Consider the following 115,343-nt stretch of genomic DNA (forward strand, 5'->3'; position numbering starts at 1 on the left):
TCTGCGTCAACTGACAAGTCGAAAATGGAGTACGGATATGAAATACCGAATTGAGAAAATCAATACATTTCTTACAGGATGGTATAACTACTTTCAGTTGGCAGAAACGCCATCCATTTTCAAAAGACTGATGGAATGGTTGAGAAGAAGACTCCGAATGATTCGATGGAAGGAATGGAAGCTGCCCAAAACAAAGGTGAAGAATCTGATGGCACTGGGAGTGACAAAGGCGAAAGCCTTGGAATGGGGAAACACAAGAAAAGGCTACTGGCGTATAGCCAGCAGCCCTATTCTCCATCGCACACTCAATGACCATTATTGGCAGCGTATGGGTTTGAAATCATTGAATTAACGTTAGAATTTTATGAAACCGCCGTATACGGAACCGTACGTACGGTGGTGTGAGAGGACGGAGGTTAGTCACCTCCTCCTACTCGATTTTAAATCTTTTACCTAATTACTCTTCAGATAATTACTCTAACAAATGGTCGTAAACCCTTTTCCTCCCCAATAATGGACGCTACAAGAATAGGTGTTCCAGCGTTATACGCTAAAAACAGATCCTTTTTTCGGGTTTTACCTTTTTCCTATGTTATCAGTGAAATATTATGGGTTGATTGGTCCTTGCTCTTATAACTGTAAGGGATCATGATATCTGTCGAATGCCTCTTCCGCGTCGTCAATTAACTATTTAAGCGAAGAATAATGCTTTTGCTTCTTGTCATAAAATAAAAAAGTACTTAACTTCAAGCTTAACTAAGAGGGGTTTCTCATACTATTCTATATAGGTGGCAAGAGTGCTTATAGTTAGAACGTAGTGTAAGAACAACCGTAGAGGGTTCCCTAGGACCAAGATGGTTCCAAAGAAAAGGTGAGCACCTACGTGATCCTTTTGTATACTTAAAAAGGAAGGTTGGAAACGAAGTGAAAAATATACATTTGGAAGGAAAATCCAAGAAGGCTGTTTGCGGGCTATTGGAAGTTTATATCAACATTCTATGGAAAAATAATCAGCTTAGTGAAATAGGGTTGAATGGAGATGCGTTTTTAGATGAAATTGTAACGATAGGGGACGTCGATATTGCAGAACTTGTTTCAAACATTTTAGAGCTTCCTTCAGAAAAAGGAGAATGGATCTACGAAGCGGTTTTTTTCCTTTTAAGGAAAGGAAAGAAACCCACTGCAAAAGAAGTATTAAAGAAAATAGATGAAAATCTAACCACTCTTTCTACAGGTAAAAACACTTAATACCATGTGGGGAAAGAAGAATGAGAGGTCATCATTCGTATCCTATAAAAGAAAAAATAAATGAGGTACAGAGTACCTTTTATTAAGAAAGTATAGAGAGGAATAAAAAGCATAGGATAGTATGGGTCCCTGCATTCCTTGGTTCGTTTGGCTTGACCCCTCAGTGGGGACCTCTACCAGCAATTACTGAGTAGTCTACGGAGATATGTGAGAGGATCAAAACCACACTCCTTAGCCTATTTTTACCCTTTAAAATGGGTGAAAAAGTAAGGCTAGCATCTAATCCATAAGCGTAAATTGAAAATATAATAACGTGTATCCTAGAACCTCACCTCTTTTACCTGCATAAGTAAACGGATGAGAGCCCCCTTCCAAAGAAGGGGGCTCTTACTATTTTTTTTTAAGATGCACTTTTAAAGTATATTAAAGGTGAAGTAGAGGAAAAAAAGTATCTCGTGAACAAGGAAAAGAAATAATTCTTAAGCTGATTAAGCCTATGATTTCATATTATTAAAAAATTTCCCATAAGCAGGGCGCTTTGTCTCCTGATTTTACTTTTAAAGTAGAGATAAACAAAAAGAATGTTAGAAGAGGGGAGGACAGCGAAAATAAAAATGAGGTTCCTAGCATAAGGAGACAGTATTTTATTTGTAGTCATCCACTGTAAGGTAAAAATGTTTACAATATATTTATGACTAGTTACATTTTGGTGAGGGGTTTAAGATTGGTTAGGGGGAACGAGAACTTATCCTTGTGCCGAATGATCATTTCCCTCTTTAAGCTTTTCTCGTTTCTTTGCACGATGTAACAGATCCAAAAATTCCTTATGTTCTTCTTCCACGGCTGTGTGCTTCTTTTCAAGTTCTTTTAGTTTCCCTTTTAGTACTGAGTTTTCTGCTTTTAACGTTTGGAGCTCTAGAAGGCGTTCATTGTTTTGGGATTCAAATTGCAACAAAAGAGAAATAGCCTTTTCAAGAGGAGAAGCAACTACCTGATGGTTGCCAGTTGCTTTTTGTTGAAGTGGTGTTTCATCACCTTTATCATTCCGGATTTTTATAGCCATTGTTATATCTTCTTTGTACTTTTCACGTAGAACACCATTCCACCGGAAACTGCATGCAGACGGAGAACGTCCTAATCTTTTACTTGCTTCATCAAAGGCAGATAACTGAGTTTTCTTTTGCCTAATGTGTGAAAGGACCGTTTGAGATAGTAACCTATCTTCTTCTATTGTCCAGGAACCTTTCCTCATTCCCATATTTATACCTCCGATGCTTTTTATTTATTATAATCATAAAGCGAAGAAAGTATGTATAGAATCATAGTTTTCTATTTTCTTAGCCGTAAACTGTTTAAGCTAGCTAAAAAAATAAAAAATCCACCAACGTAAATAGTTGGTGGAAAAAACGAGATGGAGACTTTGTGCCAAATAGTTGGCACGCTGTCCCAGTTTTCCTGTGCATAATTATCTAAAACCCTTCTTTAAAAATATTCTTCGGAAAAAGAATATGGAGTAAAGATTCTCCTAAAAACATTGGAAAGACTGCTTTTTAAGAATGAGCTTTAGCTTTTTGAGGTTCTTCTCTCGGTCCTCATAGTTTGACATGTTAAGGAATCTCCTTTTGCTTTAAAGAAAGAAGGTTTCTTTTATTACTTGTTGGAGAGAACTTTTAATCAAGACTTCGTTTCCAAACCCTACCCCCAAGTGAACGATCGAAGATGCAATTGAGGGGGTAATGCCTACTATGATCGATTGACATCCCATAAGGCTTAACCCCTTAACAATCTCAAAGATATGGGCTATCACTGCGGTATCGATGACTCCGATACCATTAAAATCAAAAATTACATGGTCAAGTTGGTTAGTGGAAACATAATGAAGAATTCTTTCCTGGATCCTTTCTGCTCGTTCGCCATCTATCGCTCCCATTAAGGGTAAGATAGCCATGCGACTTGTCAACGGAATAATTGGAAGGATAAGTTCATTGATGGTTTGTTGTTTCACGGCAATCACCTTGTTTTTGGTGTCCGTATAACTTTTCACGTATTCATTGATAAATTGGTGAAAAGCGTAGTTTATCGTGTGTTCCAATTCAAAGGTTAACCCGTTTTCTTCATGACTCTCATGAAAGCTTTTTCGAAAAATCCAGTAAGTGTTTCGAAAGGCTGTGAAAAACTCCAATTTTGCGTGAATCTCCAAATTACTGTGTGCCCAATCGACTCCTCTTTTTTGTGCTTCTGTTTTTAAGATTTCTTCTTGTTCCCTTACCCCAAGGTTTAACACTAGAATTCTTGATGTCTCCATAAGGTGCTTTTTTCCTAATAGGCTTCGTGTGTCTACGAGTTCGAGAATTTCCTCACTAATAGAAGCAAACAATTCTTTTATAAATTGTTCCTGGTGCGCTAGGAAGTAGTCGCTGAAATTTTTCATGTTAGATCCGCATCCTTTATATTAGGGTAATATTTAAAGGTGCTTTTATAGCAAGAAGAGCTCTTAATTAATCAAATTTTAAACAAGTATTATGTATATCCCCATGGTGTGTCTTTGTGTAAACTCTTTTATGGAACAAGTTTTCTCACTGTATTGCTTATGACACTATTAAGGAGGAGGTACTTATTATTATTTCTCTGCAAATTAAAAATAAGGCTGTTTAAAGGTCTAAGGAAAGTATAAATGTGACAGTAATCATAAGATGAAGAGCAATACACTCACAAAAAAAATAGCTTAAACGAATAAATAACCTTGTTGCTTGGATAGATCTATACGAATGAACTGTCTTCTATAAAAACCTTGGGAAATTAGCCTTTTTTAAAATGAAATAGGTACAAGCATAGAGCATGTCTATCCTTGTTACATACGATAATTAGTGAAAGAGGGCCCCCTTTCTATCTAATAAGAAAGGAGGAGGTACTATGGTGAACGTAGTAACCATTGTCCTTGTATTGCTTCTGTTGTTGGCCCTTCTCGTAGCTGTCCTTTTAGGAACAGAGGAGCAACAACAAATTATCATTGATGCGATGGTTGCCTTGCTAGGAGCAAACAACGGATAGGTGTAAACCATGTCCTCTTTTCCCTCCCCCTAGAACGACTGCTTGACAGTCTTCTCTATGGGGGCATAAAGACAGGAGCTTTTGCTCCTGTTTATTTATTCACCTGATATAAATCCTCATCATAATCCTGAGCATTCTCCTACCGATTTTTCAAGGAGTATATAAGAGGTTTTCATGACTCTCACTATTTGGTAATGAGGATAATAAATAGGGAGCATTACAGGGGGAGAGGTTGTGTTTGTGGAAGAATTATCAGATAAAACTCTGCTTGATGTTTATCGCTTAGTAGAAAAAGAGCTCGAAGAAAAGTTTGTATTTATTTTGCAGAAAGAAATAAAAAAAGAGGTCTAAACCGTTCCATCGTGATTTGCTTTAAAGAAGAAGAACAACAGGATCCAAGGTAAAGAGCTTTGTACTTTGACAGAAGAAAGGATCTATTGAAATAATATGATAGCTTTCTTTAGCCTATTATCACGAATTGTTTATTTATAAAGTTTCTCTTAATCTCTTTCACTCAGTGACTGCCACGTGCCTTGAAAGGGGAGAAAACTAAAACTACTTTAAGGTTAGATTGGTTAAAACCGCTCCTACTCTTTCAGTTGAGCCTTTACAACCATTCCGCCCTTTTTATTAAGATAGCTTAATTTACTGGCAATTTTATTGACTTCATGTTGGAGATATTGAACCTCTGTTTTGCATGACTCTGGAAATAAGTCCGGATCTAGATCCAAATCGATGGAAACAAGAATTTCACCTTTTTTCTTTTCCAAGTCTATCACCCCTACAACATTGAGTTACTTTCTCCACTTTTCTTCAGCTATACCATATTCATTTGTACGCTTATAATACCATTCTCTTTTTATATAGATGATCGTTTTAGATAATTATTTATGAAAACACAAATCTTTTGGTGAAAACACATGGTTTTAGTAATTTTTGTAATGTTTTTGAAATTAATTAGTTTATTTTAACCATAACATCCATCGGATGAGTGATTATCAGAGTTACCATTATCATTAACGAAGTCGTAATAGAAAGTATGGTTTACCCACACAGCTGATGATTAGCACTTACAAGGGATGTAATTATCTCGTGCTTTTAAAAAAGGAAGTACCAAAGAACCACGCACACAGTTCATCTTGTATAAATATTTGTTACGAAGCATAAATGGTCAGAAGGTATCTTGAAGAAAATGAGTTCAGTGTCAGTTACAAGTAGTATCATCTTATTCTCATTCTAAAATTTAATTCTCTAAGAAGCTTTTTTGTTTGGTAGGTTTAGTTGCTGGCCGATGGTTTTAACTCTCTCTTTTTCCATGTATCCCTTTATCACCAGAAGACCTGTTTGTCTACACACTAAAAAAGTTAACTAGGTAGAAACTAGTAAGAAAAAAAATCAGGTAATAAGAATTTACTATTTTTACTTGTAGTAGTTGACGAAAGATGTAGTATTCTTTACAGTGGTTATGAAATTGATAATCATTATCATTTGTGTTTGTAATCTTCCCTACTAAGGGTTTTTATTTTTTATTTTTTATTTTTTATTTTTTATTTTTTATTTTACCGATAATGATTATCAATATCACTAAAATAATGTGTGGAAAGGGAGTCGGTGATGTGGAAGCTGTAACAGAAAAAAAAGAAGGCTTATTGAATGACTACTCTTCATTTTTTATGAGTTCTGCAAAAGAGAGCACAAGATCTTACCAAGACATATTGAACATGACCACAAGGTTCCTTACTCAAGGTTTATCACAGAAAATATATCCTTATATGGGTGGAGGCCCTTTCGTTGTCAAACAGCTAGTTCAGGAAGCAGCGCTTGATTCTGACTACGGACTACCATTCGATCAGGTTCTTGAAGAAGTCAACCAGTGTGTGATTGATCCTTCTGTTTTTGTACATCACCCCTTGTGCATGGCTCATCTTCAATGTCCTCCGATTCTTTCATCGATTGCAGCAGAATTAATTCTTAGTACGCTAAACCAATCGATGGATTCTTGGGATCAAAGTCCATCAGCTACTTTTTTGGAAAGCAGGATGATCGAATGGACTGCGAGAAAATTTGGTTTGTCAAAAGGAGCTGATGGTGTCTTTACCAGTGGCGGCACACAGTCTAACTATATGGGATTGTTATTGGCCAGAGACCAATATTGCAAGGAATATTTAAATTGGAATGTCAAAGAAAAAGGCTTGCCCGCTGAAGCAAAAAAGTTTCGTATCTTCTGCTCGGAACAAGCACATTTTACAATACAAAAATCTGCAGCTTTGTTAGGTTTAGGGGAAAATGCAGTAGTCCCTATAGAGACCAATAAAGAACATAAAATGATTCCAGAAATTCTACAAAAAAGAATGACTGAGGCAAGAGAGCATCGCTTGATTCCCATTGCCATTGTGGGAACCGCTGGAACTACTGACTATGGGAGCATAGATCCTATAAAAATCATCTCAGGTATCGCAAAGAAAGAAGATGTATGGCTTCATGTGGATGCCGCCTATGGCGGAGCGCTCATCTTAAGTGACAAGAATCAGTCCAATCTAAAGGGGATCGAAGAGGCAAATTCCATAACGGTTGATTTTCACAAACTCTTTTATCAGCCAGTCAGTTGCGGAGCATTTTTAGTAAAAGATCATAAAACATTGCTCGGGAATCGACAACAAGCTGATTACTTAAGTCCTAAGGAAGATAAAGAGGCAGGCTATTTGCATTTAGTCGATAAATCGGTACAAACCTCAAGAAGATTTGATGCTTTGAAGATTTGGATGACGTTGCGGCATACAGGTGTGAAAAATTTGGGCGCGATGATTGAGAAAACCATGGGAACCGTTCAAAACTTAAGTGAAGCGTTGAAAAGAAATGAACGGTTTGAAGTCAAACATGAACCCGAGTTAAACTCTCTGGTATTTCGGTACCTGCCAAGAAACAAGGTTAGTTTTGAACAGGAAAATGTAATCAATAGAAAGATTAAAGAATTATTATTTGAGCGGGGAGTAGCTGTTTTAGCAAAGACAAGAGTGGAGAGCACACAGTGTTTAAAAATTACATTACTAAATCCGCTTGTCACTCCTGCAGTCATTCAACATGTTATCGAGGAGATATTGAAGGTAGGAAAAGAACTAGAAAATAAAATAGAGGAGGGCATGACAGAATGAATAAGGTGGAGTCGCCCGAGCATGCTTCATTACAATGCTTTCTTAATTGCTACATTAGGGAGACCGGGAATGGGACATTCTTAACAAATTCTCAACACGGACAGGGACTTGATTTGTTTCTTGAAAACCAAGGTATTCAGTTCTTTTTTCCCGTGCGATACATATCGCCAACAGAACGTCATCTTTTTGACTTCCCAGGCTATTATCGAACCACTTTTGAGAAAAAGTGGAATGAGACAGATGTAACAACGGTAGTCAGCTTGTTGTTAAAAGAACTATCTATCCAATATGAAAGTTCAGCTCATCTTTCAGAAACCGTCCAACGTGTCCTGATGAGTTTGGATAATATGACTACCTTTTTTACCCATAGAGAACAGGAGGGTGCGAACCCATATACATCTGACCGTACGTTTATCGAATCCGAGCAGTCCTTGCTGATAGGGCACCTTTTGCACCCCACACCCAAAAGTAGACAAGGGATGGATGAGCAAGAGCTGTTAACCTACTCACCGGAGACGAGGGGCACCTTTCATCTTCATTATCTTCTCGTTCATAAATCAATTGTAGAAACAGGTTCTAGCGGGGAACAGTCACCAACACATTTAATGAAGGAAATATTGTTAGAGGAAGAACAAAAAGAGATGGTGAGCGACGAGAATTTTGTATGGTTTCCTCTTCATCCCCTTCAAGCGAAACATCTTTTACAAACAGAGAAAGTGAAGGACTTGCTTGCTCTAGGATTACTCATAAATGCTGGCCCAATGGGAAAAAAAGTGACAGCCACTTCTTCGATACGTACGGTATACCTTGAGGAAGCAGATGTTATGCTAAAGCTTTCGATTCCAGTAAAGGTTACAAATTCTCTTCGAGTGAACAAAAAACATGAGCTTGAAAGAGGGCTTGAAGTGTGTCAGCTTCTTGAAAGTAATTTAGGAACACAGCTTAGGGATTACTTTCCGAATTTTCATATCATAAATGATCCTTCCTATATAACTGTTATAGATCAAGAAGAAACAGGCTTTGAAGTTATCTTTCGGGAAAATCCCTTTAAAGGGGAGAAAGCAAAACATACCTCTTTACTTGCAGGTCTTACACAGGATCCTGTGAGGCAAGAGAAAAGTTATCTAGCACAGGTCATCCATAAAATAGCTTCAGAAGAACAGAGAGAAATAAAAGAGGTCAGCAAAGATTGGTTTACACAGTATTTAACAATTAGTCTTCATCCCGTTTTGTGGCTTTACTTTACCCATGGTATTGCTTTGGAAGCTCATCAACAAAATTCAATTGTCCGTTTAGAAAATGGATATCCGGTGTCGTTTTACTACAGAGATAATCAGGGATATTATTTTTGTCAATCAAAAGAAAGTCATCTGCAGACCTTTTTACCCCAATTAAATGAAAAGAGTGATACAGTTTGCAGGGATGAGATTGCTGACGAGCGGTTACGCTATTATTTTTTCTTTAACCATTTATTTGGCTTGATTAATAGTTTTGGAACGAGCGGGTTAAGTGAAGAAGAGGTGCTGCTAGAAATTCTTCGGAGAGAGTTACAAGATTTACAGGTAATGGCCTATGGCTCTTCCTCTTCACTGATTGATTCTCTTCTGCATGAAGAGAGCCTTCCTTGCAAAGCCAACTTACTGACACGCTTTTACGATATGGACGAATTAGAGGGGGATCTAGCCTCTCAGTCCGTGTATACATTAGTAAAGAATCCACTTGTTCAAAAAGTGAGGGATGCATATGGAATCCTCATCTCTTAACAGGTTTGAAAAAAGAATAGGCAGTGGACAGGTTATTACATTTCGTCCCTTTGAAATTAAAGAAGATCTCGTGCGGTTGCATGAATGGATGCACAAAGACCATGTGATCCCGTTTTGGCAATTAAATGTGCCGTTCTCACGATTAAAAAGGCACATGGAAAAAGCGGTAGCCAATGAGCACCAACTGTTGTGGATCGGTTGCCTTGATGACGTACCACTTAGTTATTGGGAAACATACGAGGTGAAAGAGGACGTGATAGGGAAGTATTATCGTTATCATTCACAGGACAGAGGGATACACCTTTTGATTGGGCCGGAGTTTTATATTGGGAGAGGTTTGGCTGAGCCTTTTGTGAAAGCTATGGTAGATTTTGAGTTTACCAAACGGAAAGCAACGAAAATTGTGGCGGAACCAGATATCACAAACAAAAAGATGATTCACGTTTTTCAAAAATGCGGCTTTCAACCAATAAAGCCAATTACTCTGCCTGAAAAAAGAGCTCTCCTTATGATTTATCACCGCCACCATTGGAAGGGGAGGGGGTTATAGAATGAAAACGAAGCAGTCTCCGGTAGACCTTATTGGAATAGGTATTGGTCCATTTAACTTAGGACTCGCCGCTTTAGTAGATGGCCTTGAGGAGCAAACGTCCTTATTCTTCGATGATAAGCCCGAGTTTAATTGGCATCCCGGGATGATGATTAACGGAACTACTCTTCAAGTCCCATTCCTTGCTGACTTAGTAACGATGGTAGATCCTAGAAGCCCTTATAGTTTTTTAGAGTACCTGAGAGAGCACGGACGTCTATTCTCCTTTTATTTTTATGAGCGATTTCAGATTCCACGGCGTGAATACAATCACTATTGTCAGTGGGTGGCAGAGCAACTACCCCAATGCCAGTTTGGAAAGCGCGTTATACAGATAGAAGAAGAGGAAGATTTATGGAAGGTGGTCGTAGAGGACAATGAGAGTGGAGTCTTTGAGACATACCAAGCAAAAAATATTGTGCTAGGAGTCGGAACCACTCCTGTTATCCCGAAAATTGACGGCCTATCCTCAGAAGAGGAGTACATTTTTCATTCTGCTGAATTTCGCAAAAAGGAGGAAATATGGAAAGGAAGTAAAAGAGTAACGGTTGTTGGATCCGGACAAAGTGCGGGTGAAGTTTTTTATGAGGTGTTACATAATAAATCGGAGGAGCAGCAACTGAACTGGCTGACACGTTCACGAGGATTCTTTCCCATGGAATACTCAAAGCTTGGCTTGGAACACTTTTCTCCTGACTATACGGCCTATTTCTATGATTTGCCGCAGGAAACAAAAGATGCTCTTCTTCCAAAACAAGATTTATTATACAAAGGCATTAGCGCTGATACTATTGCTTCTATTTATGACTTACTTTATGAACGTACCATTGGCGGGAAAACGGAAAGAGTTCATTTACAGCCATTGACTGAACTAGTGGGTGGAGAAAAAGGAGGCAGGGATGGCCGGTACACGTTGTATTTTAATCAATGGGAAAAAGAGAACTATTTCTCTCTAGAAACCGACGTCCTAATCATGGCGACCGGTTACCAACAAACCATCCCATCTTTTTTACAAGGTGTTGAACATTTAATCAAGTGGGATCAACAAGGAAGGTATGATGTAGGGCATCACTATGAAATCAAGATGAAAGAAAAACGTCAACATCGCATGTTTGTCCAAAATGGAGAACTTCATACTCATGGACCGGGGGCCCCTGATTTAGGATTGGGAGCTCACCGAAATGCCCACATTATTAATGAAATAACCGGACGGGAAATATACAGGTTACAGGATAAGAATGTTTTCCAATGTTTTGGATAGGAAGCACGCTGTTATTTATGTTTGTATCTTTTTCTTGATTTTTTCAGAAGTGCTACTATCTCCGTATTTTCCCCAGTTCTTTTCTAAAGCCTTTTCTGAAGACCGAACGGCTTTTACAGGGTGGTATATTTTTTGTTGCCGCCTTGCCTCAATTGCCGCCCTGCCTTTTTGGGGATGGCTCTCACGATTCATCCCTTTGCAGCGCATTGTTTCTTTTTGCCTGGGAATCACTCCTCTGATATGTATTACCCTGGCGCTAGTAACGACGTCTGAATTGTTTCTTGCGATGTCAATGTGTCTGGTGTTTTTTAAGACAAGTATTTTTTTGTTATACCCAAACCTCATACAGTCAAATCCGGATAACAAGGAAAGAATCGCTCTCCATTACCAGCTTTTATTCCATGGAGCTGTCTTACTTTCTACGTTGGCCGGAGCAAGTGTTATCACATGGGAGAATCCCCAGCTTGTTTTTTGGGTGATCGGCAGCGTAGACATTGTCTTACTTATTTTATTGCGTGTGATAAAAAATGAGTGGATGGTGCCGGAAAGCATAGATAACATGGAACCGGTCAAGAAAGGGGATCGAGCGCTCCCGATTGGTTTCATGCTAGGCTTTGGGCTCATTATTCTTATGTTTCATATGGGCCACCAGTTGATTCGTCCGTATTTCACAATTTATGTTGAACAAACCTTTCACCCCTCTACTTGGGTCAGTGGTTTTCTCTTTCTGCTGCCCAGTCTGGCTGCTATGTGCTTGATCCCCTGGCTGCACCGATGGGTATGCAAGGATAGGTTGTTTATCGTAACTTTTGTTTCGCTAACAATCCTAGCTGCAACGCTAATGGGACAAGGGCTTGTTACGTACTTGTTGGTCTTCCTTGTACTCAGGATCGTTTATGGAGTGTTTTTAATGATAGGGCAAGCAGCATTAGATGCTTCTTTCTTTCAAAAGAAAGAAGGGAGAGATATGGAATTTTCGTATAGCATCCTGGCCATGTTTCAAAATACTGCTTTGCTCCTTGCTCCGATGGTCGCGGCTCCTCTAGGGGAACAGTATCATTTTGCAGCGACGTTTTGGGTTGCAGGTGTCTGTCTGGTTTGTTCTGGATTGTTGTTTATCGGAGTGATGAAGTGGAGCTCCCTAAAAATTCATTTACTCCAAACACTCTCGCGAAATGTAAATGAGGGAAAATAGAAACCTTAGAATCGAAAGGAGAAAAGAACATGAACTACACAGAGGAACTGTCCCGGTACTTTATCAAGACATACTGGGAAAAAGCAAATCGACGTTTAGTTGCAAAAATGCTTCAAGAATTTATGTATGAAGATATGATCGATCCGGTAGAACAGGCAAGCACTCAAGGAAGAAACGTTTATACCTTTAGCCCTTACTCGGGTACGCTCTACACGTTTGAAGCTGTTGAACGCCTTTTTGACAGTTATTCAGTGGATTCAAAGACAATTTCTAAGTATCAAGAAGATGAAGAGGCACCTTTGAATGCAATAGAATTTCTACTTGAACTTCAAGATTATATTGGAATGAACAGCATGACCACAGGACATTTAATAAAAGAATACCAGCAAACACTGATTGCTGATTGTTACTTATTAGAAAAAAATACACCATCAGAAGAATTGCTTAAAATGGACTATGCGGAAGCAGAGGGAGAGCTTTCAGGACATCCGTGGATTACTTATAACAAAGGCCGTGTTGGTTTTCACTATGGGGATTATTTGAACTACGCCCCAGAACAGCAAAAAGAAGTAACATTATACTGGGTCGCTGTCCATAAAGAAGAAGCAGTGGTGTCAAGCATAAAGGAGATCGATTTTGAAAGCTTTATAAAAAGAGAGCTTGGTCCTTTCGGATGGAAAGAAATGAATGAGAAGCTAAAAGAGGAAGCAGGGGAGGAACAAGCAGGCGAGTATGTTTTTATGCCAGTGCACGAGTGGCAATGGGAAAATGTTTTAATTCAACAATTTGCAGAGGCTCTTGTTTATAAAAAGATAATTCCATTAGGTAGGGGGAAAGATTTTTATCTCCCACAGCAATCGATTCGAACCTTTGTAAATGTGAGTGAAAAAGAAAAACACCATGTTAAGCTGCCCATAAGCATTTTAAACACCTTGGTATACAGAGGGCTTCCTGGGGAACGAACAATGATTGCTCCCAAAGTAACCACCTTTATCAAGGACATTAAACAAAACGATTCCTTTTTATCAAAGGAGTGCAAGCTCGGGCTTTTGGGAGAAGAGGTGAGCATTCATGTGCCTCATTCTGCTTTTGAGAAGGTTAATGGGGTTCCCTATCAATACAAGGAACAATTCGGGGTAATATGGCGGGAAAGCATTTATGGAGCTATATCAGAGAGTGAAAAACCTATGAGCCTGGCCTCTTTGTTATATGAGCCAGACCATGGACAAGCCCTGGTTTCAAAGCTTATAGAGCAGTCAGGAATCACGGCCGAAGAATGGGTGAAGCAGTTATGTCAAGCTATATTGCCTCCGCTTCTTCACTATTTATATCAATACGGCGTCGTCTTCTCCCCTCATGGACAGAATGCAATCATTGTCTTAGAAAATGATAAGCCTAAACGTCTGGTTATGAAAGACTTCGTGGATGACGTGAATATCAGTGACCAACCTTTTGAGGAATTAAAGAGCCTAAGTCCAGAGCTTAAAAAGGTCCTTCGCAGCGAGTCTCCTGAAGGATTAACACAATTTATCTTTACTGGCTTGTTCATTTGTCATTTCCGGTATTTGGCTGACTTATTAGACCGAAAAAATGAACTCGATGAATCTTTATTTTGGAAAATTGTCAGGGGAGAAATAAAACGGTATCAAGCTCGTTTTCCCGAATTAAAGAAACGTTTTGACACCTTTGACTTTTTTAAAGAGAAGATGACAAAGCTTTGTTTAAACCGAAACCGCATGATTGATTACGGATATGAAGAGAGTGAAGACCGGCCGCATGCTTCAGAGTTTGGAAAGGTGAATAATGGCCTAGTTCGTCAAGAAGGATATCAGCAGAAATAGAGAAAAAGACATAGTGACGGTCGGATTGCTTGAGCATCCCATAAAGATCCTATCTCCCTGTTGCTCCATTCACACAGACTATTGCAATGTCCAAGAAAACTCGATATCATTAGTGTTGATAATGATTATCATTTCTAGTCGAATGAAATGTTAGAGGAGATGCTAGGGAAAGGGGTAGCCCGATTGGAAAAACTATCTGCACAGCATGTTGAGGTGTCATATAGCGATCAAAAAATCATTGATGATATGAATATTGAAATCCCGTCAGGGATCGTCACCTCTATCATTGGGCCCAATGGATGCGGGAAGTCTACCATCTTAAAAGCCATGTCACGAATCCTAACGCCTAAAAAAGGGACAGTATATCTCAACGGAAAAAGTATCCACCAAATGAAAACAAAAGAGGTGGCCAAGGAAATGGCTATTCTGGCCCAGACTCCTGACATACCTCAAAATTTAACAGTTACACAATTAGTCTCTTTCGGTCGTCACCCCCATCGTAAAGGTACAGGCCGATTGTCCAAAATTGATAAAGAAGCCGTAACTAAAGCATTAGAAGATACTGGGATGATAGAGTTCCGCGACCGGTCTCTTGATGCCCTTTCAGGGGGGCAGAGACAGAGGGCCTGGATTGCCATGGCACTGGCCCAGGAAACAGAGGTCCTTTTGTTAGATGAACCTACTACCTATTTGGATATGGCTCATCAGCTTGAGGTATTAGAGTTAATGCAAAAACTTAATGAAAAGAAAAAATGTACAATAGTCATGGTTCTTCACGATCTCAATCTTGCTGCTCGTTTTTCTGATCACTTAATCGCTATGAAAGCAGGAGCCGTTCAGCATGTCGGTCCCCCATCTGAAGTGATGAGTAAAAATGTACTTAGACGTGTCTTTGGGGTTGAAGCACTCATTGTGCAGGATCCACAAACCGGAAAACCGATTTGTATGACATATAATTTGGTAAACTCCAAGGCTTCTACTGTGGAAAGGATGGAGAAGCCAGTAAGGTGGGGATAGGAAGATGACTACTCGTTTATCGGAAGATTTGGAACAACGTATTTATGAGACGTTCTCGCTTACACCAAAAACCGTTTCTGATTACAACTACGCTAGTACGGCAGATTCTTGGCTCCATTTTACAGAAAGAAAACGTTTTTTAGAGTATTATGGAAATCTTATTAACGCTCCGTCTCTGGATATGGCCGCTACGTTTTGGGCTAACCGTTACAGTCGTTTTCTCGCTTACGTTCACTGGGCGTTTGCCAAGGGAGTGGAAGTCGATCCTGCTCTTGAAGCACTTCAGGTTTTCCTAACTATCGAATCAGGGACTTCCAAACCAGCTTTTGTGTTTGGGGTGCCATCGATAAAGCTTGGAGGATATGAAGGGAAAGAGCGTCAACTCAGGTTGCAAGAGTTTTATTATTCTCATGTCTCCCTTTTAGTCCAAGGCTTCGCTGCAGACGCGGGAGTGAGGACAAAAGAAGTATGGGGCCAGGTATATCATGCGCTTCCATATTTCCTTGACGTAGCCGGGGCAGCAGAACCAGCTCACATTCAGGAGCGATTAAGGAAAGATTGGGACTACCTTTCCCAACACTCTGAGGCAAACACCTTCCGAGAAAAAAGACATCCGTTTCACTTTAAGATGGTCTCAATTCCCAATCCTGCTGGTGAAAAGCCAATTTACACGAAACCGACTTGCTGCCTTGCCTATAAAGGGTCAGGGAGTTATTGTTACAGATGCCCTCGCCTAAAACCGGAAACGAGGACGGAGTACTATGAGAAGCTAAAGAAAAAGAACTGCTAGGAGGTATTCTCCCTATCCTAGCAGTTCTTTTTTACGTAATAAACGTTTGGCTTATTTTTTTGAGGTTCGGCTCATCAGCCAAAGGAAAAAAGGAGCCCCGATAATAGCAGCAACGATACCAGAAGGGATTTCTTTCGGAGCTAAAATCATTCTTCCGATCATGTCTGCATTGACAAGCAGAGTAGCTCCGAGTACGAGAGACACGGGTAAAACCTTCCGGTGTTCTCCGCCCACGAGAAGTCTAGCTAAATGGGGAGCAACTAATCCGACAAAACCAATGGTCCCCACAGCTGCAACAGCCATGGCTGCAGAAAATGTGGCGAGTATGATAGCTATCCATCTTATGGTAGATACACGAATACCCAGTCCTATAGCTGTGTTATCTCCTAGTGAGAGGATATCTAATTGATGCATTAAAAACACGGCTGTCGGAATCAGAATAAATACAGGCCATATAAGAAATTGCAGGAGTTCTGAAAAGCCAGTGGCGTAGGTACTGCCCGACAGCCAAGTTAGAGCAGAAGCGGCATTCATGTTAGATCGCGTAATAAGGATTTGTGTGACCGCACCTCCTGCTGCAGAAATAGCAATTCCGATCAATGCTAAAACAGAAGGCTGAAATTGAGTTTTCCAAGAGAAAAACAAAACAATTCCTGTAGCGATAAAAGCTCCAACAATGGCTCCAACGGGCAGCCAGCTGATAGACAGGCCACTGAACAAAAAGAGGATTGATAAAGCTCCTACCCCTGCCCCCGCTGTTACGCCAATTACGGAAGGATCAGCAAGGGGATTTCGTAAGATGCCTTGGAAAAGCAATCCGCTTAAAGCAAGAAGGATGCCGGCAAAGAGGGCGGATAATACTCGCCCAAGTCGCAACTCAATAATTATAAAACGTTGCCCAGCATGTTCACTAGTTAATAAAGCGTTCCAGGTTGTTCCCCATTCAAATCCGTTACTTCCACCTGCCAAGGCAGCAAAAACACTTCCAAAAAGGAGAAGAATCGAAGCAGCTAAAATTACGGGATAGGGAAGAGAAAAAGATAGTTTAGCTGGTAATACAGACTCTTTCGTTCCACTTCCAAAAAAGTTTTTACGGTGACGAAGAATTAGCCATATCAGAAAGGGGCCTCCAATTAAGGCTGTGACTGAACCTACGGGCAGCTCGCGCAACGAAGGATCGAGAAAGCGACCAAAGATATCAGCGGCAAGCAGCAGGTTTGCGCCGTATAACATAGAGCCCGGTATTAGCAATCCATGAAGTTGAATTCCCACGAGACGGATTAAGTGGGGAGCAATGATTCCGATAAATGCAATTGGACCAGCAACACTTACAACCAGTGCAGTTAAACCCACTGCTGAAAAAAACATTATTGTTTGGGTGAAGCGAACGTTTTCGCCTAAGGATTTTGCCTGGTCTTGGCCGAGCAACAACAGATCCATTTTTTTTGTTAGCAAAAGAATCACAATCGAAACCATAGCAAGCCAGGGGAGGATAAATTGTATGCCATACCAGTCTTGTTGTACTAATGTCCCATTTCCCCACAAAAACAAGCCGGCGGTCTCATACTCAAAAAAGATTTGAAGGGTTGCCGTAAAGGACGAAAACATTAAGGTTAGAACCATACCAGCCAGAGCCATCCGGACCGGGGTAGCTAAATGACCGCCAGCCATAAAAAAGACGAGCAATGCTGCAATAGATCCACCTAGAAAAGCTAAGAAAAAACCAGAGCCGGGAAGCCAGGCAGGAGCAAATACAGCCCCAGCTACAACAAAAAAATAAGCGCCTGCATGAACACCGAGCGTACTTGGAGCTGCCAAGGGGTTTTTGGTTAGGGTTTGAAAGATAACCCCCGCTCCAGCAAGCGCAGCCCCCGCTAATAAGCCAAGGACAATTCTAGGAAGGTAGATCGATCGGACAATATTATGCTGCAAGGAATGACCATTTTGAAAGAGTGCTTCCCAAACCGTTTGCCAGGTCATAGCGGCAGCACTCTGAGAAAGATGAATAAAGGCAAGGAAAAACAAGAGGGCTGTTCCTCCACCAAAGAGAAGAACAGCCTTTTTTCTATAGGATAGAGGTTTCATGGTTTACTCTCCTGTTAGAGCCTCTACGACTTGTTCAGCAAACACCTCAGCAGCAAGAGGTCCTCCGAATGTCCATGTGTCCCCAGGTAGGGCATGTGTACGGTCTTCTTGTACAAAATTCAATTCTTCCCAAACCGGATTGCCGGCTAGTTGATTTTCGAATACGTTGTCATCCTCTTGAACGATGTAAAGGAATTCAGCATCCTCATAGGGTTCAAGGTTTTCTACTCCAGTTTCACTAAACCCATAAACCTCAAAGGTCTCTTCATCAAAGGCATTTTCGAGTCCGATATGTTCCATGATTTGGACGGCCATGGAATTATCCGTGAACAAACGAACGGTTGCATTTTCATTGGCGCTAAAAGCCTGAGACAGTAATACTTCAGTGCCTGTAAGATTGTCATCAGCAAGCAGACCCTCTAATTCATCGTAGGATGCATGTAAATCAGAAAGGACTTCTTCTGCTTGATCTTCTCTGTCTACAGCAGTGGCAATCTCTTTAAATGTGGTTTCCATTTCTTCATATTGATCACCCTCTCCTTCTTCAGGATAAGGTTCAAATAGTAAGGTAGGGGCAATGTTATTTAACTCATCACTAATTCCTTCATGACGTGAGGCAGCAGTAATAATTAAATCAGGCTCAAGCTGAGCAATCTCTTCTAAGCTGGGCTCTTGCCTTGTGCCCACATCAACCGTATCTTCGGAAAGCTCGGGCTCTATGTTTACCCAGTCGTTATATCCTTCAATATCAGCAACCCCAGCAGGCTGAACGTCAAGGGCAAGTAGGTCTTCAGCATAGACCCATTCAAGAACGACAATCGTTTCAGGAACTTCCTCTAACTCTTTTTCACCTGTAGCGTCCTCCACCTTGATACCTTCATTGGCTGTATTTTCTTCGTTCGTATCAAGATTCTCCGTCTCTTCTTGATTCTGTTCTTCGGGTTCTTGATCAATACCTTGTTCTTCCCCGCAAGCAGAGAGCAACAATGATGCAAGAACCCCGACAGTTACACTAGTATGTATACGCATAGGTAATCTCCTCTCTTTTTTGATAAAGATTTTCATTATCAATTAGATGGTACTATGACAAAAGTAGACAAGTCAATGATGTTTCTATCTGTAAAATATATACATAAATAGAATGTAAAAAAATTTATGATTTATTAGGGTGACTACCTTTCTCCTAGTTATTTATAATTTAATTTCTATTGAAAATCATTATCAATTAAGTAATTGAAAAGAATGCTTATGTTAATGGGGCTTTGCTTTTGGCCAAGGTTGCTTGTAGTCAAGATGAGCAAGCGGTAGCTGCAGAGGAAGAAATAGAAATTAATGAGAACGAGGTAGAAGAAACAGAGGAAGATGCAAATGACTTAGATGGAGAACTAGTGGTATGTTCAGCTCGGGCCGAGCAATTTGTACAAGAACTTCTTAACAAATTTTCAGAAGAGACAGGGACTGAGGTTCAAGCTCTCCATAAAGCAAAACCAGGTAAAAGAAGAACCATACCGGCTTTTCAAGTAGGCTTTTTTGAATTCTGTTATTTTCATAAGTGCGCCAAAACTATCTGGCTTGATTTTGTTTTCCTGAAAAAAACTAAGAAACTAAGGTGAAAATACAAAAGACGCACCTTTCTTATCTGTGCGTCCTTTGTATAGAAAGGTCCTTTTTTGCCTTTCTATACAAATTACAGAAAATACATACACGCCTTCCTTACCTGCACATTCAAATCCACATGTGGCTGAGTACTCTAAAAGTATATCTTGCGAAGGCAGGAAGGGGGGATTTATATGTCCTTTGGATACGATAGTGGTTTTGCTTTAATCGTGGTGCTCTTCATCCTTTTAGTCATTATTGGAGCCGCGGCTGTCAGACGCTATTAAAAAAGACTAGTTATGTAATATTCGTCCGTGGACAGTTTATCCAGACATTGCCTCCTTTAACATTAAGGCTTAGGTCTATACCTTTGCCTTTTTATTGTTACTAAACACGGAATTTGAGAAATCAAGATAGCCGAATAACCAATTTCGCCTTCTCCTAGGGAAGAGAGGGGGGACACTTTTACCAAGTTGTCTCACAATTTATGTACTAGGAAGGAACTTACCGCAATTAAGTTCAAGTAAACTGTTTTTGCTTTCCTTTACAAAACATAATGTATTTCAGTATGTACATACTAATTGAAGATTTGTTGTCTGAATAGTGGGAAAATTGTCACCGATAGAAGAATATAACTCCAAGCGGGAATGTTAATGCTTTTTAGGGGGAAATAAGGAAAAAATTAGAGGTGATGGGATGGGCGATAACGTGTTGTTTGGTTTTCTCCTTCCTTGGGTATTTGGAGCATTCCTCATTCCTTTATACAAAAGATAAACAACTAGTGATTAAAACGATTCCTATCGGTATCATTATATCCTTCTTCATGAAAAAATATCGTTCGATTTACCCTTTAAACCTTGGTTACTTTCCGGTTGTAGCTAGCTTGATGATTTACTGGAATCAACAAAGTTTTTTGTCCCGTAGCACAGATATTATATTGTTTACTGTCCTTTCATCCGATCGTTGAGCTTCTTGCTGTTGCAGTAGGGAAACTGGAATATAAAGACGGATGGAATATTTATAAGACCCTTTTGTCTTATTTCATTCCTTGTTCTCTCATAGAGCTTTACTACGGGCGAGTGAAAGCTTGAGTATTAGACATTAATAAAGGACTTAATACAAAGTAAGCTTCTCCATTAAAGGGGACAATAATACGTCTGTCATGGATAAGAAATATCCTTAGCTATAGGATATTTTTTAAACAACTACAAACTCTATTTTTTAGGAGGTGAAGAAACATGGTAAATCATAACCATTCCAATAACAACCAAAGTAAACAGGATCAGCAAAATCAACAAGGTCTTCAAAATCAACAAGGTCTTCAAAATCAACAGTACCAACAGCAAAACCAACAGAACCAACAAAATCAACAAAATCAACAGTACCAACAGCAAAATGGAGGACAAGGTTTTGCAAACACCGTAAAAAACGGAACTGACGTCGTGTTTGATGCAGCACAAAACACTCTCCAAGCAACTGAAAATATTGCAATGAATGTGGTCGATCAGACGGCTCAAGCAGTTACCAAAACAGCAAATTCTGTTAGAAATGGTGAGGCTGGCCAACAAAATCGTCAACAACAAAACCAACAAAATAATAATCAATAACCAAAAACAATAAACCAAGAAGCCACTGTTTGGCTTCTTTTTATTGCTTATTTTAGGGAGTGAAGCTTTAGTATTTTTTCTAACGGTTATCAGCGAAAGGGTCTACAAATTAAAGAGGTACATTACATAAATCTTTCCCAAAATCTTTATAACGAGTATCTGTGGATGTCACAGATATAGTTCTCTTCATTACTTAATATATAAATTTTGTTAGTTTCAAATGTAGTATTGTCACTACGATGAGGATCAATATAGAGTATTTAAGGTAGAACATGCCCGACGTTCCAAGGATATGACGCTAAGTGGGTATTGGGAGTTTCCCGACGGAAAAGTTGAAGAAAACGAATCGCTGGAAGAGGCATTGATACGTGAAATCAAAGAAGAACTTCACTGTGACATTGAGGTGGGAAAAAAGATCCATAGTTCCACTCATCAAGGTGGAGAGTTTCGCTTTCTCTTTCACAGCTTTTCTTGTTGAATTCGTGAGGGAGAGCCAACAGCTCAGGAGCATGAGGAAATACGTTGGATGCCCCTCTCACGCCTTGCCACCTTAACCTGGGCACCCGCTGATCTACCGACCATTGATGTGTTATTGGCTGAATTGTAATTCTTTTTCTTTGATATGGTTTTCGAGGTTGTGGTTAAACTCTTCTGCATCCTGACTGTAATGTGCTCGTCGGTGGCAATTGGGGCAAATAGCGGCCACAAATTCAGGATGATCGGGTCCTCCATCGGATAATCTATTGATGTGATGCACCTCAAGGAAAGGGGTTCCTTCTTTATTCACAAAGGGAGCTTCTTTACCACATGCCTCGCAAAAGCCCGCTGCCCGCTGCAAGGCATACAGTTTAATCGCTGCCGCTCTTTTGCGTACCACAACTTTTCTTTCCCTTTTATCACTCTCTACGCTGGCATGATGTTTTGCTATGTCTCGAAGCGTCTCTAAAGAAGCAGCGTTGGTTGGAAACTCCTCGACTCTTTCTTCATTCTCTGTGATGCTGTGAACCCTTTCTAAATGAAAGACGATCGCTTGCCTGTCTTTTTGATCGAAATCCTTCCCAGTGACAATTTCATGGCCTATACATATCATTTCATCTACAAATTCTACGATTCCTTGCTTTACATACTTGAATAAGTAGAGGGTTTTGTTACGGAGAACGTGGTCACGGATCGCTTTATTTCCTTTGGTGAAAGCCATATCTCCTCTTTGTCCCTCACCTGTGTAGTAATAAACCATTTGATCCTCGTCCCACCCATCCTTGTATCCATAATCTTTTCCGCTGTGCCCCGTAAAAATAAAAATAAACGGATACTGGCTGGGAGTAGATATCCCTCCTTGTTCTTGCCCTTTATACAGTTGATGAATATCTCTTCTTCTATATCGTTTTCCCTTTATAAATACTTCGCTTTTCCTTATCATTATTCTCCTCCTCATTTAGGTATTTGGGTAGACAAACCCTGAAAGAAACCGATCTAGTATTCTCCTATATTATACGGAAACATAGTTATTTTGTACCAAAGAAAGGTTTGTTTGCTATATAATGAAACGATGAATGTTTTGGTCGTTTTTAGGTGAGAAAACCAGAAAAAATAAGCAAGAGGAGGAAGAAATATGGCTTCCCTGTTGTCAGAACGGGTCAATGTCATCAGTTCCCTAGGCCTTACCTACAAAGAGGATATTGTGTCAAATTTACTGGTGGCTTTACTCAATCACTCTGTTTCTTTCAGACGTTCTTTTCTTTCCACCGTAACCGAGATCAACGACATCGATACATATAACGTAGAAGCCGTCCCGCGGGTGACTACTTCCAAAGGAGTCCCTGACATTGTGGTCGTTTTACACCATTCTCAGAAGACTCACCTTGTTTTGATTGAAAACAAACTGAGAGCTGAAGAAGGAACGGAACAAACCCTTCGATATGCGAGTCGACAATGTGTGGATGAAGTAAAGAGGAATCCAAGAATAGGAATCCTCCAAAAAGAGGTCAAAGAGCATTTTGTTTTTCTCACCCTCGTGCCAGAATCCAGTATATCGAGTGACCAGTTCCGCCAAGTTACATACCAAGAAATACTTCAAGATGTGGACATCGAAGACATAGGATTAAGAATTCTATACGAGGATTTTGTTGAGAGTTTACGTCAGTTTTATTTTCAATCGAAGATTCAAGACAATGACCTCCTCTTCAATGTCTTTTCAGAGGAAACGGAAGGTAAGATCCTGAAAACACGCTTCCGGCAACTAATGAATAGGATTGATACCTTTCCCCCAGGTCTTTTTTGCCGTAGTATTTCTAAAATTCGTGGTAGAGGGCATGCCGGGTATATTATGCAGTTTTCTAAAAAGCATTGGGTAGGAGGCATGGCACCAAAGGAAAACGGAACCTTTCAATTACGTGAGGATACGTTTGATATTCACCTTGAAGGTTCTTTGGATATTCAAAAGGGAGCTTTACTGCTTCCACTCCACTATGAAACGCGTCCGTATCTTCCCAAAAGGAAGATGGAAAAACAAGCGGAAGGACAGAAACACTATCTTGCCAAAAGAGAAAGGTTTAAAAAAGAAATCCATCAAAGAATTTGCTCTTTAGGAAGGGAAGACATGACTCCTTACCATGGCAGCAATCAAATTGTTCGTGTGAAAGTACCGATTCACAATCATATGACAGTAAAAGAATGGAAGGAAGAGCTTGTAGATTACTTATCGATCCTTTCAAACCAAGTAGATGAAGCCCTTGTCGCCATGAAAACAAAAGAGAGATAAAAATGTAAAGAAGATAGGAGAAATAAGGCCATGAATAAGAAGCATCTACTTCCGGTAGTGAGTGCATTTTCACTACTTTGTGCAACAGGCTGTGGAGAGGAAATGACCAACCAAACAGCTGAAGAAACGTCGAGTGAGGAAGCAGCCGAACAGGTAACAGAAGAGGAGAATGAAGGAAACGAATCCGGTGCCACTGAAGCAGAAGTGGAAGCAGAAGCAGAGGAAGAGGCAACGGAACAAACAGAGTCTGACGAGGGTGTAAACGAAGAACAGGAAGAGGTAGAACAAGATGAAGAAGGGGAGGAAACGACCGAAGATTCTTCTTTTGAGTTAGAAGATCTGGAAGAACTGATAGTCCATTTTATGGATGTAGGACAAGCTGATGCCACACTGTTTGAATATAGCTATGACGGAGATGACTACACGATCTTGTTTGATGCCGGAAATTGGAATCAAAATAACGTCGTGGACTACCTGCATTCTCAAGACATTGAATCCGTAGATGTTATGATACTTAGCCATCCTCATGCGGATCACATTGGCCAAGCTGATACGATCTTAGAACAATTTACGGTAGAGGAAGTATGGATGTCGGGCGATACCCATACGTCTCAAACTTTTGAACGAGTCATGGATGCGATTGATGAAAGCGATGTAGCGTATGAAGAACCGCGAGCGGGAGAGGTGTATGATGTCGGACCGCTGACGATTGAGATGGTGAACCCTGACAGTATTAATGGAGACCTCCATCAAGGATCATTGTCCGCCCGTTTTCTATATGGAGATTCCTTTTCGTTACTCTTGACAGGAGATGCGGAACAGGAAACAGAACAGGCTATGATTAATCGCGGACATGAGGTAGAAGCTGATATTCTTCAGCTAGGCCATCATGGGTCCGATACGTCTACCACTTCTGCCTTTCTAGATGAAGTGCGTCCTGAGATTGCTATTTATTCAGCAGGTGAAGGGAACCAATACGGGCATCCTCACGATTCCGTCATCAACCGTTTAGAAGAACGAGAAATCGAAATATATGGGACAGACGTACATGGGACGATCATTGTCACTACGGACGGAGAGTCCTATCAGGTAACCACCAGTCAGGAGGGCACTGTATCTCTTTCCTCCAACGAGGCGGAGGAAACAAGTAGTGGAGATTCTTCGGCCTCCTCTTCGGAAAATTCTTCAGAAGAGCATGCCAATGACCCGGCTCCTCCGGCCCCTGAAGAGGAAGCTGCAGAAGAAGTGGAAGAAGAGACTGTCCAAGAAGAGCCTGTCAAAGAAGAGGCAGCTCCTACGGGGTGTATTGATATCAACTCAGCCTCATTTGAAGAGCTGCAGGAGATTCATCAAATCGGACCGGAGCGAGCCGAGCAAATAGAGGAATTACGTCCCTTCAGCTCTGTCGACGATATGACACGAATCAGCGGGGTCGGCCCGGCAAGAATTGATGAAATTAAAGCGGAAGGATTGGCTTGTGTAGGAGGGTAAAGATGGAGACAAAAGGGGTTTTAGATCGGATTGTTGATGATCATTTTGCAGTCATTTTAGCTGAAGAGATAAGAAAAGAATTTGTGCTAAGGAGAGAGGAGCTTCCCCAGGGCAGTTCCCCAGGTGACTGGTTTGTTTTGACGATAAAAGGGGAGAAGATAACGAACCTTTCTTTTGATAACGTTCAAACACAAAAGATGGAAGAGCGAATTCAAAGGAAGGTGGAAAAAGTGCGGGAAAAAAAGAGAGGGAGTAAGTTTAAGAGGAAGTAAGAAGCCAATGTTAAGAGGAAGAATGAAGGTAGTGAAGCACCAGCAAAGACTTGCCAGGACGGCAAGTCTTTTTGTAGGTGAACAGAAAAGAACAGTTGAAGGGTGGAGGTTTTTTTATGTTCAAGCATATAGTATCTATTTAGAATATTTAAACTAAAGTTTCGTGGTAGAGAAGTTTTTCTCTCCTCCCTAGTTGTAATGGAAGCCTACTTACCAAAATAGCCTAAAATTTTCTTTCATTTTGGTAAGCTGGATTTCTAGCTTTTCTTAAGTAGGCATACAAGATTCAAGCATAAACAGCAAGGTTAATGTGTTTATGGGCAAGGCATATGTAGAAGAAATAAACTTTTATTTATATAAAGGTAGAAACGTTTCTTTAGTGGTTGATTTATTTATATCTAGCCAAGCATTCCTTGGATAGTGTGGATTATGAAGAAGAGTAATACTTAAAAAAGATGACCGCTGACGAAGGTTCTGCCGTCATCTTTTTTGCTTAACATAACATAAACATAGTATTTAACTTAACAGGTGGGCTCCACCATCCATGCGGATATTCTGCCCAGTAGCCATTGAGAAAGCAGGATGACTATAGTGGTAAATGACGTCAGCCACTTCATCAAATGAAATGATACGCTTTGCAGGAGTCCTTTTAGCTGCTTGTTCTAATCTTAAATCTGCTTTATCTTGAAATACAGCACGGAATGCCTCTGTATCCATGGCGCCTGGTGAAACTACGTTTGCGGTAATACCGTAAGGTCCCCATTCAGCTGCCATGTACCGAATCACTGCTTCTTCCGCTGCCTTTGCTACTCCTACATTCATATAACCAGGAATGGCTCGGGTAGATCCAATACTTGAAATAGCAAAGATGCGCCCGAATTGCTTTTCTTTCATGGAATAGAACAAGTGTCTACTAATTTTTACGAGCGGTGTGACATTGACTGCCATTGACTTTTCCCAATCATTGTCTTCGATAGATTCAACTTTTGCTGTTTTAGCGTAGACGGCATTATGAATAAAGATATCAATGGCTGGAAGGCGACCGAGCATTTCCTTTAACTGTTTGGTATTCCCAATATCGGCTTTAAGGAGTGTGATGTTTCCTCCCTCTTCTTCAATCATTTCCTTTGTTTCTCTCGCTTTCTCATCATCACTGTTATAGTTAATAAAAACATGTGATCCTTCCCTCGCAAACTTCAAGGCAATATGGCGTCCCAAACCTTTGTTTCCTCCAGTAATAAAAACATGATTTTGATCGTTCATTGTTCCCCTCCTAAAACCTAGCGTTGTAATATCGTTATCGCGCAAGCTGCATTTTCATTGCCGAGAATTCCTCCTGCATTCTGTGCTAAAGCAACTTGTGGCTGGTTAGGTATTTGGCGTTTCCCGGCGTCTCCACGCAGCTGCCAAACTAGTTCTGCAATTTGACCTACACCAGTAGCTCCAATAGGGTGGCCCTTCGTTATTAATCCGCCACTTGGGTTAACAGGCGAAGGTCCATTTATTGCAGTATATTCTTTATCGATCCATGAACCCGCTTCTCCCGCAGGACAAATTTTTAAATATTCATAGGCCATCAGTTCAGCAGCAATAGTGGTATCATGTATCTCAAAAATGTCAATGTCTTCCGGTCCTATTCCCGCCATTTCATACCCGGCTTCTCCGGCAGCTGTAATAACTCCCGGAAAGTCGTCATTATTTCGTAGATCAGTAGATGTAGTAACCGTTGCTTTTACAGTAACAGGTATTTGATGATTGTTATGTTTTTTTAGAATTTCTTCCGAGCATAGGATACACGAAGCAGCCCCATCACTGATAGGAGCACACATCATTCTAGTCAATGGGTCAACAACCATTCGATCACTAAGAATTTCTTCTGTACTTCTTGCTTTCTGGTATTGAGCATTTGGATTTAAACTGCCGTTATAATGATTTTTGGCAGCAGCTTTAGCTAAATGGTGCCTGGTTACGTTTCTGTTTTTCATAAAATCACGAGCAAATCCTGCATAGATGTCCATGAAAACACTTTTAGAGGTATCCTCATTTCGTAGTTGTTCCTCCATAGCTTCTACATCGACCCCTCCATGGAATGCTTTAAAGGTGCGATTCCTGTCTTCATGCGTCATTTTTTCGGTGCCTAAGACAAGCACACAATCATACATACCTGATGCAACGCCAAGCCAGCCTAAATGGAAAGCGGTGGCCCCGCTGGCGCAGGCATTCTCAATATTAAATACAGGAATGCTTCCTAATCCATAATTACATAAAATGACTTGTCCCCTAATGGTATCTTGACCAGTAATCACACCGGCTACAGAATTTCCTACATAACCGGCTTCAATCAATGATGGAGGGATATCTGCGTCTCTTAAGGCTTTATCTATAGCATTATTGCTTAACGTTTTTAAGGTTTCATCGAAATGCTTTCCAAAAGGGACCATCCCAACACCAGCGACCATAACCTTTCTCAAAGCAACCCCTCCATTTTTATTAAATGAATAGTCATTAATTAAACTTATGTTCAATTAATTATATTTTGAATAAGACAAATAATCAATAACAGTAAGGTTATTTTACAGAAAATTGTAAAATGAAAGGCTAAAACCTGCGAAATACATTGATTATTTTGAAAATTTGAAATATAATTATAAAACCAAGGGTTAAACTTTGAACGTATGTTTAGGAGGGGAAGCATGGAAGCAATAAGTGAAGCAACATATCAAAAATTTTGGGACGGCAGTCGAGAGACTATGGGAAAGAGTGAAAGAGAGGACCTAATACTAGAAAGAATTAAGAAGCAGCTTGACTACGTTTATCATGAATTACCTTTTTATAAGAGATTATACGACAAACATAACTTTAAACCTGCTGATGTAAAGACATTGGATGATTTCACAAAAAAAGTCCCTATTATTACAAAAAAAATGCTAGTCGTTGATCAGAAAGAAAATCCTCCATTTGGAAGCTATGCCGGAAACTTTTCAGAGGTGGACATTGCTAGAATACAAGGTTCGAGCGGAACATCCGGCACACCGACCTTTTACAGGGTCAGCCGCGAGGATTGGAACCGATCGGCTGATGTACATGCAATGGCGCAATGGGCTGCCGGCATAAGACCGAATGATATTGTACAAATCGCTTTTCCTTTTGCTCTGTTTTTTGGTGGATGGGGAGTGCTGCAAGGTTCAGAACGAATAGGCGCCACTTGTTTCCCAACTGGTCCAATGGAATCAGAAAAACAGCTGGATTTGCTTTTCAAAATTAACCCTACTGTATTCTCTGCGACCCCGTCTTACTGCTTGCACCTGGTAACGAAGGCGAAAGAATTGGGCTATGACCTGGCGAAAAGTTCTGTAAAGCGTCTCTTAGTAGGCGGGGAAGCAGGAGGCTCTCTACCAAATACAAAAAAAGCTCTGGAGCTTGGCTGGGGAGCCAGTGTTCACGACTGCGCCTCTACTTCAGAGATGTATCCCTTCCAAACGAACGTTGAATGTAGTGCTCATAAAGGAGTCCATGTTTACACAGATGAGGTCTATGCGGAAATTGTAGGTAGAGAAAATCCAAACCAAATGATGCCGGTGGGTGAAAAAGGTGGGATTGTTTACACGCATTTATGGAGAAAGTCTCAGCCGATGATCCGTTTTTGGAGCGGAGATGAAAGCTATATGACTGAAGAGCCATGCCCATGCGGCAGGACATACCCCCGCTTGCCTCAAGGAGTGCTCGGGAGACTGGATGATATGTTGATTATTAGAGGAGCTAATATCTATCCGAGCGCAGTTGAAAATATTATTCGTTCATTTACTTGGAGCGGACCAGAATTTCAAATCTTTGTGGAAAAGAAAGGTTCCCTGGATGAAATCACAGTAAGAATTGAATGCGGTAAAGATGTCTATCGTAAAGATAAGCTGGATACCTGGAAAACAGAAGCTGAAAACAAATTAAAAACAAAATTAGGAGTTCGAGTGAATGTAGAACTGCTAGAAACCGGAATTCTTGAAGAGACCATATTTAAAGCACGCAGAGTTGTAGATACCCGCTAAAGTGTAAGCGTTGTCATTTTATATAAGGGAGGAACCTTGGGTATGAATTTTGCCGCCATCTTTTCGTTTCTTCATCCGATGTTAAGTGTTGTTTTGGCAGCTGTCTATGTCTTCTACATTCTTCAAAAAGATTATTCTGTAACGATTAAAAAGCTCGAAAGCGAAACAGAGATGAAAGACCAGTCAAGGTCGCTGAATGCAGAATCCGAGAAGGTTTTATAAAAGGAAGGGGGCAGGGGAGGGATGGAAACCGTCCAAATCGTATTTTGGTGTTTTATGGCATTGTATATTATTGCAGGTATTTATGTCACTAAATTTATCAAGAACTCAAACGACTTTTATGTAATGGGCAATAGAGGGAGCACTCTTCTTATTACAGGGACACTTCTTGCGAGTTTATTAAGTGCTACGACTTTTCTAGGCATAGCCGGAATCACATATGAAAATGGCCCGCCGATCTTCCTTATTGTTTTCACCTCTTGGTTTGGTACAGTGCTGGCCGCCCTTTACACGGGGAGAAAACTCCGTGCCCTCGGATCTAAAACGATGCCGGATTTTCTAGAATATAGATTTGGAAGCAGCGTGAGAGTAGCTGGAACAATCATTATGATAGTCGGGCTGATTGGTTATGGATTGATCCAGTTAATGGGGGCAGGACTTGTCCTTTCGGGTGTCACCGGCCTGTCCTACGAATTAATGATCATTCTTTTTGTAGGTGTCTTGCTGATATTCGGTATTTTAGGCGGCATGTGGGCGGTTATCGTTACGGATACTATTATGTGTATAACATTTATTGTGGCAACTCTCATTATCGCACCTGTTGCAATTAATCAGGCAGGGGGATTAGAAACCTTAACAGGGTCCCTTGCTGCAGAAAATCCATTGTATTGGTCAGCAGGCGGGGCTGCTATGGAGATGCCCGTGGGCTGGTCCATTGGCCAAATGGTATTGTGGCTGTTATTTATGACAGCGGCACCATGGCTTGCCACCCGTACATTTTCTGCAAAAAATGACTTTGTGGTTATGAAGTCTGCCCTTTGGATGATATTGTTATCTACGATTATGGTTACTATTTTTTATCTTGGCGTTTTCGCTGTCCGTGCCATTAACCCCGGAATTCAACCAGCTGATATTGTGCTTGTATGGATGTCAGAGAATTTAGTTCATCCATTGATTGGCGGCTTTGGGATTGCAGGGATTATGGCTGCAATATTGTCAACCTCCTCAACTATCTTTATTTTTGCCGGTTTTGCTTTGTCCAGGGATTTATATGAAAGAATCTCTAAAAAACAGTTGTCTGAAAGAGAAAAAGTGGCAAAAGCGAGGATTGGGCAAATGGTAGTGGGGGTCGTTATGCTAGTCATAGGACTATCTCAGCCAGTTTCCATATATTGGATAGGGGCCTGGTCCGGTGCATTGTTTGCCGTTTCCTGGCTTCCAGTCCTCATTGCAGGTTTCCACTGGAAGTTTGTAACAAAAGCCGCTGTTTTATCATCTATGATCGGGGGGGCCTTGAGTTATATTATCCTTTATCAAATGGTTGATGGATGGGGTTTATTTACTCTACCATTCCATGTTGATCCAGTAATACCAAGTGTCCTATTCTCATTTGCTCTGCTTTATTTTGTTTCCAAAGTTTCTAAATTGGACCAGCAATATATTGATAATTTCCGCAAATATAAATCAATAGCTCTAAACGATGAAACAATCAAGCAATTTAAAGATAATCCAGAGGCATTAATTAAAGAATATCGTTCGACAAGAAGACTAGCGTTTGGTGTTTCGATTGTTGCAATTGTGTTTTTCGGATATTTAATTATTGAAGTGGCTTTAAAAGTATAAAAGATAAGCACAAAAACAAGAGCGATTGCAGTTTAAGCAATCAGCTCTTGTTTTTCTTGAGTTATTTTCTCTATACAAGCGTCTTGAGTAATTTTTTAACAAAATAATCTGCAATTTCTTGAGGTGAGTAATCACCATCAGGCTTATACCATTGCTGGATCCAATTTAACGTACCTAAGATAATTAACCGGGACATCTTTATATCTATATCTTCAAACTCACCCTTATTTACTCCTTCTTCAAGAATCCTATCAATACATTTTGCATAATAGGAGCGGCGGCTTACAATCTTTTCTAAATTATCATTTGAAAAAGTATCCTCCGGATTATCAATCAGGCTGAACATCTCATTTTCCTCAATCGATAAATGAATATGAGAGCGAATCACGTCTTCAATTTTCTTTTTGCTGGATTCCTCACTTTCAAGTATTTCTTCAATTTTATTAATGCTAATATCGAGGATGATTTTATGACATTGATAGAGCAAGTCTTCTTTATTTTTAAAATAATAATATAATGAACCTTTTGTCATTAATAATTGCGCAGCTATTTCTTCCATTGTTGTACCATGAAAACCTTTTTCATAGACTACATTTGCAGCAGAGCGAATAATTTCTTTTTTTTTCTTTTCAAGCTTTTGTTTCCGCAAGGACACTTAGGTCACCTCATTTCTTACAACTATCAATTATTTCGTTTAATTCTAGCTTCTTTACAGACATACTAACACAGGGAGAAGAAAAATAGTAAAAAAATTGAATCTCTGTTTAAATTTTAACCACAGTATATTGAATTATTTGAAAATAAAGAATATAATAAATTTAAACAAAGGTTTAAATTATAAACGCACATTAAAAAGGGGAGATGGCAGTGAAAACATTACCCGAAAACTTGTTAGAGCCCCATGTAGTCCACGATCCATACAGCTATTATGACAAATTACGAAAAGATGAACCTGTTTATTGGAATAGCCAATGGGATGGTTGGATATTAACAAGCTACGAAGATGTAAGAAGTGCTTTTCAAGATTTGAGGTTGTCAGCTGAGCGGGTAAGGCCTTCAAAAGGAATGGACACAAAAAAGCAAAATGAGATGACTTCTGTCTATGAGATCTTGTCAAATTGGATGGTTTTCAACGACCCACCAAAACATACGAGACTAAGGATGTTAATGAATAAAGCATTTACACCGAAAGCTGTCAAAAAGTTAGTCCCACAGATTGAAGATACCACGGATTTTTTATTAAAGGACATGAGAAAACATTATACTTGCAATGTATTAAGAGATTTTGCGAGCATTCTTCCGATTATCGTAATTTCGGAATTACTGGGAGTTCCTAAAGAAGACAGGGATAAAATTAAAAAATGGTCAGACGATCTTATGCTTTTAGTTTTTGGAGCAGTAGAAGTCAAGGAACGGCATGCTGTGGCAAAGCAAAGTTTATTTGAAATGGTGGATTATTTAAAAGATATTGTTGAAAAAAGGAGGCAGGATCCTAAGGATGATTTGATTACAGCTCTTGTGCAAGCTTCGGAAGATGGAAACAAATTGTCTGATGAAGAGGTAATTTCCACTTGTACTCTGCTAGTCTTTGGAGGACATGAAACGACTACCAACTTAATCGCCAACGGATTACTGGCTCTTTACAACCATCCCGATGAGCTAGAGGCATTAAAGGAAAAGCCGGAACTTATTACGACAGCCGTTGATGAAATTTTACGCTATGATGGGCCAAGTAAAGCCATGGTGAGAGTGGCAAAAGAAGACCTTCTTCTAAGAGATAAAGAAATAAAGGCAGGCCATAAAATTTTATTAGTGCAAGCTGCCGCGAATAGAGATCCGGATGTTTTTGACGAACCCCACAGATTAAAAATTGATCGCACGCCTAATCTACACCTTGGATTTGGCAGGGGTATTCATTACTGCTTGGGTGCTCCGCTGGCCCTGCAAGAGGGGAGAATTGCAATTTCGAAGTTCATTGAAAGCTTTCCTAACTACTCCATAGATTTGAGTGAACTCCAATGGCAGCCAACGATTATCAATAGAGGACTAAAAGAGCTAAACATTACGTTGTAGAAGGAGGGGGTTTAATGAATAAGAAGGTAGAGGTCGAGGTAGACAGTTCAAAATGTGTGGGTACCATGATGTGTATGTATGAAGCAAAAGGAGTTTTCGCGTTAAGCGGCGGGAAAGCCAAAGTGAAGAGACAAGAAGCTGGTAGTATGGAGAGTAAAATGGAAGCTGCTGAAAATTGTCCTGTAAGTGCAATTAAGATAATTGATAAGGATACAAGAGAACAGATCTTTCCCACGTGAAGGGTGAGTTAAAAAGAGAGGGTAAAGTATCTCACCGAAAAAGGCTGATCTGCTAGGATTTAGCGCACAGCCTTTACTAGTAGTTCATATCCACGAAAGACTTGCCCTTACGGCAAGTCTTTTTGTTAGTGAAAAGTAAAGACCATTGGAGGAGGGAGGGTTTTTATGTTCAGACGCATTACCTCAGAATATTCAGTATATTTAGAAAGACTTTCATCCCCCCTTCGGCTTCTTAATAATAAAAGACCCGATAGGCTGAACAGTGAGAAGAAAACCTGAGAAAAACCATAGTATAGCTTGGGGAGGTCTCTGGTAATTCTCCTCCTTCTGTTCTTTCTTCTTCAACTGTAAGTTGTGGGACCTCTCTGTACTCGGTTGAATTTTCATAACAATAGCCCATACCAATGAGGTTCTGTCGCACCAAAGTACAACAAAGAAAGAGTGAATACAAAATAAACTTTTATTCCTAAGAAGATAGAAACGTTTCTTTAAACGTTGATTTATGTTGATTGTTTTCTCTCTGCAGTAGGAAGCTTAATTATGATTTTGAAAGGGATGCTGATATTTTTTAGGGTTTGAAGCCAAACTGTAATAGCTAGCTTAAGACAAGGATGCATGTGATGAGCTAGAAATCTGAAGGAAGTTGACGCAAACCGAGAAGAGATGACAAATAAAAAGACAGTAAGTCAACGGAACATGAGAGGGAAGTCATTGCCCGTTTGACTTTTGGCTCCCTAAATGGGGCGGAGACAAATGGCCATATTAGAAAACGGAGAGGATAGGCAGCTCCCCCTTTCTCAATCTTGTAAAATGAGTGGTTCACTCCGTCTTTCTTCTCTTAAAATCTTTACTTTCGAAAATATAAGAAATAAGTGTTCCAAAAACAAGGCCCCAAAACGGAGCACCAATGTTTAGAAGGCTAAATCCGGAAAGTGTGATAATGAAGGAAAATAAAGCCCCCATTTGAAAATTTGAAGAGAAACTGCTCACGATGCAGTTTTTTAAGACAAACAACAAAGCTAATCCAGCTAGTAATTCTATGAACGAGATAGGGATGAACTGGACAATTTGCGTAACATACCCTGCGCTTAATCCAAATAATACCCAGAGCATCCCCATTACTATGGCCCCTTTATAACGTTCAGATATCTTTCCTGAAGATTTATCTGCAATGATTCCAGTCATTGGACCTGCTATGCAGGCAGAGTGAGCACCAAAGAAACTATTTACAAAAGACGCTGCTCCAGACCAAACAGTTAACGCTTCTGTGGGTGGAGAATAACCGGTATTTCTCAGTATCATGATCCCTTGGGCATTTTGTATCACAATGACAGTGACAAGCAATGGGATAACCAACTCTCCTATGGTATGAAGATTAAAAGTAGGAATGATAAGTTGGGGAGCAGATATATGAAATGAAAGAGTATTGATTCTCATAGGCTGGTGAAAGGAAAGAAGCACAAAACCAACAACCAATGCCCCCAAAATAGGAGGGACGATTCTCGACACCCGGGTTAACAGCGTTAAAAGTAAAAAAGTAAAGAAAACTCCGCCGTTTATAAGAGGTAAATCTAACAGGGACAAAAAAATATTCATTCCAAAAGGTAATAATACACCGGAGACCATGCCCATCATTATGGGTGCAGGTATCATCCTGAAAAACTTTTCAGTAGATTTTGTAGCAGCAATTACGAACAAGATCAGGCTAGTGATGAGGTAGGCCCCAACAACGTCCGAGAAAGAATGGTTTAGTAAGGTTGAGCCAACTAAAACTGCTCCCGGAATAGAAAAAGCCATGGCAATAGGCTGTTTATAGCGCACTGAAAGAAAGATGGTTGTAAGACCGCCTATTACATATATGGAAAAGACCCAGGAAGTAATGACAGGTGAACTTAATTCTCCCACTTCAGCTGCATTTAATACAATGAGTAAAGGACCAGTGACTCCAAATAGCCAAGCCACAAACCCATTCACGCTTCCCTGGAGGGGCCAAGTAGATAAGTTGCTTTTTATTGATAGATTGCTATTCATGTCAAATTCCCTTTCCTTGCAAGTCATCCATAGCTTTATTCTTTCTTACCTTCAGTTTCTATGTGTCATTGGAAGTAGGCAACTCTTCCGGCATTGCTTGGCATGTCCTCTCCCGAAAGAATTGACATCCCCCTCCCCGGTTTAACCCAAGAGCATCAGTGTGGGACTGCCAATTCATAGGAAGAAGATTGCACACAGATAGGCCTATCTTATAGCAAAAGCAAAAACATCATCATTTTTAACACCGATTAAAGTGCCAGACTCCATCTACCAATTTCTTTTTTATATTTCCTTGGTGCTCTAAATAATCCAACTGACCGATAATCTCCGACATGACTAGGGAAAATTGAGTTTCGTATGTCTTTTTATAATAAGCTTGCGCAATCTCTCTCCCTGTAGCAGCCCCGCTTTCTATAACCTCGAGAATTCTCTTTCCTTTTTGCTCGATCCTTTGTAGCCGTTTTTGAATTAAAGGTTGAGGGTTTGATATTACTGATCCATGTCCGGAGAAAACAGTCTTAATTGGCAGGCTGGAAAGTGAACGAAGAGTATCAATATTTTCAAGAAGAGAAAGTTGGCGCTTTCCCATCTCATCAGGCTCTACAAATGCATTGCTAGAAATATGCTCAATTAACACATCTCCTCCTAACAACGTGCCGCTTTCCTGCTCCCACAACCCAATTTGGTCTGACGAATGACCTGGAAGGTGAATGATTTCAAAAGGATCTGTCTGCAAAAGGTTCAGAGGTTTGATGTCTGTTTGGATGGCTAAGTCTTTGTTGTTTTCAATTGATTCAGTTAAGTGCTTAATTTGTTTCTCTCCTTCTTTTTGGCAATCAAACCGATCATATAATTCTTTGAAGAAAGCTACACGTTTCCAGAGAACCTGCTCATTTCTTTTTAAGCGAGGAATGGCTGTTGGATGGGCGTATACAGGGATGCTGTAGGTTGTTACAAGTCTATTAACCAGACCACAATGATCAATATGATGGTGGCTAAGAATTATAGTAGTAATATCTGCAGGAGAGTACCCAAGGTTATTAAGTGTTTGTAGAAGAGCTTCCCAATACTTATCACCCGGAAGACCGGCATCAAAGAGAATAATCTCTTTTTCTTTTTTTAGTAAGTAAAAATTAATAGTTCTTAACTCACTGGTTGTTGGCACACATACGGGGTGTACGACAAAACTTGAGGTATTTGTAGCACTCATATAAATGTTCCTCCTTGTTAATCACTTGCGTAAAAATTCAGATTTTTTTACAGTATATCGTAAAACTAGAGCGAATTCTATATTTTATATAATGTTTTTAGAACGAAAGTCAAAAAAGTGTTGTTTTATTGAAAGGAGGAAGTTATGATACAACTATAATTTAAAGAAGCGAAACCGCTTTCCTTCAAAAGTGGTAGCTTGGAAAATCATATGAAAGAGAGGGAGGAAGGGAAAGACGCTTGCAGTATTCAAATTATTCTATCACTTGGTGGGTTTGTTATAGAAAAGGCAGGTGAGGACGAAAAGTAGAGGGGAACATATCATTGTCCTGAGTAATCATATTCTGGATTTTCATAGTAATATCACACTTGAAAACGCTTTCATTAAAGGGGGAAAAACCTTGAGTACAATTAACATTAACAAGACTGTAGAAGAATCAAAATTTAACCGTTTTCATGGGTTAGTTGTGTTTTGGTGTGCTCTTATTATTATCTTTGATGGGTATGACCTAGCCATTTATGGGGCGGTCGTGCCTGTATTAATGGAAGAGTGGTCGCTCAGCTCTGTACAAGCTGGAGTTTTAGGTAGTTACGCATTAATTGGAATGATGGCAGGAGCTTTGGTCTTTTCACCACTGGCAGATAAGTTTGGTCGAAAGAATATTATTATCCTATGTCTGTTACTATTTAGTGTTTTCACAGGACTAATAGTGTTTGCAAGCAGCCCTTTGGAGTTTGGTGTATACCGGTTTATAGCTGGATTGGGGCTAGGGGGAGCTTTCCCTATTACAGTCGCTTTAATGTCAGAATATTCACCCAAAAACCTTAAAAACAGACTGATTACACTCATGTTGTGTGGGTATTCCATTGGAGGAATCATGGCCGCCATTCTTGGAATCTTCCTTATCCCTAGGTTTGGGTGGCAGTCAATGTTTTTAGTCGGCGCTTTACCGTTACTAGCGATCCCCTTGATTTATAAGTATCTTCCAGATTCTCTGGGCTTTTTGCTGGCTAAAGACAAAAAGAAAGAAATTGGTACCATACTTTCAAAGGTTGATCCTTCCTATAAGGTAAAGAAAACTGATAAATACGACATTGTCGTCCCAGAAAGGTCTGGAACCATATCACAATTATTTAAAAAAGGAAAAGTTTTGGGCACCTTCATGTTTTGGGTTTGTTTTTTTGTTTGTCTCCTGCTGACCTATGGGTTGAGCACCTGGCTACCCGATATGATGACAAATGCAGGATATGCCCTTCAATCCAGCTTGCTGTTTCTCCTAGTTCTTAATGTTGGAGCGATGGCCGGAGCTTTCTTTGGAGGTTGGATGTCAGATATTTGGAGTACAAAAAAAGTAGTGCTTACTTATTTTCTCGTTTGTGCTGTCACTCTAACTGTGATGGGAATGCAGCCTCATGCCTTTTTCATGTATATTCTAGTCGCTGTAGCTGGAGCTACTACCATTGGTACGCAGATTCTCTTGTATTCTTTCGTTTCTGAGTATTATCCTATTCATTTCCGTTCCACAGGTGTTGGCTGGGCCTCTGGCATAGGAAGGCTTGGAGGGATTCTTGGACCAACATTAGGAGGAATTCTATTTTCTGTAAGCTTAACGTTTCAGCAGAATTTTATAGCCATTGCTATTCCAGCGGTAATAGGAGCCGTAGCTGTGCTCTTTATTCAAGTAAAGAAGAAATCTATTGCTGATACTTCATCGGTATCCAAAAAAAGATCGGTAGGATAAGAGTAGCTCATGTGCAAAAAAGAAGTTGGTGAGAAGGGAAGACTGTTTCCCTTCTCATTTAAGCATGGTTAAATGACGTCAGTAAAAAAAAGATATTGAAAATAAAGCACATATGGAGAAAATATAGTCTTTTAGTGGTAAATGAAGAAAATAGTATAATGTTTTTTTAACGAAAGATAAAAAAGTGTTGTTTTTTGTTTACGAGGAAGCTATTATACTAGTAAGACCCATTGGAAAGGAGGAAAGACTCATGTAAGCGTTTTCGGTAAAGCGAAGAGGGAAGAAAAACAAAGGGGGAAAAATTGAATGAAGAAGATAGCATGGTTACTATTTACCATTAGTTTTCTGATTATTTTGTCTTCTTGTGGGAACAGTGCAATGCAAAGTAGCGGCTCATCGGACGCAGAGGAATCAAACACTGATAATGAGGGAGAAGATTCGATAAGAATAGGAAGCATTCTGCCTTTTTCTGGCGTGTACTCGGCCCTTGGAAAAGACCTATCAGATGGGATGAAATTGTATTTTGAAAGTGTAGGCTGGGAAGTGGCCGGCAGAGAAATTGAATTAATTGAAGAGGATACAGAAGCAGACCCTCAAGTGGCTCTTAGAAGAACAAGAAAATTAATGGAGCAAGACAATGTAGACATGCTTACGGGGGCAGTAAGTACCGCTGTGGCTTATGCCATTAGAAACGATGTAGACGCAAACCAATTACCTTATTTGGCTTCCCATGCAGGTGGAGACGACTTAACAAGGAGTGAACGTAGTGATTATATTTGGAGGTCTTCCTTCTCTTCTTGGCAAATTGGTAACTCCATGGGTGAGTGGGCTTATGAAAATATTGGTGATCGTATCTACGTAGCCGCAGCTGATTACGCATTCGGCCGTGAAGTATCGGCTGCTTTTGTGGAAGCTTATACGGAGGCTGGTGGTGAGGTTGTAGGAGAAGTATATCCACCTCTTGGTAATAACGACTATGCTTCCTATTTATCAACGATTGGGAGTGCTGATGCTGACGGAGTGTACGCATTTTTTGCTGGAAGTGACGCCGTTCGATTTGTTCAGCAATTTGAGCAGTATGGATTAAAAGATGAATTTGAACTGCTTGGCTCAGGATGGCTTGTCGCTGAAGATTTAAGGGAATCGATTGGAACAGCAGCTGAGGGAATTTATGCATCGACCTTCTGGGATTATAACCTCGAAAGCGAAGAAAACAGTAGTTTTGTAAAAGCTTATGAAGAAGCATATGACCGTAGGCCGACCATTGAAGCTTTAGAAGGGTATGATGCCGGCCGTATCATTGTAGAAACAATAGAAGCGTTGGATGGAAATGTTTCGGACCCGGATGAGGTAGTAGACGCCATGTCACAAGTAACCTTTGAAAGTCCAAGAGGGCCATTTTCATTTGACCAGGATACCCATCATGTGATCCAAAATATGTACATTACAGAGACAGTCTTGGAAGAGGATCGTACAGAAAATGAAGTGATTCATCAGATTGATGAGGTTGTGGATCCAGGAGAATAAAATTTACGGAGGTGATGGATATGGAAGTCGTTGGTTCCCAACTGATTAATGGTATTTCTTACGGGATGCTGCTATTTATTCTAACCTGTGGCCTTTCCCTTGTATTCGGTATTTTGGGAGTGCTCAATTTATCCCATGGCTCTTTTTATATGATTGGCGCTTATGTTGCTTACTCGGTAACCGTTACGTTTACACAAAGCTTCTGGACAGCCCTAGTAGTGGCTCCTCTCATCGTAGCAGTCATTGCGCTTGTTGTAGAAAGGACACTGCTGAGACCTACGTACAAACTTGGGCACTTGTCCCAAGTTCTCTTAACTTTTGGTCTTGCCTATGTGTTTCACGATCTCGCTCACTTTTTTTGGGGAGCAAATGTCCTTTCCATCAGTGTTCCAGCTTTGCTGGGAGGATCGGTCTCAATTATTGGACAAACGTTTCCCCTGTACCGTCTCGTTATTATCGGCGTAGGTATCGCTATCGCTTTCATGCTGTGGTGGGTGCAAAATAAAACCAAATGGGGAGCGATTATACGAGCAGGACTAAGCGATAGAGAAATGATCGGAGCGCTTGGTATTAATATAAATTTAGTATTCACTATTGTGTTTGTGAGTGGTGGGATTCTTGCTGGTTTTGGAGGCGTTGTTGCTTCTCCGATTTTAGGGATATATCCTGGCATGGAATTCCAAACATTAATATTAGCCTTGGTGGTCCTGGTTATAGGTGGCCTAGGATCAATTGCTGGAACATTTTCTGCCGCCCTTTTAGTCGGAATATTAGAAACATTCGGTCGATTTTTGTTCCCTGAACTAAGCATGTTCTTAGTCTTCGCCTTGATGGCTATTGTTCTTGTGTGGAAACCAAACGGCTTATTAGGAAAGCAGGTGGCAGCAGGATGAACAATATTTACTTTAAGTTTGGAGCAGTTCTATTATTTTTTGCGGCTGCCCCATTCTTTCTTCAATTGTTTTACATCAATCTGCTCAGTGAAATTCTTATCTTGGGAATCTTTGCGTTAAGCTTGAACCTTTTAGTAGGATATACTGGCCTCGTCTCCCTTGGGCATGCTGCTTTTTTTGGAATGGGAGCTTACGGAGCCGGTCTGTTTGCTCAGCATTTGTCTGCTAACGTTTTATTTACACTATTGACAGCAGTCTTATGCTCGATTGTGCTCGCAGGTATCATAGGGTTATTCTGTGTCAAAGTGAATGGGTTTTACTTCCTGATGCTTACACTTGCTTTTTCCCAAATGATTTATTCCTTTGTCTATCAGACCACTGGACTTACTGGGGGTTCTAACGGCTTGTCAGGTATTCCGGCCCCGAACTTGTTTGGGATAGAACTATCAAATGCCGTTTGGTTATTTTACTTTGTGTCCCTGATGTTTATTTTGATTTACGCAGGACTTCGAGTGCTAGTTAAATCCCCATTTGGCCAAGTGCTTATTGGAATCAGGGAAAATGAAACCCGTTTGAAATCCATGGGATATAACACAAGTATTTATAAGTACACGGCATTTGTGATTTCCGGAGCTGTTGGAGGATTATCAGGCTCATTATATGTCTACTTTAACGGGTTCATTGCTCCAAGTGATGTGTACTGGACCATGTCTGGTGCAGTATTGATCATGGTATTGGTAGGAGGAGCAGGAACTATGATCGGACCGGTACTAGGGGCGGCTTTAATTGTTCTTTTAGAAACTATAGTCGCATCGTACACCGATATGTGGATGCTGATTATTGGCTCGGTTTTTATTTTCTTTGTCATCTTTTTCCCATCTGGAATTTATGGAATTTGGCAAAGCATCAGCAGTCGTTTTTCCAAACCTCATCTACAGCCTGAGATGAAAAAAGTGAATCGTAGAAGTGCACAGTAAGGAGGGGATGAAGTGAAGAAACAACCAATACTTCAGGTTGACAACATTAAAAAAAGTTTTGGGGGATTAAATATCCTCAAAGATATATCCTTTGATGTGAACAAAGGAGAAAGAATTGGAATCATCGGTCCAAATGGGGCAGGAAAAACAACATTTTTTAATTTGCTGACAGGGGACTTAACTCCCACTGAGGGGGGGATTTTTTATCAAGGAAAAGATATTACTCGGGAGCCGAATTTCAAGCGAGCCCGCAGAGGTATTGTTCGTACCTTTCAGAAAAATAACCTTCTCAATGACCTTTCCATACTAGAAAACTTGCTGCTTGTCTTGCAAAGAAAACACGGTATGGAAAAGATATGGTATAAAATTAGGAAAAATAGTTCTTACAAGGCATTATATCAAGAAGCAGAAGATCTGTTGAAAACGTGGGGGTTGTACCCTCAAAGGAATATCGTGGTAAAGAACCTTTCGTATGGGGAACAGCGTCAAATAGAAATTTTACTTGGTGTAGCTACAGATCCTTCGATGTTGTTATTAGATGAGCCAACTGCCGGCATGTCACAATCAGAAACGGATTATATCGTGAGTTTATTAAAAGAATTACCGCAAGATATCACCCTTATGATTATTGAACATGATTTAGAGGTGGTGTTTGGAATGTCGGATCGGATGCTTGTGTTGTTTGATGGTCATATTCTTATCGACGATACCCCAGAAGTTGTAAGAGAGGATCCACAAGTAAACGAAATTTACATTGGTAGTGAAGAAGGAGTGGTTTAATGCTTAAGGTAGAAGGTCTTCACGCTTTTTATGGGGAAAGTCATATTTTACATGACCTGACGATGGAAGTAAGTGAAGGAAAAGTATGTGCTATTTTAGGAAGAAACGGCATGGGGAAAACCACCACGATTCATTCAATTATGGGACTGGTCCCTGTCAGAAAAGGTGTGATCACACTCAACGGCAAAGATATTTCTTCGGCTCAAAGTTTTCAAATATCCAAAGCTGGGGTAGGGTTGGTCCCTCAGGGACGGAGGATTTTTCCAAATCTAACGGTAAAAGAAAACCTTATGACGACCCAAAGAAACTCAGATAAAGGATGGACGTTAGAAAAGATATATGATTTATTTCCAAGGCTTGCAGAAAGACAGTATTCTATGGGTGGGAACTTAAGCGGTGGGGAACAACAAATGCTTTCTATTGGAAGAGCTCTGATGACAAATCCTGATCTGCTGCTCCTTGATGAACCTTCTGAAGGGTTATCACCGTTAATGGTCCGTGAAGTAAGTTCCATTATTAAACGTTTGAAAAAAGAAGGGCTCACCATGCTTTTAGTAGAACAAAACCTGGCAATGGCCAAGGAGATAGCAGATTACGTGTATATTCTTAATAAAGGGACAGTAGTGTTTGAGGGACCGTCAGAAACGTTTGATGATAAAGTAAAGCAAAAGCATTTAGCCTTAAGTTCTTAATATATCCCATGAGATCTTTTGAAGCAGAACCATAGGTCTGTGCCGACTACAAACACGGCATAGACCTTTTTCCGTTGCTTACTCTTTGGTGGAGCATCACCAGAGACAAAATAAATGGCCCCCCACGTGTAACCGAAGGTTAACACGTGGGGGGCAGGGCAAGATACAACTTTGTTTTGTATTTTTATTTTGCATGAGCAGCAGACGCAAAAGGAGTATCCGCTACTTTTATTGATTCTGTAGGACAGCCTTCTTCGGCATCTAATAGGTCGTCTTCTAACTCGTCACTTACTTCAGTGATTCCTTTGTTGGCATCTAAGATTGCTTCAGCCAGTCCTTCATCATCATAATCAAATAAGTCGGGAGCACTTGCTCCACATGCCCCACATGCAATACATGTATCCTTGTCAACTATAGTATATTTACTCATACGATTACCTCCTCATTTTTAATAGGTTTTTACCTTTATGAAAATATACTTGTACTATGAAGCGGTTGAACTTTGGCTTCAGGATCAATAAATGATTTTGCGTTATTGACGGCTGTAGGAGCTTCACCAAAACCAGTTGCTATTAATTTGACTTTTCCGTCGTAGGTGCAAATGTCCCCTGCTGCATACACTCCTGGAATGTTTGTTTCCATTTTTGAGTTTACAACAATAGAGTTCTTTTCAATTTCTAACCCCCATTCTTTCATGGGTCCGAGGGAAGACAAAAAGCCAAAATTAACAATGACATCATCAACCTCCACATACTCTTTGTTATCTTCCATCTTGCTATGGCGCAATACAGTTTCTTTAATGCAGTCGTTATCGCCATGAAAACAGTCAGGAACATATGGCGTCTTTATATCAACATTGCTGTTAAATAATTGTTCTACACTAAATTCGTGTGCTCGGAATTTATCACGCCGATGAACGAGTGTTACTTTTTTTGCTAGTGGTTCCAGCATTAGTGCCCAGTCCACCGCCGAGTCACCTCCACCAAAAACTAACACATTTTTTCCTTTAAATTTGCTTAGATCATCAATGAAGTAGTGCAAATTCTTTCCCTCATATTGTACCGCGTTTTCCAAATCGATTTTTCTCGGACTGAACGCTCCGTTGCCAGCAGTTAAAATCACCGATTTTGTATAGTGTTCTCCCTGGTTGGTTACAAGCTTAATCGTTTTGTCTTCTTGAACGGTTAGTTCTTCTACCATTTCCCCTAAACAAACGGTTGGATCAAAATAGTTAGCTTGTTCAGTCAGCTGATCAATAAGATCTTGAGCTTTTACTTTTGGGAAACCAGCTATATCATAGATATATTTTTCCGGATATAGCGCAGAAAGCTGTCCTCCGAGGTGAGGTAAACTTTCAAGAATTTTGACTGACATTTGGCGCATTCCGGCGTAGAAAGCTGTAAATAACCCGACAGGACCTCCACCTATAATGGTAATATCGTGAATCTCTTCTTTGGCCATAACATGGTCCCCCTTCAATTTTATTACGTTTATTTAACTATCGTATTATATAAATAATATAATTTCTTCCTAAAAGGATGTCAAGGTAATTATCTGAATATTATCAGGGGATTTTTCCTTATTCCCTTGCATAAAGACGTTTATAAGTAAGTTTTTTTATTGGTCGTCAGAAAAGTGAAAAAATTAAATAAAAAGAGAAAACAAGAGAAAAAACCATGAAAACGGAAAATAATCTCTTGTAAACGCTTAATTTGTGTGGTTGTAAAATTGGTATCGTCTCTGTTACATTATGTTTAAGCAACGAAGAAAATAAAATAATAATAAAAACGGAAAGGATGAATCAAGAATGAGTACTACACAAACAGAAAAACAAAATCTAACGGTTGTAAAAAAAGATAACGGAATTGCTGAGGTTCATATTCATGTCAACAAATCCAACTCGTATGACCTGGAGTATTATAAAGAGCTAAATGCTGCAATTGACGAGATTCGCTTTGACAGTGACATTAAAGTGGCTATTTTAATGAGTGACATGCCGAAGTTCTTCTCCGCTGGTGCGGATGTTAGCTTCTTAAAGTCCGCAGAACCGCGTTTTAAAACCCAATTCTGCTTGTTCTGTAATGAAACACTTGATAAGATTGCCCGTTCTCCTCAAATCTGGATTGCCTGCTTGGAAGGGCATACCGTAGGAGGAGGCCTGGAAATGGCTCTCGCTTGCGACCTTCGCTTTATGGGAGATCAATCAGGAAAGATCGGCCTTCCGGAAATCAGTCTTGGCGTTCTGGCAGGAACAGGCGGAACCCAGCGTCTTCTTCGCCAGGTAGGTCATTCCAAAGCGTTGGATTTAAATATCACAGGAGACACATTAACTCCGCAGGAAGCCCTGGATATCAACCTGGTGGACAAAGTGTTCCCTCAAGATGAAACACGGGCAAAAACGTTGGAGTATGCTGAAAAAGTGGCGGGCAACGCTACTTATGCAGCGTCCAACATCAAGCTTTCCATCATGAATGGAAAAGAAATGCCTCTTAACGTAGCGATTCGCTATGAAGGAGAGCTTCAGAATCTATTGTTCCGTTCAGAAGACGCTCAAGAAGGTCTCAGCTCTTTCTTAGAAAAAAGAGAAGCTAACTGGAGCGGGAAATAAAGAAATATAAGATACACATTTGGCGGTATCGGTCTTCCGATATCGCCATTTCAAAATGGCAAAGGAAATGATCTAAATAAGAAAAGGGGGCCAAGAACATTGAAGGAAAAAGTTCAAACATTAAATGAAGCCATCAATCTTCATATAAGTGATGGAGACTCCGTAGTAATGGGGGCATGTTTAGAACCCATGATTCCCTTTGCTGCAGCCCATGAGATAGTTCGCCAGGACAAAAGAGAATTAACGCTCATCGCACCGATTTCAGATATTCTGTTTGATATGTTAATCGGAGCAGGGAAAGTAAATAAAATTACTGGCGCCTGGGCAGGGAATGTGAGTGCCGGTCTGGGACATAATTATCGCCGCGCGATTGAAGAGGATACTCCTGTTTCTATTAAGGTCGACGATCATAGTAACTTTTCCCTTGGTCTTTCACTTCTTGCAGGTTCAATGGGAGTTCCTTTTCTTCCTACTCGTTCATTGTTAGGGACGGGGCTCTTAGAGAGTAACGATGCTTTAAAAGTGGAGGAATATGAGGGAGAAAAACTAGTATTTGTTCCTTCTTTAACACCGGATGTAGCTGTTTTAGGAGTACAGCGGGCCGACAAACATGGAAATGCCCATTTATGGGGCAACACAGGTGTTGCCCAGGAAGCTGCGATGGCAAGCAAAAAAGTAATTTTACTAGCGGAAGAAATTGTGGATTCAGCTGAGATAGAAAGTGATCCCAACCGTGTACTCGTTCCGGGATTTAAAGTAACTTCTGTTGTTGAATGCAAAGCTTTTTCCCATCCTTCCCCCATGCAGGGATATTATCAGCGTGATCACGAATTTTTTCATGACTACCACAAACAGACAAAAACTCGTGAAGGCTTCTTACAATGGCTAGAACAATATGTAACAGGTGTAAATTCACACCAAGAATACTTACAAAAAGTCGGTTATGAGAACATTGAACAATTAAAAATAAAAAGCAAGAGGTTGGCCGCACCGGTAAACTATGCTTCGGAGTAGGGGGGATGGAAATGAATTATTCGACAGGTGAACTAATGGTGGTTGCAGCAGCACGTGAAATTCAGGATGAAGAGGTTGTTTTTGTTGGTATGAGATTACCTATGCTTGCTTTTGCTGTAGCAAAACGCACCCATGCTCCTAACGCTGTTGGATTTTATGAGTGTGGGATTGTGAGGGATTTTCCTTCTGAAACCCTACTGTACACGATGGGTGATACTCCAAATATAGAAGGGGCCCAGTGGTGCACGTCTACTAATCATCTCATGTATCTGATGCAGCAAGGAAATGTAGACTGTGGATTTATCGGAGGAGCAGAGGTCGATCGGTTTGGCAACATTAACACGTCTTATATTGGAGACTACCAGAGTCCGAAAGTGAAGCTTCCAGGAAGTGGCGGAGCTGCTGACATCGCTGCTTTGTCTCATCGGCTTTCTATAATCATGAATCATGAAAAACGTAGATTCAAAGAAAAGGTTGATTATATCACCTCTCCTGGAGCAGGTGATGGAGGAGAATGGAGGGAATCCCAAGGCCTTCCCCGTGGTGGAGTTGGGGCACTCATTTCAACCTTAGGAGTATTGAGACCAGGGGAGAACAACGAGCTGGAACTATCGACTGTGCATCCAGGTGTTACCGTAGAGAAGGTAATAGAAAACACAGGATGGGATGTAAAGGTCTCTTCTAAGTTAGAAGAAACCCCTCCCCCTTTAAAAGAAGAGCTTGAGGTGATTCGTTCGATAGACCCGAAAGGATTTTGGACGGGACAGTGAGGAGGCATACACATTGAGAAGCAATAAAGTAGACTTTCTCATAAACTGGGGAGATACGGATATGGCGGGGATTGTTTATTATCCAAATTACTTTAAATGGTTTGACATTTCCGGTCACCAATTTTTCAGAAGTTGCAGCCTGTCTCCTAGCATACTAGAGGAAGAAAGAGACATTATTCTACCTATGATTGATGCACGATGTACCTTTGAAAAGCCTTTATATTACGATGATATCATTACAATCATTACCACAGCAGAAGAAATCAATAATAAAACAATTAAATTGTCTCACGAAGTGTTTCGAAAGGAAGAGCGTACGGGCTATGGGTATGAACTAAGAGGATGGGTAAAGAAGCAAACGGAAGATGGAATTAAGGCAGTACCGATTCCCAAAGATGTCCGCAAGATATTAGAAGAAGAGGTTTCCACCACTTCTCAAACTTTAAAACCCCATTTTAATGCATAATATAAAATCTCCCTCTATAATTGGAATATATAAAATATGATATGAAATGGTGGTAACGATGAAACCAAGAGCATTAATGTTTACCTTGTATGGAGAGTATGTTCAATATTATGGAGGAGAGATTTGGGTAGGAAGCCTTATACAAATGATGAAACGGTTTGGTGTATCCGAATCTTCTGTTCGTGGAGCAATCCTTCGAATGGTGCAAAAGAATTTAATGGAGGTCCGGAAAATTGGTAACAAAAGTTACTATTCTTTTACTCCTCAAGGAAAGCGCCAAATCGATGAAGGGGTCAAAAGAGTGTACGGCATTCGCCGCTCAACCTGGGATGGACAATGGCGAATTTTAACGTATTCTTTTCCAGAAGCAAAGCGGGAAATCAGAAATGAAATACGTAAGGAGCTCACATGGACGGGGTTTGGTCCTATTTCCAACAGCACTTGGATTAGTCCTAATCCAATTGAGGATCAGGTTATTGAATTAATGGAAAGGTTTCAAATAGAGGAGCATATGACTCTGTTCAGTTCTTCTAGTGTGGTCTCTCATGATGATCAAAATATCATAGACAGAGCCTGGGATTGGGAGCAACTTTCGAAAGCCTATGAAGGGTTTATTGAGCAGTATTCCAAGAAATTTGAGGTTCTGCGTGAAAAAGCCTTAACAAACACTTTAACGGATGAAGAAAGTTTTAAAGAACGAACAACGATTGTCCATGAATATCGAAAGTTTTTATTCCAGGACCCTAGTTTTCCGACAGATCTTCTACCTAGCACATGGAAAGGGACAGAGGCGAGAGAATTATTTTGGAATATACATCAGCTCATTTCGATTCCTGCGATTCGATATTTTGAATCACTTTTTGAACATGCTCCCGATAGTACAGCAGAACCACAAAGGGATAAAGCCATTAACCCGTTTGACAAGGTCTATGTATAAAAGACCCTAGTCTAATTACAAACCAGGGGGATTTATATGGGTAAAGTAGCGTATCAAAAGGAAGGTCATTTAGGTGTGGTCACATTAAATCGGCCAGAACAGTTAAATTGTTTTGACTATGAAACATTAAAAGAGTGTGAAGAAATCGTAGAAGCGATTAGCATGGATAGAGATGTAAGAGCCGTTATTTTTACTGGGGCAGGAGAGAAAGCCTTCAGTGCTGGAGCTGATTTAAAGGAAAGACGAACATTAACCGAAAAAGAAGTACGCAGAAATGTGAGAAAAATAAGAGAGGTTTTTACGGCGATTGAAGAATTACCCCAGCCAACGATTGCAGCTATCAATGGTTATGCTTTGGGTGGAGGATTAGAGCTGGCTTTGGCCTGTGATTTTCGGTATGCCTCCCAAACCGCAAAGCTTGGTTTAACGGAAGTCAGCTGGGCGATCATACCAGGTGCTGGAGGAACACAGCGGCTGACTCGTCTGGTTGGTATCTCGAAGGCAAAGGAATTGATTTTAACCGCAAGACGAATTGAGGCTGCACAAGCGGAGAAAATAGGGCTTGTAAATAAAGTGACAGAGCCAGATAAGCTTCTGGAGGAAGCCATAGAGTTGGCAGATGAAATGATGAAAAATGGTCCCTTGGCTGTGATTCAAGCAAAGCATGCCATTAATCACGGAAGTAATACGGACATTCATACCGGGCTTGCTATTGAGGCAAAAGCCTATGAAGTTATCATTCCAACCGAAGACCGTCTGGAAGCCTTAGACGCCTTTAAGGAAAAAAGGACGGCCAACTTTAATGGAAGGTAAAAGGGAGGGCGTATGTTCACAAACAACAAAGTCACGCAACTCTTAGGAATTCAATACCCCATTATTGAGGGTGGGATGGCACACATTGGCGACGGACAGCTGGCGGCAGCTGTGACGAATGCAGGTGGATTAGGGCAAGTTGCTGTATCTGGATTTTCCCCGAAAAAATTTCAAGAAGAAATAAACATAGCAACGAGTCTGACTAAAGGCTCGCTAGGGGTAAATATTCCTATAAGTAATTTTTTTAACACAAAGGATTACTTTTCAGTGATAGAACAGGAGAAAGATAAGATCAAAGCTGTCAGCTTATCTTCAGGAGATCCACGTCCTCACATTCCGGTATTAAAGGAAATGGGGTTTCGTGTATTAGTAGTAGTAGGTTCCGTTCAGCATGCACTAAAGGCAGAGGAAGCAGGAGCGGATATCGTTATTTGTGAAGGATTTGAAGCAGGAGGAAGAAACAGCCCTCTTGAATTAACACTTTTTTCTTTAATACCAGCCATTGAAGACAAACTTTCGATTCCTGTAGTAGCTGCCGGCGGGATCTCTTCTGGTAAAGGGATACTAGGGGCCCTTGCCCTAGGTGCCGAAGGGGTTCAAATCGGCACGCGGTTTATTGCTACTATCGAGTCACGCGCCCACGACTCCTACAAACAGGAGCTAGTTCTATCAAATGAGGAATCAACAACGGTAGTAGAAAGAAGTATTGGTGGAATTAATAGAGTTATTAAGAGTGAGTTTGTGGAGAAAATCAAGCAGGTAGAAGAAGATCAAAGCTCATTCCAGGAGCTTTATCCGTATATCAACGGGCAGCGCAACCGAATGGCAGCAATCGATGGAATATTGTCAGAGGGGTGGGTGCATGCTGGCCAGGGCACAGCATTAATTTCTAACGTAGATACTACCAAAAATGTGATAGATGAAATGGTTCAAAAAACAGTAGAAGCTTTTGAGCAAATGGAAGAAAAAATGAAAGCGATAACAAACAAATAAGGGGGAAATCTAGGTGGCTTTTCAAACGATTAAAGTAAGCATAGAAGACCACATTGCTTCAATTACATTGGCACGTGAGCCTGTAAATATTTTGAATATTCAAATGATGAAAGAGATATCAGAGGCTCTTGAAATCGTAATAAGCCGTAACGACCTGAACGCTTTAGTCATCCGAGCAGAGGGAAAAGCTTTTTCTGCAGGAGTAGCCATAGAGGATCACGTAGGGGAATTGGCAGAGCCGATGATCCACGCATTTCATAAATTGTTTCATCAGCTGTCTAAGGTACCGATTCCAACCATAGGTGTGGTCGAGGGAGCAGCGATAGGAGGAGGCTGTGAAGTGGCTTCTTTTTGTGATATTACTGTAGCTTCAAGGTCATCAAAATTTGGTCAGCCTGAGATTAACTTGGGATTATTCCCACCGGTTTCTGCCGCATACTTTCCGTGGCTTATGGGCTACAATTTGACCATGGAGCTCTTGCTTACCGGGCGTACATTAAAAGCGGAAGAAGCCAAAGAGTACGGGTTAATCAACACTGTAGTCAGTGAGGAAGAAGTAGAATCATATGTCCATGAACTCTTAGAATCGATGAAAGCCAAAAGTCGGGAAGCGCTAAAATTAACGAAAAAAGCAGTCCGCACCTCTATGGCTGTTTCTATTACAGGTGCCATCAGTGAGGTAGAGCAAATTTACTTGCAAGAACTTATGAAGACAAACGATGCGAAAGAGGGACTTTCTTCTTTTATGGAAAAAAGGGAGCCTGTCTGGTCGCACGCATAGGAGGGTGAAGGATGGAAGTTCACAAAATCGAAGGAGAAGGGTATCGGATCGGAATTCCCGTGCCCTTCCCTATGAAATATGTATATTGTTATCTGTTTCCTAAGGCAGATCATTACATTTTAATAGATGCGGGCTTTAACTATCCAAAGGCAAGAGACACATGGGAAGAAGTATTTCAATATCTTTCCATCGACCCTAAGCTGATACAAGAGATTTATATTACTCATTTCCATCCTGATCATTCAGGGCTTGCAGGGTGGATGCAAGAAAAGACGGGAGCAAGGGTCTACATGCATGACTTAGACTGCCAAATGTTTCAAAGAGTTTGGGGGAAAGGGAGTCAACAGGCTACCACTGTACAATCCATGATCGAAAGTCATGGTGTCCCACTTATGCTTTCTAAAGAAATTGAGGAGCATATGGAAAAGATGAAAACCAATGTTCTTCCTTTACCTGAGATTGAACCGCTCCCTCAGAAGCCTTATTTTGCTGGTCGAGAGTGGGACATCATTCATACGCCAGGCCACAGTGATGGTTTAGTTTGTTTTTATGATTCGGCCGAAGAAATCCTGATCTCATCAGATTTTATTCTTGACCCCATTACACCAAATATTAGTGTCTGGCCTGGGGCCAGACAGCATCCACTGCACGATTACATTGCATCCTTAAAGAAAATAATGGAGGTAACTGTCAAAGTAGCCTACACCGCGCATGGAGAAGTCCTTTATCATGTTAAGGAGCGGGCGGAGGCACTCATCTACCATCATGAAAAACGCCTGGAAAAAATAAAGGAGCTCGCTGCGAATAAAACGGCGTATGAAATTGCTTCAGATCTCTTTCAGCATAGAGAACTAAACCCCCATCAGTGGCGATTTGCTATGGCAGAAACGATCGCTCACTTAAATTACCTAGAAAAAGAACGGAAGTTAGAAAAACATAATATAGGTAAGCTGATATTCTACAATCAAATACAGCCTTCTTCCAGTATGATATAAAATCACAGAGCATAGTCTCTGTGATTTTTTTGTAATAAATGAGAATTTCCACCAAAAGTGCTTGCTACCCAAAGGGGAAAGGCTTTGCAGGATACAATCACCACTCTAACCAAGACTGTGGGAAACATGAAAATACTTTTTAATCTATCGTTAAAAAAACGTAATGAATATATTGACTTTCCCTCTTGGGTAGTTTATATTATTAATTAAATACGATAATTTAAAAAACATAATAAGATGCGAAGGGGGCTTCTTCATGAGTCAGGCCGAAATGCTAATGGAAAAAGTACAGGATGGTTTTATGGTAGAACGTAGTGAAGATATGAATGAGGAGTATTTGAAAGCGCTTAAACAAACATTGACCATTGTAGGAGATACAGAATTACTGAGTGTGCCTCCGTTATTAACTGTCTATAATGAAGCACCTAATCTTAACTACAAAATTACAGCTTTGGCTGTTATGCAGGATGAAATCGGTCATGCTCATATTGCGTACCGATTGCTTGAAGCTTTAGGAGAAGACACGGAAAGCTTGTTGTATGAGCGACCAGCTAACCGCTGGAAAAATCCATATGCCTTTGACTTTAAGCTGAATAATTGGATTGAACTAGGAGTATTTAATGGTCTGTTTGATCGGGCAGGATATACCCTCCTTGGAGATGCCTACCAAAGTACGTCCTATGGACCTTGGAAAAGAGCATTAGTGAAAGTAGATAAAGAGGAATTGTTTCACCTTCGCAATGGCGAAATTATCATGAAAGCCGGTATGAAAAAGCCAGAAACCGCGAAGCAGGTGCAAGAAGCAGTCGATTGGATGTTTCTCATGGCCTTAGAGTTTTTTGGAGTAGCAGACAACTTAAAGAGTCGATCCGCTCAGCTGGATTATAAATTGAAGGGAAGCACAAACGACGAGCTTCGCCAACGGTGGTTATCCACCGCCGTGCCGTTTTGTGAATCGATCGGCGTAAAGGTTCCAGCTCATTATGATGAAGAACAAGAGAAATACGTTCTTGATGTTCCGTTCCCCTGTAAGTTTGATGTAGAGAACAGGAAATGGCTTTATGATCAGCCGGATACATGGGATGGAGTTATCCAGCGTTTCAAAAAGAGAGGACCCCAAAATGAAGAGTTTGTGAATCGCATTCAAAAAGGCGCCAAAGAATTAGAACAAATGCGCCAGGAGGAGGCTATATAGCCATGAGTACAGCGATCAATAACCAATCCACTGAGCAATATTGGCAGGCCCTTCGAGAAGTCATGGATCCAGAGTTCCCTATTAGTGTGGTTGACATGGGACTGATCCGAAAAATTGAAACAAAGGGCAGTACAGTAGTGGTAACCATGACGTATACTTCTACCGGATGTGCATGCATGACTTGGATTGAAAGTGATATCACAGAGAGACTTTTACAAGAAAAAAATATTGATGAAGTAAGCATCCACGTGGTTTGGGATCCACCTTGGACCGTCCACGACATGACGGAAGAGGGAAGAAATAAAATGAAACATTGGGGGGTAAGTTCATGAGCTCCACATTACCACAGAATGAAGACTATCTATTATTCACCAGAATTAAGCGAGGTGACGACTTGGTGGAAGTAGGGTCCTTGCGGGCAACCAGTGATGAATTAGCAAAGCTTTATGCAAAGCAAATATATGATGAAGAAGATTGGGTGGAAATGCAAGTAGTAAAAAAATCTAACCTTCTCCCTGTCATTCTTCCGGAGCCATTATTTGAAAAGGAAGGTGTGAAATAAATGACAGAAAACGAAATCAGAAAAATTGCAGAGCTGGCCGAGACCATTGCTGATAATAAATTTATTATGGGCGACAAGCTTGTAGAAATTGGCGTCAGTGGTCCAAATTTAGAAGCTTCTCTTTCCTCTATTTCGATGGCTCAAGGAGAGTTAGGCCATGCTCGTCTGATCTACCGCTGGGCACATGAGGTGCAAGGACAGCGTGGAGGGAAGGACGTGAAAAGTCAAACCGGCAAAGCATTTGAGCAGATTGTCCAGGCATCAAATTGGGTTGAGTTAATTGCCGGCTTCTATGTAAATAATGTAGCCATTGATCTTGTCATGAAAGAGCTTATGAAAGGAAACGGAAACGAACTCAAGGCTCCGTTCAGTAAGATGCTAAACGAACAATATGACCATCTGGTTTACTCAAAAGATTGGTCTCATCAGCTCTTGCAAGATACAGGCTCCATTCCAGGTAGGTTCAAACAAGAGGTAGACAAAGCAATGAAAGAGGCAGTTGCTTGGCTCTCAACTATCGAGAAGGACAGTGATCTCATAAGCAGTGGAGCGATTTCTCCTCAAAGCAATTTATCAAGTGAATGTAAGGAAATTGTTGAAGAGTTGCCCTTAGACAGGAATGTTTCTTATGCTGGCTGATCCAAAGAATAGCGAAGCTGGCGTTACGTGTTCTTTCTGTTCATCAGGAAAGGTGGAAAAGATTGCACCATTTGGTACAGCCCAGCTCGTTCGACAATACTACTGTCATCATTGTCAATCGGTTTTTGAATACATTCGCTGGCAAAAGAAATCTAACAATGGATAAAGGGTGTCCTATACTATGGAAAAGATTAACAATGTAGCCGTCATAGGGTCAGGCACCATGGGGGCAGGTATTGCGCAAGTAGCGGTACAGCATGGTTTTACCACTGTTTTATATGATATTGAAGAGGATCAGGTGAAACAGGCTAAACATTCGATCTTCAAACGGTTAGACCGTTTAGTGGAAAAAGGAAAAATCTCAGAAGATCAAAGGGATTCTGCCAAAAACCTATTGTTTCTTACTACAAACATAGAAGAAGTGGGGCAGGTAGATCTAGTGATTGAAGCAGCACCAGAAAAAATAGAAATTAAACATTCAATTTTTGAGAAATTAGAAGCCGTTTGTTCCTCGACTGCTGTGTTGGCGTCTAATACGTCTTCCTTATCCATTACGGAAATTTCAGGAAGAAGAGATCATCCAAACAGGGTAGCAGGCCTTCATTTTTTTAACCCTGCCCCGTTAATGCCTCTCGTTGAAGTGATCAAAGGGATGCATACTTCTGAAGAGGTGATAGAAACCTTACGTGCTTTTGCTGTTCAGTTAAATAAGACACCGGTGTTTTGTAAGGATACACCAGGATTTATTGTTAACAGAGTAGCACGGCCTTTTTATAATGAAGCTTTGCGTATGGCCCAGGACCAGGTGGCATCTGTAGAACAAATTGACAAAATAATGCGAAATATCGGTGGGTTTAAGATGGGGCCATTTGAATTACAAGATTTAATAGGCATTGATATTAACTATGCTACCACTACAACGGTTTATGATAGTTTTTCTGGGGAAAGCCGGTTTCGTCCAAGTTCTCTTCAAAAGCGGATGGTGCAAGGAGGACGGCTTGGAAGAAAGACAGAAGGGGGCTTTTATGAGTATAAACCAATGTAACATCAGTATTATTGGGGAAAACAATATCGCTCGTTCCTTCTTTACTATCATGAACCGTAAAGAAGGGATAGAGGTAGCTAGAAACGATAAAGACAAGTTAGCTTCCGCTCATCTAGTGATTGAAACTCACAACATGGAGCAAGGAGAAAAGAAAAAAGCCATTCGTTATATTGATGAACATGCGCCTGCAGGTGCCACTGTACTTACGACATCTATGCAATGGACGGCAACGGAGATTGCTTCCTGGAGTTCCTACCCTGAAAGGGTCATTGGGTTTGGAGCGTTTGCAGATGCTGAGGAGGCACCGGCCATTGAAGCTGCACCAGCATTACAAACAGACCCGGCTCATATGACCGGTGTCCAGACCCTTTTTCAATCAGTAGGAAAAGAAGTTGAATGGGTGGATGATGAAGTTGGGCTGGTGTACCCCAGAATCCTAGCCATGATCATTAATGAAGCAGCATTTGCCTTGATGGAAAATACTGCTTCCGCAGAAGATATTGATCTGGCAATGAAAAAGGGAACCAACTACCCTGCGGGACCCCTGGAATGGGCTGAAAAGGTAGGAATTGATAATGTGTTTGCCGTGTTAAATGGATTGCACCGTCAACTGGGAGAGGAAAGGTATCGGCCAGCTTCCTTGATAAAAAAACTGGTTTACGCAGGGTGGGTAGGAGAAGAAACGGAAAAGGGATTTTATCACTATGAGAACCGTTTATCGAAGGAGTTAATACGATGAGAGACCCAGTCATAATTGATGCAGTAAGAACTCCAATCGGGAGAGTGAACGGCGCCTTGTCCACTGTTCGTCCAGATGACCTCGCCGGGCACGTGATCAGGGAGCTTATGAAAAGGGTCGATATAGATCCAAATGACATCGATGATGTATTGATGGGTTGTGCCAACCAAGGTGGCGAAGACAACCGGAATGTTGCTCGGATGGGGTTGTTACTTGCCGGGCTTCCAACCACTGTGCCGGGTGTTACAGTTAATCGACTCTGCGGCTCAGGGTTAGAAGCGATAAACCAATCGAGTTCTAGCGTAAAAGCTGACCAAGGGGATGTTTTTATTGCTGGAGGTACCGAAAGCATGTCCCGGGCTCCATATGTCATGATGAAGCCCCACGTAACAGGAGCCAGAGGTAATCAGACGTTGTATGACACCACCATTGGATGGCGGTTGGTTAACCCTGAACTGGCAAAGGAGTATCCACCTATCAGCTTAGGGGAAACCGCTGAAAATGTGGGTGTGAAATACAATATTTCGCGTGAAGAACAGGATGAAATGGCTCTCCACAGTCAGAAAAAGGCAGTACGGGCGATGGAAAGCAATCGGTTTGAGGAAGAAATCGTTCCCTATCAAGTCCCTCAACGTAAAGGAGCTCCGGTTTTATTTGAAAAAGATGAACACCCTCGCCCTGAAGCATCTTTGGAAGGCTTAAAGTCGCTTAAGGGAGCATTTAAGAAAGGCGGCACCGTAACAGCTGGCAACTCCTCAGGCATCAATGATGGGGCGAGCGCTCTCCTGATCATGGAAAAAGAAAGGGCCGAGCAACTTGGCTTACAACCCATGGCCCGGATTGTAACCTCAGCGGTTGCAGGAGTAGACCCCTCTTATATGGGAATTGGACCGATTCCAGCTACCCAAAAGGCATTAAAACGAGCTGGTTTGACCACTAAAGACATCGACCTTGCCGAATTGAATGAAGCCTTTGCCGCGCAAGCGTTGGCATGCATCAAAGAATTAGAGCTGGATCCCGACATTGTAAACGTGAATGGAGGAGCCATTGCACTTGGACACCCACTGGGATGCAGCGGAGCACGAATCATGACGACCCTTGTTCATGAAATGCAGAAGAGAGACTGCAGATATGGTCTGGCAAGTATGTGCATTGGTGTAGGACAAGGCATATCAACCATTGTAGAAAAAATATAAGGAGGAATTTATATGACAGATACGACAACAAAGCCTAAAGTGATCAAAGAAAAATACCAGTTATTGATTAATGGAGAGTACACAGATGGCAGTCAAGGAGAGTTTTTTGACACTTATAACCCGGCGACAGAAGAAACATTATCCAAGGTGGCGAAGGCTTCGAAAGAAGATGTAGATAAGGCCGTTGAGGCTGCAAGAAAAGCGTTTGAATCAGGTAAATGGCCTAGACAGACAACAGCGAAGAGAGCAAGGCTGTTGAACAAGATCGCATCAATTATGCGTAGTCGATTTAACGAATTAGTGGAAGCGGAAGTGTTAAACAGCGGGAAAACAGTGGCTGCCGCACAAGGGCAAATTACCCAGGCTATTGAAGACTTTGAATTCTATGCAGGCACCCTATCAACATTTGGAGGCCGAACCAACCCTATGCCAAACGGCTTTTTCAACTATACACAAAAAGAACCGGTAGGGGTATGTGCACAAATTCTCCCATGGAACTACCCGCTTATGATGGCGGCATGGAAAATAGCTCCGGCCCTAGCCGCAGGATGCACCATCGTGTTAAAGCCAGCGAGCTATACTCCAATTACTGCATACATGCTTGCTGATATTTGTTATGAAGCTGGGCTCCCTGAGGGTGTGTTAAACGTTGTGACGGGAAGCGGCTCTGAAATTGGCCCCTATTTAACAGAGCATCCTGACGTAGACAAAGTAGCCTTTACGGGTGAAACAGATACGGGGAAAGATATCATGTCAAGAGCGTCGGAAACACTCAAGCGTGTGACGTTGGAGTTAGGCGGAAAATCACCAAGCATTGTATGTGATGATTGTGACCTAGAAGGAGCGGTAGATGGTTCCCTGTTCGGGATCTTCTATAATACGGGTCAATCCTGTGAAGCTCGTTCCCGAGTTTTTATTCATGAAGATATTTATGACCAATTTGTAGAGAGATTTATCGAAAAAGCAAAGAAACTTAAAGTAGGTGACCCATTTAATAAAGAAACCCATATGGGAGCCTTAATTTCTAAGGGGCATGAAGAAACCGTTGATAACTATGTGAAGATTGCCAAAGAAGAAGGTGGAGAAGTGCTCTATGGGGGACAGCGTCCCGAAGGAGAGGAATTTGAAAAAGGTCACTGGTATATGCCGACAGTCATTGGCAATGTAACAAATGATATGCGGATTGCCCAAGAAGAAGTGTTTGGTCCTGTGGTTGTGTTTATGAAATTCAAAGATGAAAAAGAAGTGCTGAAACGTGCAAATGATTCTATCTTTGGCCTGGGGTCGGCCGTTTGGACAAAAGACAATGGCAAAGCTCACCGAATTGCCTCTGGTTTACGAGCAGGAATTGTAATGGTGAATAACCCGATCTCTGCTTTCCCAGGAGCACCGTTTGGCGGCTATAAACAATCGGGATTTGGAAGAGAACTCAGTCTCGAGGCATTAGATCTATACTCAGAAACAAAGAGTGTGGTCTCCTACGTAGGGGAAAAACCGTTAAATATTTTCGGAATTTGACGAATAATCGGTATATTATTTTACGACAAAATATTTTATTATATTAAAGGAGGAGTACAAATGAGTACTACACAAACAGAAAAACAAAATCTTACAGTGGTAAAAAAGGATAATGGGATTGCTGAGGTTCACATTCATGTCAATAAATCAAATTCATACAACCTGGATTATTATGAAGAGCTAAATGCTGCAATTGACGAGATTCGCTTTGACAGTGACATAAAAGTGGTCATTTTAATGAGTGATATGCCGAAGTTCTTCTCCGCTGGTGCGGATGTTAGCTTCTTAAAATCCGCAGATCCGCGCTTTAAAACCCAGTTCTGCTTGTTCTGTAATGAAACGCTTGATAAGATTGCCCGTTCTCCTCAAATCTGGATTGCCTGCTTGGAAGGGCATACCGTAGGAGGAGGCTTGGAAATGGCTCTCGCTTGCGACCTTCGCTTTATGGGAGATCAAGCAGGAAAGATCGGTCTTCCAGAAATCAGCCTTGGCGTTCTGGCAGGAACAGGCGGAACCCAGCGCCTACTTCGCCAGGTAGGACATTCCAAAGCGTTGGACTTAAATATCACCGGAGACACTTTAACTCCGCAGGAAGCCCTGGATATCAACCTGGTGGACAAAGTGTTCCCTCAAGAGGAAACACGGGCAAAAACGGTAGAGTATGCAGAGAAAGTAGCAGGAAGTGCTACTTATGCAGCGTCCAACATCAAGCTTTCCATTATGAATGGAAAAGAAATGCCTCTTAACGTAGCGGTTCGTTATGAAGGGGAGCTTCAAAACCTATTGTTCCGTTCAGAAGACGCTCAGGAAGGTCTCAGCTCTTTCTTAGAAAAACGAGAAGCCAACTGGAGTGGGAAATAAACGGTTCACCAAGGACTTGGAAAGTTTTGGGGGTTAGGTATTAGTTGCTTAACCCCCTTTTTTCTAAGAAAAAGTGTATCCGTTTACATAATAAAGAAGGAGGGAGAAAATGATTGAATCTGTGGAGCACGTAAGAGGAATTAAGGCACCGTACAATGCTTCCGTTAGATTTGTCGATGAGAATGTAGCCAAAGGGAATGGTAGCAAAGAAGCTATTATTTGTGGGGAAGAGATCCTGACTTATCAAGAAGTTTCTGATTTGATGAACAAGTTTGGAAACGCGTTAAAAAATATTAACGTGGAAGAAGAAAACAGGATTCTAGTGGCTACCTATGATTCACCTGAGTTTGTCACTGCTTTTTTTGGTTCTCTCAAAATCGGCGCGGTTCCCATTCCAGTAAATACAATGATGCAGCCTCACGATTATGAGTACTTTCTTAATCATAGTCGTGCGAAAGTTTTTGTCGTGCATGAGGAAATATGGGAAAAGGTAAAAGAGTACAAGCATCGCTTCCTTTTTTTAAAGCATGTGATTGTCATTGGAGAAAACGAATCGAACAAAACGGACGTGATAGATTATCATAGTTTTATTGAAAATGCTTCCAAGACCTTGAAAGAAGCTCATACGATTGCTGAAGACACAGCTTTTTGGCTTTACAGTTCTGGAAGTACAGGGAATCCAAAAGGTGTGATTCATCGCCAACAGAGTATGGAGGCAGCCTTTGAAAACTATGCTAAAAATATTCTAAATATTCACGAAAATGACCGTACTTTTTCTGCTTCCAAGCTATTCTTCGCTTATGGGCTTGGGAATGGAATGTATTTTCCTTTTGCTGCAGGAGGTACCACCATTTTGCTGAAGGAAAGACCTACACCAGCTAAAGTATTTGAAGTCATTGAAGAAAAGAAACCGACGATTTTCTTTGGCGTCCCTACGTTATACGGAGCGATGATGCGGTACGCTGAAGAGATTGGAAGACCTCTTGATTTATCTTCTATTCGAGTTTGTGTGTCGGCAGGTGAAGCTTTGCCGGCGTCGTATGCAAAAAAATGGAAAGAAATGTTTGGATTGGAGATTCTAGATGGTATAGGCTCAACCGAAGCCTTGCACATTTTTCTGTCAAACCGAATGAACGAGGTGCAACCTGGCAGCACGGGCAAAGTTGTACCAGGGTATGAAGCCAAAGTCATAAATGAGGAAGGAAAACAGCTTCCTCCGAATGAAATTGGTGATCTTGTCATAAAAGGAGAAAGCATTACCTCAGGATATTGGTGTAATTTATCTGAAAATCATCAAAAATTCCAAGGGGAATGGATGAAGACCGGGGATAAATATTATCAGGATGAAAAGGGGTATTTCTGGTACTGTGGCCGCTCCGATGACATGTTAAAGGTTGGAGGCATATGGGTCTCTCCTATAGAAATTGAAACAAGCTTACTACAGAGGGAAGATATCGAAGAAGTAGCGGTCATTGGAGAAAAGAACAAGGAAAACCTTGTATACCCTAAAGCCTATATTGTTTTGAGGGAAAAAGAAAAAGCAAGCGAGGAGTTAAAAGAGACATTGAAACTTTATGTAAAACAAAACTTGGCTCCTTATAAATATCCAAGAGAAATTGAATTTATAGACGATTTGCCTAAAACAGCAACCGGGAAGATTCAGAGATTTAAATTAAAAACGAATTAGATGACAGTCTGCTACAAAGAGAGTACATGAGACTCCTGTTAGCGTAAGCCCGAAAGGATGAATAACGTTGTGAAGCGCGCAGTCATTAAAGGTGTAGGGGCCTACGTCCCAGAGAAAGTTTTAACAAATAAAGACTTAGAAGAACTGATGGATACCTCCGATGAGTGGATTACGACAAGGACAGGGATCCATGAGAGAAGAATCATCGGAGAAGAGGAAGATACTTCTTTCTTAGGGTATCAAGCGAGTCTACAAGCTTTAAAAGATGCACATTTGAAGGCCGAGGATATTGACATGCTGATCGTCGCTACAGAAACCCCCGACCATATGTTTCCTCCTGTGGCTGTGCGACTTCAACATTTACTGAAGTGCAGACAAATCGGTGCCTTTGATATTCATAGCACCTGTGTAGGCTTTTTAACGGCTTTGCAGACAGCAGAACAGTATATAAAGATGGGGAAAGTAAAACATGTGCTAGTGGTTGGAGCAGATGCGCTTTCAAAAATTGTTGATTACTCCGATCGTTCTACAGCTATTTTGTTTGCCGATGGTGCCGGGGCATTCATTGTCTCAGCTGAGGAATCAGATGAAAGTCGTGGAATCATTGATTCTACTATTCATTCCGACGGACAACATTATTATGATCTCTATGTCGAGAGCGGTGGTTCTAAAGAATCTCCTCAAATTGTTATGAACGGGAACAAAATTTTTAAGTTGGCTGTATCGGCCATGTCCCAAAATGTCAAAATGATAACCGAGCAAAACAACTTGCTCCTTAATGAAGTAGACTGGCTGATCCCTCATCAAGCAAATCAGAGGATCATCGATGCAGTGGGGCGAAATCTAGAATTTCCAGAGAAAAAAGTAATCAGTACCATTAAGTACTTTGGCAACAATTCGGCGGCAACCATCCCCTTGGCTTTTACTACAGCACTCCAAGATGGAAGAATTAACAAAGGAGACACTATAGTTATGACAGCCTTTGGCGGTGGGTTAATTTGGGGAACTGTGTTATTGCAGTATTAAACAATTTTATTCTAAATAGATAGTAACCCCTGTTAAAAAGCAGACAGGGGTTACTTTTTCATATATCTTAGGGAGTTCTTCATTTTTGACTCGGAAAACAAGGAGGATATTTCATGACGTTTAATGAGAGAGAAGCCATTCACATACGGGTGAAGCAAATTTACGAAGAAAGGCAGAAACTACAAGAGGAGTATAAGGAATTATTTAATCGTTTGAGAGAACTTGATAAAAATCTACCAGAGGGAAAACCAGAAGTGTCAGTGGCTAATACAGAAAAAGAATTAGATAAGGGAACTTTCCTTACTGCCACAGATAATATGGCCAAGGAAGTCAATGAAGACCCAACGACTTCTGAACAGTATGACAAGAGGTTAAGCGAATTGGAGGCATTTCTGGAACAAGAAAAAGGATAAGCGGTCACCCATTTATTCTTTTTTTCGACGGTAAGTTCTGGTGCCTCTTTGTTTAAGGAGGAAACGGTAGAATTGGCTCAAGACCTGGTCAAGGAGTATACTCCAGCAGAGGTAGCTAACGATACAGGTGGTTATGTTTCTCTCATTCAGCATTTGCCGAATAAAAAAGAGTTCTTACATCAATTAATGAATTCAACTCTTCAACAAGAAATCAAGGAAAAATTTCCTTGCGATATTCAAAGCGATCAGAAAGAATACCCACTTATAAAGAAGATCAGCTCAATGGAGCATGTAACCTCCTTCCCTGGGATTACGAAAGAAAAACTCTATATTGACCATTTACACCAAACAGTGTACACCGAGAATGTTCACCTATCCTTAGAAGCGTTTTATCCGTTTATTCGTCAATGCGTAACTCAAAGTGGAGAAATCATTGCCAAACGGAAGAATCCTAAGCAGCCCATTCAATCCGTTAAGCCATATAAACCAAAGGGAAATAACCTAAAAACGAAAAGATAAAAACTATATATTGTTTTTACTAAATAGTGCTATAGTGTACCTTTTGTTAAAAGTAATGAACGAATGTTCTAAACTAGGTGTTTGGGACCGAGATCTTTTTTTGGGAACATCACAGCATGGTACTACTTTGATTCTAAGTCTTCAAAAATACTATAGAGGTACCCAATTTCTCCTGAGAGAGTGTGCAAGGTTTATCAATGCAAGAATATGAAAAAATGCCCTGGATGAACGACATCCAGGGTTTACTTATGAATATTGCAACAATATATCTTGTGGGGTGAAAGCGTGATTGCAAAGTGTGCTTCAATGTTTTCTTTTAGTTTGGATTATCTTGGCTGGATTTATCTGTTTTATAATTTGTTCTGTTTTCTTTGTTTTTAGATCTTTAAGTCTCTTCACTCATTGATCCTCCTCCATGTAGCTAGTTACAAATTTCACCTATGTCTACTACGCTTTGCTTAAAGAAAGCTGCTGCCAAAAAAATGAGTGACACTGTTGCCGTCCGTAGCAACAACAGTGTCGGAGAAGATTGAACAGTTTAAGAATGATATTTCCTCAAGTGAATAAATTTTCCCTAAGGAAACAATTTTAGTGTATAACAAATATCATTATTAATCAATAAAAAACACTCCCTAAAATTCTATATGAAATATATTGTTATATTGTTTTAGTGTTATTTTTTTGATCTCTGCCATCAACTGGGTCCAAAAGCAAAACAATATTTAGTGTTTAGATCTTATAGTGGTGATCAGATGCCTAGGGGCTATGTGAGACTATCATTAATGTTCTAAACTGGTGTTTTGGATCTAAACGTTTATAGATAATAAAGCTATGGATGATTAAATGGGGAATGTAAGGTGGTGTAAACAACCGATTAAGATAGAGGAAAAATAAAGTGTGAAAAAAAAATTCCTTAGTAAATAAAAAAAGCCCCTTCTTATGTACAAAGAAAGGACATTGGGAGGGAAAAGACGGTTATTTTAATATATTCCCCGTATCGAATTTATGTTAAACCTGTTTTTAGATTTTTTTATAAGAATATAACACTCCATATGCTTTACTCCACAGTAGGCGAGATTCTATGTTATCGTAAGGAAGGAAAAAGCAAGGGGGAAAGGAGGTAGTCAATTATGGGATGCTTGCAACCGTTTGATCAAGAAAGAAGTGAAGACGCCGTTAAAAAGGTACCCAATCAAAATAAAAAGACGGAATATTCGGACGTATGTCACATAGAAAAGAGCAATCTGGAATTTCTTGAACTTGCAAATGAAATTAGAAAAAAGGCCGTGGAGAGTCATGATGTTGAGTTGGTGAAGCAAATAGATAAAGACATAAAATTTCTCCTCACTCTAAGGAAAGAAGAAAATGAAAAATAAAAAACAAGGAAGTGATCATTCCTTGCTCTTTGTTAGTAATTTCATAACAATATATCATGTTTGCATTGTTTAATAGAACACCTTCAACGCAATTTCACCACGTTCATTTCTTTGATATGCATGGGGTTAAGGATATAATCATTTTCCGTAACAATGAAATAACCCCCATTGATTCGTTGGGTTGTTGCCTTTTTAATATCGGTATCCGTCTCAAATTGAAGGTCCTGGTTATTTGTGAATTTTACATAGACCGAATATTTTTTCATGTGTTCTCCCCCCTCTCTTGCTATATGACATTCTTATTCAACGTAAGGGGAAATTTTCCTCATTTTCCCTCTTTTCGATGTCCGATCCCATTCGTTATCTCTGTTTTAAAGCTTTGTATGCAAAAGTATGTTTTTGAAACCTCTTCTATAAGGTAATAGATACAACAAATAGGAGTATTACTGGGGGGAGAGGTAGTGGCATTAGAAGAATTATCAGACAAAAAGCTGCTTGAAGCTTATCACTTAGCTCAAGAAGAAAATCTTGAAGAACAATTTGTAGAACTACTAATGATAGAAATAAGAAAACGAGGTCTCCCAGTTTCAAACTCTCTATCAAGTCCATAGCTAGGAAGAGAGAGTGAAATTGTGTGCTCTCTCTTCCTAACCATTCACAAAGAAAGTCTCCGAAAAAATAAATTGGCCTATCAATATATAGTGTTTCTATCTTTTAGTCTTATAGTGTTAACACTAAGGGTATTTCCATCTTCTCCTAAGGCCCCCATTCTTTCTGATAACCTGTTTGTAAAGCAAGTTTCACACTTGCTTTGGGTTCTTTAAAAGAACAATATATAGTGTTCCGGCAATACCCAGGGAACTATAGATGCCTTTTTTAAATAACGGCCTTTTCCTACTAATTAATATAATTAAATCAGGTGCTAAGGGTGCAAAATACATCTTATGTTAATCTAGGCATTACCCCTCTAAGCTAGTGATCATGGTCTTGAAAAATAAACCACACTTTTATAGTCACTTACAGAAGTGAAGCCTTTACTTTTTGATTACCGTGTAACCTTTTTTACGTTTAATACCTCTCGCAATCCCTCTCCAATTAAATTAAAACTTAGAACGGTTAATAAAATCATTACCCCAGGGATTATCATAAGGAAGGGGTGTGTTTGAAAAAATGCTCTAGAATCATTTAACATAGCTCCCCATTCAGGTATAGGAGGTTGGGCGCCTAAACCTAAGTAAGAGAGGGAAGCAATAATTAAAATAATTTTGCCCATGTCCAAAGAAGCGATAGTTAATGTGTGGGGCAACACCGTAGGAAACAAATGTTTCCATATGATTCTTCTGTTTGTGCAGCCTATAGACACGGCTGACAGAATGTACTCTTTTTCTTTTTCTGCTATAGTAATGCTTCTGGTTACTCTGGCATAATTAATCCACTTAACAGCAACGATAGCAATTAGGACATTCTGAAGGCTAGGTCCCAACAATCCCGCAATAACTATGGCTAAAATAAAATCAGGGAAGGCGGCAAATCCATCAACGATTCTCATAATAATAGTATCGATTTTTCCTCCAAAATACCCACTAAGGACTCCTAAAGGAACGCCTATCAAAAGAGTTACAAGTAAACTAAAGCTGCTTACTTGAAGGGTAAGGAGCCCGCCTTCCGCGATGCGAGAAAAGATACACCTGCCCAAGTGATCGGTTCCTAAAGGATATTGAAGACTTGGTGGTAAAAGACGCTCAGCCATATTAGGGTGAATAGACTCGTTCTGTAATCCGTAGCTACCAATTAGACTGATTACCCCAAAGCCAAGCAATAAAACTATACCGAAGCAGAATAATTTTTCTTTGCTGACTTTATGAATCATTATTTTAAATTTTCTCCCCCATTCTTATCCGCGGATCTAGGATCCCTATAGCTACATCGACCAAAAAGTTAATTACGAGCACAAAAAGGCCTGTAACTAGAATGTATCCTTGGATTACTGGATAATCCCTTTTTAGGATTGCTTCGATGACCATGCTACCTATGCCGGGCCATGCAAACACACTTTCTATAACTACCGTACCCCCAAGTAAGCTACCCATACTTAACCCAAACATTGAGAGGATGGGAATTAGAGCTGACTTCATGGAATGTTTAGTTAGCATGGTCCATTTGGTTAGACCTTTTGCTTTAGCATTTTGCACGTAAGGTTGCTGGTATTCTTCCAATAAACTTGCTTGAAGAAGTCTTGCATATACCGCTGACATACCAATACCTAAAGTTATAGAAGGTAATATAAGATGCTTTATACTATGACTCCCCGAAGAAGGAAACCATCCCAGTTGTAAAGAAAACCATTGAATACAAAGAAGCCCAAGCCAAAAAGAAGGCATAGAAGCTCCGATCAATATTAAAGTCCGGCAAACATGGTCTAAAGCACTATTGTAAAAGTAAGCAGACGCCACCCCTAAAATTCCTGCAATAAGCACCATCACCAGTAACCCTCCTATTGTTAATAGAAGGGTATTAGGAAGTCGTCCTAACAAAAGGTCTAAAACCGGAGCATTCATAGAATATGACTCCCCAAGATCTAATTGAAATATTCCTTTTAACCACTGGAGATATTGAAGAACAGGTTGGTCTAGAAGTAATTCACTACGCAAAGCTTGCTCTTGTTCTTTAGTAATGACGACTTCATCCGCTTTTAAAAGGGTTCGCACTGGGTCACCCGGAGCAAGCTTCATTAAAAAAAAAGTGACAATAGATAAAAACAGCAGTACAAAAATCATTTGGGTAAAGCGATAAAAAATAAAATGTATCATTTATTCTACATCTAGCTCATTGGTGAGAATATAAAATTCTTCAGAACCAGGTTCCCAATTTTTCACTCTATTATTGACTCCGACAACGATATAAGGATAAATAATATAGGACTGAAGGTTATTTTCTTGGATAACGGAGGTAGCTTCTTTCACTAGTTCAGTTCTCTTTTCCATATTAGGCTCTTGGTTTAATGTTTCGATGACCTCATTAAGCTCCTTATGATCGGTATTTCCTGGATTAAGAGCACCGTTTGGCATCTTGGATACATTTAAAAAATACCCTCCATCTCCTCTAGGAGCTGAAAAAACACTATACGTCGCCAAGTCCCAATCTTCATTTTCATGTAAATAAGCATCTATATTTTCTACCATTCTTATATCCATATTTATACCAATTTTACTAGCTTCCCCCTGGAGAACTTGAGCAATTAAAGGAAGTTCGGGGCGTGCCTGATAGGTCACTAATGTAAAATCAAGTACTTCCCCATCTTTCATCAAGAGACCTTCCTCATTTTTTTCCCAACCATCTTCTTTTAATAAGGTTTCAGCTTCCTCTAGTGAATGCTTCGCCTCGCTCTCTGAACCAAATGAAAAGGAAGGGTGAAAAGGTCCGCTAGCAGGATCGGCATGACCTCCCATAATATCATTCACTATACTTTCTCTATCAAAAAGCAAATCAATAGCTTTTCTTACATTTTGGTCTTGCAAGAGAGGGTTATCAAATTGGTAAACGAGATAATGGGTACGTACACTTGGAACTGAATGAATAGAAAGATCTTCATCATTTTCGATAGGATCTAAACTCTCAGGTGGTATGTGATAGGAGATATCTGCTTCTTTTGATTGAAGGGCCATTCCACGGACATTTGCATCGTTATTAAAGGTGAATGTCGCTTCTTCCACATTGGCTGCACCGTCCCAATAGTCATCAAAACGTGTTAAGTGAACGGCACTGTTTGGTTCAAAGTCACTCACTTGAAACGGTCCAGTCCCGTATGGCCTCTCTGTAATATCTTCATTTTCTGTTAACGTGATTCCACTGTCAGCATTTACGAGTTCAGAAGTAAGCATTGGATGAGGCTCGGTTGTATGTATAACAAGTGTTTGCCCTTCAGCTTGGATTTCTTCAATCTTTAAAGCAACTTCTAGAGAGGGATTTACTTCTATGGACCTTTCTAAGGATTCGGCAGCTACCTGAGCAGTCAACAACTCGCCATTATGAAACGGTATATTTTCTTTGATTTCAAACTCCCACGTTTGGTCGTCTACTTGCTCCCAGGACTCCGCAAGCCAAGGCTCCAATTCAAGGTCTTCATTCACCTTCACTAAGGTTTCAGTCACACCTGCTCTTACTGGCACCCAACTTAAATGAGGATCCAGGGTGTCCGATCCAAAACTAAATAATAATGTTAGGGATTTATCCGTGTTTTCCTCTCTTTCTTCGTTTGGAACCTCTGACTCTGAGCTTTGATTTTCTGCACACGCCGTTAAAAAAAGCAAAGCAGGAAAGAGGATACTAGCTGTTTTTTTCATTTCATTTCCTCCTGATTTGATGTTTAGGTGTTCTTTTGGCAGCAAGGTACATTATGATCTCCTCCCTTTGTCAAAACCAACAATTCACTAATCGTAATGATTACGATCTGTATTATAGCATACCAAATTACACAATGATAACTCTATTTTTGGAGTCATGATACAGATATTAAAAGATAAGGAAATTTTAGGCATAAGTTTACTTATGGGAATAAAGACTAAAAAGTCAGGTAAAGGATGAATCCTGGGCAAAAGGAAGGACATTATAAAAGTGAGGTGAGGCGGATGAAATTACAGGTAGTTGGAAAAATATTTTTAGCACTTGTCGTGATCGGTTTTGGTTGTTTTGCGGCTTATGAAAACCTTACAGGGAAAGATGAAGAGCAAATTGAAGAGGAAGAGCAAGAAGGACAGGAATTTGAAGAACAAGGTTATAGATAGGGCTTACATAAAGAAAATTTATCCTTCCATGACCTTGCTCTAATGACCTTCTAAAAGGAGAACATCAATCGTGGTAATAAGGAATAAGAACCAATTGTTCGTTTTTCTTGCTTGCCTCCAATGTGGTCGAGAATGAGGGATAAAGCACACACTGTATGTTCGCGACGATTTTTAACGAGGGACGAGTTATGTACAACCCTACATAGAAGAAACTCTCACCGGAAAGCTGGCAATGGCCAGCTTCTTTTTTTTGCTTTTTTCTTTTGGCTCCGGCAGTCTAGCGTTCCCTGTTTCAGATAAGCCCCTAAACGTGGCAAAGTTTGCGCTTCGCTGTTTCCCACGTTTTTTGGCAACTGAAACAACCAAAACGTAAGGGAGCTTCAAAACTTTTTCCAAAACGCTGCGCAAACAAAAAACTTTTGAAGCATGACGAATTGGTTGGTTCCCTTGTCGTTTTGGTTAAAGGCCACGCTAACTGCTACGCAACAAAAGAAAAAAAGCTCCCTTTTGGGAAGTAGACTTCCTGCCGAGCCAAACAAAGAAAAAAGAAAGGATGAAACACAAATGAAAAAGACAAAAGAGGAAGTGATGAAAGGCATTGAAAAGAAGCTAGAAAAAGGCATTCAGGAGATCTTTGCATCTGAACAAATGAAAGAGTATCTAGCGTTTCTCTCAAACTTTAGACAGTATTCGTTTAACAATACCGTGCTCATTTTTAGTCAAATACCCCCAGCAACGCTTGTGAAAGGGTATCATGAGTGGAAGAAACTCGGACGATACCCGAAAAAGGGTTCCAAGGCCATTAAAATCTTAGCTCCCTTAATCACCAAGAAAAAAGACAAAGAAACAGATGAAGAAAAATCAGTCATATACGGTTTTCGGTACGTTAATGTTTTTGATGTCCAGCAAACAGAAGGAGAGCCGTTGCCAGAGCCTCTGGTCAAAACACTGGAAGGAGAAAAGGATGTGACAAAAGAATTATACCATAATCTGGAAACCCTCAACGACATTCCTATTTACCATGAGGATACAAAACCCGCCAATGGGTACTATCACATCATAGACAAGTATATTGCCTTGGATCACGATTTAAGCCCCAATCAGGAAGTGAAAACCTTGGTCCATGAATATGCTCACCATCTTTTGCATGGACAAGGGGCCACATTTGAACAAGAAGAACACCGGATTAAAGAAGCCCAAGCTGAAGCCGTGGCCTATGTAGTCCTACACCATTACGGCATAGATACGGGGGAATATAGTTTTGGCTATATTGCCAGTTGGAGCAAAGACCCTGATATTATAAAGCAAATTGGAACAGACATTATCAACACAAGCCAAACCATCCTAAACCAGTTGGAAGAAATGAAGGACAAGCGAAGGGAATCGGTGGGGGCTTAAAAGCCCCATCCTTTTCCTTGCAAGGAGGTTGATTAGCCTGGTAACGTATGAGACAGCTACATGGAAGTTGCGTTGCTGTGAAAGGTGGGAGCTAGAACCGAGTTATTTTTCAGAGCCTTTTTATGTTCGTTCTCAAACCGAAGTGCACGCCATGATTAAATATATCATCAATCCGAAGGTGTACGAAAATAGAAAAGGTTGTAATGAATAGTCATCTTCTTTTCCTGCCTCCCACCCATTCAATCTGGCAAGCTGAAAAACTAAGAATTTTTTCACTTGCCCCTTTTTTGCCAAACAGAAAGGAGATCATGATCATGACAATCCTTCATTTTATAGATGGTCATCCGGTTTGCCCGGAGTGTTTCGCTCGAGTACACGATGAGGATAAACAGAGAATACGGATCAATGAAGTAACATCTCCGCCAAAAATTTATTGTACGTCTTGTGCGTTACGATTGCATCCACCGCACACCGTGCGGAAGAGAAAAGCAATATAAAAGGAGTTCTGAACATGAAAGATACGTGTCCGTATTGTGGCAGCTGTTTAGATCAAAACTTTTATTGTGATTTTTGTGTCATGACGATACTAAAGGAAAAAGTGCAAACGGATCATCATCGAGAGAACGTTTTGGTTCGCGATTTTGTCTTTAGGGAAAATGCAGAAAAAACCACACCTGAATTACAAAGTATGACTTCGTTTGAGCTTATGATGCTGTTAAAACTGATCCGTAAAGAAAGGGCTACTGCTTACAAATTAATGACTCATTTTTACCGGGCGAGAAAAACGGGAAACCCTGAGTACCAGGATCAAGAAGAAGACCAAGGAACGGATTATCAATACTGGACCAAGAAAATGTTCGTTGTCGAAAACCTTCTCAGAGAGAGAATGGTTTATATTCCGCAACGCTTAACAGATTCCTATTTAGAAAAGATGAGAGATCATATTGAAACCATGCAGCACAAACCCATGTATGTTAGGACGAGTCGAAAAGAGAAGGCAAAGTAAACCTTCTCTTTTTCCATACTTGTGTGGTGAGTATTCACCAAACCTTCACGTAACTGACCTGGAAATAAAATTTCACATACTATATATAATTTATTTATTGATGTCAGCTTTTTGACATGTGAAACCTGGGGAAGAAAAGTTACACACGGGGCAAGATAAGGGGTGAATACCCATATAGTGTAACCAATAATGCACTATATAATATAAATACTACATAGTGTTTACATTTTTATACTATCTAGTGTTTTATGATGGATGGGAGAACAGTACATGTCATGAACCTTCTCCCCTCTGCTCCTGTACCAGTGTAGAAAAGAACAGTGAATCACTTTCAGCTCTTAAGGATAAGGACTTTTACCGTAGATTTTCACGAGGTTAAGGGACGAAAATAGAAAATGTAAACGTATGTACACAGTCGTTTCTTTATTAAAACAGTTTAGTTTCTAAAAAAAAAGAGAGCTGTTAAGCTCCCTTAGTTTTCGTTCAACCTATTTAAAATCATATCGTGGTTGCCCACTTTTTTGGATAAATAGGATGTATCTTTTGATAATGTTTCTGTGTTTTTATTGATCGTTTTGAGCAAAGAAATCACGTCTTCATTGCTATTCCAGTCGTTACGATCTAACTTTTCGTTCATTTCTCTAAATCCTTGGGTTGTTTGTATTTCAAGATGTGAAACTTGCTTATCCAAATGCGAAATTTGCTTTTCTACTTTATCAAACCTGTCGTGAAGGCCTTGTATCGCCTTTAAAATTTCTTCCATACGTATCACCCTCTGATATCATCATACCAAAAAGAAAAAGACCAAGCACCCTTTTCCTTAAGGTACTATTCAAGTTTGATTTATCCAAAAATAACTTAAAACACGAAGAGTGCTTTTTACGTTGGGTGACGGTTAAAACAGTGTATTGGTCATCCAATACTATTGATATCAAACGACCGTTGAGGGGTATATATGTACATCTTCTCCCTCCCTGCTTACTGATCCAGTGTAGAAAAGAACAGTGAATCACTTTCAGCTATTTTAGGGGGAGGTATTTTAAGTAATGACGCTTTTATTAGAAAGAAGGGGAGAGGCCTTAAAGAACTACCTAATTTTCTTTTTGATCATTTATCTAATTGAATTATTTTTTCTCCATAAAAAAATAAGCATTCTTCACTTTTACTGATGAAAAGGAAAATACAAACAATAAAGGACAAAAACTTAATGGTTATTAGCTTTTTGCTTGTTTCAAGACATTCCATCTAATCGGGCAGGTTCTTTTGGTCTTGATCATCATATAAATCTGAATACAGTGAATCAGTTTCAGGAGGGGTAGTCATGTCTGTACAGTCCGCAAAACAATCGGCTCAAACGCGAGGAATGGGAAATAAGCGTGTCGCACGCATTCCGGTTTCTACTACCAATGAATACGATAAAAAGCTCACTCGGTTATCCATTGCTACGGGGGGCATGAGTAAATCAAAAATTGTGGACATTGTTCTTCGGATCGGTCTCGATTCTCCTAATGTAGTGGAGTTTATTCAAGAACAATACGGGGCGCAATATGAAGAGTTTCACGTTACGCCTATGGTTGTTTCAACAGATGGAAAAAAAGAAGTCGTCTATCGATCAAGGTAATTTGGCGAATTTGATTCCAACTTTGAACATGTTTTTATCCTTTTTGTGGCAAGAAGCGCAAAGACCATTTCTTTTGTTGTGTTTGTCTCTTTTTGCTTTTTGACATTGTGGACACTTAGCCATACTGTTCACCTCTTCTAAACTTTGAAGATAGTACTGGTATGGTCATATTTTTAGAGTTTTATACATTTCTCTTCAAAAGGAAAAGTCAGGTCTCATCCAACTTCACATAGTTAAAAGAGAAGATCCCTTTTACACCCAGGGATCTTCTCTTTTAATTGTTGTGCGTTTACGAGTTTTGAGGAATTGGATGATTTAAAGTATATCCCACTAAAAGCAATTTCGCTTTCTCACGACTAGTATAGTGTTTCTTTTCAACGCTATAAGAAAGGAAGTGCTTTATAGGATAAAAAAGTATATGCTATGCTAGGGAGGCTTTTATAATGTCAAAAGAACCAGTACGTATTAGTTTAAATTTATCAACGAGATCGGGAGAAGGAATGCTTGGTCAGGGTTATCGATACGAGTACGTCATTTCTTTTGGTACGGGCCCTATGATTGCTGATATATATTTCTTTGGCAGAGACGATAACATGGTAGCTACGGTTCAGATTGGTAACATTTCTGATGGAAATGTTTTACGTATTGATTCAAAAGAGTTTGAACATAGAAGAGAGGATTTTCCTTTCCCTGAGTTTTTATTGTCATTTGTTAAAAGGTAATGGGGATAACAAATTTAAGTAATGCCACTTTACCCTCACCCATCATTACTATCACTCTCTACACCATAAGGTTCCATATAGGGGTGAAGGAAACCAGTATGAAGAAATAATAATAGAGACTCCTGGCCCTTGATATAGCAGGTATAACATGAAAGTACGGGACATAAGTATTCGTTCTCAAGTTTTTAAGTAGGGTAGGTTTTATAGGATGAAAAAGGAAATTGGATTTGTTTCCAAGCAAGATATTTGGCTAGAGGAAAGTCAGTACTCGACGACATTATGGTGGGATGGATCGCATTACTTAGCTTTTGTTGAAGAGGAGATAAGTGGCGTGAGAAGTGTTTACTATGGAAAGTCGGAAGGTGAGGCATTGGCTTCGATTGGTGAGAATAAACCATAAGCAACTAAGCCGATAGAAAGGAAGGGAGCTACGGAACCAGCCCCTTCTTTTTTCTTTTAAATCAGTGACATATCCTCAGATTTTTCCTTTACTCCTTGATACTTATTTAGTAAAACGTCTAGTTCCTGGCTACATTGAACGGTTCTTTCATCCGTAAAGCCATATCGTTTTGCGTTTTTATACATTTCCTTCTTTTTAATCTTTATCATGCATTCCATAAACACGTTCATTTCATTACTATCCTCCAATATGTAAATGAATTGGATATCTTAGCTGAAATGTTCTTGTTGAAAATCAAGACACATTTTCCATCATACGATAACAGACAAATGTTATCTATAAAATATTCATTTTGTAAAACTATTGAAATATTTTAAACGTTATTTATGTCAGACAAAAGGATGTTTTCAGTCGGTTGTCCTGCAAAGATTTTTTAAATAATGAATAAAAAACTAGCTGCAGAGGTTACATTCTCTGTAGCTTTTTGCTTTGATGGCTGTATATCCAATGTTTCTGTAGAAAAAACACTTAGTGTATAAAAAAGTCCCTTCTTTGGTCAAAGAAAGGACGTCAAAAAATTAAGGAAGATCAATCACAATATATATTTCCCCTGTTCGAGGGATTTTAAACTCGAATTTTCCTCCCCCAAAAAAGCTTTAAAATACGAAGAATACGGTTTACATTGGATGACGATAAAGTTATGTATATTGGTCATCCAATACTATACATATGAACCGAACATCTTATTAAATGACCTCCCTCTCCTTCCCTCCACCACATCACGAGTGAACCACTTTTCCAAAGTGATTTATTACTCATTATTGTTGAGCTTAGGGGTTTATAAAGTAGAAAGGGGAGTGGTGTTATGTCTATATCACAGGTTACCGAAAAAAAGAGTTAGGTTGGTTATTTTCCTTTAAAGACGGGACACCAGCTGGAATTATGGAGTTAGGAATTGATAAGAGGAGTTTGAGTGCTTTTTATCATATTGCAAATCAAATTACCACTCACGAGAATGACAACTTTGTTTTTCTAGAACCCGAGGTTATTGAATGTCATGTTAAATATAGAAATGTAACTTCTAATGGTAAGTTAAGGCTTCCTACTTTCTTAAAATTTAATATATAGATAAATATTTTCACGTACATCATAAGAATTTAAGTGTAAGGAGATAATGAATATTACTAAAAATAAAAAGAGTGGTAGCAGAAGAAGATGTTTTCTGCTACCACTCTTTTTTTGAATTAGTACGTTATTTCTAGAGTATTAGGATCAAACTATACGTTACTATCATAAATTGTTTATTCATAGATATTACCTTCATTTCCTTAACTCGGAGAACCACCATGTGACTTAGAGCTATAAAAACTAATATTTATTTAAGATTAGATTGGTTGACGAAAGAATCTTTCAGTTGAGCCTTCACAGCCATTTCACCCTTTTTATTAAGGTAGCTTAATACACTGGCAATTTTATTTACTTCATGCTGGAGGCGTTCAACATCTGTTTTGCATGAATCCGGAAATAGGTTCGGATCAAGGTTCAAATCAATGGAAATAAGTATTTCCCCTTTTTTCTTTTCCAAGTCAATCACCTCACCATTCATCTGTATGCCTATGATACCATTCTTTTTTTAAACGATGATCGTTTTTGATAATTATCTATGAAAACACAAATCATTTAGAAAAAATACATGATTTCTATTATTTGTGCAATATTTGTAATGTTATGATAATTTTTATGCATATCCGTTCAATTTATTTTGATCATTCCTTACCTTATAAATGGCATGCAATAGAAGTTGTAGAGAGGGAATATGAAGAAGAAAATTGAGGCAATTCATAAAACAAAGAGAAAGGAAGGAGCTATATTACTAACCCCTTCCTTTTTATATTTAAACCAGTGAAAGATCACCAGTTTTTTTCTGTAACCCTAATTGTTTATTTAATAATATGTCTAGTTCCTGGCTACAATGAACGGTTCTTTTATCTGTGAAGCCATACAGTTCTGCTTTCTTATACATTTCTAATTTTTTATTCTTTATTTTTCTATCAATGAGTCCTTCCATTTCATCGTTATCCTCCCATATGTAATAAATGGCTTAGATATCTTTGCTGAAATGTTCTAGTTGAGAATAAAACACATATACAATCATAGGATATAGGATCTGTTGAATGTTGCTATATTATGTTTTGTAAATAAAAAAAGTTAAATATTACACTAAAGGCTTAAGGGTGGAACGCTGATATGCTTACTCAAAATTGAACAACTAGAGCATACATAAATAAGGAAAGCACCTCACTATAGTAGCGGATATCCCCGGGGAAGGGGATGAAAGTAGAATAAGAGGACCTTTGATTTAAAGGTCCCCGAAAGCTACTATTGTTGTCGGTTTTGTTGATTTTGGTTTTGCTGCTGCTTGCGCTGCTGAGCTTGCTGGTTTTGTTGACGAACTTCTTGAGCGTCTGTTTCACGCGCAAATTCATTTTCCAATCACCTCTTGAGCCCCTTACAAATGAATAATGCCATGAATCCCTGTCCCAAAGAGGGGGAAGAATTCATTTGTATATTATAAAGATGGAAATCCGTGTTCCTCATCTTTAAAGGGAACATATTTCAATAGCCCTCTTAATTAAAGAATACATTTAGGTTTTAAAGGAAAAATAAAAACCTACTCACTTCTTGGGAGGGAAAAATAATGAGCTTTTTTAAAGAAGATTCTCCAAAGGAAAACCGCGCTTCCCGAAAGCAGGAACAATCTACAGATACAGAATTTGCGAGAGATAATGCTCATATTGAGCTTCGGGAAGAAGAAATAGACGTGCATAAGCATCGAGCAGAAACAGGAGATGTGACCCTTCATAAAGATATTATTGAAGAGGAAAAAGAGATTAACGTGCCTCTATCCCACGATCAAGTTGTTATTGAGAGAAAAGCAGTTAATCATGAGCCATCAGAGGAACCAATTGGAAAGGAAGAAACGATCCGGATCCCTGTGACGGCTGAAAAACTTGATGTTGACAAACACACCGTAGTGACAGGTGAGGTCTCAGCCCATAAACAGGCTGTGGAAGAAACAGAACAAATAAAAGATGTCCTTCATAAAGAAGTAGCTGACGTTGAAGAACATGGAGATGCAGAAATAATTAATGATGACAAATAGCCTTTGCATTTAATTGCTTTTTCCTACTTAACGTTTGTTAAGTAGGATTTTTACTTATGTAATTTACAACTAAACACAATAGGAGGGTAAAATTAATGAAAAAATCTATTTTGTTTGGATCCATTATTGGTGGACTTATTATTTTTTTGTTAGGGGGATCTTTTTTTGCAGGAGTTGTTATGGGGGGGATTATAGGGGGATATGGGGAGCCTTCTTCGGGCAAAAAAATCATTGCCTGGAAAAAGTACGAAAAAAGACTCCTCTTTAAAAGTTCGTGAAGAAGAACTAGAAATAAAAAAAGTGAAAGTTCCTATAGGGGAAGTTAACGTTCATAAGGAAGTAATAAAAGACAATAAAACGATTACCGTGCCAATTAAACGTGAAGAAATGGTAATTGAAGCAGGGGATGAAGAGTATTACCGTATTCCTCTAAAGGAGGAGGAAATTAAAGTCAGTAAACATCCTGTTACATTAAATGAGGTTTCTATAAAAAAACAACGAAAAAATGAGATTCAAAAAGTGAAAACCACACTAAAAAAAGAAAAAGTTATATCTGACGTTAACGGAGAGGCAGACATGAAAGAACAGGATCCTATTACGTAAATTGTTTATGGACTTGTCAAGGCAATTGTGGGACGTTCTCGTTATTGCCCACCGCCACTTGTTGCGCCTCACGTGAAAGCGAAGTGCATTGCCTTAAGGGACATAAAAAAAGAAATGAACACTAGATCTGTCTTTAAGGCATGAGTTAAAGGTAATATAACCTCTTTATAACCTTTCTTTTAGTAGGTCAGCGTCTTTAAACATTTGTGACCATTTATTATTCTCTTCTTTTTTATATCCGTGTTCACTCAGAGTACACCCTGTGTGAACAAACGATAATTCACTTAAATTAGGGGATGCGAGTGTTCAAACAGACTTGTTAAAAGAAAAGACTTTTAAATTTTTACTAAAACTTATAGAGATAAACTTAGACAGAAGCCTTATAGATAGTTTAAATGAAATTCCATTTAAGGTATTTCAAAATGATTATGGCTTGGAAATCAAATAAGTGCCCAAAAAGGCACTTATTTTTAGGAGAATTATGATTTTTTCCTCCAGGTGCTGTTTGGTTTAGAGGTAGGCGGGTAAGGTTGTCCTTTTTTTAGATCAGCTGTAATATTAGTTTTTCCACCTCTGGGACCAATTTGTTCATGAGTTCCAGTTTTTCTGGTTTCTTTACCTGGTTTATTTTTTTTAGTCACTATATTCACCTCCTCGTTTATGCTATACGTTTTGGTATTAAAGAAGGTTGCAAAGTATGAATCAGAATGGATAGATATGGTTTTTCTAGATTAAAAATAAGCTGTAGAACCCTTTAAAGATCAGATTTGATTCTTACCATGCAGAGATAATTCTCTTTATCAGAGCATCTCCCAACAATTAAAATATTTATCTACTATAGTAACTTTTACCATTACATTATATAGTAGATATATATGTCTTTTGGAGGGGTTCAAACTGTCTAATTTACTAATTGTTGGTGGGTTTATTTTTTGGTTATTTTTTGGAATTAAAGCCATTATCATTTATATAAAAAAGAATGGTAATGCTAAAAAAACATTTATGTATTCCGGGGTGTCATTTGTAGTTATGTTTGTTGGGGGAGCTATAGCATCTTCCTCTACTGAACAAGTAATATCGGATATGGAAGAAGTAGAAGCTGAAAACGTTACAGAAGAAGAACAACGTAAGGCTGAAGAAGAAACTAAGAAACAAGAAGAAGAGGAACAACGCAAGGCTGAAGAAGAAGCTAAGAAACAAGAAGAAGAGGAACAACGCAAGGCTGAAGAAGAAGCTAAGAAACAAGAAGAAGAGGAACAACGCAAGGCTGAAGAAGAAGCTAAGAAACAAGAAGAAGAGGAACAACGCAAGGCTGAAGAAGAAGCTAAGAAACAAGAAGAAGAGGAACAACGTAAGGCCGAAGAAGAAGCTAGGAAGAATGAATTTTCTAATCTAATCATTTCTTCAGATGCACCAGGAATATATGACACTAAAAAAGATTTTAATAGCTTTTATAGACAAACAGACTTTAGAAAGAATGTAAGTGATCGGTATGACGACGAGATCATTCTTTTATATAGAGAGTTTTCATCTTCAGGACGCTCCTACAATGACACAAGGAATCATGTAGGCGATATTCAGATATATGCAGAGAAAGATTCAGGATTAAAAAACCTTTCTTTTAAAGAGGCTTTTGAATTTGGAAAAGAGTTTTTGCCAAATAATTATAGCTTTGAACATACCAGTGAAGCTTTATACGTTGATAAGAATTCTGATGGGGATACTGTTATTCTTTACACAGAGAAGTTCCAAACTATTGTTGAGGGTCTAAGTGGTAATCCTAGTGATTCTTATGAAAGTGTTAGTGTAACTAAAGGAAAAAATGGAACTGAATTTATCAGAATAGGTCACTCCCCTGGCACAAGACATGCAAAAAGGATAAACATAGAGTTAAAAGACGATGAGGACACTCTAGATTATATTATCAATTCTTATGATCGAGACGAACTTCCTGAAGAATATAGGTAGTACATTTTTTATAAGAGTGGAAGCTGAAAAATTCTTTTCCTGCTTCCACTCTTTTCACATTCAAGTTAAAAGTTACTTGTTACTTCAACAGGTGTTTAAAGATAGAGATTATAGGAGGAACGGTCAATGGGAGGAAGTGACAACCCAAAAAGAGATCTAAAAACTCTATTGTTTGATACTACATTTTTAGTTGCTGGTATAACGGCTTTAAGTTACTTTTGCGCTTACTCCTATGAAAAGGGATATAAAAAATTTTATGGTATTAATTACGTTTTTATTAGTGACATATAATAAGAGTTCTTTTTGGGCTGTTATTATAAATTAATAAAACTGTAATTTTATTACAGAAAGAAGTGATCGTTTGGGAAAATATAAAAACATAATTTCAACAATTGGCCGTGGTAATAAGTTAAGTCGATGCGCGGATGCTGCAGGAAGATTTTTTAATCAAACAGAAATTATTAATAGTTGGAAAGTATCGTATCATGAGAGAGTTTCTCGAAATGAAGGGGAGGAAGGTTTACGATTACCTCAATTTGGAGCATTATCTGCAATTCGTGCCCATTGGGCGACATCAAAATCTCCAGCAACAATTGTCTTACCCACTGGAACAGGGAAGTCAGAAACAATGTATGCTACGATTATTTCTGAAAGGGTACCTTCAACACTTATCATTGTACCTTCTAATCTTTTGAGGGAACAAATTTTTGAAGGAGCAAGGCAATTTGGGATACTTTCAAAATTAGAAATGATTTCAGATGAAGTTATCTATCCAACGACTTTCCTTTATAAGTCAAAAGTATCAGATGAGGAAGAAACAATCCTGATTGATACTCTTAAAGAGGCTAATATAGTTGTTTCAACTCCGGGTATGATTAAAAAGATGCCTTCTTCTGTTTTTGATACACTTGTTGAAAAAGTAGAGGTAGTTATATTTGATGAAGCACATCATCTTGCAGCCCCTGATTGGGGAACAGTTAGAGAAAGGTTTTCGGGTAAAAAAATTTTACAATTTACTGCCACTCCTTTTAGAAATGACGGTAAAAAGATCGATGGTAAAATAATTTTCAACTATGGTTTGGCATTGGCTCAAAAAGCTGGATATTTTAAACCAATCGATTTTTATCCCATTCAGGAATTTGACGAGCAAAAGTCTGACAAAGAAATCGCGAAAACTGCTATTAAGCAATTAGAAAAAGACGTTTTGAAATATGAACACGTACTTTTAGCGAGAGCAAGTACCCGAAAACGAGCGGATGAGTTATATGAAAAAATCTACTCTCAATATGAAGTTTATAACCCTGTTGTGATTCACGGTGGCATTCCTCCTGCTAAAAGAAATAAATACTTACAGCAAGTTAAAGATGGTAAATCGAAAATTGTGGTATGTGTAGACATGTTTGGCGAAGGAATAGATATTCCAACGTTGAAGATTGCAGCAATTCACGATAAGTATAAATCGCTTCCGATTACACTTCAATTCATTGGACGATTTGCTCGAACAAGTGGCAATAAGTTGGGCAATGCAAAGCTCATCACGAATGTGGCAATGGACGATTTGAAAGAAGCGATTGAAGAGTTATACCATCAAGACGCTGACTGGAATCAACTTCTTAATGTCCATTCAAATCAAGCTATTAATAAGGAACTTGAGCTTGGTGAATTCATTGATAAGTTTGAAAAAGGTCATGTGAAGGAGATAGATTTATCCCAATTAAAGATGAAAGTAAGCACCAGAATGTTTAAACACCCCTCAAAAAGTATTCTTGTTAATGGATGGAAACAAGTTTTGAATCCAGATAGAACTACGTCATTAATAAATGAAGAAGACTATGTTTATATTTTCATTGAGGAAATCGAAACAAAGGTTGGTTGGTCAGATCAAAAGGATATTGTTCAATATAATTACGATTTCTTTGTGCTGTTCTTTGATAATGATAATGGAATCGTTCATATTAACGAAACTGATACTGGAAAAGGAAATCAGCTTGTGCAAAGTATGTTTTCGGAAGCATTAGCAATTAAGGGAGATTCAATTTACCGAAGCTTAGATGGAATTAATCGATTAATGTTAGGAACGTTGGGATTAAAGCAAAAACCAAGCGGAAGAATTAGTTTTAGAATGTTTGCTGGTGCTGATATTAAATCTGGGATCAGTGAGGCTGTGGCATCGGGATCGACTAAGTCTAATTTATTCGGGTATGGTTATCGAGGTGGGGAACGAATAAGCATAGGGTGTTCATATAAAGGGAAAGTTTGGATGCGTTGGGTAGAGCAGGTAAAATTCTGGACAGATTGGTGTCAGAAAATAGGGCAGAAGGTATTGGATGATACTATTGATACGAATAGTATATTAAATAATTCTCTTGCTCTTGAAGTTATTAAGGAATTTCCAGAAGGCGTCCCTTATAAAATCTCGATGCCTGAAACAATTGAAGTTTCCAATTCTACCACTAAACAGTTGTATATTTCTAAAGAACAAAAGTCATTTCCATTTTATCAAACAGATTTAAAGAATCCTGGTTTATTTAATGGGAATCTTCGTTTTGAAATTTGGATAAATGAACGAAAATATATCTTTGAACAGATTATTGATGAGACTTCATATAATTTCAAGCAAATTGAAGGTGAAGAGCTAAAAGTGAAATCCGGTAATGGAACTGTTAAAATGACTGAATATCTGTACGAATACTCACCGGAAATTTCGTTCATACAAAACGATGGAACTATTACTGTAGTACAAGAAAATTTAAAAACAGTAATAAAACCCAAGAGTGACATCGCATTGTCACAAAACTCTCTGAATGCTATTAATTGGAACAAATTTAATGTCGATATAAAGTCTGAATCTCAAGGAAGAGGAAGAAAGACTGATTCGATTCAATATGCTACGATACACAAAATTGTGGATCAGAGATCAGATATTATTTTCGATGATGATGGAGCGGGAGAAATCGCAGATGTCGTTACGGTCAAGATTAATACGGAAAATAAAAAAGTTATATTTCACCTGTACCATTGCAAATATTCAGCCGAAAAACTTCCCGGAGCTCGTGTGAGTGACTTATATGAAGTATGTGGTCAAGCTGAAAAGTCAATTATGTGGAATGATAATGTCTTACAAATTGTTCAACGAATGATTGAACGAGAAAATATTAGGCAAAGAAAATATGATGAAACTCGATTTGAGAAAGGAGACTTACGAACTCTGTATATGTTGAAAAAGATGGTGAAATCCGGGTTTGAAACAGAATTTGAAATATCAATTGTTCAACCGGGAGTCTCGATAATGAAAATCACAGATTCAATGAAACAAATTATTCTGGCAACTGATTCATACCTAAAAGAAACTTATGGCTTACATCTGACATGTTATTTTAGTGAATAGATAAAATGGTTCTCAATCACTGAACTAGAAAGAAATTACACGTTTGGTGAAAATGATTTTAAGTTAAGAGTTCTAAGGAATACCTCTATTTCAATTCTCATTTATAGGGGGTGTTATTCAATAAGAAAAGTCGACTTTTCTTTAGCGCTGATTTTTGTAAATACAAACTCATATCACAAAGGTAAACGTTTCGATGTTTACCTTTGTGATTAAGAAGGTGTCTCATTAAGCTCTATTCACTAGAATCATTTTCTTTGAGACAAATAACGATAGAGGGTAGCTCTCCCTATCCCCGTAGCGTCTAATATTTCTTGAATACTATATTCTTTACTATCATACATCCGAAAGGCCATATCCAACTTGGATTGGTCTTTTTTTGGCCTTCCACCTTTTCTGCCGCGAGCTCTTGCTGCATCCAGTCCAGATTTCGTACGTTCCGAAATAATATCTCGTTCAAATTGAGCAAGCCCACTGAAAATCGTGAAAACGAGCTTCCCCATGGCTGTGGTCGTATCAATATTTTCATTAATGGAGACAAAGTTAATGCCTTTCTCTTGGAAGTCATTTATTAAGTCTACTAAATGCTTTGTACTCCTACCGATACGATCAAGTTTGTAAACGACAACGGTATCTCCTTCTCGAAGATACTTCAGCATTTCATTAAAGGCTGGTCTATCTTTTTTGGTACCAGTGACTTTTTCTGCATAGATGTTTTTTTCTTCTACCCCATATTTCTTTAACGCATCAAACTGCATATGTAGATTTTGATCTTTGGTACTCACCCGAGCATAGCCAAATAACATTTTTGTAACTCCTTTTTGATTTCCTTACTTTTATGTTATCAAAAAGGACAAATAAAATATATATTGAAACTTAGATTTTGAGATGTCTTTTGAAACTGTAAATTTGTCAAAATCCAAAAATATAGCGTGAGTTTTTTAAGGTTGATAAATCGTTATCAAAAACGAATGTTTTTGATAATGCGAACAACGCGTTAATTTGTCTCCTAGTAGGTGAAGGATGAAGGTTAGACTACTTATAGAATTTGTTCTAAAAAGGAGGGAGATGATAGAAGTAGTGCTTACAGAAGTTATGCGTTATGTAAGGACACCGAAAGTCATATGTCAGAATGTGATCACCTCTCTTTATTGTCATTCAGAGAGATTAAGCTTACATACTTTACCTAAAAGTGTTAGAGGAGCTTATGAGTCAGCTCTGAGGATTAAAGAACATAGATGAAGCCAAGTTGTGTTATTACCCTGAGAAGAACGCTTGAAATGGTATGCAAAGACAAAGGAGCGACAACTGGTCAACTTCATCAAAAGTTACTCCTCTATAAGTATAAACGAGGTGTAGTTTGCACACCTTAAAAAATATTAGAGGAGGGGTTTTATGGAATGGATTTTAGGTCTTTTTTTATTTAATTCAGTATCTATGCTCATTATTGCAATTCGCGAGGTACGTCGGCCGGCAGTAGCTTTAAATTGGTTAACAATCAATTTCATCTTTCCTGTTATTGGTTTTGTCTTCTATCTTATTACATCGACTCCACCACGGATTAATCGTCGTAAAAGGCTGACTTCTCCACACAATGAATCGGACACACTGCCGGATTCCTTTGGTAGTTCGGCCCGGGGCATTGCACAAACATTTGACCGTGGATGGAATGAGGGATGGTCAAGTACAAGTGCTTATAAATGGGTTGAAAACTTATGAAAAACTAATGGAATCTATACAAAACTCAAAAAAAAAACGATTGACCTAGAATATTACATATATAGAGACGACCAAATTGGAAAACGCATTACGGACCTACTGATTGAAGGGGCATTGGATGGTGTATATATCCGCTTTGTAAGAGATGGGTGGGGGAGCAAGAAGTTATCCAAAACTCAGATTATTCGGATGATGGATGCAGGAATTGAATGTCGCACTATTTTCCCATTACGCTTCCCTAGGATATTCTCAACGTTGAATAACCGGGATCATTGTAAGATTGTTGTGATCGATAAAAAAGAAGCTTTTACTGGTGGCATTAATATTGGGTTTGAATATACCGGATTAAAGCCAGGCGTAGGATATTGGCGTGACACTCATGTCAGAATTACGGGTGAAGCCTCAGCAGATTTGCAAAGAATCTTCGAAGCCCATTGGAATATCGCTTCGCCGGAACGAATGAGGGAAAGATCTAGGATGAAAACAAAAACAGAAAAAGATCGTTCTCGTATTATCCCTTCAACTAGTACGAACCTATCTTCAATGACAGAATTGAGCACTGAGTTAGGAACTATAGATAGGAAAGATGCGAATTTGAGAAAACACACCACGCGTTTGTTCAGACATTCGAAGGCAATCCTGAGATTCCTACACCGGTCATTAGGGAAGCATACTTTACTGCCTTGATTCAAGCGACAAAAACCATTGATATTACGACACCCTATTTTGTACCAGACCAAGATATTTTAATGGGATTAAAAACAGCAGTAGCCCGTGGTGTACGTGTTAGATTGCTGGTTCCTCGTAAAGTGAATCAAAAACCCGTAGAATACGCAAGCTTTACTTTTTATGGAGAGCTACTGGAAGCAGGGGTTCAAATTTATTTATATAACAAAGGAATGCTACACGCTAAGTCGATGGTCATCGATGAGGAAGTAACTGAAATAGGGGCCGCAAACTATGATATGAGAAGTTTTCGTTTGAATTACGAAGTATGTGAATTCATATACAGTAAAGATGTAGCAAGGGATCTTACAGAACAGTTTGAGCAAGACCTTTGTGATTCTGTCCCATTGCGAATGGATGATTTATTGCAACGCTCGCCTTCACAGCGGTTAATACAGCAAGGGGCCCGCCTTCTTTTTCCGCTGTTGTAGCTATTAACTTTTATTTTGTAGATAACCATAATAATATATTCCATAGGGGGATCTGGTTTTTATTTTAAAGATGGGAATGAAGATAATGCCGATATAAAATTGTTTTAAATAATAAAATCTGTATTTATTATTAAATGGGTAAAATAGGTGGTATTGATGTCCTTGATCAAGGTGATTGTTCAGATGATGGAAACACTTGATGATTTTACCTAATATTTTGTCTATTTAATTCTCACGTTCTCCTCTTAATATCCAAAAGGACATTAATTCTTTAGCAAAAGCAGCCTTATAAACCAGGCTGCTTTTTTATGGACTAGCAATACTAATAAGAAGTAGTGTGTTCTTTTGTATTTTGACCAATTGAAAAAGATTTCATTTTACGATATAGGGTACTTCTAGATATCCCTAACAATTCCGCTGCCTTACTTATATTTGGAGTGACACCTAGGGCTTTTTCGATTGTTTTTCTTTCCACCTCTTCTAGTAATAAGCTCTCACTCGGCTTTGGAGGTAAGGTTTTCCTCCTTAATTCGATTGGGAGAAACTCGGTAAAAATACAGGAACAGTTTTTATTTCTAGCTAAAAGAAAGGATCGTTCCATTACATTTTTTAGCTCACGAATGTTTCCAGGCCATGTGTAAGCACATAGAAGGTCGATTGCTTCTTCTGATAACTTCGATGGCCCTCCTGGATACTGGTTATAAAATTCGACGAGGAACTCATTAGCCAATAAAGGAATGTCCTCTACCCTTTTCCGAAGCGGGGGGATCTCTATGTTCATAACATTCAATCGATAATAAAGGTCTGATCTAAAGGAACCTTGGTAGGCAATTTCTTCCTGTAGATTACTGTTGGTGGCAGCTACAATCCTTACGTCTATCTTCCTTTCCAGGTGATCCCCTATTCGAGTAACACTTCTTGATTCTAACACTCTTAATAAAGAAACTTGTAAGTCAAGAGGCATTTCTCCAATTTCATCCAAGAACAGCGTCCCCTCATTGGCCAGTTCAAACTTCCCCATTTTCCCTCCTTTTTTGGCACCTGTAAAAGCTCCATCTACAAAGCCAAATAGTTCACTGGCAATTAACTCCTTAGGAATAGCTCCAGCATTAATCGCAATAAAGGGGCCGTTTTTCCTTGAGCTTTTTCTGTGAATAGAGTGAGCCAATACTTCTTTTCCAGTACCTGTTTCACCGAGAATTAATACATTGGCATGAGAATTTGAGGTTGCTTCGGCTACACTAAGTTGATCTTTAAACTGCTGATTTGCTGTTTTTATTTTATCAAAAGTAGTAAATGATGGGAGAGTATGATCGATCATAGTAGAATTTTTCAGAGTAGCCAGTTTCACGAGAGAAAAATGATTGCTAAGACGTGTAGTCATTATTTCAGGAGATAAATGGGTAAATTGATTTTTAATATATGCTAGTGAAATCATTTGCCCTGCGTGAATGTTCACTTTATCTTTTGCAGTCTGATTAGAATATAGTACTTCTTCTTTTTCGTTCAACAGGAGAAGACCTTTATGCTGGTCGTGTGTAAGTTCAGTAAATATGTTCTCCCAAGGAATTGTAATGAGCTCTTCTTTGAAGTCATTTAACTTTTTCTCATGAGGAGCGGCAGAGATAAGCTTTGTTGAATCCCAAACGATGTTGAACTGTCCTTCTTGGTTAACTTGTCCAATACGGATGGGACGAGAAATGTGGTGATTTTCTTTCTCCACTTTTAGAAGGCCAGCAGGAGAGGAAGAAGGCTCTTCACACAAAAGGTTTAGGAATGATGTGCGATGAAACGTTTCACATAACTGAAGCTTTTCAGCAACCATTTTGGTTCCCAGGTACGTATTAAACATAACCGAAGAGATAACCTGGTTACTTCCATACTGCTTTTTGAAATTAGTAACGAAGGAATGGTTCTCAGAAGAATGTAAAGATTGGAAATAACTTCCGGAACCGAAATGACCTTCTGCATACTGGCTGCCTATAGCTTGTATTTCCGTTTCTTTAGTTGTAGGACTGAAAATAGGCACCAACTTTGGATCCATTCCCATCCTTTTAAAAGTTCGATAGAAAGGAACAATACTTTCTCCAACAAGGGTGGAAAAAATTGCATTAACCTTTTTACTTTGAATCTCTTCCATTACATCTTCAAAGTAGGAATGGCCAAAAGGAACGTATTTTTCTCCGCTAATATTTCCATTAAACAAGTTCCAATATCTTTTTACAATTTCATTGGTTTTATGGGGATAAATATAATCGTTTCCTATTAAATAAATGTTAGATCCGAAATATTTTTGTATGTATCTGAGTAGGGGATACACTTGCTGATTTGGAACTTCGCCAGTATAAAACACGGAAGGGTGGGTTTCCTGTCCCTCGTACAGAGCAGGATAAATCAGTAAACAATCATTTTCTTCTAGAAGGGCAAGCAATGCCTTTCGACATGCGGATGTATAGGTGCCAATAAAGATCTTTACACCTTCCTGTATCAATTCTTTGGCCTGAATGATAGCTTTATCCGGATCCGAGGCAATATCCCGAATGACAAAATCGACTAACTGATTGGTGGTGATAGCTTTTCTATTATGCTCTTCTAACGCAAAGAGTGCAGCTTGATATTGGCCTTTTTCAGTTACAGAAGTTGTCCCTGTCAGTGAGAAAAGTCCCCCTATCTTCTTCATTTCCCTTCCCCCTTTTTTGTCTCGTAATAAAACAGTGTGTGTCAATATGCAACAACTTAATGATTTCTATTTATTATACAATTGTTAACCAATTTAGAAAATTCAATTTTATAAGATTGTATCAAATTGATACAATCTTTTTCTCCCTTGACCCCAACACCCTGATAGGACCGGCATTAAAAAATGGCATGGAATTTGCATTTATATAGAACAAAGATAAAAAGGAGGGCAGGCAAAAGCTGGCGTGTAAAGATGACATACTAAAAAACAAAAATGAAAGGGGTAAAAAAGAAATGAGACATGGTGATATTAGTAGCAGTCATGACACAGTGGGGGTAGCAGTTGTTAACTATAAGATGCCTCGTTTACACACAAAAGAACAAGTGATTGAAAATAGTAAAAACATAGCCGACATGATTCAGGGGATGAAAACAGGTCTTCCTGGAATGGATCTTGTTATCTTTCCAGAGTACAGTACTCAAGGCATTATGTACGATGAAAAGGAAATGTATGAAACTGCTACAACGATTCCAGGAGAAGAAACCGAAATTTTTGCAGAAGCATGTCGGAAGGCAAATGTATGGGGTGTGTTCTCCATTACAGGAGAACAACACGAGGACCATCCTAATAAAACTCCTTATAACACGCTAATCCTTATGAATAACAAAGGGGAAATTGTACAAAAGTACCGTAAAATTCTTCCGTGGAATCCTATTGAACCATGGTATCCCGGGGATACCACTCATGTGGCAGAAGGCCCTAAAGGAATGAAAATCAGCTTAATCATTTGTGATGATGGTAACTATCCAGAAATATGGAGAGACTGTGCGATGAAAGGTGCAGAACTCATTATAAGATGCCAGGGCTATATGTACCCATCCAAGGAACAGCAAATTATGGTTTCCAAAACGATGGCGTGGATGAATACTTCTTATGTAGCGGTAGCAAATGCAACTGGATTCGATGGTGTTTATTCCTATTTCGGCCATTCAAGTCTGATCGGATTTGACGGTGGCACCCTGGGAGCATGTGGAACAGAAGAGAATGGGATTCAGTATGCTGAAATGTCAGTTTCTCAGATTAGAGACGCAAGAAGTAACTGGCAATCTCAAAATCATTTATTTAAATTGTTGCATAGAGGATATACAGGAACAATTAAATCAGGAGATGGTGACAAGGGCGTTGCAGAGTGTCCCTTCGACTTTTATAGAACCTGGGTAATGGATGCTGAGCAAGCAAGGGAAAACGTGGAGAAAATCACAAGAAAGTCAGTAGGAACCGCAGAATGCCCTATTGAAGGCATTCCCCACGAGAATAAAGTGAAGGAAGCCGGGAGGTAGTAATCTTAGAGTCAGCTAAACGGCTGACTCTTCTTTTACAAGGAGGACATCATGCCATTTATCAATGACAAGCTGAAAAGTTATCAATCTGTCAATCTAAACCATGAAGAAAGGCTAGATGAAAAGTATCCATATAAGGCATCAAAAATATCGAAAATGAAAACGCGTTTCACGTTTTCCCCGGAAAATGTCATGCACCAGCTTACTCGTTCTATTTATGGCCAGCATTCCATGATAGAAAAAGTATCAGATATGATGTATGTCGTTCATGCTGACATCACAGAAAAGGACAGGCCTTTGTATGTTGCCATGTTCCTTGGACCGACAGGGGTTGGTAAAACGGAGACAGTGAGGGTAATCGCAGAATCTATTATCGGAGAGAAAGAAGGATTCAGCAGAATCGATATGAATACATTGGCTCAAGAGCATTACGCAGCAGCGATGACAGGAGCACCTCCAGGATATGTAGGCAGCAAGGAAGGTCATACGGTTTTTAATGAGGAGAAAATTGAAGGATCTTTCAGCAAGCCTGGTATCGTATTATTTGATGAAATAGAAAAAGCCGATCAAAGCGTTACACAATCTTTACTAAACGTGTTCGATAATGGACAGATGGTATTAGCAAATGGTGAGAAGACGCTAGATTTCCGAAACTCTATGATTTTTATGACAAGTAATATTGGTTCAAGGCAGATTTTTGAATTTGCGGAAGATCATTTTAAAGCGAAATGGAAGCGTTTACTATATCGAATGAATCCTACCTATTGGGGGAAAGACGAAAACTATGTGTTGCAAAAAATCATACACAAACAACTAGAAAAGCAGTTCCCTCCAGAGTTTATTAATAGGATAGATGATATCATTATTTTCAACTGGCTTGGAGGAGAGGCGTTAGAGCCAATGATTGATAAAATAACCGATGAATTAAATAAAAGGTTAGAAAAACATCATTGCCGGGTTGAGCTTGATGACCAAACGAAAGAATTCCTAATCAAAAAAGGGTTTGATAAGCAATACGGAGCAAGAGCAATTAAAAGGCTAGTAAGGCAGTATGTAGAAATCCCTCTTGGGAAGGTGCTGAGAGAGGAAGAATACACAGGACAAATAGTGACCTACAAAGCATTCGTAGAGTCTAATAAAATTACTTTTAAAAAATAGAGTGAAAGGTGGAGAGGTAGTGTCTAATGTTGGCTTGCTTTACGTCGGGGCCGTACTTTTTGTTAATGGGTTAATGCTGTTAGGAAAAATAGATGGCAAAAGTGCTGGCATTTTTAATCTGTTTGTCGGAGCCTTACAAGTCGTGTTTCCTTTTTATATAATTGCTACTGCTCAGGGAGATGCCACAATGATTTTTTCAGCGTCAGGCATTTTTCTATTTGGATTTACTTACCTGTATGTAGGGATAACAAATTTGACTGGGGCAGACGGCAGTGGTGTTGGTTACTATTCTTTATGGGTAGCCATTCTTGCTGTGGGTTATTCGATAGCTAATTTTTTCTACCTTGGTGATGTCATGTTTGGCTTTATATGGCTGATGTGGGCATACTTGTGGACATTATTTTACTTACTCTTAGCCAAGCGTAAACCTATTGGAGAATATACCGGGTGGATAGCTATTGTTCAGTCATGGATTACCTGCACTATTCCTGCTTTTGTAACAATGATTGGAATATGGGAAATCACTACTTTAACAGCTATTATCCTAGGAGTTGGTGCTCTATCCTTTTTTGTTCTATTTTATCTAGTGAAAAAACCACCTACTTCTTTAAATGAAACAGAGAAGCTACAAAGTGATCTAGGTTCAGAAAAGTTAAATTAACAGCTCCTTGGAAAAAGGGCTTGCCCATAAGACCCTAAATGGGGTTTGTGAAAAATAGAGAGGAGTAATTATAATGATCATCACTTTTCACCCTAGGAGTACGTATGACAAAAAGAGCTTTAGATACACCTCAGATGAATCTTTACTTGAAATTTATAATCTTGCGTTAGAAAAGAAAGTAGACGAAGATTTTTTGCAATTGTTCCGTAAAGAAATCAAAAGAAGAGGATTAGAAATAACGAATGATGTTACCAATATAACACTGAATAATGGAAATAATTTAACTATTTTTTTATTTCTCTGCTGTATCCTTGTTATAGTCTGAGAATGTAAAGAGAGGTTAAAATCATACAAAATCGTCGGGTTAAAATTATACAAAGCTGCCGCCTTATTCGGCAGCTTTGTTTTTCATTCGGAAACTTGGCCCATCAATAGAATACACTCTTGAATGATCCGTTAGACCGACCTACGTTAGACCAGTTGATTGGTACAATGAGTAATTTCGGAGCAGATTTTGGCTTACTGATTTCGTGGAGCGGGTTTAAAAACTCTGTGATGAGAGAAGTACCAAAGCAATTCTTTAAAGTACGCTTGTGGGACTCGAAAACGGTGATAGAAGAAATCTTCAAAAATTATGAACATCTAAGTGATGAGATTAAAAAGGAAATTCCAATCAAAAGGGTTTGGATGTTAGAAGAGGATAATGACTAAAGGGCAAATTTATAGGAGGTAAGAGAATAGATGAAAGCAGAGAGGCATTTTAAAGAAAATGGTGATACCTTTGAAAAAGTGTTTGAGCGTCTAATAGAAACCAAAGCTGACGACTTTGTTCAAGAACTAAGCAGAAAGCAAGCAACATCCGCACACATGGATAGGGGAAATTAATTTTTCTTCAAATAGTGTACACAATTTGAGTAAACTCTGTCTAAATAATTATGTTTTCATTAGGATTATAATTTGTATTTTTGATCAGGTAAGATTTTGTTTGTAACCAACAGAACATAAAATGGAATTACGTATTGGATGAAATACCTATTAATATGGAACTTGTAGGATTGATTTTAAGCACACCACTAAAACACCTTATATCTCAAGGATGCTTTCAGAAACTTTAAAGATATAGATGTTGACTTATATCACAAGCAAGTAATAAATGACGAAAATAATGTAGGTGAAACCAATTTTTTAAGAGCTATTCAGATTATTCTCGATCCAAAATTATCGGACCATGACAGTTCATATTCCGATTAGATGGCGGCATCCATACATCCCCCTGTATCCCCTTGATATATGGGACCGACAATCCGCTGCTTCCAGGTTCATAGGTTGGCATAGGGGGGGTTAACTGATGTAAGACAAAAAGAAGAGCTGCCTGCTGGCAGCTCTCCAGGTGGTTGGTTCGATTTGACTGTAGACCTTGAAAAGATAACCAAATTGTTCTAGTTAGACAGCCAGATATAATAAAAGAGTGAATGTGCTAAAAAAAGATACAGGAGCTGAGAACCAGAATTGTGGGTTAATAAAAATTAGGGTGACTATCAAAGTATTAATTATTACAAAAAAAGGCATACGTAAAGTCATCCTTAAAATATAATAGTAATTAAATAGTAATTAAGTAGTAATAAAGGTATAATTATCCTAATAAATAAGAAAAGATTCTATCTTTTCGGGAGGTGGTGAGGTTCATGGAATTGCTAAAACCAAGTGAAATTCCTTTGTCTTTTTTCTATTTTGGTTATAAAAAAGCAAAACACTATGTTGAAAAAGAAACAAGCTTTTGCGATTTCTTAGATATTAAAGAATTTGAAAAAGATTTGGATAAAAATATTAAAGCAATAAAAAGCTCGTTTGAATCAAACACATTTGCAATGAAAGAAGGTACTCTTTACTGGTTTCCAAAGGCAAAAGATAAAAATGGGAAGCCAAGAATGAGACCAAAAGTTCTTTTTTCTTTTGAGGACCAGGTAGCATGGGCCACCGTTATGTTAGTACTGGGAGAATGGTTTGACACTAACCCGCGCTTAAAGGAAGTTTATTCAGTAGACGAGGTTGAAAAAAGGAAGGCTCTTGATTGGATGGTTCCATGGAGTTTAAACAATAGACTAAAGAGAATACATACGTATGATAACATCCAACAAAAATATAAAAGGACTTTTATTCACTTTAACGGATCTAGTTTATATGAAAGTTTCCAGTGGGGATTACATCAAAGAAATCAAAGAATAAAGCAATCAGTTGAAAATATATTAGAATATCAAGATAAGGTGTACATAGGTGAAGCTGATATTAGAGAATTTTATCCTAGTTTAAAAGTTAGTCATATTATTAGTACTTTTAACAGTCGGTTTAAAGAATTAGAAAAGGTAGGAATTATAGACGAGCAAACAAAACTGGATTGGGTAGCATTTATAGAAAATATTACAGATTTTAAATTGATATTTTTAGATAGAGATACTGTGGAAAACACTGGATTTTATAACGAATACAAAGAATATATTTTTAATGAAGGAAGTGAAAGAGATCTAACTGAAATATTATCTACTAGACTCCCTCTAGATTTAATTTCCTCTGGTTTTCTCGCTAATATAGTTTTAACAGAACATGTTGATAGGAGAATTGAGGAACTTCTTTTAAACAAGGATAAAATTGGTGTAAAAGGGGAAGTAAAGTTAATTCGTTATACCGATGATATTACTGTAATTGCTTCTGAGGAAGAGAGTGTTGAGGAAATAATAAAAATGTTAGAAAAGTTTGTTAATGATATAGGTCTAGAATTTGCTCCAGAAAAGATGGTTCCAATGATAAATAAGGCGGAAAGAGAAAAGATAACGGAGAAAATAGAAGAAATAATAGAAACGCAAATACCAAATGATGTTTTAAAGAATCAATTAAGAGCAAATATGGATAACATGACTCCGAAAGTACTCACCAAAAATGATAAACTACCAGGATCAACAGCTATGATTGAAAAAATGTCACAAATTTCTGATGTGCAAATTCAAACTATGGATAACGATGAAATAGGTGATTTTATTACAGAAATGGTAGGTCTCTTGAATTTAAATGTTGATCCTAACGAAGTAAAAGATGAAACAAAAGTAACTTTTGCTTCTTGGAGAATAAAAAAAGGATTAAAGGAAGCTATGACTCGAGCCATAGAAGTAGGAAGATTTGCGCCAGAAAGAAACTTACGAAAATCCTTAGCAAAATTCCCACATAAAATTTCCCTTTTTGAAATATATACTTTGTATTTAATTGACAAAATCACTATAAAAAAGGAACAAAATAAGGAAGATTTCCATGAGTTATCTGATTTTTTATTGTCCCTTTGTAATAGCAAAGAGATAAATAATCTTAGAGAATATGGTCCGTTCATACGTTCTAAAGTGTTAATGGTAATATCTAAAGAATGGGTTCGTATTCCACCAGAATTACGAGGGAGTTTTAGAAGTGTAATAAATGAAGCAGTCCAGTCGTGGTACGGTAACAATTTATTATACAATCCTTCTTACCCAGCATTATGGTATGAGAGGTATTCAGTCTATTGGTGCTATATAGTTATTCAACTTTCAGTGGATCCAAAATTTAAGTTAGAGAAATACAAGGGTAGTCAAAATATTTATAAATCTCTAAATGCTTTAAAGGGGATATATGAATTTAGAAATTTAAAAACAGAGAATAACCAAGAAAAAATGGATGGAAGGAAACTGTACCTTCTAAGTAGTCTTTTTACACAGAGTATCTACTTCTGCCCACTTAAGAAAGAATTACTTATCTTCGACGAGGATTTAGGTTTCTTTTTAAAGACATGGAAATCAGTGGCTCATGTATTTAAAAATGAGAGCACTCTAAACAATGAAGAAAAAGTAAATTTATGGCTTTCTTGGGCAAGGATTTCTCCAAGTAATATTCCAAGGGATGCATTTAAATTGATAGATGACATTGGATCTAACCTTCAACATACATCTTCTAAAGCTCATTTAGAAATGATTTCTTTTATAAATCAATTAATAACTTTATACTTCCAAAAACCTAAATGTTTTAAACATTTTTATGAATGGGTTGAAAATTTTAAGAAAGAAACTAACTGTTATAAGTATTATATATTACAACGTTTCTATAATTTTGGTCTTATTCAAATGAGTATGGGTATTGATGGCACAATCGGTATAAAGCTTCCTTTAGAGTTATCTCAATATCCTCAGTATGGAAAAAATGATGAAACCACTCTAAATGCACGAGTAATCCCCTTGCAAGACTGGTTTTTTTATATCAAACATTATCCTTTTACTGATAATAAAGCTTTAAGACCGTTAAGTGAGTTTGAAATCATGAAGTTACTATTAGCCTTAATAAAGGCCCATAATAAGCAAAACGGAGGTACAGAAGAAGTATTATTATTGGAATACGGATTTAAAGTTACCGATTGGTGGGAATTTCGAAAGAGTCTTTTCTCTTTGGAAAGTGAAGAAGTTGAAGTTGGTAGGTGCACAACTACAGTTACTAAATATAATAACGAGATGTTTAAGCATGAGAAGGAATACTACTTTTCTTTAACACTTTTAAGTATGTTAAAGGGAGATGCATTTAGTTACGGGATAATTAAGCCTTTCTTTATGTATAAATGGAAAGATATTCAGTGGCTATTTACACAATCTGAATATCCATCAACTACTATTGCCTCTATGTTAGTAAACAATTTAAATAGGCATAGATTTGTTTACAAAAATTTTTACAAAGTTTTAGATCATGAATTGTTACCTTATAAAAAGCTATTTTCAAAAAATGAATTTAATCAAACTAATTATGAAAACTGGGTCTGGAATTACCTTACAGATGCGAAAAAAAACGTTATCTCGGAAAGTAAAAATCCTGTAGAAATGATCAAGATCGATCTAGATGTCTTCACGGGGGAGGGTGAATAAATTGCTACAATCATTAAAGATTACTGTAGGACAAGTTACAGATGGAAGTAAAACATCTGAAGAATTTACAAATCTTTTTGATAAAAAGAATGGAATGAAATATAAATCCCCTCATAAACAATTAGCTTATTTTTATAAAGGAGTCAAGGTTGCAAGACAGGACCAAGCCAATTTTTTAATATTTCCCGAGTTATTTCTGCCTAATGATTACCTTGAGAAATATGTTGCCAAAGAAGCTGAGGAATCTAACACTATTATAATAGGCGGATTAGAATGGACTGAGAGACCCAATAGAAATGGAAATCGTGTTATTGGAAATCATGCCTTTGTCGCTATTCCTAGTATACTAAAAAAAAATTCGTCTTTACCAAAGTCCAAAGCAACTATAATCAAGATACCTAAAATGTTTCCTTCACCGGAAGAAGAAACTCTATTAAATAAAAATGGTTATCAATTTCAAAGTAATAACCGTTTATATTTATTTCAAAGTAGTACAGTAGGAAACTGGGCTGTTCTAATTTGTTTTGACTATTTAAACTTGCCAATACAAAAAATACTCCAAACAAAAATACAGACTTTATTTGTAGTTGCCTATAATAAGGACTTAGGTTATTTTCATACACTTTCTGATACCTTACATAGGATACTTTTTTGCAATGTAGTTGTTTGTAACAGTGGTAATTATGGGGGATCACATTCATTTACCCCCTACAGAAAAGTCCATCAGAGACAAGTCTTTGAAATAAAGGGTAATCAGGTAGATACAGCTACCACAATTGAATTACCACTTAAACTTTTAGTGGAAGAACAAAAATCTGTCTCAAATAGTCACAATTCTTCCTTTATGCAAAAACCACCTAACTATGATATGAATTTATAGGAATAAAATAGAATTACTTTTAATAGGGGCCTTTTTATGGGTCCAAGTAATAAGAAAAATTTTTGAGGACAAAAGATGACGTTAGGAAGAAACTATGGATAACTAATAATGTATAAAAAGCGTATATTTATTATATAAAATAAAAACAAAACAAATAAGTTTTTTAGAGCTTATGGTCACACAATGCTCACGCACTTAAATAAAAAAGAGTGTTCAAGGATTCATCAGAGTATATAGAAAATATGCAAAAGAATGACTTTTTGTGTCCTCTTTTCTCAAGCATAACTGTTCAACTTAGTCTAGCAGTTACATATGGGAGGCATGATGTAATAAAGCTAGAATATTTCCGCTGTCCAATGTAGACCCACATCCAGATTTTTATTAATGGTATCTGCAACATATCCCTCTGTTGTCACCTTAGATTGATGGCCCACTGTTTTTTGAACTTGTTCAATTGGTAAACCTAAGGTTAAGACAGAGTAATTCACAAAGAAATGGCGGAAGTAATGGGGCGTAACTGGTCCTTTATTTTTTGTCCATGAAAACCCTGTTTCTTCTAGGATTCTCGTTACATACTGGCTTAAATACTTAAATCCATAAGCCTTTCCTTTATTGGTTGTAAACAAAGGGCTCCGATCTTCAGCATTTACGTTCACGGAAAGGCCTCTTCTTTTTCGGAATTGCTGTATACTCCCCAAGGTGGAAGGCAAAATCACTGCATGTCTCTCCACCTCATTCTTTCCAATGACCTTTAAAAAGTACGTTCCTCCATTAACAGAAGGGTCGTAATACAAATCTCCCCATTTTGCTTTTGCGATTTCCTGTATTCGTAGCCCTGTAGTTGCCAGCAACAACAAGATCGCATGGTTAATCGGATGGTCTTTGTAGTAATCTAGCAAAGACTTAACTTCGTCATACGTTAGTTCCCGCTTCGGTTTATCCTTTCTCCGCACAGTGCTCTTTTTAAACGCCACTTGTAACGGAAACTCCACGATTTCTTCCTCATATAAAAACTCTAAAAAGCTTTTAACCACGGTAATTTTCCTCGCACGAGTTGCCACCGCATATCCTTGTTTTCTATGCTGAAATTCCCCATCCTTTAACCACTCTTGGTAAGCTCTGACGTGTTTCTTCCTTATATAAGGGAATAAAGAAGAAGAGACTTGTTCATTCTGCAGCTGCACTTGAAGGAACGTATAAAACTGAAGAAGATCTCGGAGGTATTCTTTTTTTGTTTGGCTTTTCCGGTTTTTGGCTTCATCGTCATGCGTTTCTCGATGGACATAGAAATACAGCACTTCTAGATCAGATAACGAAGAAAAAGCAGGCAGCATCGCATCTTCGTTTTCTTCAATTTTGGAATAAACCGATGGAAGGTAGGAAGCATTACTCAGCTGTGCAAGCAACTGATTTTTATGAGATAAAAGAACATCTTTTTCGTTTGTATGTAAGGAAGCATGATCCATTAATGTATAAGAAAAAGGCATATCGGAAAATCACCTCTATTATTTTAAAGTTACTAAATAACTCTATTTAAAAACATATCTTTTATATTTACCATTTTACTTGATGTTAATTTGTATGCCAATACTCTCTATACACGAATAATTCTTCATTTTTCATCTACATAGTAATAAATAAAATTTTTAATTTGTATATAATAAAAATAACATAATAACATGTTTTAATGTTTTATTTAAATTTTACGATTAATTCAATATAATAAATTTATATAAATGGTAAAATAATTACTAAATATTTTTATTGCGTTTAATATTTAGTAAGAGTGAAACAAACAAAAAATTGATAGCATATTATTGTTTCTATAATTATCATGTCATTTTTTTGTTGAGAAAGGGTGAGGTGAGGTATGAGCAAGTCTTACTATGTTTCTAAGGACTTGGCTGAACTGTTAAACATAACAGAAGCAACCATATATAAATACATAAGAGAAGGGAAAGTGGTTCCTTATAATAAGGACAGTTGGCAAATAGATGGAGAGTACCGTTTTTCTGAGGAAGAAGCGCTCAAACTCGTAGATGCTCAAGAAGAAAAGCCCGGACTTTCTACAAAAGATATTGCTGATCAGTTGGGAATCACGTCCTATACGGTAACAAGGCATATCAAAAGTGGAGAACTGCCTGCAGATATGAAAAAGTATAAGGGGTTAGAGCGATATTTTGTTAAGGAAGAAGACTTTAAGGTGTATGCTTCCCGCATTCTTCGTAACAAACAAGAGAAGCTATATGACGAGACTTTAGGATTCTACCTTTTTCAGCCGCTTTATGAACAAGATGGGACTCTTGCGGCAAGAGTACTTCAACTTGATGAAACCATCATCCAAAGCATAAGTGGGGAACAGCTTTCTGAAGAAGAAGCGAAAAGTCTTATACCTAAAAAGGGAATGGATTCACTATTTAATGGGAAAAAGGTCCGGAAACCAGGGTTTGTGACCTTTTCATTCCCAGCCAGTGACAACATTCATTCTTCTTTCTACAGCTTTATGGACTATGTGATGAATGAAGTTGGCTTACAAAACATAATGGTTCAGCAGGATCCTTCCGGCATTACATTTTCTGTGAGAAGTTTCGATTTATCCTTTCCCGAAGAAGAGAGACATTTTACGATAGATGGCATGATTAACAAATATATGACCCAAGGAAGTTTTCTTACACGTGAGGATTCTATTTATTTAAACAGTGAAATAGAAATGATACAAGCTTTTATTAAAGCCTCCACTAAAAAAAAGTTAAAACAAGAAGCAACAAAAGAAGGGTTGAGTATGAATGAGTTTGTGGGAAGCATTTTAGATCGGATTTACAATGAGGAGAAGCTTAGATAATCTCCCTATAGAGGGAAAGAAACCGGGGGTGGACATCTTAAGGAATTTCTAGTGGGAATACTACTGTGATGAGTTCTCTAACCTGTATTCTACTTAAAGATAAAAATAACTTTAAATATTGTTACCAGATTGGTAAACGAAATTCTGTCAAATAAAACATAAGTCTATTCCTTTGTAGTGAGAGAAGGGGATTTTTGGAACAATTACAGCCTAGTACTATTTTGAGTCTAAATCATCATAGAGGCCCAAGAATTATTAAATTGTTGGCGAAACTTAATGTCTCTTTGGAGAGTAATGGTTCGTATGACATAGGTTTCCTGGATGAATACAATACAGGGGGAATACGAATAGTGAACCCTTTAAAAGAAAAGAATGGGTGGAACAATACAGAGGGAAGAAGATTTGGATCAAGATGAAAGGGATCCATGCTAATCTAAAATCCCAACTTTTTTTATTGTTAAAGGGCCTTGTATGAAAGCACCTTTCAGTAAAGTCACTTTGTTAAATGCTTTCTCTTTTTAAAAATGAATCCTTTGCCTTTACCTTAAGTACATAAAAATAGAAAAAAGCCAGCACTACCTTAGAGTGCTGGCACCATATTACAAGGCTTTTATTTCTTCAAACAACTCAGAGAGAGTAGAAACTACCTTAGTGTTTTCTCTAACTTCTGCCTTTCCTGCCGGATCTATTAAAATAGCTTGCATATTCATTTGCTCTGCAGGGGCAATTTCATTTAAATAATTATCCCCAATGGAGACAGCTTCCTCAGCCTTAACATGATAGCGCGAAAGGAGTTCCTGAAAGTGTTTGCTTGTGTTTTGAGGCTTTTTGGCACTGGAGATGACTTCAGGGAACACGCCGTGTAACTTTAAGGTTAGAAGAAGGCGCTCTACATCGTCAGCCTGGCTGTTCGTTATAAGGACAAGGTCCTTTTTTTCTCCAAGGTGCAACAATGCTTCACGCAAGCCAGGATTATCAGCAAAGGTGAATTCGTCTGTCTGCATATAATCTTTTGTTTTGCAGTACGAATCATAAGTGCTTCCTACCCCATAATGCTTCGCTGCAGCAACCGGAAGCCACCATCCATCCCCAATTGCAATGAGGTGATCAAAGTCATAAGTAAGCGAACCACTGTAATAGCTTTGTTCGTCAAGCTCTGTGCCTTCCCAGTCAAATACTTTTACAACATTGTTGTTTTCAGGATTGACTGTAAGGATCCTGTCTCTTTTCGCATCATAAATTCTTCCCACAGCTACCGGATGATTTCCCTTTAGAATGGATTGGTAATCATTCCAGAAGAGCTCTCTTTTTTCCGGTTCGAGCTTTTTGCTTAATTCTTCAGCATAAAATTCAAAATGGTGGGTATCTTCGTACAATGTGCCATCAAGGTCAAAGATTACCAGTTTCACTTTGCTCCATGCAACTGTCATTTGAATGCCTCCTAGACTATACGTTTACGGATGTTTGTACTGATTAAGTCAATTATAGTTACTGTAATGATGACTATATATAGGATCATCCCGACATCTTCCCAGTTCCGCTGCTGGGCTGCCAAAATGAGCGGAGCCCCGATACCGCCTGCTCCAACCAGCCCAAGAATAGAGGATGCCCGTACATCAATTTCAAACCGGTAAAGCCCATATGAAGAAAATTCAGGAATGACCTGAGGAATGACCCCGTACCAAAAGACTTGAAGGGGATTAGCGCCAGTTGTGCGAAGTGTCTGGACAATCTCCATGTCGATGGTTTCAATTACTTCTGCATATAACTTACCAAGCATCCCTATACAGTTTATTGTAATGGCGAGAACACCGGCATACGGACCCATTCCCACAGCTGATACGAAAATAATCGCAAACATAATTTCCGGAAAGGCACGGATAGCATTGAGAATCCCTTTACCTATATTGGAAAAATGGCCCGATACGTTCTGGGCAGCAAGGAATCCAATTGGGATTGCCAAAATGCTTCCAATTAACGTTCCAGCAAAGGCAATGGCTACCGTTTCAATCATAAACCCTATATTGGTCGGAATATTAGCTCTTGTAGATTCATCGAAAAATGGCTGAATGAATAATCTGTTTAGCATTTCAGGGGCTGACGCCCCAGAACCCCGGTACGTAAGGTCCGTATATAAAAACGCTACAATATATAAAGCGACAAGAACAATTGCGATTGCAGAAAAATTCATCCAATATTTAGCGCGTTTCGGGTTTCTTAAATCATAATGTTTTGTTGATTTGGTCGCCATTATACTAACCTCTTTCTAAACACCGTACTAATTGTGTCGATAATGGTGACGCCAATGAACGTTACAAATATAATCATAGACACGTTACCAAAATTAAATACGGCAAGCTGCTGATTTAGAAGTAAGCCGATACCGCCTGCTCCTACAAAACCAAGGACAATAGATGCCCTTACATTTATTTCAAGCAAATAAAGTGTATACGAAACATACTGAGGCAGAATTTGCGGAATGGCTCCGTACCAAATGACTTGAAAGATATTGCCCCCTGTAGCCCTTACAGCATCCAAAGGTCCTTCATCAATTGATTCAATCGTTTCACTCACAAATTTCACTAAGATCCCGAGTGAGAAAAAAAATAGGGCAATCATACCTGACAAAGCACCCAACCCTACAATAGCTACAAATAAAACAGCCCATACTAAATCCGGAATCGTACGAAGTACATTTAATGCCAGGCGTGTTGCATGATAGAAGAAAAAGTTTTTATTTATATTTCCTGCTGCTATAAAGGCAATAGGTAAACAGAAAATTGCAGAAAGTGTGGTGGCTAGCAGTGCAATATTCCATGATTCCAGCAGGCCAAATAATACACTTTCAAAGTAACCCCAATTGGGCGGCCACATATCATCAATAAAGAAACTAATTGCATGAGGCAGGCCTTCAATAATTCTGTCAGGGTACGCATCAGTCTGAATTGCAGCAGCTATATATAAAGCTACAACGACAAATAAGATCATTGTTATATTTCGTTTTGAAGAGGCAGGTATGACAGGAATGCGTTTTTGATGTTGAGAATCTTTTGTCATTCTTTTTCAACCTCGCCTAATAAATCATCTTCTTTTATAGGACGACCGTATATATCTTCAAATGTCTGCTCGTTTACTTCAGAAGCCGGTCCGTCAAACACTACTTCTCCTTCCCGCAATCCAATAATCCGGTCTGCGTATTCCATGGAAAGGTCAATAGCATGAAGATTTATAACCATTGTGATGTCGTCTTCTTTGTTTATTTCACGCAAGTCTTCCATCACAGCATGAGCTGTCGGTGGATCAAGACTGGCAACAGGCTCATCTGCAAGAATAACCTTTGGCTTTTGACACAAGGAACGGGCTATACTTACTCTTTGCTGCTGACCGCCGCTTAAAGTATCTGCGCGTTGATACGCTTTATCCTGAATTCCTACCCTGTCAAGACATTGCATGGCAAACTGGAGATCTTCTTGAGAAAACATATTAAGGATACTTTGAAGAGTGCCAGTACGGCCGAGACTTCCAGAAAGAACGTTTCGAAGCACACTGGAACGCTTAACCAGGTTGTAATTTTGAAAAATCATCCCAACATCCCGTCGGAGCATGCGAAGCCCTTTACTGTTTACTTTTAGAGCGTCCGTATCCTCTATAAATAGTTTTCCTTCTGTTGGTTTTACCATTTGATTAATACTGCGGATAAGCGTTGATTTCCCTGCCCCCGACAGTCCTACAACAACAACAAACTCACCCTTGGGGATTTCTAAATTAATATTTTTTAAGCCCTTATGACCATTAGGGTACGTCAACGATACATTATCAAATTTTATCATTTATTAACTACCTCTTTTATTCATATAAAATAAGAAAGCAGGAACTAGGCCTGCTCAGTTTATGATCTTCTTTAGAGAGGAACAAATTTATTTACGGCTTCACCTTGCAGTCGTCTGACAGCAGGTTGTCCACTATATAGATTATTCTTCTACTATCTCCGCAAATCGCTCATAAGTTTCACGGACGATTTCATAGTCTTCAGAGGAAGCTTCAGCCACTCCCGTCCAGTCATATACTTCCTCCATAACTTCCATCATTTCTTCATCATCATTAAAGCTAAGGAAGACGTCCTTAATTTCTTGTGCCAATTCTTCATTCATTTCAGAACGCACGGAAATCGTATCATTTGGAATAGGATCTGTATGTTCAATAACCGTAAGTTCATCATAGATATCTGGGTTCTCGTCTGCGAAATTATCACGAGCATCGTCAAAGGTAGTTGCAAAGTCAGCTTGTCCGTCCAGAAGTGACTGTAAAGCATTGTCATGGCCGCCAACTGTCTGTTGAATAAAGTGTTCATCAACTTCTTCAATCCCCAGATCCATCAAGTGAGATGCCGGGAATAGATACCCTGCTGTAGATGTGACATCACCAAAGGACCAAGTCAGCTCTCCTGGCTCAGAATTAATAATATCATCAATATCATTAATATCAGAATCTTCACGGACAACGAATTGGGCCAAGTAAGAATCATCGCCGTGACGGATAGCTTTCAACAGCACGTTCACCTCAGCTCGCTCTTCTGCTTGTACAAAACCAAAGGGAGGGAGGAACCCAATATCTATGGTCTGGGTGCGCATTCCTTCGACTAGTGCTGTATAGTTTGTCATCACTTCTGCGTCAATTTCAACTCCAAGCTCTTCGCTTAGACGCTCCTGCAGAGGTTCCACTGTTGTGGCAATTTCATCAGCATCCTGTGATGGGACAAATCCCATTGTTAATTGATTCACGTCCCCTGCTTCTTCGCTATCTCCTCCACCACATGCTGTAAGTAACCCCACAGATAAAGCTACGGTTATACCAATCATCCACTTATTCATTTTATACCCCTCCACATAATAAGTTGTAAAACAACGTTTATAATGAAAAACCACTTACTCATTTTTGGAAAACCGAAAATTATTTTTGATTATTAGTTTTTCATTCGGATTACACGACCCATTGTATTTGACAGTTAGATATAAATCAACTAAACGTTTGAAAAAAGCAAGGGAATTACAGGAAGGAGTCAGGTTTTAGTAAATTATATATAAATTTCTCTATCGTTCCCCGTCGCCGCCCGGTTTATTCAAACTTCAAACAGCAATACGGAGTTCAACAAAGTTTTTATTATTAGTTTTTACCTCTCCAGGTGAGGATATTCCTTTTAGAAGGAATACTCATAGTAAGCCTCCAACCTATAGAAAGTAGTGAAAGAAGGATGAATGGATCTGTTCACAACTTTCGTATAAGTATGCCACCTTTATAACCCGACAGACGAGCAATGTAGAAGGAGGATAAACTACGCTATAATGTATAATGAGAGAAATTGTGTATTTTAAATACACTAATGCATCACCTAGATGTTAGCTAGCAAAAAGAAATTATTTAGTTATAAGCATTGCCATGCTATATCTCTTATGGTTTACTTATAGTGTAAATTTAATCGTTTTCTTTAGGTGCCCTACTAGGGGAGAATAGGGAAGTTTTAAAACGACGCGGAGCCCGCCACTGTATTCGATGAGCAGCTGCAATGCCACTGGGGAACTGGGAAGGCGCAGTCTGTGATGATTCGGAGCCAGGAGACCTGCCTAAAGAGAATATGTATTTTGAGGGAATGGCAAAACCTCAGCTTATTAAAGCTGAGGTTTTTTGTGGTCGGGAAGTATCACGATGGAGGGAATGTTATGAATAAATTAAAAGAAACAATTAGGTTAATTGATGGAGTGGATACGAAAGCAGAAAAACAAATGGAACAGCATATAAACTCACTGACTAAACCGATAGGAAGTTTAGGTTCGTTAGAACAACTAGCAATTAAATTAGCAGGTATAAAGAGAAGTACTCAACCTGAGGTTGACCCAGCAACGGTAATTGTAATGGCAGCAGACCATGGGGTAACGAAGGAAGGCGTGTCAGCCTTTCCTTCAGAAGTTACTAAGCAAATGGTACATAATTTTATGAACGAGGGCGCAGCAATCAATGTGTTGGCACAAGTGGCGAAGGCTACTGTAGAAGTAGTAGATATTGGTGTGAAGGAAAACTTGGATCTCCCAGGTTTAATCAACAAAAAAGTTTGTTTTGGAACAAACAATATGATGGTAGGACCAGCTTTGACGAAGGAAGAAGCAATCGTAGCACTAGAATCAGGGATCGAGGTAGCACAGGAGGCCATACAAAAAGGTGCTAAGCTGCTTGCCCTTGGAGAGATGGGAATTGGAAATACTACAGCAAGCAGTGCCATGCTGTCAGCACTAGGCCAAACATCTGTTGAGACAGTAGTTGGAGTAGGTACGGGTTTAAATAATGAGGGGAAAAAAAGCAAAATTCAAGTAATTAAGCGCGCCATTAACGTTAATCAACCGAATCCTAATGATCCAATTGATGTGTTGGCAAAAGTCGGTGGATTAGAAATAGCAGGGCTTGCAGGAGTTGTTTTAGGTGCCGCGGCAGCACGCATTCCAGTATTACTAGATGGTTTTATTACAGCTGTAGCTGCTCTTACAGCCGTTCGTATCGCTCCTTTATGTGAGCATTACCTTATGGCTTCCCATCAATCTATGGAACCGGGCCATGCTGTTGTGAATCAACTTTTAGGGCTGCAACCGCTCATTGATTTGCACCTCCGCCTTGGAGAAGGGAGTGGGGCTGCGCTTTCCCTGCCAATTGTTAGGTCAGCCGTCCATATAGTCCATAAAATGGCTACGTTTGAAGAAGCAAAGGTCTCTGGAATTAGCTGAGTTATTTTAATTTAAACTTACAAAATAAACGTCTGTGTCCGTATCTATTCCCGCTAGAGAACATTTATTCTGTAAGCCCGCCAAAAAAGGCATCTCGCTTATATAACGTGGTTATGAGCATAGATCAAAGTATAATTGTCTCCACTAATCCCTTTGCTTGCAAAATAGATAACGACCTAATTTTTTCAACTAATACTCATAAATAAAGTGCTTAACTGCTAGATTTTACCCTAAAATATTTCAGGTGACTTCCGAAGGGGCGGAGTAGCATTAACCTAGAAAAAAGGACTCAGTATGAATAATTATGAAGGACTGTGAATTAGATTGATCCCAGAAAAGAATAATGATTCTCACACTTTTTAGATGCTGGTGCTAAGTGAAGTGATCGCCAGGAGAGTCTTGTTCGCTAATTAATAGTATTCTATATACATAGAATGCCTACTTAGCTTTGAGTGGGCACTAATATTTAGAGTTGAGGGTAGTACTTACATGACATTTAGGAAGAAGGTGTTGATTTACTACAAATAGAACCTTCTATCTATACCCATCTCCCATGTTTTGGTAAAATATTAGTAAGTAAAAAAATGGGAGGGATAATATGCTAAAGAGTATTAAAAAAATATGTAAAAAAGAACCTTCTCAACCAAGAAAAGGAACAAATACTGAAACCAAAAACGAATCACAGAATTCTAAAGAGAAAAGAGATTAGACGGCTTCAAACTTACTTCTACCCTGTCTCTGGCAGAGTTCTGCTCGAAAAGTATTAGGGAAACAGTGGGCCGCGTAAAGCGGCTTTTTTCCTATTCCTTCCAAAAACCAAAAAATTAAGGAAAGGCTTACCCAAAAGGCCAGCCTTTCTGTGGAGCAGAAAGAAACCATGAGGGAGGTCCTTAACGTCCAATTACATCATAACAGAATTTATTGAATATTTAACTAATTGGAGTGGACCTATAAGATTCAATCGAGAACCAATTAGAGGACAAGGATGACGATGACTTACTTTTAGAAGAAGCCATTAAGATAGAAGGAATAGTAATGAGAAAGAATTTTGGAATAATAACAAGCAGATAACAAAAGTGAAATTACTCATCACTTAGCAAACGATTCAAGATAGAGGCTTTTTTAATAAGGATTAAAAGACAATAATATATATCTTTGCGGAAGCATTAAACAGTATTGCTATGGCAAGCTGGGAAAAAGCCCCTTAAAGAGGAAAAATAAGAAGGTTTAGCGAAAGGTCACTTTATAATGTTCGCAATGAGTGGCAGGCTTTAAAAAACAAAGTTCCAATGCATTTGAATTCGCTGCCCTGGTATTTGAATGATTAAGCCAGCTATAGTGGAGGCTTACAAAAAAACAGTTATAAAAGATTAGATATGGACAAGGAACAAAATTTTCTATACTTAAACAAACGTTTGATTTAAACTACTTATACAATAAAAAATGAGAAAAGCGCTGCTATTATTAATGCAGCGCTTTTCTCATTTTTATTTTTGAACATTACCCGCTTGTGGTCCTCGTTGACCTTCAACAACGTCAAAAGAAACATTTTGTCCCTCATCAAGTGTTTTAAACCCATCCCCTTGTATAGCAGAGAAGTGTACGAATACATCTTCACCACCTTCACGTTCAATAAAACCAAAACCCTTTTCGGCGTTAAACCATTTAACTTTCCCTTGTTCCATGTACAAATCCTCCTGAGTGCTTTACATGCACAATAATTTTTCTTAAATTTTCACACGTAGTACAACTTTTTTTGCTCAAACTAAATATCATTATTACCTAAAAGCCAAATAGTGATAGGTAAGACTTTGAGATTATCGCCATCTTTTCCCCCACTTCACACCGTACGTGAAAGTTTCCCTTCATACGGCGTTCTATCTGACTCAATTGACCATAATTTATGTTAAGAGAATATAGGGGATCGTTGAGCTAGTGTTCTCAATTTATCGAATAACCCTTTTTTCTCTTCAGCTATTTCGTAGCTTTTCAAGATGGATTTTGCCTTTACTGAATCACCATGATGAACAGCCAAATGAATGTCCTTTAGTACAATTATCAAGTTGTCAAAGTTATCTTGTCCTCCAAATTCCAACGGAATTTTGTGGTGGCAGTGCCAGCCAGTTAGACTTAATTCTTGTTTAGTGATGGCACACTTCCCAAACTGAGCAATAAACTTTGAAATACGATTATCATTGTACTCAATTGTTCGATGATTCATGTAATACCTTTGCACATGTCTAAGTGTTTCCTTATCTATAGCCTTCAGAGTATCGTGAATTTTTCCCCTGCCTTCTACTGTATAATTAGAGATTGACTGGGTGAAGTTTCTTGCTGGTTTGTGTTTAGATGCATGAATAGGAATTAATACGATGCCCTGAATTTTATAGAGTTTTGGATTATAGTTTCTATATCTCTTTTTCAAGGTAGTTGACATGTCGTGTTTGGTGGCTTTGGTCCAATCTTGTCTCAGTCGATTATAGAGGGTTCTTATGAGATGGTTACTCATATGGTCTAAGTCTTTAATAATATGGGTAGCAGCTGAATAATAATTTTGGATACCCATAACTACCGTATTATAGTGCCATACTGATTCTGGTGTCTGCTTCTTTCGTATGTCTTTGATGGCTTTCTTTAATTTGTTATAGGCATTATTTCTAGCTTTTCGGCACATTCTACTGTGGGCGACATGACGATTCCTTTTTTTCCGTGCTTTAATGGTAAACCCTAAGAAATCGCTAGATTTCTTTCTTAGGTTAATCACTTTGGATTTTTTTGTGCTTATATCAAGATGAAGACGTATCCTAAGAAACTTTTTTGTCGCCTCGAACACTTTAAGTGCTGTTGAATAATTACGACATAAGATTTTAAAATCGTCAGCGTATCTAATGAGAAAACATTCCTTGAGCCTGCTTTTCTTCAACGCTTTGTATTTATCATTTCTGCTTTTATATGGGTGTGCAGTCTCAATAGTTTCCCATTGGTCACTAATCCACCAATCCAATTCATTTAGAACTATATTGGAGAGAAGAGGGCTTAGTATTCCTCCTTGCGGAGTTCCTTTTTGAGAAAATCCCTCATTAACGATTTCTGCTTTTATCAATCTTGAAATGATAGAAATTAGCTTTTTGTCTCGAATTCCCAAACTCCATATTTGTTTCAGAAGTTTGCCATGATGGACATTATCAAAGAAACCCTTAATGTCCATGTCCACACAATAATGAAATCCTTTTCCTTGGCTATTAACCAATGACTTCATTCGCGCTAAGGCGTGATGCGTACTTCGATTGGGACGAAAACCATAACTATGGGGGTGAAACTTAGCTTCACAAATAGGTTCAAGTATTTGTAAAATACATTGTTGAAATAACCTATCCCAAATTGTTGGTATTCCAAGAGGTCTTTGATCACCATTTGGTTTTGGTATAAATACACGCCTAACAGCTTGTGGTTGATACCAAGCAAACATTGACTTAACCTTCTCTATCACTTCTTCTATTGGAAGCATTTTTATGTCGTTGACTGTTTTACCATCTGTGCCAGCTGTGGTGCTACCCATATTCTTTTTAATATTTCTGTAGGCCAATCTAATATTTTCATCCATCTTCATAAGCTCGATTAGCTTATAAAAATTATCTCCGTTTTGACTCTGCTGATATAAATGATCCAGTGTAGTCTGCATATTATAGTACTCAGCGTGTCTAAGTTTCGCAGTTATTTTTATAAGTCGGTGCCCCTTTCGGAGTTAACCTTTTTTAGTCTCACAAGAACCTTATATTGTAACTGAGCGACTTACTTGCTAAGAAAACGGTTGGTCAATCTTTTATCAGACTAGTGGCTATCCCTCCACGATGTTTCCATCGTTTCATTAGTACGATGCCACCACTCTCCCCGCCATAAATGAAGGTTATACGAACGCTAATCTCACGATCACTTTCCCTTCAAACATTTCATAAAAGATAAGTTCTCCATGTTGGCGGCTTTCCACGTTCCACTACTTCTATCTATACATAGCACTTTTAGAGCCCTCCTTTAAGCCTGCTGACTTGAGGCCGCCTGTAACGACCTATGGGTTTTCATAACAACTATTCTTACTCACCCACATCAGCGCCACGCCCGTGACACACCCATTTCTGGATGTTATGCGTTCTAGACCCGTACATTCGGAGGTTCGTCAGGTTCAGCCTCCCGTTGGTTTTAAGAACCGATTCTACCCTTGAGTGTTTTATAGACTCCCGGCCTATGGATTACATCGCCCACCTCTGGGCGACTTTCGGGGTACCCGAGTACCTTACGGTAATTTTCAGCCGTCTTCACCGAGCTTCATACGATTACAGTTCTTATCAACTGCCTTTCGCATGTCGGAGGATCAGAGGAAGCCCTTCAGGGCGTTACCCCGTCATTTGACTTCTCGAAATAGTAGTTCTCTGACCTTTTAGCCAGAGCTTAACCTTTTCAGTTAAGAACGTGTCACACAGTTATATAACTGTAGTGTAGGAACTCACTCGCTGCTCGTTTTTCAGTTGTTTATTGGTCCATAGATTTTTCTTAGATTTTCCCCTAATCAGGAGGTATGTTTTAAAGCTAATAAGTTTCTAGTATTTTACTATTTTAGGTGAAATTATTAGAGGCTTTTATTCACTAGGCAAAAGAAGAGAAGTAAACACAGTTAATATTCCAAAAGGCGGCATGACATAGAAGGATAGAATCCTACCTCTTAATTTAAATATTTACTTTTAGCAACAGAAAAAAGCCCACATTTCTGTGAGCTTCTTCGTTACTTATTGTCTTCTTTCATTTTTGAATAAAGTCTCTCATCAAACTCCGAGTTTTTTCTCTTTGATCTTTGGTGGTAAAACCAGAAGCATACACGCCACGGTGTTTACGATCTATAGTTTGCCCCTTTAACTTGGTCATAAGATGTGTGTTTAGTTAGTATAACGCAATGAGCTTATTTGCTTCAATGGTGTCTAAAGCTTTCCGGCTGGGAGAATTTAATCAAAGTGTCACAAAACTTTAAAATCTTCTAAAAATTATTTACAATAAGTTTTATGGAAGAATTTCTTACAAACATCTTGAAATAGGTAAGGATAGGGGTATAAAAAATGCGATTTGAGAGAGAATCTAGTAAACTCAGTCTCCTTTATGAAATGTTTATTACATATATTTCTAAGATGAAAGGCGAACAAGGAAACGTAACTCGTATCAACCTTTCAGATAATATCATATCAGCTATCGGTGGGTTGATTACGATAAGCATAGTGAGTGTGATTGCTGTGGCATTAGGGTATCCCATGGTCCTTGGGCCCATTGGAGCAAGCTGTTTGTTAGTGTTTGCCGCTCATCATGGCCCGTTTTCACAACCACGGCACATTTTAGGAGGACATTTCGTCTCAACGCTTGCTGCTTTAGCCATTTGGGATATGTTAGGAAAGAGTCACTTGACCATTGGCCTGACGCTAGCGGTTGTGCTCATCCTCATGATCCTTTTGAATGTTATGCACCCACCCGCTGCTGCAAGTGCGATTGTGGCTATTAACTCTCAGTCAGGATGGATTTTCCTTCTCACTGTCATTATAAGTTCTCTGGTCGTTATAGCTATTTCGGTTCTCTATAATAACCTATTTAAAGACAGGAACTATCCGAAACAGTGGATGTGATAGAAACGGAATGTGAAAAATCCCCTTCAACCTTAAAAGGCACAGAAATTATATGAGTAGGAAAGGTTTGATTCATGCCTTCCGCATGTCGGCGGATTAGTTGTCTCTTTAACCAGGACGGTAAACCTGACGCTTCCTGGTTGTAAAATGGGAGAAAGAAGACCAGTTGGAGGGGAGGAGGAAATGTACTGAGAATATCTCCTCCTTTTTCTTGTTATCCGTATAAAAATCTTTCGGTAGAAGAAAATACAAAAAGTGGAAGAATTCTCTAATCCCTTTCTAAAGCAGTTTGCCTTAGTGGTGGGACGAGAGGGGATTTTATCATGCTACCGAAAGGAGACTATTCATGGATCAACACCAATCCAACAATTCAGATGCTGGAAATAAAAAGAATCAGCAGTTAGATAACTACCGAGTTGACCACGAAAATACGAAGCTTACCACGAATCAAGGGGTGCCTGTGACCAACACAGATGACTCGCTGAAAGCAGGTGAGCGGGGACCTACGTTAATGGAAGATTTTCATTTTCGTGAAAAAATGACTCACTTTGATCACGAACGGATCCCTGAGCGAGTGGTCC

The 115,343-nt window shown here is 39.0% G+C and carries 116 protein-coding genes and 1 riboswitch (1 of these 117 running past the window's edge); of the genes, 83 read left to right on the forward strand and 33 right to left on the reverse strand.

Annotation, left to right across the window (positions count from 1 at the left end; genetic code table 11):
• On the forward strand, positions 1 to 352 hold a 352-nt coding region (locus CEF17_RS20725; protein WP_332835321.1), incomplete at its 5' end, for a group II intron maturase-specific domain-containing protein.
• Between the two features lie 572 nt (positions 353 to 924).
• On the forward strand, positions 925 to 1,248 hold the full coding sequence (locus tag CEF17_RS18370; protein ID WP_100400979.1) for a hypothetical protein: 324 nt from the start codon (positions 925 to 927) through the stop codon (positions 1,246 to 1,248).
• Between the two features lie 745 nt (positions 1,249 to 1,993).
• On the opposite strand, the gene CEF17_RS18375 is transcribed toward CEF17_RS18370, so the two are convergent.
• Together CEF17_RS18375 and CEF17_RS18380 are read right to left on the reverse strand one after the other, a co-directional pair.
• Entirely contained in the window at positions 1,994 to 2,506 is a 513-nt protein-coding gene (locus CEF17_RS18375) for a hypothetical protein (protein ID WP_100400980.1), read from the reverse strand.
• Between the two features lie 369 nt (positions 2,507 to 2,875).
• Positions 2,876 to 3,679, reverse strand: coding sequence for an STAS domain-containing protein (locus CEF17_RS18380; protein WP_100400981.1), 804 nt, complete (start codon positions 3,677 to 3,679; stop codon positions 2,876 to 2,878).
• A 482-nt stretch (positions 3,680 to 4,161) separates the two neighbouring features.
• Between CEF17_RS18380 and CEF17_RS20175 the strand changes: the two genes are divergently transcribed.
• Positions 4,162 to 4,299, forward strand: coding sequence for a hypothetical protein (locus CEF17_RS20175; protein ID WP_157843092.1), 138 nt, complete (start codon positions 4,162 to 4,164; stop codon positions 4,297 to 4,299).
• 587 nt (positions 4,300 to 4,886) lie between these two features.
• On the opposite strand, the gene CEF17_RS18385 is transcribed toward CEF17_RS20175, so the two are convergent.
• Positions 4,887 to 5,078 carry a hypothetical protein gene (locus CEF17_RS18385; RefSeq protein WP_198509032.1) on the reverse strand — a complete coding sequence of 64 codons (192 nt, stop codon included), beginning with the start codon at positions 5,076 to 5,078 and terminating at the stop codon, positions 4,887 to 4,889.
• An 837-nt stretch (positions 5,079 to 5,915) separates the two neighbouring features.
• Between CEF17_RS18385 and CEF17_RS18390 the strand changes: the two genes are divergently transcribed.
• The 8 genes from CEF17_RS18390 (at position 5,916) to CEF17_RS18425 (ending at position 15,907) form a co-directional block, all read left to right on the forward strand.
• On the forward strand, positions 5,916 to 7,451 hold the full coding sequence (locus CEF17_RS18390; RefSeq protein WP_157843093.1) for a pyridoxal phosphate-dependent decarboxylase family protein: 1,536 nt from the start codon (positions 5,916 to 5,918) through the stop codon (positions 7,449 to 7,451).
• Positions 7,448 to 9,214 carry an IucA/IucC family protein gene (locus tag CEF17_RS18395; protein WP_100400984.1) on the forward strand — a complete coding sequence of 589 codons (1,767 nt, stop codon included), beginning with the start codon at positions 7,448 to 7,450 and terminating at the stop codon, positions 9,212 to 9,214. The genes CEF17_RS18390 and CEF17_RS18395 overlap by 4 nt, the downstream gene beginning before the upstream one ends.
• Complete coding sequence (locus CEF17_RS18400; RefSeq protein WP_100400985.1) at positions 9,195 to 9,764, forward strand: GNAT family N-acetyltransferase; 570 nt, start codon at positions 9,195 to 9,197, stop codon at positions 9,762 to 9,764. Before CEF17_RS18395 ends, CEF17_RS18400 begins: the two co-directional genes overlap by 20 nt.
• A 1-nt stretch (position 9,765) precedes the next feature.
• Positions 9,766 to 11,064, forward strand: coding sequence for a lysine N(6)-hydroxylase/L-ornithine N(5)-oxygenase family protein (locus CEF17_RS18405; RefSeq protein ID WP_100400986.1), 1,299 nt, complete (start codon positions 9,766 to 9,768; stop codon positions 11,062 to 11,064).
• Entirely contained in the window at positions 11,042 to 12,259 is a 1,218-nt protein-coding gene (locus CEF17_RS18410) for an MFS transporter (RefSeq protein ID WP_100400987.1), read from the forward strand. The genes CEF17_RS18405 and CEF17_RS18410 overlap by 23 nt, the downstream gene beginning before the upstream one ends.
• A gap of 29 nt (positions 12,260 to 12,288) precedes the next feature.
• On the forward strand, positions 12,289 to 14,100 hold the full coding sequence (locus tag CEF17_RS18415; protein ID WP_100400988.1) for an IucA/IucC family protein: 1,812 nt from the start codon (positions 12,289 to 12,291) through the stop codon (positions 14,098 to 14,100).
• A gap of 183 nt (positions 14,101 to 14,283) precedes the next feature.
• Positions 14,284 to 15,117 (forward strand): ABC transporter ATP-binding protein, encoded by an 834-nt coding sequence (locus CEF17_RS18420; RefSeq protein ID WP_157843094.1) that lies wholly within the window; start codon positions 14,284 to 14,286, stop codon positions 15,115 to 15,117.
• A gap of 4 nt (positions 15,118 to 15,121) precedes the next feature.
• Positions 15,122 to 15,907 (forward strand): hypothetical protein, encoded by a 786-nt coding sequence (locus CEF17_RS18425; RefSeq protein WP_100400990.1) that lies wholly within the window; start codon positions 15,122 to 15,124, stop codon positions 15,905 to 15,907.
• 51 nt (positions 15,908 to 15,958) lie between these two features.
• Here CEF17_RS18425 and CEF17_RS18430 read toward each other — a convergent pair whose 3' ends face one another.
• Positions 15,959 to 17,992, reverse strand: coding sequence for an iron ABC transporter permease (locus tag CEF17_RS18430; RefSeq protein WP_100400991.1), 2,034 nt, complete (start codon positions 17,990 to 17,992; stop codon positions 15,959 to 15,961).
• A 3-nt stretch (positions 17,993 to 17,995) separates the two neighbouring features.
• Positions 17,996 to 19,021 (reverse strand): ABC transporter substrate-binding protein, encoded by a 1,026-nt coding sequence (locus CEF17_RS18435; RefSeq protein WP_100400992.1) that lies wholly within the window; start codon positions 19,019 to 19,021, stop codon positions 17,996 to 17,998.
• Between the two features lie 239 nt (positions 19,022 to 19,260).
• On the opposite strand from CEF17_RS18435, the gene CEF17_RS20465 reads away from it, so the two are divergent.
• The 4 genes from CEF17_RS20465 to CEF17_RS18455 all read left to right on the forward strand — a co-directional run bounded on the left by CEF17_RS20465 (position 19,261) and on the right by CEF17_RS18455 (position 21,673).
• Positions 19,261 to 19,605 (forward strand): hypothetical protein, encoded by a 345-nt coding sequence (locus tag CEF17_RS20465; RefSeq protein WP_198509034.1) that lies wholly within the window; start codon positions 19,261 to 19,263, stop codon positions 19,603 to 19,605.
• 177 nt (positions 19,606 to 19,782) lie between these two features.
• Positions 19,783 to 19,875, forward strand: a complete 93-nt coding sequence (locus CEF17_RS18445) for a YjcZ family sporulation protein (RefSeq protein ID WP_083465501.1) — start codon at positions 19,783 to 19,785, stop codon at positions 19,873 to 19,875.
• A gap of 951 nt (positions 19,876 to 20,826) precedes the next feature.
• Positions 20,827 to 21,195 carry a hypothetical protein gene (locus CEF17_RS20470; RefSeq protein WP_198509035.1) on the forward strand — a complete coding sequence of 123 codons (369 nt, stop codon included), beginning with the start codon at positions 20,827 to 20,829 and terminating at the stop codon, positions 21,193 to 21,195.
• A gap of 292 nt (positions 21,196 to 21,487) precedes the next feature.
• Positions 21,488 to 21,673 carry an NUDIX domain-containing protein gene (locus CEF17_RS18455; protein ID WP_100400993.1) on the forward strand — a complete coding sequence of 62 codons (186 nt, stop codon included), beginning with the start codon at positions 21,488 to 21,490 and terminating at the stop codon, positions 21,671 to 21,673.
• A 111-nt stretch (positions 21,674 to 21,784) separates the two neighbouring features.
• On the opposite strand, the gene CEF17_RS18460 is transcribed toward CEF17_RS18455, so the two are convergent.
• Positions 21,785 to 22,615, reverse strand: a complete 831-nt coding sequence (locus CEF17_RS18460) for an HNH endonuclease (protein ID WP_157843095.1) — start codon at positions 22,613 to 22,615, stop codon at positions 21,785 to 21,787.
• 192 nt (positions 22,616 to 22,807) lie between these two features.
• Between CEF17_RS18460 and CEF17_RS18465 the strand changes: the two genes are divergently transcribed.
• The 4 genes from CEF17_RS18465 to CEF17_RS20915 are packed head-to-tail and all read left to right on the forward strand — an operon-like array spanning position 22,808 to position 25,876.
• On the forward strand, positions 22,808 to 23,956 hold the full coding sequence (locus CEF17_RS18465) for a PD-(D/E)XK nuclease family protein (RefSeq protein WP_100400995.1): 1,149 nt from the start codon (positions 22,808 to 22,810) through the stop codon (positions 23,954 to 23,956).
• A gap of 30 nt (positions 23,957 to 23,986) precedes the next feature.
• The gene (locus tag CEF17_RS18470; protein ID WP_232725644.1) at positions 23,987 to 25,447 is read left to right on the forward strand and encodes an MBL fold metallo-hydrolase; all 1,461 of its coding nucleotides are present in this window, start codon (positions 23,987 to 23,989) and stop codon (positions 25,445 to 25,447) included.
• Between the two features lie 2 nt (positions 25,448 to 25,449).
• The gene (locus CEF17_RS18475) at positions 25,450 to 25,719 is read left to right on the forward strand and encodes a DUF3006 domain-containing protein (protein ID WP_100400996.1); all 270 of its coding nucleotides are present in this window, start codon (positions 25,450 to 25,452) and stop codon (positions 25,717 to 25,719) included.
• A 22-nt stretch (positions 25,720 to 25,741) separates the two neighbouring features.
• Positions 25,742 to 25,876, forward strand: a complete 135-nt coding sequence (locus CEF17_RS20915; RefSeq protein ID WP_269799483.1) for a hypothetical protein — start codon at positions 25,742 to 25,744, stop codon at positions 25,874 to 25,876.
• Between the two features lie 359 nt (positions 25,877 to 26,235).
• Here the strand turns inward: CEF17_RS20915 and CEF17_RS18480 are convergent, their stop codons facing one another.
• Positions 26,236 to 26,982, reverse strand: coding sequence for an SDR family oxidoreductase (locus CEF17_RS18480; RefSeq protein ID WP_100400997.1), 747 nt, complete (start codon positions 26,980 to 26,982; stop codon positions 26,236 to 26,238).
• 17 nt (positions 26,983 to 26,999) lie between these two features.
• Positions 27,000 to 28,190 carry a thiolase family protein gene (locus CEF17_RS18485; RefSeq protein WP_100400998.1) on the reverse strand — a complete coding sequence of 397 codons (1,191 nt, stop codon included), beginning with the start codon at positions 28,188 to 28,190 and terminating at the stop codon, positions 27,000 to 27,002.
• A 222-nt stretch (positions 28,191 to 28,412) separates the two neighbouring features.
• Between CEF17_RS18485 and CEF17_RS18490 the strand changes: the two genes are divergently transcribed.
• The 3 genes from CEF17_RS18490 to CEF17_RS18500 are packed head-to-tail and all read left to right on the forward strand — an operon-like array spanning position 28,413 to position 31,604.
• Entirely contained in the window at positions 28,413 to 29,762 is a 1,350-nt protein-coding gene (locus CEF17_RS18490; protein ID WP_198509036.1) for a phenylacetate--CoA ligase family protein, read from the forward strand.
• Positions 29,763 to 29,804: 42 nt separating this feature from the next.
• A complete protein-coding gene (locus CEF17_RS18495) occupies positions 29,805 to 29,984 on the forward strand; it encodes a hypothetical protein (protein ID WP_100401000.1) in 180 nt (59 codons plus the stop codon).
• Positions 29,985 to 30,038: 54 nt separating this feature from the next.
• Positions 30,039 to 31,604: a sodium:solute symporter family protein gene (locus CEF17_RS18500; protein WP_232725646.1), complete on the forward strand. Its 1,566-nt coding sequence runs from the start codon at positions 30,039 to 30,041 to the stop codon at positions 31,602 to 31,604.
• A 70-nt stretch (positions 31,605 to 31,674) separates the two neighbouring features.
• Here CEF17_RS18500 and CEF17_RS18505 read toward each other — a convergent pair whose 3' ends face one another.
• Positions 31,675 to 32,259, reverse strand: coding sequence for a TetR/AcrR family transcriptional regulator (locus CEF17_RS18505; RefSeq protein WP_100401002.1), 585 nt, complete (start codon positions 32,257 to 32,259; stop codon positions 31,675 to 31,677).
• Positions 32,260 to 32,471: 212 nt separating this feature from the next.
• On the opposite strand from CEF17_RS18505, the gene CEF17_RS18510 reads away from it, so the two are divergent.
• Together CEF17_RS18510 and CEF17_RS18515 are read left to right on the forward strand one after the other, a co-directional pair.
• Positions 32,472 to 33,677: a cytochrome P450 gene (locus CEF17_RS18510; RefSeq protein ID WP_157843096.1), complete on the forward strand. Its 1,206-nt coding sequence runs from the start codon at positions 32,472 to 32,474 to the stop codon at positions 33,675 to 33,677.
• A 14-nt stretch (positions 33,678 to 33,691) separates the two neighbouring features.
• Positions 33,692 to 33,916, forward strand: a complete 225-nt coding sequence (locus CEF17_RS18515) for a ferredoxin (protein ID WP_100401004.1) — start codon at positions 33,692 to 33,694, stop codon at positions 33,914 to 33,916.
• An 819-nt stretch (positions 33,917 to 34,735) separates the two neighbouring features.
• Here CEF17_RS18515 and CEF17_RS18520 read toward each other — a convergent pair.
• Together CEF17_RS18520 and CEF17_RS18525 are read right to left on the reverse strand one after the other, a co-directional pair.
• Entirely contained in the window at positions 34,736 to 35,947 is a 1,212-nt protein-coding gene (locus CEF17_RS18520; protein WP_157843097.1) for a benzoate/H(+) symporter BenE family transporter, read from the reverse strand.
• A gap of 238 nt (positions 35,948 to 36,185) precedes the next feature.
• A complete protein-coding gene (locus CEF17_RS18525) occupies positions 36,186 to 37,157 on the reverse strand; it encodes an MBL fold metallo-hydrolase (protein ID WP_100401006.1) in 972 nt (323 codons plus the stop codon).
• Between the two features lie 400 nt (positions 37,158 to 37,557).
• On the opposite strand from CEF17_RS18525, the gene CEF17_RS18530 reads away from it, so the two are divergent.
• The 6 genes from CEF17_RS18530 (at position 37,558) to CEF17_RS18555 (ending at position 43,767) form a co-directional block, all read left to right on the forward strand.
• A complete protein-coding gene (locus CEF17_RS18530; RefSeq protein WP_100401007.1) occupies positions 37,558 to 38,898 on the forward strand; it encodes an MFS transporter in 1,341 nt (446 codons plus the stop codon).
• Positions 38,899 to 39,204: 306 nt separating this feature from the next.
• Positions 39,205 to 40,425 (forward strand): ABC transporter substrate-binding protein, encoded by a 1,221-nt coding sequence (locus tag CEF17_RS18535; protein ID WP_100401008.1) that lies wholly within the window; start codon positions 39,205 to 39,207, stop codon positions 40,423 to 40,425.
• A gap of 20 nt (positions 40,426 to 40,445) precedes the next feature.
• On the forward strand, positions 40,446 to 41,318 hold the full coding sequence (locus tag CEF17_RS18540; RefSeq protein ID WP_100401009.1) for a branched-chain amino acid ABC transporter permease: 873 nt from the start codon (positions 40,446 to 40,448) through the stop codon (positions 41,316 to 41,318).
• A complete protein-coding gene (locus tag CEF17_RS18545; RefSeq protein WP_100401010.1) occupies positions 41,315 to 42,295 on the forward strand; it encodes a branched-chain amino acid ABC transporter permease in 981 nt (326 codons plus the stop codon). The genes CEF17_RS18540 and CEF17_RS18545 overlap by 4 nt, the downstream gene beginning before the upstream one ends.
• A 12-nt stretch (positions 42,296 to 42,307) precedes the next feature.
• The gene (locus tag CEF17_RS18550) at positions 42,308 to 43,075 is read left to right on the forward strand and encodes an ABC transporter ATP-binding protein (RefSeq protein ID WP_100401011.1); all 768 of its coding nucleotides are present in this window, start codon (positions 42,308 to 42,310) and stop codon (positions 43,073 to 43,075) included.
• Positions 43,075 to 43,767 (forward strand): ABC transporter ATP-binding protein, encoded by a 693-nt coding sequence (locus tag CEF17_RS18555; RefSeq protein WP_100401012.1) that lies wholly within the window; start codon positions 43,075 to 43,077, stop codon positions 43,765 to 43,767. Before CEF17_RS18550 ends, CEF17_RS18555 begins: the two co-directional genes overlap by 1 nt.
• A gap of 184 nt (positions 43,768 to 43,951) precedes the next feature.
• Here CEF17_RS18555 and CEF17_RS18560 read toward each other — a convergent pair whose 3' ends face one another.
• Together CEF17_RS18560 and CEF17_RS18565 are read right to left on the reverse strand one after the other, a co-directional pair.
• Positions 43,952 to 44,197 (reverse strand): ferredoxin, encoded by a 246-nt coding sequence (locus tag CEF17_RS18560; protein WP_100401013.1) that lies wholly within the window; start codon positions 44,195 to 44,197, stop codon positions 43,952 to 43,954.
• Between the two features lie 35 nt (positions 44,198 to 44,232).
• The gene (locus tag CEF17_RS18565; RefSeq protein ID WP_100401014.1) at positions 44,233 to 45,228 is read right to left on the reverse strand and encodes an NAD(P)/FAD-dependent oxidoreductase; all 996 of its coding nucleotides are present in this window, start codon (positions 45,226 to 45,228) and stop codon (positions 44,233 to 44,235) included.
• 346 nt (positions 45,229 to 45,574) lie between these two features.
• Between CEF17_RS18565 and CEF17_RS18570 the strand changes: the two genes are divergently transcribed.
• The 24 genes from CEF17_RS18570 (at position 45,575) to CEF17_RS18680 (ending at position 65,920) form a co-directional block, all read left to right on the forward strand.
• A complete protein-coding gene (locus CEF17_RS18570) occupies positions 45,575 to 46,375 on the forward strand; it encodes an enoyl-CoA hydratase/isomerase family protein (protein ID WP_100401015.1) in 801 nt (266 codons plus the stop codon).
• A 99-nt stretch (positions 46,376 to 46,474) separates the two neighbouring features.
• Positions 46,475 to 47,389 (forward strand): CoA transferase subunit A, encoded by a 915-nt coding sequence (locus CEF17_RS18575; protein ID WP_100401016.1) that lies wholly within the window; start codon positions 46,475 to 46,477, stop codon positions 47,387 to 47,389.
• 11 nt (positions 47,390 to 47,400) lie between these two features.
• Entirely contained in the window at positions 47,401 to 48,159 is a 759-nt protein-coding gene (locus CEF17_RS18580) for a CoA-transferase subunit beta (protein WP_100401017.1), read from the forward strand.
• A gap of 13 nt (positions 48,160 to 48,172) precedes the next feature.
• Positions 48,173 to 48,625 carry an acyl-CoA thioesterase gene (locus CEF17_RS18585; RefSeq protein WP_100401018.1) on the forward strand — a complete coding sequence of 151 codons (453 nt, stop codon included), beginning with the start codon at positions 48,173 to 48,175 and terminating at the stop codon, positions 48,623 to 48,625.
• Positions 48,626 to 48,683: 58 nt separating this feature from the next.
• Entirely contained in the window at positions 48,684 to 49,562 is an 879-nt protein-coding gene (locus CEF17_RS18590; protein ID WP_100401019.1) for a PaaX family transcriptional regulator, read from the forward strand.
• Positions 49,563 to 49,598: 36 nt separating this feature from the next.
• A complete protein-coding gene (locus CEF17_RS18595; protein WP_100401020.1) occupies positions 49,599 to 50,375 on the forward strand; it encodes an enoyl-CoA hydratase-related protein in 777 nt (258 codons plus the stop codon).
• Between the two features lie 12 nt (positions 50,376 to 50,387).
• The gene (locus tag CEF17_RS18600) at positions 50,388 to 51,368 is read left to right on the forward strand and encodes an NAD(P)H-dependent flavin oxidoreductase (RefSeq protein ID WP_100401021.1); all 981 of its coding nucleotides are present in this window, start codon (positions 50,388 to 50,390) and stop codon (positions 51,366 to 51,368) included.
• Between the two features lie 13 nt (positions 51,369 to 51,381).
• Complete coding sequence (locus CEF17_RS18605; protein WP_100401022.1) at positions 51,382 to 52,149, forward strand: enoyl-CoA hydratase/isomerase family protein; 768 nt, start codon at positions 51,382 to 51,384, stop codon at positions 52,147 to 52,149.
• 11 nt (positions 52,150 to 52,160) lie between these two features.
• Entirely contained in the window at positions 52,161 to 53,144 is a 984-nt protein-coding gene (locus CEF17_RS18610; protein WP_100401023.1) for an MBL fold metallo-hydrolase, read from the forward strand.
• Between the two features lie 256 nt (positions 53,145 to 53,400).
• Positions 53,401 to 54,339, forward strand: coding sequence for a Phenylacetic acid catabolic protein (locus tag CEF17_RS18615; RefSeq protein ID WP_100401024.1), 939 nt, complete (start codon positions 53,401 to 53,403; stop codon positions 54,337 to 54,339).
• A gap of 2 nt (positions 54,340 to 54,341) precedes the next feature.
• Positions 54,342 to 54,671 carry a metal-sulfur cluster assembly factor gene (locus CEF17_RS18620; protein WP_198509037.1) on the forward strand — a complete coding sequence of 110 codons (330 nt, stop codon included), beginning with the start codon at positions 54,342 to 54,344 and terminating at the stop codon, positions 54,669 to 54,671.
• A complete protein-coding gene (locus tag CEF17_RS18625) occupies positions 54,668 to 54,901 on the forward strand; it encodes a hypothetical protein (RefSeq protein WP_100401025.1) in 234 nt (77 codons plus the stop codon). Before CEF17_RS18620 ends, CEF17_RS18625 begins: the two co-directional genes overlap by 4 nt.
• A complete protein-coding gene (locus CEF17_RS18630) occupies positions 54,902 to 55,540 on the forward strand; it encodes a Phenylacetic acid catabolic protein (protein WP_100401026.1) in 639 nt (212 codons plus the stop codon).
• Positions 55,530 to 55,706 carry a PaaD-like zinc ribbon domain-containing protein gene (locus tag CEF17_RS21125; protein WP_198509038.1) on the forward strand — a complete coding sequence of 59 codons (177 nt, stop codon included), beginning with the start codon at positions 55,530 to 55,532 and terminating at the stop codon, positions 55,704 to 55,706. Before CEF17_RS18630 ends, CEF17_RS21125 begins: the two co-directional genes overlap by 11 nt.
• A 15-nt stretch (positions 55,707 to 55,721) precedes the next feature.
• Positions 55,722 to 56,585, forward strand: coding sequence for a 3-hydroxyacyl-CoA dehydrogenase NAD-binding domain-containing protein (locus CEF17_RS18635; RefSeq protein WP_100401027.1), 864 nt, complete (start codon positions 55,722 to 55,724; stop codon positions 56,583 to 56,585).
• Entirely contained in the window at positions 56,566 to 57,324 is a 759-nt protein-coding gene (locus CEF17_RS18640; RefSeq protein ID WP_232725648.1) for a 3-hydroxyacyl-CoA dehydrogenase family protein, read from the forward strand. The genes CEF17_RS18635 and CEF17_RS18640 overlap by 20 nt, the downstream gene beginning before the upstream one ends.
• The gene (locus CEF17_RS18645; protein WP_100401028.1) at positions 57,321 to 58,520 is read left to right on the forward strand and encodes a thiolase family protein; all 1,200 of its coding nucleotides are present in this window, start codon (positions 57,321 to 57,323) and stop codon (positions 58,518 to 58,520) included. The genes CEF17_RS18640 and CEF17_RS18645 overlap by 4 nt, the downstream gene beginning before the upstream one ends.
• Positions 58,521 to 58,532: 12 nt before the next feature.
• Entirely contained in the window at positions 58,533 to 60,038 is a 1,506-nt protein-coding gene (locus tag CEF17_RS18650) for an aldehyde dehydrogenase family protein (RefSeq protein ID WP_100401029.1), read from the forward strand.
• 60 nt (positions 60,039 to 60,098) lie between these two features.
• Entirely contained in the window at positions 60,099 to 60,899 is an 801-nt protein-coding gene (locus CEF17_RS18655; protein WP_100401030.1) for an enoyl-CoA hydratase/isomerase family protein, read from the forward strand.
• Positions 60,900 to 61,008: 109 nt separating this feature from the next.
• Positions 61,009 to 62,586 carry a benzoate-CoA ligase family protein gene (locus tag CEF17_RS18660; RefSeq protein WP_100401031.1) on the forward strand — a complete coding sequence of 526 codons (1,578 nt, stop codon included), beginning with the start codon at positions 61,009 to 61,011 and terminating at the stop codon, positions 62,584 to 62,586.
• Positions 62,587 to 62,655: 69 nt separating this feature from the next.
• Positions 62,656 to 63,612, forward strand: coding sequence for a beta-ketoacyl-ACP synthase III (locus CEF17_RS18665; RefSeq protein WP_100401032.1), 957 nt, complete (start codon positions 62,656 to 62,658; stop codon positions 63,610 to 63,612).
• 113 nt (positions 63,613 to 63,725) lie between these two features.
• On the forward strand, positions 63,726 to 64,025 hold the full coding sequence (locus CEF17_RS18670) for a hypothetical protein (RefSeq protein ID WP_100401033.1): 300 nt from the start codon (positions 63,726 to 63,728) through the stop codon (positions 64,023 to 64,025).
• A 72-nt stretch (positions 64,026 to 64,097) separates the two neighbouring features.
• Positions 64,098 to 64,544, forward strand: coding sequence for a hypothetical protein (locus CEF17_RS18675; protein WP_100401034.1), 447 nt, complete (start codon positions 64,098 to 64,100; stop codon positions 64,542 to 64,544).
• Positions 64,545 to 65,674: 1,130 nt separating this feature from the next.
• Positions 65,675 to 65,920 carry a hypothetical protein gene (locus tag CEF17_RS18680; protein ID WP_100401035.1) on the forward strand — a complete coding sequence of 82 codons (246 nt, stop codon included), beginning with the start codon at positions 65,675 to 65,677 and terminating at the stop codon, positions 65,918 to 65,920.
• Between the two features lie 83 nt (positions 65,921 to 66,003).
• On the opposite strand, the gene CEF17_RS18685 is transcribed toward CEF17_RS18680, so the two are convergent.
• Entirely contained in the window at positions 66,004 to 66,186 is a 183-nt protein-coding gene (locus tag CEF17_RS18685; protein ID WP_100401036.1) for a hypothetical protein, read from the reverse strand.
• Between the two features lie 195 nt (positions 66,187 to 66,381).
• Here CEF17_RS18685 and sda (CEF17_RS18690) point away from each other — a divergent pair, with 195 nt between their 5' ends.
• Complete coding sequence (gene sda, locus CEF17_RS18690) at positions 66,382 to 66,531, forward strand: sporulation histidine kinase inhibitor Sda (protein ID WP_100401037.1); 150 nt, start codon at positions 66,382 to 66,384, stop codon at positions 66,529 to 66,531.
• Positions 66,532 to 66,965: 434 nt separating this feature from the next.
• On the opposite strand, the gene nikC is transcribed toward sda (CEF17_RS18690), so the two are convergent.
• From nikC to nikA, 3 genes are read right to left on the reverse strand one after another with little or no spacing between them, the layout of a single operon-like run.
• Positions 66,966 to 67,790, reverse strand: coding sequence for a nickel transporter permease (nikC, locus tag CEF17_RS18695; protein ID WP_100401038.1), 825 nt, complete (start codon positions 67,788 to 67,790; stop codon positions 66,966 to 66,968).
• 4 nt (positions 67,791 to 67,794) lie between these two features.
• Positions 67,795 to 68,730: a nickel ABC transporter permease gene (gene nikB / locus CEF17_RS18700; RefSeq protein ID WP_100401039.1), complete on the reverse strand. Its 936-nt coding sequence runs from the start codon at positions 68,728 to 68,730 to the stop codon at positions 67,795 to 67,797.
• Entirely contained in the window at positions 68,731 to 70,263 is a 1,533-nt protein-coding gene (gene nikA, locus CEF17_RS18705; RefSeq protein ID WP_100401040.1) for a nickel ABC transporter substrate-binding protein, read from the reverse strand.
• 285 nt (positions 70,264 to 70,548) lie between these two features.
• On the opposite strand from nikA, the gene CEF17_RS20180 reads away from it, so the two are divergent.
• The 3 genes from CEF17_RS20180 to CEF17_RS18720 all read left to right on the forward strand — a co-directional run bounded on the left by CEF17_RS20180 (position 70,549) and on the right by CEF17_RS18720 (position 73,108).
• Positions 70,549 to 70,704, forward strand: coding sequence for a hypothetical protein (locus CEF17_RS20180; protein WP_157843098.1), 156 nt, complete (start codon positions 70,549 to 70,551; stop codon positions 70,702 to 70,704).
• A 564-nt stretch (positions 70,705 to 71,268) separates the two neighbouring features.
• Positions 71,269 to 72,102 (forward strand): ArdC-like ssDNA-binding domain-containing protein, encoded by an 834-nt coding sequence (locus tag CEF17_RS18715; RefSeq protein WP_157843099.1) that lies wholly within the window; start codon positions 71,269 to 71,271, stop codon positions 72,100 to 72,102.
• A 511-nt stretch (positions 72,103 to 72,613) separates the two neighbouring features.
• Positions 72,614 to 73,108 (forward strand): hypothetical protein, encoded by a 495-nt coding sequence (locus CEF17_RS18720; protein WP_100401043.1) that lies wholly within the window; start codon positions 72,614 to 72,616, stop codon positions 73,106 to 73,108.
• 472 nt (positions 73,109 to 73,580) lie between these two features.
• Here the strand turns inward: CEF17_RS18720 and CEF17_RS18725 are convergent, their stop codons facing one another.
• Positions 73,581 to 73,871, reverse strand: coding sequence for a hypothetical protein (locus tag CEF17_RS18725; RefSeq protein WP_100401044.1), 291 nt, complete (start codon positions 73,869 to 73,871; stop codon positions 73,581 to 73,583).
• Positions 73,872 to 74,429: 558 nt separating this feature from the next.
• Between CEF17_RS18725 and CEF17_RS18730 the strand changes: the two genes are divergently transcribed.
• The 3 genes from CEF17_RS18730 to CEF17_RS18740 all read left to right on the forward strand — a co-directional run bounded on the left by CEF17_RS18730 (position 74,430) and on the right by CEF17_RS18740 (position 75,851).
• Entirely contained in the window at positions 74,430 to 74,729 is a 300-nt protein-coding gene (locus CEF17_RS18730; protein ID WP_100401045.1) for a hypothetical protein, read from the forward strand.
• A gap of 443 nt (positions 74,730 to 75,172) precedes the next feature.
• On the forward strand, positions 75,173 to 75,451 hold the full coding sequence (locus tag CEF17_RS18735; protein WP_100401046.1) for a hypothetical protein: 279 nt from the start codon (positions 75,173 to 75,175) through the stop codon (positions 75,449 to 75,451).
• A gap of 208 nt (positions 75,452 to 75,659) precedes the next feature.
• Positions 75,660 to 75,851, forward strand: a complete 192-nt coding sequence (locus CEF17_RS18740; RefSeq protein ID WP_100401047.1) for a hypothetical protein — start codon at positions 75,660 to 75,662, stop codon at positions 75,849 to 75,851.
• Between the two features lie 56 nt (positions 75,852 to 75,907).
• Here CEF17_RS18740 and CEF17_RS18745 read toward each other — a convergent pair whose 3' ends face one another.
• The 4 genes from CEF17_RS18745 to CEF17_RS20970 form a co-directional block, all read right to left on the reverse strand.
• Positions 75,908 to 76,081: an aspartyl-phosphate phosphatase Spo0E family protein gene (locus CEF17_RS18745; protein WP_100401048.1), complete on the reverse strand. Its 174-nt coding sequence runs from the start codon at positions 76,079 to 76,081 to the stop codon at positions 75,908 to 75,910.
• Positions 76,082 to 77,226: 1,145 nt separating this feature from the next.
• A complete protein-coding gene (locus CEF17_RS18750) occupies positions 77,227 to 77,457 on the reverse strand; it encodes a hypothetical protein (RefSeq protein ID WP_198509040.1) in 231 nt (76 codons plus the stop codon).
• A 288-nt stretch (positions 77,458 to 77,745) separates the two neighbouring features.
• Positions 77,746 to 77,919: an aspartyl-phosphate phosphatase Spo0E family protein gene (locus tag CEF17_RS18755; RefSeq protein WP_198509041.1), complete on the reverse strand. Its 174-nt coding sequence runs from the start codon at positions 77,917 to 77,919 to the stop codon at positions 77,746 to 77,748.
• Between the two features lie 311 nt (positions 77,920 to 78,230).
• Entirely contained in the window at positions 78,231 to 78,344 is a 114-nt protein-coding gene (locus CEF17_RS20970) for a gamma-type small acid-soluble spore protein (protein ID WP_332835322.1), read from the reverse strand.
• Between the two features lie 205 nt (positions 78,345 to 78,549).
• Between CEF17_RS20970 and CEF17_RS18765 the strand changes: the two genes are divergently transcribed.
• The 3 genes from CEF17_RS18765 to CEF17_RS18770 all read left to right on the forward strand — a co-directional run bounded on the left by CEF17_RS18765 (position 78,550) and on the right by CEF17_RS18770 (position 79,617).
• Complete coding sequence (locus CEF17_RS18765) at positions 78,550 to 79,014, forward strand: YsnF/AvaK domain-containing protein (protein WP_100401050.1); 465 nt, start codon at positions 78,550 to 78,552, stop codon at positions 79,012 to 79,014.
• A gap of 95 nt (positions 79,015 to 79,109) precedes the next feature.
• Positions 79,110 to 79,292, forward strand: coding sequence for a hypothetical protein (locus tag CEF17_RS20480; RefSeq protein ID WP_198509057.1), 183 nt, complete (start codon positions 79,110 to 79,112; stop codon positions 79,290 to 79,292).
• A gap of 22 nt (positions 79,293 to 79,314) precedes the next feature.
• The gene (locus CEF17_RS18770; RefSeq protein ID WP_232725650.1) at positions 79,315 to 79,617 is read left to right on the forward strand and encodes a YsnF/AvaK domain-containing protein; all 303 of its coding nucleotides are present in this window, start codon (positions 79,315 to 79,317) and stop codon (positions 79,615 to 79,617) included.
• Positions 79,618 to 80,096: 479 nt separating this feature from the next.
• Here CEF17_RS18770 and CEF17_RS18775 read toward each other — a convergent pair whose 3' ends face one another.
• A complete protein-coding gene (locus CEF17_RS18775; protein WP_100401052.1) occupies positions 80,097 to 80,258 on the reverse strand; it encodes a YjzC family protein in 162 nt (53 codons plus the stop codon).
• Between the two features lie 241 nt (positions 80,259 to 80,499).
• On the opposite strand from CEF17_RS18775, the gene CEF17_RS18780 reads away from it, so the two are divergent.
• From CEF17_RS18780 to CEF17_RS18785, 3 genes are all read left to right on the forward strand, one after another.
• Positions 80,500 to 81,585: a hypothetical protein gene (locus tag CEF17_RS18780; protein ID WP_100401053.1), complete on the forward strand. Its 1,086-nt coding sequence runs from the start codon at positions 80,500 to 80,502 to the stop codon at positions 81,583 to 81,585.
• Positions 81,586 to 81,711: 126 nt separating this feature from the next.
• Complete coding sequence (locus CEF17_RS20185) at positions 81,712 to 81,876, forward strand: hypothetical protein (RefSeq protein WP_157843100.1); 165 nt, start codon at positions 81,712 to 81,714, stop codon at positions 81,874 to 81,876.
• A gap of 70 nt (positions 81,877 to 81,946) precedes the next feature.
• Positions 81,947 to 84,973: a DEAD/DEAH box helicase gene (locus CEF17_RS18785; RefSeq protein ID WP_100401054.1), complete on the forward strand. Its 3,027-nt coding sequence runs from the start codon at positions 81,947 to 81,949 to the stop codon at positions 84,971 to 84,973.
• Between the two features lie 245 nt (positions 84,974 to 85,218).
• Here the strand turns inward: CEF17_RS18785 and CEF17_RS18790 are convergent, their stop codons facing one another.
• Positions 85,219 to 85,776, reverse strand: a complete 558-nt coding sequence (locus tag CEF17_RS18790; protein ID WP_100401055.1) for a recombinase family protein — start codon at positions 85,774 to 85,776, stop codon at positions 85,219 to 85,221.
• A gap of 432 nt (positions 85,777 to 86,208) precedes the next feature.
• Here CEF17_RS18790 and CEF17_RS21130 point away from each other — a divergent pair, with 432 nt between their 5' ends.
• The 4 genes from CEF17_RS21130 to CEF17_RS20740 all read left to right on the forward strand — a co-directional run bounded on the left by CEF17_RS21130 (position 86,209) and on the right by CEF17_RS20740 (position 87,846).
• Positions 86,209 to 86,343 carry a DUF4145 domain-containing protein gene (locus tag CEF17_RS21130; protein WP_374701277.1) on the forward strand — a complete coding sequence of 45 codons (135 nt, stop codon included), beginning with the start codon at positions 86,209 to 86,211 and terminating at the stop codon, positions 86,341 to 86,343.
• 22 nt (positions 86,344 to 86,365) lie between these two features.
• Positions 86,366 to 86,689: a hypothetical protein gene (locus CEF17_RS20730; protein WP_100401056.1), complete on the forward strand. Its 324-nt coding sequence runs from the start codon at positions 86,366 to 86,368 to the stop codon at positions 86,687 to 86,689.
• A 255-nt stretch (positions 86,690 to 86,944) separates the two neighbouring features.
• Complete coding sequence (locus CEF17_RS20735) at positions 86,945 to 87,376, forward strand: phospholipase D-like domain-containing protein (protein ID WP_332835323.1); 432 nt, start codon at positions 86,945 to 86,947, stop codon at positions 87,374 to 87,376.
• Positions 87,373 to 87,846 carry a phospholipase D-like domain-containing protein gene (locus CEF17_RS20740; protein WP_232725651.1) on the forward strand — a complete coding sequence of 158 codons (474 nt, stop codon included), beginning with the start codon at positions 87,373 to 87,375 and terminating at the stop codon, positions 87,844 to 87,846. Before CEF17_RS20735 ends, CEF17_RS20740 begins: the two co-directional genes overlap by 4 nt.
• Before the next feature lie 322 nt (positions 87,847 to 88,168).
• On the opposite strand, the gene CEF17_RS18810 is transcribed toward CEF17_RS20740, so the two are convergent.
• On the reverse strand, positions 88,169 to 90,526 hold the full coding sequence (locus tag CEF17_RS18810) for a transporter substrate-binding protein (RefSeq protein ID WP_100401059.1): 2,358 nt from the start codon (positions 90,524 to 90,526) through the stop codon (positions 88,169 to 88,171).
• Positions 90,527 to 90,819: 293 nt separating this feature from the next.
• Between CEF17_RS18810 and CEF17_RS18815 the strand changes: the two genes are divergently transcribed.
• The 8 genes from CEF17_RS18815 to CEF17_RS18845 all read left to right on the forward strand — a co-directional run bounded on the left by CEF17_RS18815 (position 90,820) and on the right by CEF17_RS18845 (position 99,490).
• Positions 90,820 to 91,866 (forward strand): aliphatic amidase, encoded by a 1,047-nt coding sequence (locus CEF17_RS18815; protein ID WP_100401060.1) that lies wholly within the window; start codon positions 90,820 to 90,822, stop codon positions 91,864 to 91,866.
• Between the two features lie 51 nt (positions 91,867 to 91,917).
• Positions 91,918 to 93,024 (forward strand): AAA family ATPase, encoded by a 1,107-nt coding sequence (locus CEF17_RS18820; protein WP_100401061.1) that lies wholly within the window; start codon positions 91,918 to 91,920, stop codon positions 93,022 to 93,024.
• A gap of 19 nt (positions 93,025 to 93,043) precedes the next feature.
• A complete protein-coding gene (locus tag CEF17_RS18825; RefSeq protein ID WP_100401062.1) occupies positions 93,044 to 93,685 on the forward strand; it encodes an AmiS/UreI family transporter in 642 nt (213 codons plus the stop codon).
• 73 nt (positions 93,686 to 93,758) lie between these two features.
• Complete coding sequence (sda, locus tag CEF17_RS18830; protein ID WP_100401063.1) at positions 93,759 to 94,010, forward strand: sporulation histidine kinase inhibitor Sda; 252 nt, start codon at positions 93,759 to 93,761, stop codon at positions 94,008 to 94,010.
• Between the two features lie 119 nt (positions 94,011 to 94,129).
• Complete coding sequence (locus CEF17_RS18835) at positions 94,130 to 94,396, forward strand: restriction endonuclease (RefSeq protein ID WP_232725653.1); 267 nt, start codon at positions 94,130 to 94,132, stop codon at positions 94,394 to 94,396.
• 30 nt (positions 94,397 to 94,426) lie between these two features.
• On the forward strand, positions 94,427 to 94,570 hold the full coding sequence (locus CEF17_RS20190; protein ID WP_157843101.1) for a hypothetical protein: 144 nt from the start codon (positions 94,427 to 94,429) through the stop codon (positions 94,568 to 94,570).
• 800 nt (positions 94,571 to 95,370) lie between these two features.
• A complete protein-coding gene (locus CEF17_RS18840; RefSeq protein WP_100401064.1) occupies positions 95,371 to 98,610 on the forward strand; it encodes a reverse transcriptase domain-containing protein in 3,240 nt (1,079 codons plus the stop codon).
• Position 98,611: 1 nt separating this feature from the next.
• Complete coding sequence (locus tag CEF17_RS18845) at positions 98,612 to 99,490, forward strand: hypothetical protein (RefSeq protein WP_100401065.1); 879 nt, start codon at positions 98,612 to 98,614, stop codon at positions 99,488 to 99,490.
• A gap of 335 nt (positions 99,491 to 99,825) precedes the next feature.
• Here CEF17_RS18845 and CEF17_RS18850 read toward each other — a convergent pair whose 3' ends face one another.
• On the reverse strand, positions 99,826 to 100,977 hold the full coding sequence (locus CEF17_RS18850; protein WP_100401066.1) for a tyrosine-type recombinase/integrase: 1,152 nt from the start codon (positions 100,975 to 100,977) through the stop codon (positions 99,826 to 99,828).
• Positions 100,978 to 101,360: 383 nt separating this feature from the next.
• Here CEF17_RS18850 and CEF17_RS18855 point away from each other — a divergent pair, with 383 nt between their 5' ends.
• Complete coding sequence (locus tag CEF17_RS18855) at positions 101,361 to 102,332, forward strand: helix-turn-helix domain-containing protein (RefSeq protein ID WP_100401067.1); 972 nt, start codon at positions 101,361 to 101,363, stop codon at positions 102,330 to 102,332.
• Positions 102,333 to 102,931: 599 nt separating this feature from the next.
• On the opposite strand, the gene CEF17_RS18865 is transcribed toward CEF17_RS18855, so the two are convergent.
• From CEF17_RS18865 to CEF17_RS18885, 5 genes are all read right to left on the reverse strand, one after another.
• Positions 102,932 to 103,762: an HAD family hydrolase gene (locus CEF17_RS18865; protein ID WP_100401069.1), complete on the reverse strand. Its 831-nt coding sequence runs from the start codon at positions 103,760 to 103,762 to the stop codon at positions 102,932 to 102,934.
• A gap of 11 nt (positions 103,763 to 103,773) precedes the next feature.
• Positions 103,774 to 104,583: a phosphonate ABC transporter, permease protein PhnE gene (phnE, locus tag CEF17_RS18870; protein WP_054636041.1), complete on the reverse strand. Its 810-nt coding sequence runs from the start codon at positions 104,581 to 104,583 to the stop codon at positions 103,774 to 103,776.
• Positions 104,583 to 105,389, reverse strand: coding sequence for a phosphonate ABC transporter, permease protein PhnE (phnE, locus tag CEF17_RS18875; RefSeq protein WP_054636040.1), 807 nt, complete (start codon positions 105,387 to 105,389; stop codon positions 104,583 to 104,585). Before phnE (CEF17_RS18875) ends, phnE (CEF17_RS18870) begins: the two co-directional genes overlap by 1 nt.
• A complete protein-coding gene (gene phnC / locus CEF17_RS18880) occupies positions 105,386 to 106,162 on the reverse strand; it encodes a phosphonate ABC transporter ATP-binding protein (protein ID WP_100401070.1) in 777 nt (258 codons plus the stop codon). The genes phnE (CEF17_RS18875) and phnC overlap by 4 nt, the downstream gene beginning before the upstream one ends.
• Positions 106,163 to 106,303: 141 nt before the next feature.
• A complete protein-coding gene (locus tag CEF17_RS18885; protein ID WP_100401071.1) occupies positions 106,304 to 107,203 on the reverse strand; it encodes a phosphate/phosphite/phosphonate ABC transporter substrate-binding protein in 900 nt (299 codons plus the stop codon).
• A gap of 599 nt (positions 107,204 to 107,802) precedes the next feature.
• Positions 107,803 to 107,971, forward strand: a riboswitch (cobalamin riboswitch).
• Positions 107,972 to 108,049: 78 nt separating this feature from the next.
• Between CEF17_RS18885 and cobT the strand changes: the two genes are divergently transcribed.
• The gene (gene cobT, locus CEF17_RS18890; RefSeq protein WP_100401072.1) at positions 108,050 to 109,102 is read left to right on the forward strand and encodes a nicotinate-nucleotide--dimethylbenzimidazole phosphoribosyltransferase; all 1,053 of its coding nucleotides are present in this window, start codon (positions 108,050 to 108,052) and stop codon (positions 109,100 to 109,102) included.
• Positions 109,103 to 110,589: 1,487 nt separating this feature from the next.
• Here cobT and CEF17_RS18895 read toward each other — a convergent pair.
• Both CEF17_RS18895 and ltrA read right to left on the reverse strand, forming a co-directional pair.
• Positions 110,590 to 110,787 (reverse strand): cold-shock protein, encoded by a 198-nt coding sequence (locus CEF17_RS18895; protein WP_054637535.1) that lies wholly within the window; start codon positions 110,785 to 110,787, stop codon positions 110,590 to 110,592.
• A gap of 221 nt (positions 110,788 to 111,008) precedes the next feature.
• Positions 111,009 to 112,784, reverse strand: a complete 1,776-nt coding sequence (gene ltrA, locus CEF17_RS18900; RefSeq protein WP_100401073.1) for a group II intron reverse transcriptase/maturase — start codon at positions 112,782 to 112,784, stop codon at positions 111,009 to 111,011.
• A gap of 1,423 nt (positions 112,785 to 114,207) precedes the next feature.
• On the opposite strand from ltrA, the gene CEF17_RS18905 reads away from it, so the two are divergent.
• Positions 114,208 to 114,762 (forward strand): HPP family protein, encoded by a 555-nt coding sequence (locus CEF17_RS18905; protein WP_054637534.1) that lies wholly within the window; start codon positions 114,208 to 114,210, stop codon positions 114,760 to 114,762.
• Positions 114,763 to 115,108: 346 nt separating this feature from the next.
• Positions 115,109 to 115,343: the 5' portion of a catalase gene (locus tag CEF17_RS18910; protein WP_100401074.1), read on the forward strand. It continues 1,901 nt past the right edge of the window; the window shows 235 of its 2,136 coding nt (coding positions 1-235); it begins with the start codon at positions 115,109 to 115,111; its stop codon lies beyond the right edge, outside the window.

Origin of the sequence: Bacillus sp. FJAT-44742 (assembly GCF_002797315.1) — a bacterium.
Lineage (GTDB): Bacteria > Bacillota > Bacilli > Bacillales > Marinococcaceae > Thalassorhabdus > Thalassorhabdus alkalitolerans.

Excerpts from the sequence above, each read along its gene's own strand:
- CEF17_RS18375 (WP_100400980.1), bottom strand. The coding sequence starts at position 2,506 with ATGGGAATGAGGAAAGGTTCCTGGACAATAGAAGAAGATAGGTTACTA.
- CEF17_RS18380 (WP_100400981.1), bottom strand. The coding sequence starts at position 3,679 with ATGAAAAATTTCAGCGACTACTTCCTAGCGCACCAGGAACAATTTATA.
- CEF17_RS20175 (WP_157843092.1), top strand. The coding sequence starts at position 4,162 with ATGGTGAACGTAGTAACCATTGTCCTTGTATTGCTTCTGTTGTTGGCC.
- CEF17_RS18395 (WP_100400984.1), top strand. The coding sequence starts at position 7,448 with ATGAATAAGGTGGAGTCGCCCGAGCATGCTTCATTACAATGCTTTCTT.
- CEF17_RS18400 (WP_100400985.1), top strand. The coding sequence starts at position 9,195 with ATGGAATCCTCATCTCTTAACAGGTTTGAAAAAAGAATAGGCAGTGGA.
- CEF17_RS18405 (WP_100400986.1), top strand. The coding sequence starts at position 9,766 with ATGAAAACGAAGCAGTCTCCGGTAGACCTTATTGGAATAGGTATTGGT.
- CEF17_RS18410 (WP_100400987.1), top strand. The coding sequence starts at position 11,042 with ATGTTTTCCAATGTTTTGGATAGGAAGCACGCTGTTATTTATGTTTGT.
- CEF17_RS18415 (WP_100400988.1), top strand. The coding sequence starts at position 12,289 with ATGAACTACACAGAGGAACTGTCCCGGTACTTTATCAAGACATACTGG.
- CEF17_RS18425 (WP_100400990.1), top strand. The coding sequence starts at position 15,122 with ATGACTACTCGTTTATCGGAAGATTTGGAACAACGTATTTATGAGACG.
- CEF17_RS18430 (WP_100400991.1), bottom strand. The coding sequence starts at position 17,992 with ATGAAACCTCTATCCTATAGAAAAAAGGCTGTTCTTCTCTTTGGTGGA.
- CEF17_RS18435 (WP_100400992.1), bottom strand. The coding sequence starts at position 19,021 with ATGCGTATACATACTAGTGTAACTGTCGGGGTTCTTGCATCATTGTTG.
- CEF17_RS18445 (WP_083465501.1), top strand. The coding sequence starts at position 19,783 with ATGTCCTTTGGATACGATAGTGGTTTTGCTTTAATCGTGGTGCTCTTC.
- CEF17_RS20470 (WP_198509035.1), top strand. The coding sequence starts at position 20,827 with ATGGTAAATCATAACCATTCCAATAACAACCAAAGTAAACAGGATCAG.
- CEF17_RS18455 (WP_100400993.1), top strand. The coding sequence starts at position 21,488 with ATGACGCTAAGTGGGTATTGGGAGTTTCCCGACGGAAAAGTTGAAGAA.
- CEF17_RS18460 (WP_157843095.1), bottom strand. The coding sequence starts at position 22,615 with ATGATAAGGAAAAGCGAAGTATTTATAAAGGGAAAACGATATAGAAGA.
- CEF17_RS18465 (WP_100400995.1), top strand. The coding sequence starts at position 22,808 with ATGGCTTCCCTGTTGTCAGAACGGGTCAATGTCATCAGTTCCCTAGGC.
- CEF17_RS18470 (WP_232725644.1), top strand. The coding sequence starts at position 23,987 with ATGAATAAGAAGCATCTACTTCCGGTAGTGAGTGCATTTTCACTACTT.
- CEF17_RS18475 (WP_100400996.1), top strand. The coding sequence starts at position 25,450 with ATGGAGACAAAAGGGGTTTTAGATCGGATTGTTGATGATCATTTTGCA.
- CEF17_RS20915 (WP_269799483.1), top strand. The coding sequence starts at position 25,742 with ATGAAGGTAGTGAAGCACCAGCAAAGACTTGCCAGGACGGCAAGTCTT.
- CEF17_RS18480 (WP_100400997.1), bottom strand. The coding sequence starts at position 26,982 with ATGAACGATCAAAATCATGTTTTTATTACTGGAGGAAACAAAGGTTTG.
- CEF17_RS18490 (WP_198509036.1), top strand. The coding sequence starts at position 28,413 with ATGGAAGCAATAAGTGAAGCAACATATCAAAAATTTTGGGACGGCAGT.
- CEF17_RS18495 (WP_100401000.1), top strand. The coding sequence starts at position 29,805 with ATGAATTTTGCCGCCATCTTTTCGTTTCTTCATCCGATGTTAAGTGTT.
- CEF17_RS18500 (WP_232725646.1), top strand. The coding sequence starts at position 30,039 with ATGGCATTGTATATTATTGCAGGTATTTATGTCACTAAATTTATCAAG.
- CEF17_RS18515 (WP_100401004.1), top strand. The coding sequence starts at position 33,692 with ATGAATAAGAAGGTAGAGGTCGAGGTAGACAGTTCAAAATGTGTGGGT.
- CEF17_RS18520 (WP_157843097.1), bottom strand. The coding sequence starts at position 35,947 with ATGAATAGCAATCTATCAATAAAAAGCAACTTATCTACTTGGCCCCTC.
- CEF17_RS18525 (WP_100401006.1), bottom strand. The coding sequence starts at position 37,157 with ATGAGTGCTACAAATACCTCAAGTTTTGTCGTACACCCCGTATGTGTG.
- CEF17_RS18535 (WP_100401008.1), top strand. The coding sequence starts at position 39,205 with ATGAAGAAGATAGCATGGTTACTATTTACCATTAGTTTTCTGATTATT.
- CEF17_RS18540 (WP_100401009.1), top strand. The coding sequence starts at position 40,446 with ATGGAAGTCGTTGGTTCCCAACTGATTAATGGTATTTCTTACGGGATG.
- CEF17_RS18545 (WP_100401010.1), top strand. The coding sequence starts at position 41,315 with ATGAACAATATTTACTTTAAGTTTGGAGCAGTTCTATTATTTTTTGCG.
- CEF17_RS18555 (WP_100401012.1), top strand. The coding sequence starts at position 43,075 with ATGCTTAAGGTAGAAGGTCTTCACGCTTTTTATGGGGAAAGTCATATT.
- CEF17_RS18560 (WP_100401013.1), bottom strand. The coding sequence starts at position 44,197 with ATGAGTAAATATACTATAGTTGACAAGGATACATGTATTGCATGTGGG.
- CEF17_RS18565 (WP_100401014.1), bottom strand. The coding sequence starts at position 45,228 with ATGGCCAAAGAAGAGATTCACGATATTACCATTATAGGTGGAGGTCCT.
- CEF17_RS18570 (WP_100401015.1), top strand. The coding sequence starts at position 45,575 with ATGAGTACTACACAAACAGAAAAACAAAATCTAACGGTTGTAAAAAAA.
- CEF17_RS18580 (WP_100401017.1), top strand. The coding sequence starts at position 47,401 with ATGAATTATTCGACAGGTGAACTAATGGTGGTTGCAGCAGCACGTGAA.
- CEF17_RS18590 (WP_100401019.1), top strand. The coding sequence starts at position 48,684 with ATGAAACCAAGAGCATTAATGTTTACCTTGTATGGAGAGTATGTTCAA.
- CEF17_RS18595 (WP_100401020.1), top strand. The coding sequence starts at position 49,599 with ATGGGTAAAGTAGCGTATCAAAAGGAAGGTCATTTAGGTGTGGTCACA.
- CEF17_RS18600 (WP_100401021.1), top strand. The coding sequence starts at position 50,388 with ATGTTCACAAACAACAAAGTCACGCAACTCTTAGGAATTCAATACCCC.
- CEF17_RS18610 (WP_100401023.1), top strand. The coding sequence starts at position 52,161 with ATGGAAGTTCACAAAATCGAAGGAGAAGGGTATCGGATCGGAATTCCC.
- CEF17_RS18615 (WP_100401024.1), top strand. The coding sequence starts at position 53,401 with ATGAGTCAGGCCGAAATGCTAATGGAAAAAGTACAGGATGGTTTTATG.
- CEF17_RS18620 (WP_198509037.1), top strand. The coding sequence starts at position 54,342 with ATGAGTACAGCGATCAATAACCAATCCACTGAGCAATATTGGCAGGCC.
- CEF17_RS18625 (WP_100401025.1), top strand. The coding sequence starts at position 54,668 with ATGAGCTCCACATTACCACAGAATGAAGACTATCTATTATTCACCAGA.
- CEF17_RS18630 (WP_100401026.1), top strand. The coding sequence starts at position 54,902 with ATGACAGAAAACGAAATCAGAAAAATTGCAGAGCTGGCCGAGACCATT.
- CEF17_RS21125 (WP_198509038.1), top strand. The coding sequence starts at position 55,530 with ATGCTGGCTGATCCAAAGAATAGCGAAGCTGGCGTTACGTGTTCTTTC.
- CEF17_RS18635 (WP_100401027.1), top strand. The coding sequence starts at position 55,722 with ATGGAAAAGATTAACAATGTAGCCGTCATAGGGTCAGGCACCATGGGG.
- CEF17_RS18640 (WP_232725648.1), top strand. The coding sequence starts at position 56,566 with ATGAGTATAAACCAATGTAACATCAGTATTATTGGGGAAAACAATATC.
- CEF17_RS18645 (WP_100401028.1), top strand. The coding sequence starts at position 57,321 with ATGAGAGACCCAGTCATAATTGATGCAGTAAGAACTCCAATCGGGAGA.
- CEF17_RS18650 (WP_100401029.1), top strand. The coding sequence starts at position 58,533 with ATGACAGATACGACAACAAAGCCTAAAGTGATCAAAGAAAAATACCAG.
- CEF17_RS18655 (WP_100401030.1), top strand. The coding sequence starts at position 60,099 with ATGAGTACTACACAAACAGAAAAACAAAATCTTACAGTGGTAAAAAAG.
- CEF17_RS18660 (WP_100401031.1), top strand. The coding sequence starts at position 61,009 with ATGATTGAATCTGTGGAGCACGTAAGAGGAATTAAGGCACCGTACAAT.
- CEF17_RS18670 (WP_100401033.1), top strand. The coding sequence starts at position 63,726 with ATGACGTTTAATGAGAGAGAAGCCATTCACATACGGGTGAAGCAAATT.
- CEF17_RS18680 (WP_100401035.1), top strand. The coding sequence starts at position 65,675 with ATGGGATGCTTGCAACCGTTTGATCAAGAAAGAAGTGAAGACGCCGTT.
- CEF17_RS18685 (WP_100401036.1), bottom strand. The coding sequence starts at position 66,186 with ATGAAAAAATATTCGGTCTATGTAAAATTCACAAATAACCAGGACCTT.
- nikC (WP_100401038.1), bottom strand. The coding sequence starts at position 67,790 with ATGATTCATAAAGTCAGCAAAGAAAAATTATTCTGCTTCGGTATAGTT.
- nikB (WP_100401039.1), bottom strand. The coding sequence starts at position 68,730 with ATGATACATTTTATTTTTTATCGCTTTACCCAAATGATTTTTGTACTG.
- nikA (WP_100401040.1), bottom strand. The coding sequence starts at position 70,263 with ATGAAAAAAACAGCTAGTATCCTCTTTCCTGCTTTGCTTTTTTTAACG.
- CEF17_RS20180 (WP_157843098.1), top strand. The coding sequence starts at position 70,549 with ATGAAATTACAGGTAGTTGGAAAAATATTTTTAGCACTTGTCGTGATC.
- CEF17_RS18715 (WP_157843099.1), top strand. The coding sequence starts at position 71,269 with ATGAAAAAGACAAAAGAGGAAGTGATGAAAGGCATTGAAAAGAAGCTA.
- CEF17_RS18720 (WP_100401043.1), top strand. The coding sequence starts at position 72,614 with ATGAAAGATACGTGTCCGTATTGTGGCAGCTGTTTAGATCAAAACTTT.
- CEF17_RS18725 (WP_100401044.1), bottom strand. The coding sequence starts at position 73,871 with ATGGAAGAAATTTTAAAGGCGATACAAGGCCTTCACGACAGGTTTGAT.
- CEF17_RS18730 (WP_100401045.1), top strand. The coding sequence starts at position 74,430 with ATGTCTGTACAGTCCGCAAAACAATCGGCTCAAACGCGAGGAATGGGA.
- CEF17_RS18735 (WP_100401046.1), top strand. The coding sequence starts at position 75,173 with ATGTCAAAAGAACCAGTACGTATTAGTTTAAATTTATCAACGAGATCG.
- CEF17_RS18740 (WP_100401047.1), top strand. The coding sequence starts at position 75,660 with ATGAAAAAGGAAATTGGATTTGTTTCCAAGCAAGATATTTGGCTAGAG.
- CEF17_RS18745 (WP_100401048.1), bottom strand. The coding sequence starts at position 76,081 with ATGAACGTGTTTATGGAATGCATGATAAAGATTAAAAAGAAGGAAATG.
- CEF17_RS18750 (WP_198509040.1), bottom strand. The coding sequence starts at position 77,457 with ATGAATGGTGAGGTGATTGACTTGGAAAAGAAAAAAGGGGAAATACTT.
- CEF17_RS18755 (WP_198509041.1), bottom strand. The coding sequence starts at position 77,919 with ATGGAAGGACTCATTGATAGAAAAATAAAGAATAAAAAATTAGAAATG.
- CEF17_RS18765 (WP_100401050.1), top strand. The coding sequence starts at position 78,550 with ATGAGCTTTTTTAAAGAAGATTCTCCAAAGGAAAACCGCGCTTCCCGA.
- CEF17_RS20480 (WP_198509057.1), top strand. The coding sequence starts at position 79,110 with ATGAAAAAATCTATTTTGTTTGGATCCATTATTGGTGGACTTATTATT.
- CEF17_RS20185 (WP_157843100.1), top strand. The coding sequence starts at position 81,712 with ATGGGAGGAAGTGACAACCCAAAAAGAGATCTAAAAACTCTATTGTTT.
- CEF17_RS18790 (WP_100401055.1), bottom strand. The coding sequence starts at position 85,776 with ATGTTATTTGGCTATGCTCGGGTGAGTACCAAAGATCAAAATCTACAT.
- CEF17_RS21130 (WP_374701277.1), top strand. The coding sequence starts at position 86,209 with ATGAAGCCAAGTTGTGTTATTACCCTGAGAAGAACGCTTGAAATGGTA.
- CEF17_RS20730 (WP_100401056.1), top strand. The coding sequence starts at position 86,366 with ATGGAATGGATTTTAGGTCTTTTTTTATTTAATTCAGTATCTATGCTC.
- CEF17_RS18810 (WP_100401059.1), bottom strand. The coding sequence starts at position 90,526 with ATGAAGAAGATAGGGGGACTTTTCTCACTGACAGGGACAACTTCTGTA.
- CEF17_RS18815 (WP_100401060.1), top strand. The coding sequence starts at position 90,820 with ATGAGACATGGTGATATTAGTAGCAGTCATGACACAGTGGGGGTAGCA.
- CEF17_RS18820 (WP_100401061.1), top strand. The coding sequence starts at position 91,918 with ATGCCATTTATCAATGACAAGCTGAAAAGTTATCAATCTGTCAATCTA.
- sda (WP_100401063.1), top strand. The coding sequence starts at position 93,759 with ATGATCATCACTTTTCACCCTAGGAGTACGTATGACAAAAAGAGCTTT.
- CEF17_RS20190 (WP_157843101.1), top strand. The coding sequence starts at position 94,427 with ATGAAAGCAGAGAGGCATTTTAAAGAAAATGGTGATACCTTTGAAAAA.
- CEF17_RS18840 (WP_100401064.1), top strand. The coding sequence starts at position 95,371 with ATGGAATTGCTAAAACCAAGTGAAATTCCTTTGTCTTTTTTCTATTTT.
- CEF17_RS18850 (WP_100401066.1), bottom strand. The coding sequence starts at position 100,977 with ATGCCTTTTTCTTATACATTAATGGATCATGCTTCCTTACATACAAAC.
- CEF17_RS18855 (WP_100401067.1), top strand. The coding sequence starts at position 101,361 with ATGAGCAAGTCTTACTATGTTTCTAAGGACTTGGCTGAACTGTTAAAC.
- CEF17_RS18865 (WP_100401069.1), bottom strand. The coding sequence starts at position 103,762 with ATGACAGTTGCATGGAGCAAAGTGAAACTGGTAATCTTTGACCTTGAT.
- phnE (WP_054636041.1), bottom strand. The coding sequence starts at position 104,583 with ATGGCGACCAAATCAACAAAACATTATGATTTAAGAAACCCGAAACGC.
- phnE (WP_054636040.1), bottom strand. The coding sequence starts at position 105,389 with ATGACAAAAGATTCTCAACATCAAAAACGCATTCCTGTCATACCTGCC.
- phnC (WP_100401070.1), bottom strand. The coding sequence starts at position 106,162 with ATGATAAAATTTGATAATGTATCGTTGACGTACCCTAATGGTCATAAG.
- CEF17_RS18885 (WP_100401071.1), bottom strand. The coding sequence starts at position 107,203 with ATGAATAAGTGGATGATTGGTATAACCGTAGCTTTATCTGTGGGGTTA.
- cobT (WP_100401072.1), top strand. The coding sequence starts at position 108,050 with ATGAATAAATTAAAAGAAACAATTAGGTTAATTGATGGAGTGGATACG.
- CEF17_RS18895 (WP_054637535.1), bottom strand. The coding sequence starts at position 110,787 with ATGGAACAAGGGAAAGTTAAATGGTTTAACGCCGAAAAGGGTTTTGGT.
- ltrA (WP_100401073.1), bottom strand. The coding sequence starts at position 112,784 with ATGCAGACTACACTGGATCATTTATATCAGCAGAGTCAAAACGGAGAT.
- CEF17_RS18905 (WP_054637534.1), top strand. The coding sequence starts at position 114,208 with ATGCGATTTGAGAGAGAATCTAGTAAACTCAGTCTCCTTTATGAAATG.